This window comes from Flavobacterium sufflavum, from assembly GCF_004016525.1.
Lineage (GTDB): Bacteria > Bacteroidota > Bacteroidia > Flavobacteriales > Flavobacteriaceae > Flavobacterium > Flavobacterium sufflavum.
The window spans coordinates 1-115,343 of sequence record NZ_SACJ01000003.1 but is presented as its reverse complement, the minus strand read 5'-3'; the positions used below and the strand labels follow the sequence as shown (position 1 = coordinate 115,343).

At 32.6% G+C, this 115,343-nt stretch carries 84 protein-coding genes, 3 tRNA genes and 1 pseudogene (1 of these 88 running past the window's edge); 39 read left to right on the top strand and 49 right to left on the bottom strand.

Annotation, left to right across the window (positions count from 1 at the left end):
• Positions 1–1,641, top strand: the 3' portion of a protein-coding gene (gene typA, locus EOD40_RS06180) for a translational GTPase TypA (RefSeq protein ID WP_128194035.1). 156 nt of this gene lie to the left of the window's left edge; 1,641 of the gene's 1,797 nt are visible here — the last part of the coding sequence; its start codon lies beyond the left edge, outside the window; it ends in the stop codon at positions 1,639–1,641.
• Between the two features lie 134 nt (positions 1,642–1,775).
• Here typA and EOD40_RS06175 read toward each other — a convergent pair whose 3' ends face one another.
• From EOD40_RS06175 to EOD40_RS06160, 4 genes are all read right to left on the bottom strand, one after another.
• Positions 1,776–6,158, bottom strand: coding sequence for a T9SS type B sorting domain-containing protein (locus EOD40_RS06175; RefSeq protein ID WP_128194034.1), 4,383 nt, complete (start codon positions 6,156–6,158; stop codon positions 1,776–1,778).
• A 30-nt stretch (positions 6,159–6,188) separates the two neighbouring features.
• Positions 6,189–8,027 (bottom strand): T9SS type B sorting domain-containing protein, encoded by a 1,839-nt coding sequence (locus EOD40_RS06170; RefSeq protein WP_128194033.1) that lies wholly within the window; start codon positions 8,025–8,027, stop codon positions 6,189–6,191.
• 69 nt (positions 8,028–8,096) lie between these two features.
• Complete coding sequence (locus tag EOD40_RS06165) at positions 8,097–8,507, bottom strand: response regulator (RefSeq protein ID WP_128194032.1); 411 nt, start codon at positions 8,505–8,507, stop codon at positions 8,097–8,099.
• Positions 8,497–9,990, bottom strand: a complete 1,494-nt coding sequence (locus EOD40_RS06160) for a sensor histidine kinase (RefSeq protein WP_128194031.1) — start codon at positions 9,988–9,990, stop codon at positions 8,497–8,499. The genes EOD40_RS06165 and EOD40_RS06160 overlap by 11 nt, the downstream gene beginning before the upstream one ends.
• A gap of 341 nt (positions 9,991–10,331) precedes the next feature.
• On the opposite strand from EOD40_RS06160, the gene EOD40_RS06155 reads away from it, so the two are divergent.
• Positions 10,332–11,396, top strand: a complete 1,065-nt coding sequence (locus EOD40_RS06155; protein WP_128194030.1) for a hypothetical protein — start codon at positions 10,332–10,334, stop codon at positions 11,394–11,396.
• Between the two features lie 13 nt (positions 11,397–11,409).
• The gene (locus EOD40_RS06150) at positions 11,410–12,279 is read left to right on the top strand and encodes a hypothetical protein (protein ID WP_394343668.1); all 870 of its coding nucleotides are present in this window, start codon (positions 11,410–11,412) and stop codon (positions 12,277–12,279) included.
• A 140-nt stretch (positions 12,280–12,419) separates the two neighbouring features.
• Here EOD40_RS06150 and EOD40_RS06145 read toward each other — a convergent pair whose 3' ends face one another.
• Positions 12,420–16,148, bottom strand: a complete 3,729-nt coding sequence (locus EOD40_RS06145; RefSeq protein ID WP_128194028.1) for a metallophosphoesterase — start codon at positions 16,146–16,148, stop codon at positions 12,420–12,422.
• A gap of 25 nt (positions 16,149–16,173) precedes the next feature.
• Between EOD40_RS06145 and EOD40_RS06140 the strand changes: the two genes are divergently transcribed.
• Positions 16,174–17,364, top strand: coding sequence for a Pycsar system effector family protein (locus EOD40_RS06140; protein ID WP_128194027.1), 1,191 nt, complete (start codon positions 16,174–16,176; stop codon positions 17,362–17,364).
• Here the strand turns inward: EOD40_RS06140 and EOD40_RS06135 are convergent.
• The 9 genes from EOD40_RS06135 to EOD40_RS06095 form a co-directional block, all read right to left on the bottom strand.
• Complete coding sequence (locus EOD40_RS06135) at positions 17,361–19,727, bottom strand: GAF domain-containing protein (protein WP_128194026.1); 2,367 nt, start codon at positions 19,725–19,727, stop codon at positions 17,361–17,363. The genes EOD40_RS06140 and EOD40_RS06135 overlap by 4 nt on opposite strands.
• A gap of 74 nt (positions 19,728–19,801) precedes the next feature.
• Entirely contained in the window at positions 19,802–20,032 is a 231-nt protein-coding gene (locus EOD40_RS06130) for a hypothetical protein (protein ID WP_231129585.1), read from the bottom strand.
• A 210-nt stretch (positions 20,033–20,242) separates the two neighbouring features.
• Positions 20,243–21,301, bottom strand: a complete 1,059-nt coding sequence (locus EOD40_RS06125) for a nucleoid-associated protein (RefSeq protein ID WP_128194024.1) — start codon at positions 21,299–21,301, stop codon at positions 20,243–20,245.
• A gap of 47 nt (positions 21,302–21,348) precedes the next feature.
• Complete coding sequence (locus EOD40_RS06120) at positions 21,349–21,708, bottom strand: four helix bundle protein (RefSeq protein WP_128194023.1); 360 nt, start codon at positions 21,706–21,708, stop codon at positions 21,349–21,351.
• A gap of 105 nt (positions 21,709–21,813) precedes the next feature.
• The gene (locus EOD40_RS06115) at positions 21,814–22,353 is read right to left on the bottom strand and encodes an IS1096 element passenger TnpR family protein (RefSeq protein WP_128194022.1); all 540 of its coding nucleotides are present in this window, start codon (positions 22,351–22,353) and stop codon (positions 21,814–21,816) included.
• 104 nt (positions 22,354–22,457) lie between these two features.
• Positions 22,458–23,060, bottom strand: a complete 603-nt coding sequence (locus EOD40_RS06110; RefSeq protein ID WP_128194021.1) for an HPP family protein — start codon at positions 23,058–23,060, stop codon at positions 22,458–22,460.
• 11 nt (positions 23,061–23,071) lie between these two features.
• Positions 23,072–24,346: a chloride channel protein gene (locus tag EOD40_RS06105; protein WP_128194020.1), complete on the bottom strand. Its 1,275-nt coding sequence runs from the start codon at positions 24,344–24,346 to the stop codon at positions 23,072–23,074.
• A gap of 113 nt (positions 24,347–24,459) precedes the next feature.
• Positions 24,460–24,849 carry an SMU1112c/YaeR family gloxylase I-like metalloprotein gene (gloA2, locus tag EOD40_RS06100; protein WP_128194019.1) on the bottom strand — a complete coding sequence of 130 codons (390 nt, stop codon included), beginning with the start codon at positions 24,847–24,849 and terminating at the stop codon, positions 24,460–24,462.
• 18 nt (positions 24,850–24,867) lie between these two features.
• Entirely contained in the window at positions 24,868–25,425 is a 558-nt protein-coding gene (locus tag EOD40_RS06095; protein ID WP_128194018.1) for a sugar O-acetyltransferase, read from the bottom strand.
• Positions 25,426–26,719: 1,294 nt separating this feature from the next.
• Here EOD40_RS06095 and EOD40_RS06090 point away from each other — a divergent pair.
• Positions 26,720–27,196 carry a TlpA family protein disulfide reductase gene (locus tag EOD40_RS06090; protein ID WP_128194017.1) on the top strand — a complete coding sequence of 159 codons (477 nt, stop codon included), beginning with the start codon at positions 26,720–26,722 and terminating at the stop codon, positions 27,194–27,196.
• 11 nt (positions 27,197–27,207) lie between these two features.
• Positions 27,208–27,813 (top strand): thioredoxin family protein, encoded by a 606-nt coding sequence (locus tag EOD40_RS06085; RefSeq protein WP_128194016.1) that lies wholly within the window; start codon positions 27,208–27,210, stop codon positions 27,811–27,813.
• Positions 27,814–27,893: 80 nt separating this feature from the next.
• Here the strand turns inward: EOD40_RS06085 and EOD40_RS06080 are convergent, their stop codons facing one another.
• Positions 27,894–28,394 carry a tetratricopeptide repeat protein gene (locus EOD40_RS06080; RefSeq protein WP_128194015.1) on the bottom strand — a complete coding sequence of 167 codons (501 nt, stop codon included), beginning with the start codon at positions 28,392–28,394 and terminating at the stop codon, positions 27,894–27,896.
• Between the two features lie 223 nt (positions 28,395–28,617).
• Between EOD40_RS06080 and EOD40_RS06075 the strand changes: the two genes are divergently transcribed.
• The 13 genes from EOD40_RS06075 (at position 28,618) to EOD40_RS06015 (ending at position 51,725) form a co-directional block, all read left to right on the top strand.
• Positions 28,618–29,274 (top strand): DUF3826 domain-containing protein, encoded by a 657-nt coding sequence (locus EOD40_RS06075; RefSeq protein ID WP_128194014.1) that lies wholly within the window; start codon positions 28,618–28,620, stop codon positions 29,272–29,274.
• A gap of 679 nt (positions 29,275–29,953) precedes the next feature.
• Positions 29,954–30,370 carry a T9SS type A sorting domain-containing protein gene (locus EOD40_RS18320; RefSeq protein WP_128194362.1) on the top strand — a complete coding sequence of 139 codons (417 nt, stop codon included), beginning with the start codon at positions 29,954–29,956 and terminating at the stop codon, positions 30,368–30,370.
• A 280-nt stretch (positions 30,371–30,650) separates the two neighbouring features.
• Positions 30,651–33,383 carry a substrate-binding domain-containing protein gene (locus EOD40_RS06065; protein ID WP_128194013.1) on the top strand — a complete coding sequence of 911 codons (2,733 nt, stop codon included), beginning with the start codon at positions 30,651–30,653 and terminating at the stop codon, positions 33,381–33,383.
• 184 nt (positions 33,384–33,567) lie between these two features.
• Positions 33,568–36,102, top strand: a complete 2,535-nt coding sequence (locus EOD40_RS06060) for a GH32 C-terminal domain-containing protein (protein ID WP_128194012.1) — start codon at positions 33,568–33,570, stop codon at positions 36,100–36,102.
• A 2-nt stretch (positions 36,103–36,104) separates the two neighbouring features.
• Positions 36,105–37,643: a glycoside hydrolase family 32 protein gene (locus EOD40_RS06055; protein WP_128194011.1), complete on the top strand. Its 1,539-nt coding sequence runs from the start codon at positions 36,105–36,107 to the stop codon at positions 37,641–37,643.
• A 302-nt stretch (positions 37,644–37,945) separates the two neighbouring features.
• Positions 37,946–39,262 carry a sugar porter family MFS transporter gene (locus tag EOD40_RS06050; protein ID WP_128194010.1) on the top strand — a complete coding sequence of 439 codons (1,317 nt, stop codon included), beginning with the start codon at positions 37,946–37,948 and terminating at the stop codon, positions 39,260–39,262.
• Positions 39,263–39,298: 36 nt separating this feature from the next.
• Positions 39,299–42,397, top strand: coding sequence for a SusC/RagA family TonB-linked outer membrane protein (locus tag EOD40_RS06045; protein ID WP_128194009.1), 3,099 nt, complete (start codon positions 39,299–39,301; stop codon positions 42,395–42,397).
• A gap of 4 nt (positions 42,398–42,401) precedes the next feature.
• Positions 42,402–44,102, top strand: coding sequence for a RagB/SusD family nutrient uptake outer membrane protein (locus tag EOD40_RS06040; protein WP_128194008.1), 1,701 nt, complete (start codon positions 42,402–42,404; stop codon positions 44,100–44,102).
• 56 nt (positions 44,103–44,158) lie between these two features.
• A complete protein-coding gene (locus EOD40_RS06035; RefSeq protein ID WP_128194007.1) occupies positions 44,159–45,898 on the top strand; it encodes a DUF5018 domain-containing protein in 1,740 nt (579 codons plus the stop codon).
• Positions 45,899–45,908: 10 nt separating this feature from the next.
• Positions 45,909–47,012, top strand: coding sequence for a DUF4960 domain-containing protein (locus EOD40_RS06030; RefSeq protein WP_164905458.1), 1,104 nt, complete (start codon positions 45,909–45,911; stop codon positions 47,010–47,012).
• A gap of 59 nt (positions 47,013–47,071) precedes the next feature.
• Positions 47,072–47,968 carry a carbohydrate kinase family protein gene (locus EOD40_RS06025; protein ID WP_128194005.1) on the top strand — a complete coding sequence of 299 codons (897 nt, stop codon included), beginning with the start codon at positions 47,072–47,074 and terminating at the stop codon, positions 47,966–47,968.
• Positions 47,969–48,020: 52 nt separating this feature from the next.
• Entirely contained in the window at positions 48,021–50,204 is a 2,184-nt protein-coding gene (locus tag EOD40_RS06020) for a GH32 C-terminal domain-containing protein (protein WP_164905457.1), read from the top strand.
• 222 nt (positions 50,205–50,426) lie between these two features.
• Complete coding sequence (locus EOD40_RS06015) at positions 50,427–51,725, top strand: recombinase family protein (RefSeq protein WP_231129584.1); 1,299 nt, start codon at positions 50,427–50,429, stop codon at positions 51,723–51,725.
• 1,043 nt (positions 51,726–52,768) lie between these two features.
• On the opposite strand, the gene EOD40_RS06005 is transcribed toward EOD40_RS06015, so the two are convergent.
• From EOD40_RS06005 to EOD40_RS05980, 6 genes are all read right to left on the bottom strand, one after another.
• Positions 52,769–54,817: a UvrD-helicase domain-containing protein gene (locus EOD40_RS06005; RefSeq protein ID WP_128194002.1), complete on the bottom strand. Its 2,049-nt coding sequence runs from the start codon at positions 54,815–54,817 to the stop codon at positions 52,769–52,771.
• Between the two features lie 4 nt (positions 54,818–54,821).
• A complete protein-coding gene (locus EOD40_RS06000; protein ID WP_128194001.1) occupies positions 54,822–56,864 on the bottom strand; it encodes an AAA family ATPase in 2,043 nt (680 codons plus the stop codon).
• 187 nt (positions 56,865–57,051) lie between these two features.
• Positions 57,052–58,683: a carbamoyltransferase C-terminal domain-containing protein gene (locus EOD40_RS05995; RefSeq protein ID WP_128194000.1), complete on the bottom strand. Its 1,632-nt coding sequence runs from the start codon at positions 58,681–58,683 to the stop codon at positions 57,052–57,054.
• 37 nt (positions 58,684–58,720) lie between these two features.
• Positions 58,721–60,907: a family 16 glycosylhydrolase gene (locus EOD40_RS05990; protein ID WP_128193999.1), complete on the bottom strand. Its 2,187-nt coding sequence runs from the start codon at positions 60,905–60,907 to the stop codon at positions 58,721–58,723.
• Between the two features lie 2 nt (positions 60,908–60,909).
• Positions 60,910–61,767: a glycosyltransferase family 32 protein gene (locus EOD40_RS05985; RefSeq protein WP_128193998.1), complete on the bottom strand. Its 858-nt coding sequence runs from the start codon at positions 61,765–61,767 to the stop codon at positions 60,910–60,912.
• A 257-nt stretch (positions 61,768–62,024) separates the two neighbouring features.
• Positions 62,025–63,140: a DUF4238 domain-containing protein gene (locus tag EOD40_RS05980; RefSeq protein ID WP_128193997.1), complete on the bottom strand. Its 1,116-nt coding sequence runs from the start codon at positions 63,138–63,140 to the stop codon at positions 62,025–62,027.
• A 294-nt stretch (positions 63,141–63,434) separates the two neighbouring features.
• On the opposite strand from EOD40_RS05980, the gene EOD40_RS05975 reads away from it, so the two are divergent.
• Entirely contained in the window at positions 63,435–64,895 is a 1,461-nt protein-coding gene (locus EOD40_RS05975; protein WP_128193996.1) for a recombinase family protein, read from the top strand.
• Positions 64,896–65,266: 371 nt separating this feature from the next.
• On the opposite strand, the gene EOD40_RS05965 is transcribed toward EOD40_RS05975, so the two are convergent.
• From EOD40_RS05965 to EOD40_RS05955, 3 genes are all read right to left on the bottom strand, one after another.
• Positions 65,267–65,349: transfer RNA gene (locus EOD40_RS05965), tRNA-Leu, on the bottom strand.
• Between the two features lie 43 nt (positions 65,350–65,392).
• Positions 65,393–65,465: transfer RNA gene (locus EOD40_RS05960), tRNA-Lys, on the bottom strand.
• Positions 65,466–65,508: 43 nt separating this feature from the next.
• A tRNA-Lys gene (locus EOD40_RS05955) sits at positions 65,509–65,581 on the bottom strand.
• Between the two features lie 127 nt (positions 65,582–65,708).
• Between EOD40_RS05955 and EOD40_RS05950 the strand changes: the two genes are divergently transcribed.
• Entirely contained in the window at positions 65,709–66,227 is a 519-nt protein-coding gene (locus EOD40_RS05950) for a shikimate kinase (RefSeq protein WP_128193994.1), read from the top strand.
• On the opposite strand, the gene EOD40_RS05945 is transcribed toward EOD40_RS05950, so the two are convergent.
• Complete coding sequence (locus tag EOD40_RS05945) at positions 66,219–66,719, bottom strand: phosphoribosyltransferase family protein (RefSeq protein WP_128193993.1); 501 nt, start codon at positions 66,717–66,719, stop codon at positions 66,219–66,221. The genes EOD40_RS05950 and EOD40_RS05945 overlap by 9 nt on opposite strands.
• A gap of 132 nt (positions 66,720–66,851) precedes the next feature.
• A complete protein-coding gene (locus EOD40_RS05940; RefSeq protein WP_128193992.1) occupies positions 66,852–67,238 on the bottom strand; it encodes an RNA-binding S4 domain-containing protein in 387 nt (128 codons plus the stop codon).
• A 78-nt stretch (positions 67,239–67,316) separates the two neighbouring features.
• On the opposite strand from EOD40_RS05940, the gene EOD40_RS05935 reads away from it, so the two are divergent.
• Positions 67,317–68,300, top strand: a complete 984-nt coding sequence (locus EOD40_RS05935) for an FKBP-type peptidyl-prolyl cis-trans isomerase (RefSeq protein ID WP_128193991.1) — start codon at positions 67,317–67,319, stop codon at positions 68,298–68,300.
• 88 nt (positions 68,301–68,388) lie between these two features.
• Here the strand turns inward: EOD40_RS05935 and EOD40_RS05930 are convergent, their stop codons facing one another.
• The 5 genes from EOD40_RS05930 to EOD40_RS05910 all read right to left on the bottom strand — a co-directional run bounded on the left by EOD40_RS05930 (position 68,389) and on the right by EOD40_RS05910 (position 73,219).
• Positions 68,389–69,036 (bottom strand): alpha/beta hydrolase, encoded by a 648-nt coding sequence (locus EOD40_RS05930; RefSeq protein ID WP_128193990.1) that lies wholly within the window; start codon positions 69,034–69,036, stop codon positions 68,389–68,391.
• Positions 69,037–69,116: 80 nt separating this feature from the next.
• Entirely contained in the window at positions 69,117–69,443 is a 327-nt protein-coding gene (locus EOD40_RS05925; RefSeq protein WP_128193989.1) for a hypothetical protein, read from the bottom strand.
• A 2-nt stretch (positions 69,444–69,445) separates the two neighbouring features.
• Positions 69,446–70,699 (bottom strand): dihydroorotase, encoded by a 1,254-nt coding sequence (locus tag EOD40_RS05920; RefSeq protein ID WP_128193988.1) that lies wholly within the window; start codon positions 70,697–70,699, stop codon positions 69,446–69,448.
• 14 nt (positions 70,700–70,713) lie between these two features.
• Complete coding sequence (locus tag EOD40_RS05915; protein ID WP_128193987.1) at positions 70,714–72,642, bottom strand: vWA domain-containing protein; 1,929 nt, start codon at positions 72,640–72,642, stop codon at positions 70,714–70,716.
• Between the two features lie 91 nt (positions 72,643–72,733).
• A complete protein-coding gene (locus EOD40_RS05910; protein ID WP_128193986.1) occupies positions 72,734–73,219 on the bottom strand; it encodes a DUF4488 domain-containing protein in 486 nt (161 codons plus the stop codon).
• Positions 73,220–73,391: 172 nt separating this feature from the next.
• Here EOD40_RS05910 and EOD40_RS05905 point away from each other — a divergent pair, with 172 nt between their 5' ends.
• Entirely contained in the window at positions 73,392–74,504 is a 1,113-nt protein-coding gene (locus EOD40_RS05905; protein WP_128193985.1) for a lactonase family protein, read from the top strand.
• 64 nt (positions 74,505–74,568) lie between these two features.
• Here EOD40_RS05905 and EOD40_RS05900 read toward each other — a convergent pair whose 3' ends face one another.
• From EOD40_RS05900 to EOD40_RS05870, 7 genes are all read right to left on the bottom strand, one after another.
• Positions 74,569–75,918, bottom strand: a complete 1,350-nt coding sequence (locus tag EOD40_RS05900) for a DEAD/DEAH box helicase (protein WP_128193984.1) — start codon at positions 75,916–75,918, stop codon at positions 74,569–74,571.
• 208 nt (positions 75,919–76,126) lie between these two features.
• Entirely contained in the window at positions 76,127–77,392 is a 1,266-nt protein-coding gene (locus EOD40_RS05895) for a YaiO family outer membrane beta-barrel protein (protein ID WP_128193983.1), read from the bottom strand.
• A complete protein-coding gene (locus EOD40_RS05890; protein WP_128193982.1) occupies positions 77,389–79,818 on the bottom strand; it encodes an LTA synthase family protein in 2,430 nt (809 codons plus the stop codon). Before EOD40_RS05890 ends, EOD40_RS05895 begins: the two co-directional genes overlap by 4 nt.
• 26 nt (positions 79,819–79,844) lie before the next feature.
• Positions 79,845–81,275, bottom strand: a complete 1,431-nt coding sequence (locus EOD40_RS05885; RefSeq protein ID WP_164905456.1) for a glycosyltransferase family 2 protein — start codon at positions 81,273–81,275, stop codon at positions 79,845–79,847.
• Positions 81,276–81,277: 2 nt separating this feature from the next.
• Positions 81,278–82,381, bottom strand: coding sequence for a HEAT repeat domain-containing protein (locus tag EOD40_RS05880; RefSeq protein ID WP_128193981.1), 1,104 nt, complete (start codon positions 82,379–82,381; stop codon positions 81,278–81,280).
• Positions 82,382–82,399: 18 nt separating this feature from the next.
• On the bottom strand, positions 82,400–82,768 hold the full coding sequence (locus EOD40_RS05875) for a response regulator transcription factor (protein ID WP_128193980.1): 369 nt from the start codon (positions 82,766–82,768) through the stop codon (positions 82,400–82,402).
• A 345-nt stretch (positions 82,769–83,113) separates the two neighbouring features.
• The gene (locus tag EOD40_RS05870; RefSeq protein ID WP_231129583.1) at positions 83,114–85,900 is read right to left on the bottom strand and encodes a T9SS type A sorting domain-containing protein; all 2,787 of its coding nucleotides are present in this window, start codon (positions 85,898–85,900) and stop codon (positions 83,114–83,116) included.
• 532 nt (positions 85,901–86,432) lie between these two features.
• On the opposite strand from EOD40_RS05870, the gene EOD40_RS05865 reads away from it, so the two are divergent.
• Positions 86,433–86,726 (top strand): hypothetical protein, encoded by a 294-nt coding sequence (locus EOD40_RS05865; protein ID WP_128193979.1) that lies wholly within the window; start codon positions 86,433–86,435, stop codon positions 86,724–86,726.
• On the opposite strand, the gene EOD40_RS05860 is transcribed toward EOD40_RS05865, so the two are convergent.
• Entirely contained in the window at positions 86,723–87,487 is a 765-nt protein-coding gene (locus EOD40_RS05860; RefSeq protein WP_128193978.1) for a TIGR02757 family protein, read from the bottom strand. The two genes, EOD40_RS05865 and EOD40_RS05860, sit on opposite strands and share 4 nt — an antisense overlap.
• A 22-nt stretch (positions 87,488–87,509) precedes the next feature.
• Positions 87,510–88,172 carry an ABC transporter ATP-binding protein gene (locus EOD40_RS05855; protein WP_128193977.1) on the bottom strand — a complete coding sequence of 221 codons (663 nt, stop codon included), beginning with the start codon at positions 88,170–88,172 and terminating at the stop codon, positions 87,510–87,512.
• 148 nt (positions 88,173–88,320) lie between these two features.
• Here EOD40_RS05855 and msrA point away from each other — a divergent pair, with 148 nt between their 5' ends.
• Entirely contained in the window at positions 88,321–88,872 is a 552-nt protein-coding gene (gene msrA, locus EOD40_RS05850) for a peptide-methionine (S)-S-oxide reductase MsrA (RefSeq protein ID WP_128193976.1), read from the top strand.
• A gap of 31 nt (positions 88,873–88,903) precedes the next feature.
• Entirely contained in the window at positions 88,904–89,170 is a 267-nt protein-coding gene (locus tag EOD40_RS05845) for a hypothetical protein (protein WP_128193975.1), read from the top strand.
• A 4-nt stretch (positions 89,171–89,174) separates the two neighbouring features.
• Here the strand turns inward: EOD40_RS05845 and EOD40_RS05840 are convergent, their stop codons facing one another.
• The 6 genes from EOD40_RS05840 to EOD40_RS05815 form a co-directional block, all read right to left on the bottom strand.
• The gene (locus EOD40_RS05840) at positions 89,175–89,477 is read right to left on the bottom strand and encodes a DUF6787 family protein (RefSeq protein ID WP_128193974.1); all 303 of its coding nucleotides are present in this window, start codon (positions 89,475–89,477) and stop codon (positions 89,175–89,177) included.
• A gap of 32 nt (positions 89,478–89,509) precedes the next feature.
• Positions 89,510–89,947 (bottom strand): DUF6146 family protein, encoded by a 438-nt coding sequence (locus EOD40_RS05835; RefSeq protein ID WP_128193973.1) that lies wholly within the window; start codon positions 89,945–89,947, stop codon positions 89,510–89,512.
• Positions 89,948–90,063: 116 nt separating this feature from the next.
• Positions 90,064–90,621, bottom strand: coding sequence for a hypothetical protein (locus EOD40_RS05830; RefSeq protein WP_128193972.1), 558 nt, complete (start codon positions 90,619–90,621; stop codon positions 90,064–90,066).
• A gap of 97 nt (positions 90,622–90,718) precedes the next feature.
• Positions 90,719–91,669, bottom strand: coding sequence for a D-2-hydroxyacid dehydrogenase (locus EOD40_RS05825; protein WP_128193971.1), 951 nt, complete (start codon positions 91,667–91,669; stop codon positions 90,719–90,721).
• A gap of 103 nt (positions 91,670–91,772) precedes the next feature.
• Positions 91,773–92,843, bottom strand: a complete 1,071-nt coding sequence (gene serC, locus EOD40_RS05820; protein ID WP_128193970.1) for a 3-phosphoserine/phosphohydroxythreonine transaminase — start codon at positions 92,841–92,843, stop codon at positions 91,773–91,775.
• 92 nt (positions 92,844–92,935) lie between these two features.
• Entirely contained in the window at positions 92,936–93,994 is a 1,059-nt protein-coding gene (locus tag EOD40_RS05815; protein WP_128193969.1) for an acyl-CoA reductase, read from the bottom strand.
• A gap of 135 nt (positions 93,995–94,129) precedes the next feature.
• On the opposite strand from EOD40_RS05815, the gene EOD40_RS05810 reads away from it, so the two are divergent.
• A complete protein-coding gene (locus EOD40_RS05810) occupies positions 94,130–94,480 on the top strand; it encodes a 4Fe-4S dicluster domain-containing protein (RefSeq protein ID WP_128193968.1) in 351 nt (116 codons plus the stop codon).
• A 43-nt stretch (positions 94,481–94,523) separates the two neighbouring features.
• On the opposite strand, the gene EOD40_RS05805 is transcribed toward EOD40_RS05810, so the two are convergent.
• A complete protein-coding gene (locus EOD40_RS05805) occupies positions 94,524–95,267 on the bottom strand; it encodes a class I SAM-dependent DNA methyltransferase (protein WP_128193967.1) in 744 nt (247 codons plus the stop codon).
• A gap of 283 nt (positions 95,268–95,550) precedes the next feature.
• On the opposite strand from EOD40_RS05805, the gene ychF reads away from it, so the two are divergent.
• The 11 genes from ychF (at position 95,551) to EOD40_RS05750 (ending at position 110,631) form a co-directional block, all read left to right on the top strand.
• Complete coding sequence (gene ychF / locus EOD40_RS05800) at positions 95,551–96,645, top strand: redox-regulated ATPase YchF (RefSeq protein ID WP_128193966.1); 1,095 nt, start codon at positions 95,551–95,553, stop codon at positions 96,643–96,645.
• Positions 96,646–96,648: 3 nt separating this feature from the next.
• Positions 96,649–97,362 carry an outer membrane beta-barrel protein gene (locus EOD40_RS05795; RefSeq protein WP_128193965.1) on the top strand — a complete coding sequence of 238 codons (714 nt, stop codon included), beginning with the start codon at positions 96,649–96,651 and terminating at the stop codon, positions 97,360–97,362.
• Between the two features lie 111 nt (positions 97,363–97,473).
• Entirely contained in the window at positions 97,474–98,616 is a 1,143-nt protein-coding gene (locus tag EOD40_RS05790) for an FIST signal transduction protein (RefSeq protein ID WP_128193964.1), read from the top strand.
• A 3-nt stretch (positions 98,617–98,619) separates the two neighbouring features.
• The gene (locus EOD40_RS05785; RefSeq protein ID WP_128193963.1) at positions 98,620–100,134 is read left to right on the top strand and encodes a response regulator; all 1,515 of its coding nucleotides are present in this window, start codon (positions 98,620–98,622) and stop codon (positions 100,132–100,134) included.
• Between the two features lie 71 nt (positions 100,135–100,205).
• Positions 100,206–100,727 carry an NADPH-dependent FMN reductase gene (locus EOD40_RS05780; RefSeq protein WP_128193962.1) on the top strand — a complete coding sequence of 174 codons (522 nt, stop codon included), beginning with the start codon at positions 100,206–100,208 and terminating at the stop codon, positions 100,725–100,727.
• Positions 100,728–100,770: 43 nt separating this feature from the next.
• Positions 100,771–101,814, top strand: coding sequence for an MBL fold metallo-hydrolase (locus EOD40_RS05775; protein WP_128193961.1), 1,044 nt, complete (start codon positions 100,771–100,773; stop codon positions 101,812–101,814).
• A gap of 114 nt (positions 101,815–101,928) precedes the next feature.
• Positions 101,929–103,794, top strand: a complete 1,866-nt coding sequence (locus EOD40_RS05770; protein WP_128193960.1) for a DNA topoisomerase IV subunit B — start codon at positions 101,929–101,931, stop codon at positions 103,792–103,794.
• A 96-nt stretch (positions 103,795–103,890) separates the two neighbouring features.
• Positions 103,891–106,626, top strand: a complete 2,736-nt coding sequence (locus EOD40_RS05765) for a DNA gyrase/topoisomerase IV subunit A (protein WP_128193959.1) — start codon at positions 103,891–103,893, stop codon at positions 106,624–106,626.
• A 156-nt stretch (positions 106,627–106,782) separates the two neighbouring features.
• On the top strand, positions 106,783–107,895 hold the full coding sequence (locus EOD40_RS05760) for a sensor histidine kinase (protein ID WP_128193958.1): 1,113 nt from the start codon (positions 106,783–106,785) through the stop codon (positions 107,893–107,895).
• Positions 107,888–108,574, top strand: a complete 687-nt coding sequence (locus EOD40_RS05755; protein ID WP_128193957.1) for a response regulator — start codon at positions 107,888–107,890, stop codon at positions 108,572–108,574. Before EOD40_RS05760 ends, EOD40_RS05755 begins: the two co-directional genes overlap by 8 nt.
• Positions 108,575–108,684: 110 nt before the next feature.
• Positions 108,685–110,631, top strand: coding sequence for a KUP/HAK/KT family potassium transporter (locus EOD40_RS05750; RefSeq protein ID WP_128193956.1), 1,947 nt, complete (start codon positions 108,685–108,687; stop codon positions 110,629–110,631).
• Between the two features lie 64 nt (positions 110,632–110,695).
• Here the strand turns inward: EOD40_RS05750 and EOD40_RS05745 are convergent, their stop codons facing one another.
• Both EOD40_RS05745 and EOD40_RS05740 read right to left on the bottom strand, forming a co-directional pair.
• A complete protein-coding gene (locus tag EOD40_RS05745; protein WP_128193955.1) occupies positions 110,696–111,349 on the bottom strand; it encodes a 3'-5' exonuclease in 654 nt (217 codons plus the stop codon).
• Positions 111,349–113,286, bottom strand: a complete 1,938-nt coding sequence (locus tag EOD40_RS05740; RefSeq protein WP_128193954.1) for a DUF294 nucleotidyltransferase-like domain-containing protein — start codon at positions 113,284–113,286, stop codon at positions 111,349–111,351. The genes EOD40_RS05745 and EOD40_RS05740 overlap by 1 nt, the downstream gene beginning before the upstream one ends.
• Before the next feature lie 492 nt (positions 113,287–113,778).
• On the opposite strand from EOD40_RS05740, the pseudogene EOD40_RS05735 reads away from it, so the two are divergent.
• A pseudogene (locus EOD40_RS05735) lies at positions 113,779–115,343 on the top strand (hypothetical protein); the annotation flags it as partial.

The window sequence follows — 115,343 nt, the reverse complement described above, 5'->3', positions numbered from 1 at the left end:
ATTACCATTACTTCTAAAAACGTATCTGTTTCTTATAAAGGAACAAAAATTAATATTATCGATACTCCTGGTCACGCCGATTTTGGTGGAGAGGTAGAGCGTGTTTTAAACATGGCTGACGGAGTGTGTCTTTTAGTAGATGCATTTGAAGGACCAATGCCTCAAACTCGTTTTGTATTGCAAAAAGCAATTGATTTAGGGTTGAAGCCTTGTGTGGTTATCAATAAGGTAGATAAAGAAAACTGTACTCCGGAAGAAGTACACGAAAAAGTTTTCGACTTAATGTTTGAATTAGGTGCTACTGAAGAACAATTAGATTTCCCTGCTGTTTACGGTTCTGCTAAAAACAACTGGATGTCTGATGATTGGAGAAATCAAACAGAAAATATTGAGCCATTATTGGACATGGTAATTGCTAATGTACCGGCTCCTAAGGTTTCTGAGGGAACACCACAAATGTTGATTACTTCTTTAGATTTCTCTTCTTTTACAGGTCGTATTGCTATTGGACGTCTTGAAAGAGGTGTTCTTAATGAAGGTATGCCAATCTCATTAGTAAAAAGAGATGGTAAAGTTATAAAATCACGTATTAAAGAATTACATACTTTTGAAGGTTTAGGCCGTAAAAAAGTAGAACAAGTAATTGCTGGAGATATTTGTGCTGTTGTAGGTGTTGAAGGTTTTGAAATTGGTGATACTATTGCTGATTTTGAAAATCCGGAAGCTTTGCAAACCATTGCTATTGACGAGCCTACAATGAGTATGTTGTTTACTATTAACGATTCACCTTTCTTTGGTAAAGAAGGTAAATTTGTTACTTCTAGACATATTCGTGAAAGATTAACTAAAGAGTTAGAGAAAAACTTAGCGATGCGAGTTGCTGAGACTGATTCTGCTGATAAATTCATGGTTTTTGGTCGTGGAGTTCTTCACTTGTCTGTTCTTATTGAAACAATGAGAAGAGAAGGATATGAGTTACAAATTGGTCAGCCACAAGTTATTATCAAAGAAGTTGATGGTGTAAAATGTGAGCCAATTGAGGAATTAACTATCGATTTACCAGAAAATCTTTCAGGTAGAGCTGTAGAATTTGTTTCTATCCGTAAAGGAGAAATGCTTTCTATGGAAGGTAAAGGAGAGCGTATGATTGTGAAATTCAACATTCCATCTCGTGGAATTATTGGTTTGAGAAATCAATTGCTTACTGCTACTGCCGGTGAAGCTATCATGGCACACCGTTTCATTGGGTACGAACCATACAAAGGAGAAATTCCTGGACGTAATAACGGTTCATTAATCTCTATGGAAAATGGAAAAGCAATTCCTTACTCTATCGATAAATTACAAGATCGTGGTAAATTCTTTGTTGATCCTAACGAAGATATTTACGAAGGACAAGTAATTGGTGAAAACACTCGTAGCGATGATATGACTGTTAACGTTACTAAAACGAAAAAACTGTCTAACGTTCGTTCTTCAGGAGCTGATGATAAAGCAAGAATTATTCCTGCTATCAAATTCTCTTTAGAAGAAGCTTTAGAATATATTCAAAAAGATGAGTATGTTGAGGTTACTCCAAAATCACTTCGTTTAAGAAAGATTTATTTGACTGAAACAGACAGAAAAAGATTTAAAATCTAATTTTTTTAAATTTTAATATAAAATCCCAAATTCCTCCCGAAAGCTTTCGGGACTGGAGTTTGGGATTTTTTTTATGATCAATATTGGGATTTGGAATTTTATCTCGAAGTTTCGGGATTGGATTTTTTCTAAGTTTATCTTTTTAAACTGAAATGTCCTTTAATTTCCTTGCCATTTTCAAGTTTGGCAGTGTACCAATAATCATCTGCAGGTAGAGGTAGTCCGTTAAAAGTTCCATCCCAGCCCTGACTTTGAGGATTAATATCTTTGATTAGTTTGCCAAAGCGATCAAAAATATGAATGACTGTTTTTGTATTAAACTCCGAGTTGATTCCTTTGATAGTCCAATAGTCATTAAAACCGTCGTTGTTTGGTGTGAAAAATCTTGGAATACCTAAAATCGCTATAGTTTCATTGGTAATTCCACAGCCATTTTTGTCTCTGATATAAACTTCATGGATTCCGGCAGCTAAATTTTCAAACAAATTGGCGTCCTGATAAAAATTATTACTGTCGTCCAGACTGTATTCATAACTTCCCTGACCATCTACAAGGATTAGAACAGAGTTGTTATCGTTTAATTCGGTGATTTCAATATTGTTAATGTGGGCAATATCCGAAGAAGTTACGGTAATTGTTCTTGTCCGACTACAACCGGATGCTGAAGTTACTTTTACACTGTATGTGCCGGCAGTATTAACATCTAAAGTAGCATTTGTTTTTCCAATTAAGGCTTGATTGTTTTTAGACCAAACATAAGTATAATTGGTTGTTGGACTGCCATCGAGTATTCCTGCAGTAAGTGTTACAAAGAAATTAGGCAAATTTTTACATACATAAACATCTGAAAGATGATTGCTGTTGATGTCAATATTAGGTTTTGGATTTACTTTAAGAGTGATATGTGATCCAATACCATAACAGCTATTATCTAAATTGCTATCAACTCTAACCCATATTTTTTGTAGATTAGGATAAAGTGTATTTCGATAAGTAGTTGTATTTGTTATTTCGTTTATTTCCGCTAAAGCATCTGCTTCAGTTTCATAATATTTTATAACGTAATTGTTTTTTGGATCTGGGAGTAAAGCTAGAATTGCCGTTTTGGCACTACTAAAATCGAATGCTGCAATTCCATCATAATCATCATGGGCAGCATCAATATAATCATCGCAATTTTCGAATGGAACATTGAAAGTTGCCGGAATTTGTGTTGCCGAAACTATTAAGTTAATTTTTGCTACTGAAAAACAGTTGTTTGCATTTTCGATTCTAGACCAAATGACCGTTCCGTTATTGGCAGTATAAGTTAATGGATTTGCAATTTTTTTAGTTGAATCGTTTGTATTGGCAGCTGTTAAAGTGGTAAAATAACTAAAAATTTCGTTTTGATAATTAGTCGAAATTTCATTGTTTTTTACAGTTAAATTGAAAGTTGATTTAGCATCTAAATCATCGTCACATTGTATGATACTTATATTGTTAACTACCGGTAAAGCTAAAATAGTTAAGGTGGTTTCGTTAGAAATTAAACCACATGAATTGCCTGTTTTGTTTAATACTACTCTGTATTTGTAGCCATTCATTGTTTGATTTACCGAACTAATGTTTAGTTTATTTGATGTTACACCAGAATAGTTACCATTGTTTGTTAAGTTATTCCAGGTAGTTCCATTTGTTGAGACTTGCCATTGATAACTATTGCCGCCGTTGTCGCTAATTGTAATTGAAGTGTTTTGATTTAAACAAGTTGGCGGCACAATAGGCTGGTTTGTAATAATTATTGGAGCAGCAATACTATAATTAGGATTTGGAGTAGTATAACCATTTGTACGGCTTGTTACAACTCCGTTGATGTTTACTGTGGGTGGAAATAAATTCCCTAATGTATTATTGTTCGCACTTGTAAAACCAGCTTCGATAACATCATTGCACAAGTCGTTATCACTATCAAGGTCTCTATAGTTTTTAATTCCATCATTATCAGTATCGGTGCTGTTACTTCCGGTTTCTATGGAATCATAGATTCCATCGTTATCACTGTCTAAATCCAGATAATCAGGAATTCCATCATTGTCAGTATCTATAATAGGTTTAGATTCAAAAATATCATAAAAGCCGTTTTTGTTTGTATCTGTAGTTGAATTCAAAACAAAGTTATTGACTTGGCTTTCGATTAAATCAGGAATGTTGTCGTTATCACTATCTGAATCTAATTGGTCTGCAATTCCATCACTATCGGAGTCTTTAGGTACGCAAACAGCAAAAAACTTAAATGTACTTCTGTTTGCATCGGTATCTGATAGGTTTTTGTGGGTAAAACTAATGGAGTTTACTAAATGAGTTAAAAATTTAAAAGTGCCTGTTCCTGCAGCCAATGGTGTGACTCCGTTTAATTGAAAGCGAATTTCAAATGAGGAATATTCGGTTACACCACTTTCATATATTCCATCGTAATTAGTATCGATTAATAATTGATTATCAGGGTTTAGAACCGTAATGGTTTTGCTAACATCGGTTGATACAACATATTCGGCATTAGGATTTAATAAATCGGTTGAATTTGCAGTTGTAACATATTCTATTCCGGTGCTTATGGGTTTAGTGAATGTTAGGGTGTATTTAACAAAATTTCCTTTACCGGCTGGAATTTCAGATATAAAACTACCATCGGAGTTTCCGGAAAAAGGAGTTCCACTGGTCATAGTTGAAGTGTTTATGGTTCCAGTAAAAGAGTTTGAATAGCTACCGATGCTAATATTCCCAGAGTTCAAATTAGAAATATTAATGTTTTGATTGCCGTAAGATTCGGTACAATTTGAAATTCCGTCATTGTCGTTATCAAGGTCAATGTTGTCATTAACATTGTCGTTGTCAATATCTGTAGGGCAGTTGCTAACAGGAATAATATCGGAGAGCATATTTGTGCCACAATTAGAAATACTTCCTTTAACCTGATAAAACCCGGGTTGGGTTGGAGTATAAGAATTAGAATTCGAGTTGGCTATAGGAAAATTATTAAAAAACCATTCAAAAACATCATAATTTAAAACGGTATTTACTTTTAAAAGAAGGTTAGGAATACATGAAGAGGTTCCGATGTTAAATTTGTCTGAAGTAATTTCTGGTTTAGAATCAAAACCAGAATAGTAACCACCATAAGTAGCCGCTCCATTAGTTCCAAAATAAGAAACATAAACCTGTTTGGAAGATTTCACTGCTATATTACCGGATAAATCATTGATTGTATATCTGATAAAATCTGGATTTCCTGTTATATCTACGGCTGTAGCTGTGATGGGGGTATTATTAATTGAAACTACGGCATTTTTTTCGGTAACTATATTTAAACCTCCGTTAAATGTTACACCACCTATCGATTCGATATTTGGAATATTATCAACAATATTGGGTGTAGAACAACTTAAAGGCGGAACAAAAAACATATTTTGATTGGCCGCAGTATTTTTAGGACTGCCATTTGGGAGAAAACCGGGAGCTAAGCCACCAATACTTTGATAAGCGAATACTTTTTCAGAAGAAGTAATATATAAATTTCCATTACTGAATTGACTTCCGTCGATAGGTATATAATCACCAGGATTAGTCAGTGTGGTATAAGGAGTAGTGTTACCGTTTAGATATATTATGGTATTTGGATTATGGGCAATCAGTAAAACACGTTCTAATTCGTTAGGTCCAATTCCTTTTACAAAAATGTATTTATTACCTGTTTTTTCAAAAGGAACAATTTGGTCAAATCCTAAGTCTCTACCGTTTTGGTTACTATTGTTCCCTCCCAAAGATCCGGAATTTACGACTATAGCTTTATCTGATTGGACTAAAGTACCAATTAGTTTAGCACTATTTGAAGGAATGTTTTGATAGTTTTCCAGAGCAATTACATAGCTTTCATTTTTGTTCAAATTTTTAACAATAGGACCATTTACAACAGTTCCATCAACTAGAATTGTACCGTTTTGAAGATTAGAAATAGTTACAGTAGTGTTGTTTTCGGTTGCAAGTATTGAGGCAAAATTTAATAAGGATGCATCATTATCTAAAGGATTGAGCATTGCTCCTAGTCTAAATGTAGTTCCTAAAGCACTATTTCCTTTAGAGACAATACCGCCTGCATGATTATAGACTCCTGCATTTGGGTTAAAACCAGCATTGACTCTAACGCTACAGTATACTAAATCATCCGCTTCTATGATATATCCTTTGTTTGTTACTTTTCCGGTAGCTGCTTTTGGAGTGAATAATTGTGTATCATCTCCAATTCCAATTGTATAAATGTAAGGATTATTATTACTAACTGTGGCATTGGTGATTTGTCCTCCAATGCCTATTATTTTTATAGCAACATTTTTTGTGCTAGGTGTTGAGATGTATAGGTATTGATCCCCCACCAATGAGGTTTGACAAGTCAAAGGTGGAATATAATGTGTTTTGCTAAACTGTGAGAAACAGTTTATAGCCATTAAAATGAACCAAATGGAAAATATTTTTCTCATTAGCTAAAAGTATTAATTTTAAATGATTAGCTATCTTTTTAATGAAAAATGACCTTTGATGTTTTTGCCATTTTCAAAAATAAGACTAAACCAATAATCATCAGCAGGGAGTAAATAGCCGTTTGCGGTTCCATTCCAATTCAAATTTGGGGATTTGAATTGTTTTAATAATTTTCCGTAACGGTTAAAAATGTTTATTGTAGCTTGGGGCAACAAATTCAAATTTTTAATAGTCCAAGTGTCATTATACCCATCTCCGTTTGGGGTAAAATAATGCGGGTAGTCTAAGATATAAAAAAGAAAGGGATTTGAAATGTTGCATCCATTTTTTTCACGTGCGTAAGCCAAATAACTTCCTGGGGCAATATTTGAAAATTCAGGACTATCCTGATAAAAATTTCCATCTATTGAGAATTCATAATCACTGGAACCTGTATATTCAATAATTGCAGTATTTTTATTCCCTGCAAAATCAGTTGTTTTAACTTCTGTTATAGTTGCTATTCTACTTGGAATAATTTCGTTAGAAAGTTCTAAAGTTAATTCGGCATAATTAAAGCAACTGTAAGGATTTGTTGCCCTAGCAATTAGAATTTGAGGATTGGACTTGTTAATGTAATTGCTGCTATTCAGGATAGGGTTGGTACCTGCTTGTGCATCAGTTAAATTTTCGTAATAACTTACATCGCTCAATCCGGAATTGTTGTTTTTTATTTCAGAATCGGCTTGGGTTAAATCAAAAACTGCTTTCCCATCTTCGTCAATATCACATTGTTTTATGCTGCTGCTTTTTAAAACAGTTTCGGGGGTGTATTCAATTTTCACATCATTGGTTACAACACAGCTAGATGGATTTAAGGTTACTTCAACTTTGTATGTTCCAGGACTTTTTACGGTATAGGAAGGACTATTTTCTGAGGTTAATAAAATACCGTCTTTGTACCATTTGTAACTGTAATTTGCGGGTAATTTTGTGTCAATGGTATAATCCTGACCAAAACAAACGGCATTGTTAGTTGCCAGTAATCTGTCACTTCCTAAATCGATTACAGAATTAAAGCTGGCCGCTTCTATAAAAATAGCCGAATCGTAATAAGTATTTCTATCGTCGCCAATAACTAATTTGATATGGTAGGTGTTTCCCGCAATAACGTTGGCTGTTGCATTTAAAACTTTAGTTTGCCCGGCATAATTGATAGGACTTGTATTAGCAGCTTGGTTGTTGAATTGTCCAAAGTATGATTCGTTGTTTGCTGGACAAAATTGAGTAGGACTAAAATTAATTATAGGATGAATGTTTTTAGATGAAACAGGGGTTGTCGTTCCAGGAATCACAGCTAAATTTTGATAAGCAGTCGAACTACCTTTTTCTTTTATCAAAAAAGCAAAACCATCAGAATATTTACAAGGGTAATCATCCTGATACTCATTGGATGCAAAAAAATAATTAAAACTAATGGTATTTGTTAATGGCGTAAAATCAAATTCAAGTACAGAAGCATTAAACGAATTGATGTTTAATGCTTGGTTTAAATCGGAATCACCTAACCATAAATTACTATTATTACCTTGATCTCTAACAAATGGACCTGCAGATTGAGTACTACTCCAGGTACTTAAAACTACTCCTGATTGAAATGGGAAATTAGGCGAACTGTTAGTAAAAGAGCCATAACTATTCTTTCCGGCGGTAAATGAGTCTCCCGAAACGCTTTCGTTACTAACTTTTATGCAGGAACTATTATTTGTCAATAGGTTTACCAATTCCAAAGCATTTTTGGTGTCATCAATACCAATAGCTTGTGCCTGCAATTGTGAGTTAAAGCAGCAGAGTAATAAACCGAGAAAAATAGCTTGTAAGACTTTCATAATCGTACAAAGTTACTATAATTCTCTGTTTTTTAATTGTTTGATTTTAGTTCGAATTTTTTCGAAAAGTTATTGCGATGAAATTTCGTTTTCTATTACTATGGAAGCTAGTTTTAGTTTTTCGGAACTAAGCGGTTTGACGATATAACTTTTTACTATCGGATAGTTTTTTGCCATCTCTAAATCGCAGGGATCAATGGAGGAAGAAACAATAAAAACTATTATTTTTTTTGAAAAATTGATGAGTTCAAATTCATCCAAAAATTGCCAGCCATCCAATACAGGCATATTCAAATCCAATAAAATAACATCTGGAAGTTTAGACGAATTAGCCGAATTATTTTTAAGTTCATCTAAAGCGGTTTGCGGATTGTGAAATGAAACTATTTCTTCGCAAAAATTGTTTTTTGAGATGAGCATACTCATTAATTTTATCGATAATTTGTCGTCATCAATGATATAAGTAATTTTATTTCTCATTAAAATACAATTTAAAAGTACTACCTAATCCTTCTTCACTTTCCACTTCAATTTTTCCTTTCATGACTTCCATTTGATTTTTAACAATAAATAATCCAATACCTTTGGCATCTTCATTTCCATGAAAGGTTTTGTACATACCAAATAACTTGCGCTTATTTCTTTCAATATTGATTCCTAAACCATTATCCTTGAAAGAAATAATGTGAAATCCATCTTTGGTTTCATGGCTGATTTCTAATTGGGGAACACGGTTTGGTGATTTGTATTTTATGGCATTGCTCAATAAGTTTTGCAGAATATTATCTAAATAAGCCTGGATAACATTTAGTGTTAAATCATCTGAAATTGTATGCGTAATTGCGATTTGATTCTTTAAAGGTTCTGATAATTTTTCAATCTCGGTTTTTAAATTAATGATTGTTTTTTTGAGGTTGACGTTCTTTTTAATAGTAATCATTTCGTTCAAATTTTCGATGGTTTCGGATAGTTTTTCCGTTCCTTCTTTGAACATATCAATAAATGATAGTTTTTCAATGGCATCATCTGTATGTTCAATTACATCTACAACCATTGCCAGATTACTGGCATGAGAGCGAATATTATGTGAAACAATATGAGCAAAATCTAAGAGTTTATTGTTTTGCTGACTGGTAACTTCCAGTAGGTGTTTGAGCTCAATTTCTTTTTCTTTTGTAGCGGTAACATCTCTGCCAATCGCAATAAATTTGCTGCAATTACCATCTTTATCAAATACCGGAGTAATATTTAATTCAAGCCAATATTTTTCTTTTTGCTTATTATAGTTCTGAAAAACAACTTTCGTTTCCTCTTTGTTTTTCAAGGCCTTTTGGATTTTTTTTATTTTTTCCCTATTGGTTTTCAGTCCAATAGAAGTATAATTAGGTTCCTGACCGATGATTTCTTCTAATGTTAAATCGGTTAAAGTCATATAGGCTTGATTTGCCCAAATGGCTTTTCCTTCGGAATCGGTTATAATAATGCTGTCGGTAGTTTCAGAAGCTACTAAGGATAATAAATTTAAATTTTCAATTGTATCATTAGTACTGGGAAAAATCAAAGGGAATTTTTCAGCAGTATATTCTAATGCTATGATTCTTTCCTGTTCAATAGTAATGTCTTTGAAAGTACCGTAAATACGATGAATATTATTAGCAATAAATTCAACCTGGCAAATACATTCTAAGTGTTTTATCGTTTTCTTAGCCGTAATTATTTGAAATTTTCCATAAATTGGAATTCTATTTTCAATGGCTTTCTGTATAAGTGTTTTAAATTGAATTAGATTTTTTCGATTAAAAAAAAACAATGAATTTTTAAAATCAGGAACAAAATCTTCAGGGACTTCAAAAATATCTTTAGTTTTTGTATCCCATAAAACGGTATTGTTTTTTAGGTTGATATCCCAAATCCCAATTTCTAAAGTGCTGTCTGTTTTATTATAAATTTCCTGTTTGTTCATTGTAAATAGTTATAATAAAGCAAAAATTTAGCTTTATGTTTTAGGGATAAATTTCAAGTTGCGAATTAAAATTAGTTTGTTTTGAAATGTATTAATAACGAGAAAAATCATTATAAGAAATAAAATTACTCAACAAAGTAGCAGCACACAAATAAAATCGATGAACAACATCTTTTTGTTTAAAAGCATTTTATGTGTTATAAAATCACTTATTGCTAGTTCTTGGTAATCAGTAATTAAGTGTTTTTTAGGTTTTTGAAGGTTCTTCTGTTTTTTTTGCTTATCTTTTCAAAACAGAGCTTTGAAATAATTAGTGTAAATTTGTATAAATAAATCGATGAATGAGCGAGATTTCCCCATTGTTTAAAAAACCAACTTATCCCATAAATCATTTTCTTCTAGATTACTTAGAGCGTTTTGACAGAGTCTCAAAAGTGGCTATTTCCTATGATGATTTATTGCGGTTTTCAGGATCAATCAATGTTTATGACAAGTTTGATCAGGATACCTTATGGATTAGAGTTTTTTACAGTGAATATGAAAGAAATGAAATCGATTTGAATTTAAAGAAAATCTATTCCTTATTGCATTCTGATGGAAACTCAGATATTATTAAGTTTTTAAATGTAGATGCTATCGACTACTGTACTTTTGGAAATTCAAAACCATTCAGAATAAAAATGCGAAATGTGTTAAATGACAATTATGTTCATTTTTACATTAAAAAAGCCGATGCTTCGCGTATTTACGGATTAGAATTAGAACATATTTTGTCTCCCGATAAAATCAATTTTCTGGTTCATCATGATACATTAATTGAAGAACATATCATAGGAATTCCGGGCGATGTTTTTATGGAAACCTTACTTGAAGGTTGTTCTGAAACCGAGAAATCTCAAATAGCCAAGGAGTTTGTGAAATTTAATGAGCGCTGTATGATTCGGCTTTTAGGCGATATGCGCGCTTATAATTATGTGATTGTTCCTATTCACGATTTTGATCAGGTGGTTTATAAAATCAGGGCAATCGATTTTGACCAGCAATGTTATGAAGGGAATTTTAAAATTTATCGTCCACAATTTTTCAAGGAAAATTTTCCAATGATAAAATTGATAAAGGAAAAATTGCAGGATAGTTCGATAGAGCAATATAAAAATGAAGAACGGGCCGCTTTAGCCAAAAGAATTCTTTCGGCCGAAACCCGAATTCAAAAAATACTCCGCATCATGGCCAATGATACCATTGCACCCGAAGCTCATATTAAACAATTAAAGTCAGAGTTGTATCGTTATACCAATGATTTAAACTTTAAAAACGCCACTTCTATGGGCTATGTGCTGAGTGCTGCTTTTAAGTTTGTTACCCGAAACTTTAAACATCCGGATTTATTTAAACCGGGATTTTAAAAATTATTTTATGATAAAAAAGATTTTTCCTATCGTTTTATTATCGTCTTTGATTTCGTTTTGTCAAAGAGAAACCTCAATTATAAACGAACTTTATTCTTTGCCCAAACAGCTTAAAGAAATTTCAGGAATTGTTTTTACTGAAAGTTCTCAACTGGCTTGGGTTTTAGAAGACAGTGGTAATGCAAATGAAATTTACGCCTTAGATAATCAAGGCAAAATCCAAAAAACGCTAACAATTGCCCAAACGCAAAATATAGATTGGGAAGATATTACGAAAGATCCTCAAGGTAATTTGTATATAGGCGATTTTGGGAATAATGACAATGAAAGAAAAGATTTGGCTATTTATAAAATTGCTAAAGATTCTTTGCAAAATGAAAGTGTAATTCCTTCGTATAAAGTTAGCTTTGCTTACCCGGAACAAACGGAATTTCCTCCTAAGAAAACAAAACTTTTTTATGACGTTGAAGCTTTAATAGAATACCAAAACAACTTTTATTTATTTACTAAAAATAGGAGTAAAGGATTTGACGGAACCACATTATTATATAAAGTGCCCAATAAAGCCGGATTTCATCAAGCTGAATTATTGGGACAATTTAAAGCCGAAGGCGATTTTGAAAATGCAGCTATAACCAGTGCTGCCATTAGCCCGGACGGAAAAAAAGTAGTTTTGTTAAGTCATAGCAAAATATGGATTTTCCAAAATTTCACCTCCGATAATTTTTTCTCTGCTTCAGTAAACAAAGTCGATTTGCATCATTTTTCTCAAAAAGAAGCCATTTGTTTTAAAGACAATACAACGCTTTTAATAGCCGACGAAAAGACTAAAAAAATAGGCGGATTAGTATATCAATTGGACTTAAGCACTTTAAATTAGATGATTGTCCGCTAGCGGACATGACCCACAGAGTAACGCGGACTAAACTGATAAACACGGATTTTTAAAAATACAATCTGTGATAATCTGCTAAAATCTGCTTAATCTGCGTGCTATTTTTAGAAAACAACAGCATTATATTAGAAACCAAATCCAATCCCAAAACTAATTCGGGCTTCGTCATCTGCGCTTTTAAAATAGCTTAATCGTGCCGTTACGGTATTGATTCCGTTAAGCCATAAACCACCGCCCGCAGATTGATGCCATTTGTTAGAGGTTTCTCCATCAAGCCAGACTCTTCCGTAATCGTAGCCTCCAAAAAATCCGTAAGACATTGGAATAATACTGTTTTTGATTTTTCCAATAGAAAAACGAAGATCACTGCTTTGAAAGAAAGATTGATTGCCTATAAAACGCTGGTTTCTAAAACCTCTTAAATCATAATCACCGCCTAAGGCTGCCGCCTGATAAAATTCAAAATTATTGTTTAAAATCATTTTTCCTTTTAATAAAGTGGCAAATACAATTTTTCCCTGATGATCTATTTTGTGATTAAAATTGATTTTAGATTCTAATGTTGGGAAATTTTGTTTGCTGTCTTCGAGATTCATTTTCCAATTGGCAGCAATCAAAAATCCCATTCCCATTGTTGGTAAAGAAGCGCTATCGTAATTTTCATAAGCATATTCAACAGTAGCCCCCGCAAATTGCTGATGATTGAAAATTTCAGGATTTACAATGTTTGGAATAGAAATAAATCGACCGGCTGTATTTTCTACATCAAAATTCTCATAAGCTAGCTGGAAATTAATTCGGCTTCCTAATCGTCCTATTTTTTCGATTTTAGGAGCAAATTTCAACATTCTGATATGTACTCTGTTGTAATCCATACCATTTATTTCGTCCACATTGGCAGTATTATTTCCATAACCAAAATAATTTATGGCAAAGTTTGGACTTGTAAACTGTGAGTCAAATCCAAAATTCCATTTTCCTATTATTTTTGGAACATCTAAATGATAATCTAATTCAAAACCATCGGTTGCAAAATAGTAATTGGCTTTAAGAGTATGTTTTAAAGTATAAGGGTTTTGTTTGAAATGATTGATAGTATAATTAGCTATGATTCCTAATTTTATCCCATCATCGGGATTAAAACCTATAGTAGGCAAGCCCGAAAAAGCATTGTATTTAGGCTTTTGGTAATTGTAATAATTTGTTTCGTAATCATCGGTTAAGATGGTTTTTGTTCTGGAATCAGTTTCGAAAGTGTTCTTTTTTGATTTAAAATCAAGGATTGTAATGTTTTTTCCATTCGCAATAACATAGCTGTCATTATTTTGACCTCCAATTAATTTTATTTTTATGGCTGATTTTTGAGCACCTTGAAGATCAAAAACATCTTCGTCGTCTAGTCCATAAATCCAAATGTTTTTTGTCGTATGTGAATCGAATGTTTTACTGTAAACCAGTTCTTTTCCTTTTTTTTTGATTCGGGATACAGTGATTTCGACTTTGTTTTTAGAAAGAGGTTTGATGCTGAATTGGTCTTTTTTATTGGTACCAACAACAATTACTGTTTTTTGTAAAACCTTGTTGTATTGACTCGCATAGTTGGTTAATTCGGCTTTTCGAAGTTTTAATTTTTGTTTGATTGAAGCTATAGTTTCATCTTGAACTTCTTTGGGTAAATTGTCAAAAGCATTATCAATAGCTATATCGCTCAGATTTTCCTGAATATATTTAGCCTGAGCAATCCAGTCTTTTTCGGTGGCATTTTTTAAAAAAGCGACATCCAGGGGATAGGCTTCGCGATTGAACCATTTTACATTATCAATGTTGTTTTTGAAGCTTTGCATGTGGCGAAGCGCAGGAATGTTCATCAATATAGACAATAAAGCGCCATCGTATTTAGAAAAAGCCTGGTCGCGATCGCGGGGAATAGGTTTGTAAATGGTTTTATTGCCTATTTTGTATTCAGCCCAACGCCATTGGTCATAATGCCTGTCCCAATCGCCAATGAGCATGTCAAATATACGTGCTTTGATGTATTCGTTTTCGTCAACAGCATATTTTTCGTCTTTTTGTAAGTTTTCGAGTAGTTCATCAGTTCCAATAATTGCTTCTGATTTTCCAAAATTAAGAAGTTCTTTTTGGCTATCCGTAGGTCTTTCTTCAACAAGGTATAATTCATCACCAAAATCGGCATTGAATTCGCCCAATACTTTTTGTTTAGGAATATAATAAAGGGCTGGATTACTGTGAAAAACGCCAATTTTGTCTGCCATGTTTCCTACTGCCAAAGGTGCGTAAGGATGGGAAGTAGTGTAGAAATCATATAGAAAATTCTCTGCATAGGTGTTTTCAAATTCATTTTCCACATATTGGTCTTTGAAAGCAACACTTTGCAAAAAACGACTGGCGCTTTTCTTTAAGGCGCGCATTACATATTCTTTTCCATCAGCATTCACCAGACGTAAGGATTTAGATTGATGACCGCCACCCGCTCTCAATGGAGTGACACCGCCAAAAAGACTGTTTAGCGAAGCAATTGGAACTTCGATTAATTGACTGTAATATTCCCGATAATGTTTGCCTAAAAGGAAATTATGAAAAATGCTTTTAGAAGTCATTTCAGGACTATAAATGCTCGCTTTTGTAGTTGCAGCAAAAGAATTGGGATAATTGCTTATGGTTTCTTTTTTAGGTTCAATGATTGTTTTTTCAAAAAGAACTGTGGTTTTGTTGTTTTCGATGCCAAAGTATTTAACGGTAGTTTTTCCGTTAGTGTAGCTTGTTAAAGTTGCAAATCCGTTTTTGCCATAAGAGAAATCATTAGGGTTTATTGCTCTGGCAGCTTCTGATTTTGAGCCTGCACCACTAATTATTTGTTTTATATTTTCATTTTCTATGTACTGCAAATTATGGTCGTGTCCCGAAACAAGAACTACATTGTCCTGGTTTTGCAAAAGTGTTTTCAGGCGTTTTACCAAGATTTGGTATTGCTTGTTTTGAATGTCTTGCGGACTAATTCCAGATGTTTTTCTAAAGAAATTGACAAATGAACCTATAATAGGTAAAGGAATTTTTTGTTCTAATGGAAATAGTTGTTTTTCAAGTGAAAATTGTCCACCATGTGTTCCATTGCTCATCAAAGGATGATGAATTGCTACAACTACGGTTTTATCTTTGTTTTTGTTTAAAATACTTTCAAATTCTTCAAAAAAGTCTTCACGCGTTTTTATGCTGCAATCGTCATTAATATTGGGGATTTTGTCCCAGTCTTCCAGAAACCATTGGCTATCAATGATAACTAAACAAAGTTGGTCATTTATTTTTTTATCATCAATAGGACAGCTATTTGCAGGAAGAAATGCTTTTTTATCATTAAGGTAATTGTTTACTATTTTTTCCTGACGCTTTAATCCGTTAATACCTGAATACCAATCGTGATTCCCGGGAATAAAAATGGTTTTCCCTTTAAAATCTTTAGAAAGTGCTAATTGGAGTTTTATTTTTTCTAATGCAATATCGTAAGCTGCTTTATCTTTTTCATCCGGCATTCCTTTTGGATAGATATTATCTCCCAAAAACAATAGAGTAGCATTTTTATCGGATTGGCTAAGTTGTTCTTTTAAAGCGCTAAGCACTTTTTTAGCATTTTCTTCGTCGGCATTTCCTGCATCGCCAATTAAAAATAAGCGATGTGCAATTTTTGTCGTATCCTTGTCGTTAGTTAGTGTGATTTTTTTTGAATCTCTTCCCAATTGAGAATGATAGCTTGCACAAGATGCGACTATGAATAAAACGAAAAGAGAGAGAGAAAATATTTTAATTTTGATGAATCGCATATCCGAAAACAATTTCATAATTTAGTAGTATAAAAATTTACCTATGAATCTTATAGAGCAAGCACAAGATTTTGTTTATAATTTAATCAAAGATAAACTTTCTAGTTCATTTATATATCACAATTTTGAGCATACTTCTGACGTGGTTGCAGCTGTAAAAAAGCTTTATCAACAAGAGAATTTAACTGAGGAAGAGCTTGAAATACTTCTTGTTGCAGCCTGGTTTCATGATACGGGCTATATTGAAGGCTTTGAAAATCACGAAGAAAACAGCGTGAAAATTGCAGCTGATTTTTTGACTGATAGAGGGAAATCAACGGCTTATATTGATCAGGTAAGTACTTTAATTAGGGCAACCTTATACTGTTATGAACCTAAAAATCTACTTGAAAAAATAATAAAGGATGCCGATTTTTATCACTTTGCAACCGAAAATTATAATGACCGATGCGAACTTTTAAGAGAAGAATGGAGAGTTGTAAAACAAAAAGAAGTTACGGATTTAGAATGGGCTCAGGAAAATTTAAAAATGCTTACTCAATGCCATCAATATTACACGGATTATGCAATTGCTAACTGGCAAACTCTAAAAGATAAAAATGTAAGTTTGATTAAGGAAAAAATTAAAAAAATGAAAGAAGATAAGGAAGGAAAAAAAGAAAAAAAGAATAAGGCTGAAAAACCAACTAAAGTACCAAAACCCGATCGTGGTATTGATACTTTGTTTAGAGTTACCCTTAGTAATCACACACGTTTGAGCGGAATTGCCGACAGTAAAGCTAATATTTTATTATCAGTAAATGCGATTATTATTTCTATTGCTTTGTCTACCATAGTTCCTAAATTAGATAGTCCCAGTAATGCGCATTTGGTTATTCCTACTTTTATAATGCTGACCTCTAGTGTTGTATCTATTATTTTTGCTATTCTTTCTACCCGACCTAAGGTTACCAGCGGTACGTTTACCCGAAGAGATATTGAAGACCGAAAAGTGAATTTATTGTTCTTTGGTAATTTTTACAAAATGCCTTTGGAAGAATACGAATGGGCGGTAAATGAAATGATGAAAGACAACACTTATTTATACAATTCGATGATTAAGGATTTGTATTTCTTAGGTATTGTTTTAGAACGAAAATACAAGCTATTACGTATTACCTACAATATCTTTATGATTGGAATTATCATTTCATTCCTGGCTTTTTTCCTTGCATTCAATGGTATCAGGGCCTAGTGCAGCGTATTGAGTAATTCTTTATAAGTATATTTTGTATCTAAACTTTCATCGGTGTTTATTACTTTAATTCGAATTGCTTTTAAACCATAAACACCTTGTAAATCTTCAACTTCAAATTGTTCTATTTGAGGTTCAAGGACTTTTTTGAATTGCAAAAACTTGATGTATTTTAGATATTCGGTTTCTTCAAACGGATGCGAATATACGATTGTAATTTTCTCTTTTTGGGTAATTCTTTCTTTTGTTCCTTTAATATGGGCTTTGTCAATACGTTTTTTTACTACTTCATAGCGGGCATTGTAAGTACCGTCAACATCAAAACGTTTTTCGTCCATTCTGAATCGAATGGAAATTGGGGAACTAAAAACAAGTATTAACGAACTCACATCTAATTGGTCATAAGGCAGGACTTGTTTCAGACGATGATGTGTTAATTCCATCTTGCATAAGGTTTGCAATTGCCACAATCTTAAATTGTTTAAATACATTAAATCAAAAGATTGAGAAGGTGTTATTGAAGCACCAATGTATAAATTATGCTCTACACCATCGGTTTTAAAACGCTCAAAATAATGAGGGAAAATAGCCTGGGCCTCATTTTGCTCGCTGTCTAAAACGGCTGCCATTTCTTTGTTTATTATTGACATGGCATCATCAAAACGTTTTCGGGCATGATAAAAAAGATTTGTTTTAGGATCTAAGTTTTCAAAATAAGAGTTAAGAAGCAATTTGTCGTTATTGTCAATGATAGTATTGGTCAAAAAAGGATGGATTTCTTTTTCGATGTAATTTTGAATTTGTTGTTCAGTATCGGCTTTTAATTCTTTTTCCAGTTCTTTTACATAAGAATGTAATTCAAATTTGAGCTGTTCTAATAAAGGTAGTTTTTGTATTGATTTCGATTTTTCGAAAATAGAGATTAAATGGTTTAATTGATTTTTTAAATCTTCTTTTACAGTACTGTTTCTGTGTTCAGAAGAACCGTTAATGTCTATTTGTCCGTAAAGCGGATATACATCTTTAAAAACAATTTCTTTAAAAGTATGTTCTTTATTTCGGGTATCGGTTTGTAAATATTTTTGAGCTTCGGCTTTAAATTTCCAATATACACTCGAATGAATGGAGGTATATTCGCGTTGGATTATTGCTTCAATCTGATTTTTTAGATCACTGTCGTAGCGTTCCAAAGTATCGATGATATTAGGAAGGATTAATTGAAGATTATTAGCATTAATACTGTTTAATTGTCTTGGAGTTCCCGAAACCAGTTCGATGATTCCAAGTAATTTGTTATCTTTTACAACAGGCGTCAGAATGCAACTCTTGATGTTTTGATCTAATAATCTTTGGGCAAATCTTTCGTTCCCGGGAATAGTTGCAAAAGTTTCCACATTTGAAATGGAGATAGATTCTTTACCGTCTAAAATCTTATTTAGAGAACAGCCTAAAAAAGCGTTGCAACATTCTATTTCATCTTGGTTTTGCAAAATAAAACTGCCTATGCTGTTTTTGTCGAAAGGTAATTTGGTGAACTTTTTTTCATCATCATTATAGATGCTAATTCCTATTCTTAAATCAGGAATTTTAAAAATAGACCTAAAAATGCTTTCTGAATTTTTGTTTTTTTCGCCTGGTTCCTTATCTCTTTTTAAAAGATTGCTTTTTAGATTAGAAATAGCACTTTCTTTGGTAGCATCAAATAAACTAACGATTCCAAATCCTTTTAAAATCCAACTTTCTAATGGGAATTTTTCCTTCCACAAGGCTACATTGTCAAAGTTATCCATTAATTCGTCTATTTCTTCCTGACTTAGGCTTATGGCATTTTCCAGAGGATAAATTTCAATAAAATCGGCATTGTAAAGAATGCGGTAATGTTTTAAAATCCCGTCAACATCCGGAATGTCGTAAAATAAGGGTTTGCTGTAATCAAAATTTTGGTTGTAATGTGCATTTAAAATTAGGATACAACTGAGTACATAAAAATTATCTTCGCTAAAGTCGCGTATTGTCAGGTCAAAATCCCCGGCATTTTTTACTATTTTTTTAAATCTTTTAGTATAGTTGAAAGTTATATTCTGGAAAGGAATTGTTACTGCCTTAATCTCATTATGAGTCAATGCCGTAGGGAATAAATCGGCTAGCAAGTTTTTAATGAGTTTTTTATTATCAGTAATAATAGAAAAATCTTCAATTCCGCTTCTGAATTCGGGAATATGTTCGATTTCTTTTAATAACGATTTTGCATAATTAGAGCGATAATCGACATCTGATAGTGCAATTTCTTCTAAAGCCTCAATAAGTTTATGAAAAGAAATTAAGGTTTTAAAGGGACTCTCTTTAAATAAAAGACGGTTCATTTTTGTATTTGTTAGCTATACAAAAATAGTGAATTAACTTATTGAAAAGTTTTTATTTAAAAGAGGATGTAGGTTTAATGTTGTTTAACCATTAATTTCTTTTGACAAAAAGTATCCAGGGCTTTGTTTATTTCTTTTAACTCAGGCGTTAGAAATGTGATGCCTCCTTTTTCGTCATTTGTTAATTCCATTTTACAAACGGTACATTTGTATTCTTTTAAATTATTGGTAATTTCTTTAGAGGTAACAATGTTATGTCCAAAAATAGAACACAGGAATTTTTTACTTGTAATAAGTTTCTTCATTTCAAATAGATACATAATAAAAGTAGGTTAATTTAGTTAGGGATTGTAAAAATATTGATTTATAGATAAAAACACTTATAAAGTCGATAAAATACATATTTATTAATTTTTTATAAACATAAACTTACTTTTAAGTAATTGTTAAAAAAAATCTCCAATTGCTTTAACAATTGGAGATTAGGTAAGTAGTAAAACTAAATTCTAAGATATTTAGGATTTTTGTTCTTTATTAAAATAGACTAAGTAGTAGTACATTTGTTTTTCTTCGTCCCAGCCTTTTTCTACAAATTTCTCTGCGCTTTCAGGATTAATGAAATCCATTTTAATTTGAATATTTGTATCCAGATTAATAACGTTCTTGATTGACTTTCGGGCATCGCTCACAGCGGCATTTGCAATAGGGAAAGATGTTACGTCTTCGATGCTGTATTTTTCTCCTTTATCGACTTTGTAGTTTTTAAACTCAGGAATCAAATCAGGATTGTCTAAAACCTCGTTTAAGAAGTTTTGTTCTTCAAACTGATCGTTTTTGGCAAAATAATTCACCGAACGGTTCATGAACATTACTTCCTCTTTTTTGTCTTCGGCGGGGAAAACAACATCTTTGGCAAAGCCTTGGCAAAATTTCAAATATTTTTTTGTGATGAAATTCTCGTCTTCAAAAGCATCTACTGATAAGAAATGTTCTAACCAGTAACGCGCATCATAACGGTTACTGTCCACCGTTAGGATTTTGTAACCTTCTTCTTTTTTATGATTAAAGATCAAACAACCTTTATCTAATTTGCTCAGGTTGATTCCTTGTTGCAAAATCATTTCCAGATTAGATTCTTTTTCTTCAAATTGTAAAAAGTCACTTTGCAACTCACTTTTGAAAATTCCAATGGCATCAACCACATTGTTGTCGATGTTTATGTTTGTTAAATAAGTCACATAAACTTCTCCGTTTTTAATGTGCGGATGATTTGATTGTTCGAATAAGTGTTTGGTGATTTTTTTAGAACCTTCGTGCAAAGTGCCAGGATTTTCAAAAATCTCGGTTGCATACTTATACATGTCATTATAATCTAAATCAACTTCGTGGGCAAATTGAAAATAGTTTTCTTCTTTTTCTCTAAAAGGTTTCAAGAAGAATTCTTTTATAAGCGGCACAATTTCATCTTGTAGATTAAAAGGTTGTTCCGATAAAAAGATAGCTTCATTTCGGCTTTTATTTCCTACCCTGTGAATAGAAAGCGTCTCGATGTGTGTGTTGAATAAGTTGATCATTTTTTTTGAAGGTACTGAGGTTCTAAGTTGCTGAGTTTTTAAGTTTTTTAATTTCTTTCTTTTAATTTTTTGATGAAAGAAACTAACATGCGTTCAATCTCTCGACTGTTTTCAAATATATTATTGAATTCGTTTTCGTTTAAAAAGCTAATGTTTTTTGCAATCTCCAATTGTGTTTGCAATTCAAATAAAGACCCGATGGAAATGTTTAAAAAGCGTAGGAAATCCTGTTTGCTTTCACGTCCAAAACCCTCGGCAATATTACTTGGGATAGAAATAGCACTTCTTCTAATTTGTGAAGTTAAGCCAAAAATTTCTTCTTTTGGGAAATGATTTGTTGATTGATAAATTTGGGTAACTAAGGTCATTGATTTTTGCCAAATCAAAAGGTCTCTAAATGTGCTCATATTTCTTAAATTTAAATTTTATTAAAAATAAGAAAAAACATAATAAAAAAGTTTTCTGAAAAACTCAGTAGCTTAGAGCCTTAGAATCTTAGAATCTCAAAAAAATTAATTCCAATTTTCTTCAAAGCCGTAATCTTCATAGCTGTCGTCTCCTTCAAACATATCCATGTCATCCTCGTCCAGGCCGTCTTCAAATTCGTCATAAAAATCGTCAGCATTGTCAGCTTCAAAGTTTTTTTCTAAAGCTTCATCAGGCATTTCACCATGAGCAAATAAGGTTTCCGGGTAGATAGCACCAGCAGTTTGTTCTTCAATTGCGGCCAGTTCCACTAGGAAAGTCCACATATTGATAAAATCATAAACATAAATGATTTTAGTGTTTTCCTGGTCAAGAATGTCCGAAAGTTTATAATCACTCATGATTCGTTGTTCACCAGGAACGTCTCCTGTGTCAAAAAGCGAAATTTCATCTTCTTGATTCCAAGTTTCATCGCAAGTGTAAAAAGAAGCGACTTCCATACCGTCAAATCCAAAAGAGTTGAAGATAGCGTTGTGTAAATCTTCTAAAGTATCATCATCTAGTATAGCGATATCTCTGAAAATATCTTCTTCTGCGTCTAAGATTACTCTAAATTTATAAACCATAATCGTTATTTTTATAAAAAAGCCAAAGGTACATTTAATCCTTTTTAATCCCAATGCGATTCACGAATTTTTATTAAAAAAACAGCGATGTTTTTGATACTGAATTAGTTATTTCGTCTAAGGCGCTTTATGATTTTATGATAACGTTTATGATAAGTGCTGTGTGTAGGATACTTACGACTAGAGGTCATGTTGTTAAAAAGTAAGGCGGTAAAGAATAAGATTAGCACTCCCGTTAATACCGGAGACAATACATACCAATAGCCTAAATCCTTAATTTTTTGAGTACCAATAATGGCAATCAGGGCTGTTGCTCCTCCTGGTGGATGTAAGGTTTTAGTTATTTGCATCAAAACAATCGACAAAGACACGGCTAATGGTGCAGCAATGTATGTTGTGTCTGGAAATAAAAGATGAACGCTTACGCCAATAAAAGCAGAGATTAAATGTCCTCCAATAAGATTGCGGGGTTGTGAAAATGGACTTTCGATAATTCCATATACCAATACGCTTGAAGCTCCAAAAGAACCAATAAGGTACACAACATCCTGATGTGAAAATTGCTGGCTTTGCGAATAAGCAATAAGACCTATTCCAACAAATGAACCTAAAAAGGACCAAAAATGTTCTTTGAAATCAATTAGGGTTTCTTTGTAGAGAACATAACGGGTTTTGCGATAACTGCGTTTAATTTTAGTTGTCGGCATGATTTTAAAATTTAAATACTTGGAACAAAGGTGTAAACCGTGTTAGGGTAAATCATTTTTGCGGTATATTTAGAAATTAAGCAAGCAGCTAATATTGGGAAAAATAAAGTGTAATTATTGGTAAGTCCGCAAACAAGAAAGATGGCTGTAAAAGGAGCGTGAATACTGGCACTTAAAACAGCTGCCATACCAATCACCATAAAGTTAATAGGGATGATTTGAGTATCGAAAAAAGTATTTAGTACAGAAGCTACCAATAATCCTAAAAAAGCGCCAATAAAGAGGCTAGGGGCAAAAACGCCACCATCACCACCAGAAGCCAGAGTAATTGAGGTAACAATAGGTTTTAAAAGTAAAACGCCTATAAAAGTAAAAGCCAGTGTCAGGGTTAATGGGATTTCGTTATTTGCAGTAGTAATGGTTTTGATGGCATGATAACCTTCGCCATATAATTGCGGAAATATAAAAAGCGAAACGCTTAAAATTACAGAGCCAATGATGATTTTATAATAATGAGTTTCAATTTTTGCAAATTGCGATTTGAAAAACAATACACATTTGGTAAGGTAAACCGAATTGATTCCAGCCAAAATTCCCAATAGAATAAAGTAAGGGATCGCTCTAAAATGCCAAGTGCTAATAGAAACATCAAATAAAGGTTGTTCTTTTAAAATAGTCAATAATCCAAAGGCAATGGATACCGCAATTAGATTGGAGATTATAAAAGCACGGGTTACTTTTCGCGAAATTACTTCTAATGCAAATAAAATTCCGGCAATAGGGCTGCTGAATAAAGCAGTGATTCCAGCCGCAACTCCGGCACAAATAAGTTCGGTTTTGTATTGACGGAATACGTTTTCTTTTTGCTGGGCTACTGATCCAATAGTTGCTGTTGCCACAACAGTAGAAACTTCAATTCCGGTTGAACCACCAAAAATAACCGTTAGTAAGCCATTTATAGTATGTGATGGGATTTTGTATGAAGGTAAATTTTTTGTTTTCGAATTGGTGCTTTCAAAAACTTCTTTGATGCCTTTGTTCTCTTTTTTCTTAAACATATAAAGTCTCAGGAAATAAATGACTGACAGACCAAAAATGGGAAAGAAGATTAAGAAAAGCGGATTTGTACTGGATTGGTGAAAAAATATTTCTTCGTAGTATTCGGTAATCTTTTTTAAACTGATTCCTAAAAAGGCTGAAAGAAAACCGATTAGGATAGAAACGATTATTAATTTTCGAAGTTTAATGAATTGATGATTTTTTTTGATTTGCGCCGTTTTATTCATCAGAAATTAAATTTGTATAACATATTGTTAAAAAGGACTGCAAATTTAAGTAAAATGAAATGAAATTTAAAAAAATGACGCTGTTTTGTTATAATAAAATTTAGTTAAAAAAATTAAAGTTCATAGAATTCAATTGGTAAACGGTCAGGATCGGCAATGAAAGTAAACCGCTTTTGGGTGAATTCGTCTATGCGAATGGGTTCTACATAAATATTTTTGGATTCTAAGAAAGCGACTGTTTGGTTCAAGTCTTCAACAGCAAAGGCTAAATGCCGTAATCCCTGTGCTTCTGGGGTAGAAGGTCTTGCGGGAGGATTGGGAAAAGAAAATAATTCAATGCAATAATTGTCATTTAGTGCTAAATCAAGTTTGTATGATTTTCGTTCTTCACGATATACTTCACGAACAATTTTTAATCCGAGAATTTCAGTGTAAAATCGTTTGGATTTTTCATAATCAGAACAAATAATGGCAATGTGGTGTATGTTTTTAAGGTGTAGCATTTTATTGTAGTTATGTTTTTATTGATTTAGTTTTCGGATTACTTTGGCAGGATTGCCAACTGCAAGAGAGTTGTCGGGGATGTCTTTTGTGACAACCGAACCGGCTCCAATTACGCATCCATTCCCGATTGTTACTCCAGGACAAATTACAGAATTGCCACCTATCCAACAATCGTCTCCAATGGTTATAGGTAAGGCATTTTCAAGTGTCTTTCTAAGCTCGGCATCGAGTGGATGGGTAGCGGTATATAATTGTACTGCGGGAGCAAAAAATACATTGGACCCGATGGTGACTTTGCTGCAATCTAGAACAACACAATTGACGTTGAAATAGACATTTTCTCCACAAGAAATATTGTAACCGTAATCACAATGAAAAGGAGGTTCGATGTATAAATTAGGACCTGCATTTGGAATCAATTCTTTTAAAATCTCTTTTGCTTTTTTGGTCAATCGGTATTCGGTTACGTTTAATCGGTGCAATAAATTTTTAGCTCTTCTTCGGTCTTTTATCAGGATGGGATCGCCTGCTAAATAGTACTCGCCATCGATCATTTTTTCTTTTTCTGTTTTCATTTTTTAGAGTGTTTTATTGGGGTGTTTTTCTTGTCTTTTTTAATGTTTTTTTGAGGCTGTTTTTTGTGTGAAAAACGGCTTGTTTTTTTGAGGTTTTTTAGGGTCAAAACCGAGCTGAAAAACAGCTCTCTTTTTGTTGTTTTTTTATTTGCTAATTCAAGGAAAGCTGATTCGGATTTTTTGGGTTTTGATTTGTGTAAATATAATTTAAAAATGTAATGCTTGTTGGTTTTTTGATAGAACTATTTTGGACTGAAATAGATTCGGTTGAGTTTAAAGAGGTGTTTTGTTGTGTTGTTTTTGAGGGTTTGTTTTGTCGAAATCGGGAAGGTGTGTAGGTGTTGAATCCTTGTTTTCTGAAGAATTAACATCTGTTTTTAGAAGATTTTTTATTTAAAGTTATACTTTATGTAAAAGTATTTAATTTTATTTTAATTTCGAATGTTTTTATAAAATCAAATTTAAATGTTGCTGGATTAGAGTTTAATTCTTGAAAATTGAACACTTAATTTTATTATTTACGTATGTTGTTTTAAAGTGCTGGAATTTAATTTTTTAATTATTTGTTATAGATTATTTCTATGGTTGATTTTTAGCTGTTTTTTGAGGATTTACAGTCTTTTTCGAGAGTGTTTTGAATAAAAACATCCTTTTTTAGAAAAGGATTTCTAATTCTTGTTTTTTAAATTAACATTGGTAAAAGTAATTTTAATTTTTGATTTATGCTTGTTTTTGAAATCATTTTTTGTGTCTGATTTTTGAACTTTTATCAGGACTTTTTATCTTGGTGTAAGGAGTGTTTTTTGAATACGATTTTTAGATGATAAAATGTTTTGGTTTTGATTTAGTTTTTTGAAAAGTAAATTCTCCTGTTGTTTTTGGATTCAAATTTTTAATGATTTTTTGAAATCAGATTGTTTGATGTTGAGGTTTTGTTTGGAAAAAAAGACGGTAATTTGTGTGGTGTAAAAGAGTGTTTTTTATGCTCTTTTTTGATTGTTTTATAGAGCTCTTTTTGGATGGTTTTTTGAAGCGAATTTGTCATCGTTTTTTGTATGAAAAGTGACTGAAATTTTTGAGGGTTTTTTGAAGAAAAAAAAAGTGTTTTTTAGACTAAAAAAGAGTTGCTTTTTTTAGGTTATTTTTGAATTTTTTAATGTATTGTTTAGGGCGTTTTTGGAGTGTTTTTTGGAGCAGTTTTTGATATAAAGAGTGTAATAATTTTTTGTTAATGCAGTTCTTAAAACAACTTAAAGATTGTAAATTCGTCGGGATGATAATTTAAAAAAATGATATGAGGTATTTTGTTGTACTCGCTTTTGTGTTTCTTTTTTCTTCTCAAATTCAGGCTCAAAAAATCGCTGTTTTTGATCATTATTCCGATTTGGAAAAGGTAGTTTTGAATGATGAAAATGCAACTTATGTAGTCAATTTTTGGGCTACCTGGTGTGCTCCTTGTGTGAAAGAATTACCCCATTTTGAGCAATTGAATTCCGAAAATAAAAAGATAAAAGTGGTGCTTGTCAGCCTGGATTTTAAGAATCAATACGAAGCAAAATTGTTACCTTTTTTGAAAAAGAAAGCGGTAAAATCAGAAGTGGTTTTGCTAACAGATAAGGATTACAATAGTTGGCTTCCTGCTGTAGATAAAGATTGGTCAGGTTCTATTCCGGCAACTTTAATTATCAAAAACGGTAAGAAGTTTTTTGTGGAAAAGATGTTTGCCAGCTACGAAGAATTAGATCAATATGTAAATTCAATTATTAACTAATAATTAAAACTATGAAAATTTTATCAGCTCTTTTATTATTTGTTTCGGTCATTTTTACGACAGCTTTTACTTCAAATGTGCCAACAGCATACAAAATTGGCGATACGGCTACTGATTTTAAACTAAAATCGGTTGATGGGAAAATGTATAGTATGTCCGATTATAAAAGCGCAAAAGGCTTTATCGTTGTTTTTACCTGTAATCATTGTCCTTTTGCTAAAAAATATGAAGATCGTATTAATGATTTGGCTAAAAAATACAAGTCTAAAGGTTATATTTTGCTGGCAATTAATCCGAATGATCCTGTTGCAGAACCTGCAGATAGTTTTGATATGATGAAAGTAAGAGCTAAAGAAAAGGGATTTGCTTTTCCTTATTTATTAGATGAAGGACAAAAAATCTTCCCTCAATATGGGGCTACTAAAACGCCGCATGTCTTTTTGTTAGATAAAAACCGTATAGTGAAATATATTGGAGCTATTGATGACAACGTGGATAGTGCTGCTGATGTTAAAGAGAAGTATTTAGAAAATGCTATTGCAGCTTTAGAAAGTGGAAAAACGCCTTCACCTGAGACAACTAAAGCTATTGGTTGCAGCATTAAGGTAAAAAAATAAAAAAAACTGGTTCTTAATTATATGTAAAAAAGCTGTTTCAATCAAGAAACAGCTTTTTTTTGTGTTTTGTTTTGAGGGGTTTATTTGCAAAACATTTTTAGGTTTTTAGTGGCACTCTGGCTTCCTAGTTGTTCTGCTTTGGCAAAATCGGAGCAGGCATTTTTTTTGTCTTCCAAATGGATGTAAGTTAGTCCTCTTAAATTATAGGTGATATAATCTCCAGAATTAAATTTGATAGCAACATTGCAATCTTTTAAAGCTGCTTTGTAATCTTGCATTTTGTAATAAATGTTAGCTCTGGTTGTATAAGCATAGGTGTTATCGTCATGCATTTCTAAAGTTTTATTGACGTCTGTTAATGCTCCTTGAAGGTCATTGATTTTTATTTTTTCGATGCCTCTGTTTAAGTAAGCGACAACAAAATCAGGCTTCAATTTTATGGCTTTATTGTAATCGGCTATTGCTCCTTTAGTATTTCCTGCGCTTGATTTTTTCATTGCCTGGTCAAAATAATTCTCGGCAGTTTGACTCCAGCCAAATGCAGTTAATAAAAGAAAAGAAAGTGAGAGTAGGTTTTTCATAAGTGAGTTTTGTTTAATTTTTTATTTATGGGGCTGATAAAAATAAGCAATTGGAAATTATTTTGATTACTAATTTGGGAATTTTAATTAGAATAAATTTTAAACGAATGGATTAATGGCGTGTTTTTTGATAACAAATGAAGGATATATTTAAAATTGTATTTTTAACACCTATTTAATATTACTGTCAAAAGATTGACGGTCCAACTTTAAGATTGAATTTATGAAAACAAAAAAAATCAAAGTACTGTTGCTTATAGGATTCTTGGCTTTAAACACAGCTGTTAATGCGCAGACTGCTGCGGCTGATGATGTGGCAAAAGCCAAAGAATGGGTTGCTTTCTTAGCATTAAATGATAGTTCAAAAGAAAACAGATTAGTGCAAGTGGTGGCGACGCATCTGTCTTTGATAAAAGACTGGCACAATAGTCATCCTGCTACAACAGTGCCGGCGGGGATTAATCCTTTGGATGGAAAACCACTTTCGGAACTTCATCGACAAATTATTGCCGATTCAGCTATGCCTTCAACAATTCATCAAGATTTAATGAGTGGATTGAGAAAAGACTTAAGCGAAGCCCAAGTAGCTTTGATTTTAGATAAATATACTATTGGTAAAGTAGCTTTTACTATGAAAGGGTATCAGTCAATTGTTCCGGAAATGACTGCTGCTGAAACTGCTGAGATTCAGGGATTGTTAGAGAAAGCACGTGAACAGGCAGTGGATTATAAAAGTATAAAAGAGATATCGGCTATTTTTGAAATTTATAAAACCCAAGCCGAACAATATTTGAATAATCATGGTCGCAATTGGCGTCAAATGTATGCTGATTATACTAAAAAAATTAAGGCTGAAAAAGCAGCTAAAAAACAAGAGTAGTTGTTTTTGTTTCAAAATACAAAAGGTCTTTAATCGCTGAATTAAAGACTTTTTTTTATGAGGAAAAATGAGTTGTGATTATTAAATATAATTGGTCGTGCTGATGTCGAGTGAATTTTTAGTGTAAAAATGAAAAATCCCGGTTTTTACCGGGATTTTTGAGTGTTTTTAATCTTAAAATGTGACCACAACCGAACAAATGTCGAACCATTTTATAGAGGATTTTGAGAAATTGGCTTCTTTTTAAATGGATTTAAAGAGTAATAAAAACAGGCAGTATTTAGTATAACCTAAGACGTTTTTAATGACCTCCACTAATTTTTTGATCAAAACTGATTCCTTGTCGTTTTAAAATACCGCTTACTTTCCTAGTATAAAAACATCAATATAATTGTTTTGATGCCAATATTTAAGGATAAGAAAATGAGTTGTAGTAAGCTAAAGTGATAATATGTTTTCTTAATAAACTCGAAATTTAAATATATGAGTATTATATAAATGAGTGTGGTTAGATAATGTTCATTTAAATGGTATTCATGTTTTTAAAAAAAGTAAATTTTTTAGCTAGGTTAATGTTGTTTATATAGTTAAATAAGTCATTTTTAGTAACAAATAGTTTAAGAGTATGTTACTATATTATAAGTAATTGCACGAATATTGGAAGTGGAAAAAAGCTTAAATTAATAGGTTTGGTTTATTAATCAAACCATTTAAATTTAAGAAATTAGCTGTAACAGCACAGTCAGGAAATTTTAATAAATACAATGTTGCAGCAATAAACAATACATCAATTACAAAAGTCAAAAATGAAGAAGAAAGTCTAAGTGCTAATGAAACAAATAACAAAATTTCCGATATTGAAATTTTTCCAAATCCTGCTAAGGAATTTGCTAAAGTAAATGTAATTAGTTCGGATATTGGGATTAAATATATAAGAGTATTTGATTTAAATGGCAGGGAAATAGCAAATTATAAAGCTAATAATGCAACTAATTTTTCTATAACCACTAGTAATCTGAATATTGGCTTGTATTTAGTGAAAATTACAGCTAATAATGATACGGTTGCAATTAAAAAACTCCTTATTAACAGATAAAATTTATTTTTTATAATAATGAGCCCGATATTCTGTCGGGCTCATTTTGTTTATATCCTGTAACTATTTTAAAATGAAATATTATAGTTTTAAGCTGTAAAACTTGAAATAGTTAGTTTATGTAACTTAATTGAAACAATTGTATCAATTTTAAAATACTATAAAAAAATTATAATGAGATTAAGATTTACATTTGAAAATTAGATTTTGGGTTAAGTAGCAATAATCTGCTTCCTAAAATAATTGAATAACTTTTTTTAATTTAATCTTAAGCTAATTCATGACATCAAAGATTAATTTTATAATAGTAATAGGTTTCATGATTTTACTAAATTCATGTAATCAATATTCTGAAAATAAAGGTAAAATTTCGATAGGGTTTTCCCAAAGTATCTCTGAGGATGATAGCTGGAGAAAAACTATGGATAATACAATGAGGGTTGAGGCTTCTCTTCATCCAGAAATAGACTTAACTATCTACAATGCTAATAACAGTACAGAAAAACAAATTGAAGATATTGAGAAAATGATTGTAAATCACTTGGATGTTATAATAGTAGCTCCATATGGTTCAGATTCGATAGTGCCAGTACTCGAAAAGGCAAATAAAAAAGGCATTCCAGTAATTATTGTTGATAGAAAAGTAAAAACGTCCAATTATATTGCTTTTTTAGGCGCAGATAATGTTGAAGTAGGTCGAATTGCTGGGAAATATATTGTTTCCATGTCTAAAGCACATGCAAATATTCTTGAAATTAAGGCAACAACTGATATTTCACCTGGTTTAGAGAGAAGTTTAGGGTTTAAACAAATTACCGACCAATATCCAAATATTAAAAGAACAAGTATAACGGCTGTTAATTTGGAGTCATTGAATGATGATTTTAGTAAGGTCTTGGATAGTTCGCCAAAATTAGATTATGTTTTTGCTTTTAATGATATTATTGCACTTCAAGCTTGGGAAGTTGCAAAACAAAAGGGGAGAGAAAAAACAATAAAATTTATAGGAGTAGATGGATTGAATATTCCAAATGGAGGAATACAAGCTGTCAAAGATGGTAAGTTAGCCGCAACTATATTATATCCAACAGGTGGTAGTGAAGCAATCAGGCTGGCTCTTAAAATTGCAAACAAAGAAGTAATTCCTAAAAATAACAAATTAGCGACAGTTTTGATTGATTCATTAAATGCAGATATAATGAGCAATCAATTTGATAAAATATCGCAGCAGCAATCCAATATTGAGACACAACTAAATGTCATTGATAATCAGGAAAAAAAGTATATAACACTATATAATTTAATGAAATTATTAGGTTTTTTTTCAGTGACTATTCTCTGTTTGGCTCTTTTTAGTGCGTACTCTATAATTTCCATTAGAAAAAAGAAAAGACAACTAGAAATAACTAATAAAAAAGTAACTAATCAACGCCAACAAATTGAAAAATTCGCTGAAAAACTTAAGATTAGTAACGAAGGGAAAATAAATTTTTTCACGGGTATATCGCATGAATTTAAAACTCCATTGACTTTAATATTGAGTTGTGTAGAATCCCTGAATGATGAGTTGAAAAGCAAAAGCAATCATGTTAAGAAGGATTTAGATATTATGTATAATAATTCGATGCGACTGCTTAGATTGATTAATCAACTTTTAGATTTTCGAAAAATCGAAAATGAGAATTTCAATATTAAAGTATCCAAAACGAACCTTTGGTTTTTTTCTAAAAATTTGTTTAAGGAGTTTAAACGTGAGGCAACAAAAAGAAATATCAATTATACTATTACAACAAATGATGAAAATCTGGATGTTTATTTAGATAAAAATTTGATGGACAAAGTGTATTATAATTTATTGTCTAACAGTTTTAAATTTACTCCAAATGGCGGGAATATTGGAATAATTATAAACAAAAAAGCAGAACAGAATCTAGTTGAAATTATCTTTAAAGATTCGGGAATTGGAATTCCTGAAAATGAAATAATCGAATTGTTTAATCCTTTTTTTAAAGGCTCAAATAATTACAAAAATGGGTCAGGTATTGGATTAAATCTATCAAAGACTTTTATTGATTTGCATAAAGGTTCCATTGAAGTTAAATCGGGTACAGGTACTGAATTTATAATATTATTACAATTAGGTACGGATCATTTTAATAAGAAACAAATTATTAGTGATTCAGATTATAATGATGAAAATCAGGAGGAAAAATATAATATAGAATCAGTAGAAGTTATTAAGGAAATAGAAGAGGAGTCTGACAAAAAGTATTCCGTTTTGATAATTGAAGATAATATAGAACTCCTTGAGTTTATTGCTGCAAAATTGAATAGGGATTATAATGTATTTAAATCTGATGGTAAGAATTCTATAGAAACTGCTTTAGAAATAATGCCAGATATTATTTTGTGCGATTTGAATTTACCTGAAAAAAATGGTTTCGAAATATGCGATACATTGAAGAAGAATATATTAACATCTCATATTCCAACAATTATTTTGACAGCCTTAGATGATCAGGATACTTACATTAAATCATTAGAAGCAGGAGCTGATTTATTTTTAACAAAACCATTTAATCTTAAAGTATTAAAGGAATCTATAAAAGGTTTGTTGTATAACCGAGAAAAGTTAAGATATTACTATAACAATAATATTGGTGAATCAGAAGTAAACTCTTTAGGTGTAATTGAGAAAGTGTTTTTAAATAAGATAGATGTCTTATTAGAAAAAAACATCGATAATTCTTCTTTCTCTGTTGAAGAATTGGCTAGTTGTTTAAACATTTCAAGAGTTCAACTATATAGAAAAGTAAAAGCCGTTTTAGGTATTGGAATTAGTGATTACATCAATAATTATAGATTAGAAAAAGCAAAAGAATTAATGAAAACTACGTCATTGAATATTTCTGAAATTGCTTATTCTTGTGGTTTTGCTTCGCCAAATTATTTCTCTACAACTTTTAAAAACAAGTATTCCATCTCGCCAAAAGACTTTAGAAACAATATTTAATGCAATAATGATGTAACATTTTTATAGAAAGTATAATTTTAAACCTTTTTTATTGCTATGTAATTAATGAAATAACAGCTTAAGGTCTTGTTTCATAAGGAAATGTGTTTATTTTTTCTTGATGTAACAATACTTAAATCCTTCTCAGGTATACTATTCTAATTTTATATAAAACAAATATAAAATGAAAAAGTATACTACTATTATTCTGTTATCCTTGTTGGTTTTAGGATGTGGTTCGAAAAAACACGCAGACGATACTACACCGCCACCAACAACAAATGAAACCGCTGAACTTATATCTTTTAAGTTTAATGAGTCATCTGGTCAAACAATTAACGAAACAAAAACCAATGCTACTTTTAGTATAAATGGACCATCAGGTTCAGCTGAGCGTATTACTGGTGTTGAAGGCAAAGCGTTGAGAGTTAATGGCTTTTATGGGTGGGCAACTGGGAAATTAAATGTTAGTTATCCAACCAATAAAGTTTGTGTGACTGCTTGGGTTGCTCCCTCGGCTTTTCCTGTACAAAGAAAGGATTTAGATCAATTGTCTGAAAATACAAACGCTTCGTTGTTTTCAAATGTAAATACCACTACTAATGCTGGTGTTGCTTTAGGGATAGATCAATATGGTAGAATAATTGGGCAATTTAAAGTGGGTACAGCAATAGTTAATATTGTTTCCGACCAACAAATTGAACTTAAAAAGTGGAGTTTGGTTTCTTTAAATATAAATGGGCTGTCAGGTTTAGCTTCGTTGTATTTAAATGGTGTTAAAGTTAAAGCCATTGCTTTTACATCAGGGAATATTGTCTGGGATAATAATGCAACTATCTATATAGGAAAAGAATCAAAAATTAAAACTATTGCAGGTTTTGATACTAATGGCTTAACAGGTGCTATTGACCAAGTTTCTTTATGGGGTAAAGATTTAACTGATGCAGAAATTCTAACTCAATATAATAAAGTAAGTCCTGCAATCCCCAATCTTAAAATTCCGATTGAAACTAGATTTGCAGAAGATATTCACAGACCTAAATATCATTTACTTCCTTCGTCTGCTTGGACAAATGAATCTCACGGACTGTTATATATTGATAATAAATACCATTTATTCAGTCAAAGAAATTACAATGGTCCTTACTTAGAACATATCAATTGGGGACATTATGTGAGTAGTGATTTAGTAAGCTGGGAAGAAAAAACACAGGTGTTGTGGCCACAGCCAGGATTTGATGAAGTAGGTATTTGGTCTGGTCATGCGGTAATTAGAGACGGGCAACCTTATATTTTTTATACTGGTGTAAATAAAGCCAAAGCAGGGATTGGATTAGCTACTTCTTCTGCTCCTTATGATTCCTGGATAAAAAATGGTGCTCCAATTATTGCCAATGTGCCTTCAAATATAGCTAATGCCGATTTTAGAGATCCATTTGTATTTCAACACAATTCAGATTGGTACATGATGGTTGGTACAGGATTGAGAACCGGAACAGCAAGAGGAGGATTGTTTTTATATAAGTCTATATCGACTGATTTTAAGCAATGGAGTCAACAGGGTACCATGTTAGAAGGAAATCCTTCGGCAGATGGAACAGGTGATTTTTGGGAAATGCCTATCTATTATAATTTTGGTGCTAAGTCAATTGTTTTGATTAATAAATTACCAAATGCAAATGCATTGTATTGGACAGGTAGTTTTGATGGGTCAAAATTTATTAGAGATAATGTTGTTCCTGAACGTTTAGAGGTTATTAATCACCTTTTGTCTCCATCAATACATCCTGATGCTAATGGAAATTTAACTGCAATTGGAATTGTTCCCGATGGAGTAAATTCTGCTAAACACAAACAGCAGGGTTGGGCGCATGTTTTTAGTTTGCCTCGAGTTTGGACATTGGTTAATAACAAAATTAAGCAAGTACCTCATCCTAATTTATTAAACCTTAGAGGTACTTCAAAAAACTTCACCAATGTTTCTTTTGATCAAAATAGTTCAAATGTTTTAAATGGAGCGAGTGGTACCCAGTATGAAATTGTTGCTACGGTTAATCCTGGTACTGCGACTAGAGTGGGTTTTTCATTAAACAAAAACTTAGCTATTGGGGAACAAACGCTAATTTATTATGATTTCACTACAAAAACCTTTGTAGTAGATAGAAGTAAATCTTCCATTTTACCAGATGTGCCAACTTCAAATCAATCTTCAAATTATGTGTTGCCAGCAGGAGATATTAGATGGAGAATTTTTGTAGATGCTTCTGTCATCGAAGTCTTTGTTAACGAGGAATTGGCTTTTGCAACCCGTTCTTTTCCTTCAGCCGGAAGCAATCAAATTGATTTGTATGCTCAAGGAGGAACCGCTACTGCTACAGACTTAAAAATTTATAATATTCAAGGCGGTGGTACTGCATCTGTTTCTAAAAATGTTGAATTAAAAGAGGATACAATCCATCCTGTTGTTTATCCAAATCCTTCTACTGAAAATTTTAATTTCAAATTTTATAACATAGAGAAAACTACCGCGGTTGCTGCTTATGTTTTTGATATTAATGGATTTCCGGTAAAAAAAATTGAAAAACTAATAGACAGTGAAAATACTGTAGTTAACTGGAATGGTTATATGGATAATGGTATGAAAGCAAGAGAAGGGGTTTATATAATAAAAGGCTTTGTAGGGAATGATTTGTTTGATGCTAAAATAATTGTAAAATAGATATGGAAGAATTTAAAAAAATATTCAAGATTGAATTAATGATGATGCTTATAGCTTTCTTGCTATGCAATAGCCTACAATCTCAGACTGATGAGATAAAGGAAGAGTTTAGACCAAAATTACATTTCACCCCGGAAAAAAATTGGGTCAATGATCCTAATGGAATGTTTTATTATGATGGAGAATACCATTTGTTTTATCAATACAATCCTTATGGCACTAAATGGGGACACATGAGTTGGGGACATGCAGTAAGTACTGATTTAATAAAATGGAATCATTTGCCAGTAGCTCTTGAAGAAGAAAATGGAGTGATGATTTTTTCAGGTTCAGCAGTAGTGGATTGGAATAACTCCAGCGGTTTTGGATCTGGATCAAAACCAGCCATTGTGGCAATTTATACAAGTTATGATGCTAAAACAGGATTTCAACATCAAAGTATTGCCTATAGTAATGATAAGGGAAGAACTTTTACGAAATATAAAGGGAATCCAGTTTTGAATATCGATAGTAAAGAGTTTAGAGATCCAAAAGTTTTTTGGTATGAGCCGGAACAAAAATGGATTATGACTCTTGCTTTATCCACTGAACATAAAATACAATTTTACAGTTCTAAAAATTTAAAAGACTGGAATTTAATGAGTGAATTTGGACCTAAAGGAGTAATTACCGGAGTGTGGGAATGTCCAGATTTATTTACATTGAAATATAAAGGAAAAACAAAATGGGTTTTAGGAGTTAATTTAGGAAGCGGCAGTATTGCTGGTGGATCCGGATTGCAATATTTCATTGGAGAATTTGATGGGAAAAATTTCGTAGCTGATCAATCCGCTTCAGAAAAAAGTAATGAGGTGAACTATATCGATTATGGAAAAGATTTCTATGCTGCCGTAACATGGAATGGAGCACCAGATAAAAAGGGAACTAAAACATGGTTAGGCTGGATGAATAATTGGCAATATGCTAATGATATTCCAACGAATGGCTGGAGAGGTTCTATGTCTTTACCAAGAAAATTAATCTTAGATAAAGAACAGGGAAAGTATATTATCAGGCAAGAAGCTGTTCAATCAGTTGAAAATTATATTAAATCAAAAACTAAACTTAAAGGTGAAACTTTAGCCAGAATCAATCAAAAAATTGAAGAAACAGATTTAAAAGAGTTGACATTTGAAATGGCTTATGAATTTGAACCTAGTAAAATAAGCGGTCATTTAGAATTTGAAATACTAAATAATGACAAAAGTATATTCCAATTAACTTTTAATAAAAGCACTAATGAATTTGTTGTAAAAAGAGTAGACAACAACCTAAAAGATGAATTTCAATCCACTCAAAAAATTACACTTTCAAATAATGCGGATAAATCTATTAATGTTCGATTGTTTTTAGATAAAAATTCTGTTGAAGTTTTTATAAATGATGGCAGATATGTCTTTACGAATGTAATATTCCCTAAAGATTTTAATACTAAAATTCATTTCAGTTCAACTGATGATTCATTGTCTAAAATGAAGGCAATTACAATATCAAAATATTAAAATTTTATCCAAATCTATTCAGTAGAATTTGAATCAGTCAAATAAATTATTAGTTAAAAAACACTTTCTGCAATTTCTCTGCAATTAAATTAAACGATTCATTTTTTTATATAAAAGTTCAAGTCAAAAAACTGTAATTATAGGTTACAATTTTAAACTTTTTCTCTAAAAACAAAAGTTAATCATCTGTAATTCAGGTGTTTTTTTGGAGGTGTAACTAATTTGTATGTATATGTAACAATACAGAATGATTGAATTTTAACTTGAATCTAACTTTGGATAGAAATAAAAAATTATAGGTTATGAATAAAAAAATAATGAGTTGGTCAATCGTTGCGTCATTCGCAGGATTCCTGTTTGGTTTTGATACCGTAGTAATTTCTGGTGCAGATAAAGCACTTCAAATATTATGGGATTCCAGTGATTTCTTTCACGGTTCGGTAGTTATGGCAATGGCATTATGGGGTACTGTTATAGGAGCCATATTTGGAGGAATTCCAACTAATAAAATAGGAAGAAAATCAACATTATTAATAATTGGGGTTTTGTTTTCAATATCAGCTTTAGGGTCTTCTTTAGCAAATGGACCATGGGTATTTGCTTTTTTCAGATTCATTGGTGGTCTGGGTATTGGAGCATCAACTATTGCTGCACCTGCTTATATATCTGAAATTGCACCTGCAAAAGATAGAGGACGATTAGTAGGTCTTTACCAATTTAATATCGTGTTTGGTATACTTAGTGCTTTTTTATCGAATTATCTTTTGAGTGATATTGGTGAAAACGCATGGAGATGGATGCTTGGAATTCAGGTTTTCCCATCAATAGTTTATACCCTATTGGCTTTTTATATACCTGAAAGTCCAAGATGGTTGCTAACACAATCCAGAACGAATGAAGCAAGGGTAATTTTGGATAAGATAAATAGTAAAGAAGATGTTCAAAGTGTAATTGACAATGTGCATGAAGACAATAAAAATAATTCTTCAGATGAAAATATCTTTATGAAGAAATATCGTTTTCCTTTAATCTTAGTTTTTTTAATTGCAGCATTCAATCAATTATCGGGTATCAATGCTTTCTTATATTATGCTCCAAGGATTTTTGGAGAAGCTGGTTTAGGAGCTAAAACAGCACTTTTGAGCAGTATCGGTATCGGCTTCATTAATTTAATATTCACGCTAATCGGTGTTTATTTAATAGACCGATTAGGAAGACGCAAATTGATGATTTTTGGGTCATTAGGTTACATTTTCTCTTTAACAATGGTAGCCGTTTCATTTTATTTAAGTTGGACAGGAATGGCAGTCCCAATGTTTCTATTCGTTTTTATAGCCTCTCATGCTATAGGACAGGGAGCCGTAATATGGGTTTTTATATCCGAAATTTTTCCAAACCATTTAAGAGCATCAGGACAGTCTTTTGGAAGTTCGGTTCATTGGGTGCTGGCAGCAATAATTCCATCTATGGTTCCAATCCTTTTTTCAAATTTCGGGGTTGGAAATGTGTTTAGCTTTTTTGCTATTATGATGGTCTTTCAACTAGCTTTTGTATTGTTTATGATGCCTGAAACCAAAGGTATTTCTTTAGAAAACATGAATGCTAATCTTAATAAATAATAATATTAACTAACTAACTCTATAAACTAAAAATGTATGAAAATTAACTGTTTTAAAAACAAGAAAAACATTGTCACAATGTGTTTGTTTTTCTTTGGGCTTGTTGCTCTCGGGCAGCAGACTCAAATAAATGGGACTGTTTTGTCTGAGGCCGATGGTCAGCCCTTACCAGGTGCAAGTATACTTGTAAAGGAATCGTCCATAGGTACAACAACAGATTTCGATGGAAAGTTTCAGATTAAGGCCAAAGAAGGAGAAACTTTGATAGTGTCTTATATAGGCTATTCTGATTTTAAAGTGATTGTTTCATCTAAAAAAACGTATAATATTGTATTAAAAGCTTCCTCAAATAATCTTGATGAGGTAGTCGTGACAGGTTATTCTAAAGAAAAAAAGAAAGATATAACGGGGGCAGTTTCTATTGTTTCTGTAGCCGATTTAGATCGGGTTGCTACACCCAATGTTATAAGTAAACTACAATCCAGAGTTCCTGGATTAAGTTTTACTTCTTCAGGAGTTCCAGGTGGTAATGATACCCAAATATCAATTAGAGGTTTAACATCTGTATTTGGAGGAACAGGTCCTTTATGGGTTATTGATGGTGTGCAAACTAATTCACCTGCTGGTTTAAATCCAAATGATATTGAAAGTATACAAGTGTTAAAAGATGCTGCTTCGGCAGGTATTTATGGAACTGAAGCTGCTAAAGGAGTTATTATTGTAACTACTAAACAAGCAAAAGCAGGTACACAAAAAATAACTTTAGATAGTCGTATATCCTTAAATACAATTCGTGATAAGTTTAATGTTTTAAATTCTCAGGAATGGTTAGATGTTAGGTATAGAGCACAGGGGAATTTGCCTGTTGCAGCAGGAAATTTTGCTTATACTCCTGGGAATTCTTTGCCTGAGTTTTTAGATGATCAACAAAATTTAAGATTGTCAAATACAGATTGGATTGATGTTATATCAAGAAATTCAATTTCTACAACCACTGATTTTGGATATTCTTTTGCAAATCAAAAATGGAAAATTTTTACAGGTTTAGGATACGCTAAAGATCAAGGAGTATTGGAATATACTTACTATGAAAGAGCAAATCTTAGATTGAATTCAAGTATTAAATTTTTTAAAGACAAATTGAATATTGGAGAAAATTTAACTGTTACTAATTTTCAGGAAGTGAAAGGGAATTCTATGGAAGATGCACTTTTACAAAATCCATTGATTCCTGTTTATGCTGAAGATGGTACTTGGGGAGGACCTACAGGAAGTGGTTTACAAGACAAATGGAATCCGTTAGCTATTTTATATGTTAATAGAAACAATGTCGAAAAAACGTGGAGAACATTCGGTAATATTTATGCTGATTTGAATATTGTTGATGGACTAACTTTTAATTCTAAATTAAATTTTGATATCAATAGATTTAAGTTTGATGAACATTCAGAATCATTTAATCAAAACGGAAGTATTCTGGGAAATAGAATCATTTTGGGAGGTGAAGAATTTTCCAGATATAGAAGAAATAGAAATAATTCAGACACATTTATTATAACAAATTTAATTACTTATACCCACCAATTTGGGAATCATAATTTAAATGTTTTTGGAGGACACGAGGTTTATAAAAAAGACCAGCAAAATAAATTTGATCGTGTACAAGTTCCTTTTGGAACAAACGTAGACTTTGAAAACATTGATCAATATGATAAAATTGCTGATTCTAGCATACTTGATGCTTACGGTATTGGAGCTGATAGCAGAAGAGAATCTATGTTTGCCAAAGTGAATTATGATTATTCAAGCAAATATTATTTTTCTGCAAGTGTTCGTCGAGACGGATCTTCCCGTTTTGGTAAAAATAATCGTTATGCCATTTTTCCTACTGCATCTGCTGGCTGGACTTTAAGTAATGAAAAGTTTTTAGAAAACTCTAATGTAATTGATAATTTAAAATTAAGAGCATCATGGGGTGGAAATGGAAATGCTGATATTTTAGAATATGCACAATATTCAATATTTAATATGGCATTAGAAAATAGTAATTATGATCTAAACGGAAGTGGAAGCGGTACTATAAGTACTGGAGTTTCGGCAAATCAAGTTGGAAATCCAGAATTAAAATGGGAGCAATCATACCAAACAAATATTGGACTTGATCTGGATTTATTTAAAAAGCGTGTGAATTTTGTAGTTGATTTATACGAAAAGAAAACCTCCGATTTATTACTTCAAATTGTTCAGCCAAGTGTTTTAGGTGAAGCAGGAAAAACATTGTTTTTTAATGCTGGAGATATGACTAATAGAGGGATTGATGTTGTTTTAGGATATAATTCGAAATCACAAAATGATTTTAATTATGGTGTGAATTTGACTTTCTCTAAATATAAAAACAAGGTTACAAGATTAAATAATTCAGATAATTTTATTTTAAATGGAATTTCTTACACAGGTGCTGGTCATCCTATTGGTTCTTATTTTGGATATGTAGCCGATGGTCTTTTTAGAACTCCCGAAGAAGTAGCTGTACATGCTGAACAAACCGGAAAAGCATTAGGTAATATTAGATATAGAGATTTGAATGGTGATGGAGTTGTTAATCAGGATGACAGAACAATCATTGGTAATCCACATCCTGATTTTACTTATGGAATTAATCTTTCGGCCAGTTACAAACGATGGGATTTAAATGTGTTTTTTGATGGAAAACAAGGGGGAGACATGTATAACGCTCAAAGAGAAATGCTTGACTTCCCTTATTTCGGATTCAATCATGGTAAAAATACTTTAGATGCTTGGACACCTGAAAATGCAAACTCTCTAATACCAGCTCTAAGCACATCAGATACAAATGATCAAAAACGTGCTTCGACTTATTTTGTAGAAGATGGTTCTTTCTTCAGAATGAAAAGTGTAAATCTTTCATATAGTTTTAATCGCGATTTAATTAAAAGAATCGGATTGTCATCTGCTAAGTTATATGTGCAGGCAGAGAATCTATTTAGTATTACCTCTTTTACAGGTTTTGACTATGAAGTACCAGGTTTAAGTAGAACCGGTATTGGTATCGCAGGTATGGGCGTTTATCCTCATACTAAAACATTCAGCTGTGGATACAATTTACAATTTTAAAAAGATGAGAAAAATAAAATTTTATATAGCAATAATAGGACTCACCTTAAGTGTTGGTTCTTGTCAGGAAGATTTTTTTACTGTAACTCCTGAAAACGTAATATCTGAAAATAATTTAGACTTAGAACAATTGGTTGTAAGTGCTTATAGTACTTTAGATTATAGATATAATACGGGTGAATTTAGAGATAATTGGCCTTTTGATCATGCTCCTTCTAACTGGTGCTTCTCGGATATTAGAAGTGGAGATGCGTACAAAGGTGGTGGTGGTGTAGGTGATAATCCAGGTGGAGGAATGCATGGGTTAGAAATCCAACAAGTATTTGCCTCTTCTGAGAATGTCTATAATCTGTGGAGAGCACTTTATTTTTCAATCAATAGAGTCAATAGTGCCATTATAGCTTTGAATAGTAGTTCAGGATTTGAGAAAAAAGATTTGCGAATTGCAGAACTTAAAGTTTTAAGAGCACATTTCTATTTTGAATTGATGAAAAACTTTGGGTCGTTCGCTTACATTGATGAAAATACTCCTATTGATAAAGTTACAAGCGTTCAGAATTCATTCGATACTGCTCTTTTATGGGGAAAAATTGAAAAAGATTTAACGGATGCAATCGCAGTATTGCCTGATACCCAACCTGAATTAGGAAGGGTTAATAAATTAGTTGCTTATGCGTTTTTAGCAAAAGCAGATTTGTTCCAAAAGAAATGGGATCAGGTAATTATTAATGCAAACAAAGTTATTGCAGGACCATATAGATTAGTAGCCGATTTAGAAAAATTATATTCTTCGCCTGGTTATGGTAATCAAGAAAATGTATTCGCTATTCAATATTCAATAAATGATGGTTCTGAATTTGGGAATGTAAATTTTGGTGATTTAGTAAATTCTCCAGATTCTCCTTCTGATGATCCAAATCATCCTTACTTAAACGGAGATGATTTTGATAAACCTAGCCAGAATATTGTAAATGCCTTTAAAGTAGATAATGCGGGATTACCATTACTTGATTCTTACAATAATTCCGATTTAGCAGCAACTGATATCAGTACTCCGGTTGATCCCAGATTAGATCACTCAATAGGCCGTCCGGGTATTACCTGGAAAAAATGGCAAGCAATGCCTCAACAAGTAAATTGGAGCAGAGACCCCGCTACTTATGGCTTGTATGAAAGAAAGAAAAATCAAATTGACCCTTATTCGGACTTAAGATCTTCAGGTGGATTTCCTTGGGCAAAAGGAGCTTTGGATTGGCCTATTATAAAATTTAGTGATGTATTGTTATGGAAAGCAGAAGCTTCTATAGAATTAAATGATATAGGAACAGGAATGAGCATTATCAATCAAATTCGTACAAGAGCAAAAAACTCACCATACGTTTATAGTTTTAATAATAATGCTGTAAATGCTGCAAATTATGTTATTGGTTTGTATCCAACAACTGGAGTTACAAAAGTATATGCAACAAAAGCATTGCGTATGGAAAGAAGACTGGAATTACATAATGAAGGACATCATTTTTATGATCTTGTAAGATGGGGAATCGCTCCAATTTGGATTAACGATTATATGTTAAAAGAAAGTTCAAAACGCAGTTATTATGGTGGAGCTTCATTCACCGAAGGAAGAGATGAATATTTACCAATTCCACAAATAGAAATTGATGCTTCGGGTGGTGTTTATAAACAAAGAACGGGGTATTAAATTAGTATTTGTAGAAAAAAATCTTAACAAGTTTATTAAATTAAAATTTATTAAAAATGAAAAATATATCTAAAATTTTTAAAATGATTCCTTTCTTGTTTTTTGGAATCGCTATTACTTTATTGACGGTTGTTGGTTGCGAAAATGATATTAAATTTAATGATAATGTACCTGATTATACTTATTCTATAATTAGAGACTTTAAAGTTAACGGGAAATCAGCAATCATTAGTCACACTAATGCTGTTATTACATTTACATTGCCAGCAGGTTCCGATTTAACTAAGGTTCCGGTTACTATTACGTTACCAGAAGGAGCAACCGTTGAACCAGCTTCAGGAAGTATAGTCGATTTTTCTGCTGGTCCCGTAATTTTTACAGTTAGTAATAATGGGATTTCAAGAAAGTATACGGCTACAGTAGCCGCTTATGGAGATCCTATGATTATGTCTTTCTCAATAGGGGAACATGTGGGAGTTATTGATGCCGATGCAGGAACTATTGCAGTTACTGTTGGCAGTCAGGAGGATATTAAAAAACTAACTCCTCTGTATATAATTCCTGGTGGGACTACGGCAACACCACAATCAGGTATAGCACAAGATTTTACAAATCCAGTAAAATATACTGTAGTTTCAAATGATGGATTTACTGGGAAATCATATTATGTAAGTGTAACCCAGTTGCCAAGCCCGTTTGTTACTAGCTTTAAAACGGGTACTGATATTTGTAGTGTAACAGGGATTGTAGATAATACCGCTTCAACAATTGTTATGGATTTTCCTTCAGGATCAAATTTGTCTTCAATTACACCAATTATTTCCTTAACAGCTGGTTCTACAATATCTCCGGCAACTGGTGTTGCGAAAAACTTCTCAACTGGACCAGTAAATTATACGGTTACAAACGTTGAAGGTTTAACTAAAACTTATGCTGTAACAGCAAGAATTATTAATTCTACCAAAAAAATTGCTTTTGTAAGTGGAGCAAGTTGTGTGGAAAGCATTAGTGAGCCAGATACCAAAGCTGCTGCATTATGGTTAAAACAAAATTATGCAGAAGATTTTGTATACATCCAGGCTAGTAACTTAACTGCCCAGGCGTTAGCAAACACAAAAGTATTATTGCTTTATTGGGATAATGTAGGAACACAAAAAATGCCTGATACTGCATCTGGAATTACTACAGCTCAAGTTGATGTGATTACAAATTACTATAAAGCTGGAGGAGGTTTAATTGTTGAAGGTTTTGGAATTAATTTTTTAGACGAGATTGGACGTGTAAAAATGGGAAGTACTGTTTTTGCAAATAATGGAGGAAATACAAATCCGGTAGGTGGACAAAATTTAGATGCATGGGGTTTGAGAGCTACTTATTCAGCTGGTTCACCAAGTGCATCGGCTAACCATCCATTATTAGTTGGTTTAACCAAAGGGACAACAGATTATTATCCTATGAATAATGCAAAATACAAAGAAGACAGAAACTTTGGAATTGACTTTGGCCCTTATGATAGTGCTTTTACAAAAGGACAGTGTTCAGAAGATAGAGCATTAGAATTTGAAGCCGCTACAAATAGTGTTTTAATTAGATGGTATGAGTGGTTAGATGCAAGAGGTTGTGGTATTGGTTTAGCTGAGTTCAAACCACAAGGAGCTTTCCAAGGAACTATGATTGTAAATACAGGAGGATGGTTAGAATGGAGTATGGCAGATAATAACGGAGCAGTCAATGATTTCCAAAATAATATCTACCGTTTACATAAAAATGCAATCGACCTTTTATTAAGTAAATAATTTAATGATTATGAAAAAAATATTTATAAAATCATTGATGATTGTAACCCTGATTATAGGGTTGCAGTCATGTGATGAACGTGAAAATTATACAGATGGGGCTAAGGTTTTAGACATTGTTTCAAGTGTGCAACTAAATGGTAAAGAAGCCGTAATAAATCATCTAAACGGTAATATTTCTGTTAGTCTTTCGGGAGATACAAACTTGAGTGATGTGGCTTTTGAAGCGGTTTTTCCTAATGGAGTTACAGTTAAACCTAATAGCGGAACTTCATTAAATTTATCAAGTCCTGTTGAATTATCTGTTTCTAATGGTGTTACAACCAGACATTACATTGTTTCTGCAAAACTATTACCATCTAAAATAGCTTTCTTAGGCGATGGAGCTACTTTAAACGATGTCTCTGATGATGATGTAAAAGCAGCTGGGCTTTGGGCTCAACAAGTATATGGAGATAAGTTTCTTTATATTCCATATAACCAATTAACTGATGGAGCTTTAAACGGAGTAAATGTTTTGTTTTATATGTATGATAAGGTAGGTTCAACTGCGCAACCGGCTGCACTTTTAGAACATCTTAATGTAATTTCTAAATTCTTCGTACAAGGAGGTAAAATTGTAGCAGGAGGTCATGGTACAGGAATTGTTGAAGAACTTGGAAGAGACACTTCTGGTCTGCGTAATATCCTTGGCTCTGGTACTGGAGGGGCTAATCCTGATACATGGGGAGTTGGTTTTGCAGGCACTGCTTTAGGTAGTACAATTTCACAAGGTTGTCAATTTTATAGTGACCGCAAGGTGTATGTTATTAATGGAGGTTATAAAGAAGATCACAATGCGCTTTGGAACTTAGCTCCATTAGATGATCCTAAGTTTGTAAGTTTTTCTAATGGTTATGATGCCGAAGTTGTGGCAGCCTGGGACTGGGCTATTGATGGTCAGGGTTTTGGAGGAATTGTTCTTTGGAAACCAAGTGGTCGTTTTCAAGGATATATCATGACATTAGGAATTGGCGGAATGGAATGGAATATGAATGATGGTCGCGTTAACCCGTATGCGGATAATGTAAGAACCATTTATAAAAATTCAATAGATTATTTAGGAAGTAAATAGGTTTTAATTGGTTGTAGCTTTATCGGGCAGATTTGTTTCTGCCCTTTAATTTTTTAATTATGGAAAAGAAATATAAGTTAAATATAGTTTGTTTTGGAGAGATTCTTTGGGATGTTTTTCCAACACATAAAAAAATTGGGGGAGCTCCCTTAAATGTAGCACTAAGAATGAACTCTGTTGGAGTTTCCTCAAGCATTATTAGTAAAATAGGAAATGATGAAAACGGAAAGGAAATAATCGAATATATTGAAGATCATAATATGAGTTCAGAATTGATTCAAATTGATTCTGATTATAAGACTGGCGTGGTTCATGTCATGATTAATGAAAAAGGGAATGCTTCTTATGATATTCATTATCCTTCTGCTTGGGATAAAATTTCGATTAATGGTACAATAGAACAACAAGTTAGCGAAGCTGATGCATTTGTTTTAGGGAGTTTAATTTGTAGAGATGAAATTTCAAGAGCGAGTTTATTTTCTCTTTTAGATAAAGCAAAATATAAAATTTTAGACGCTAATTTAAGATCTCCTTATTATACAACCGATGTCTTGATAGAATTAATGAACAAAGCTGATTTTATTAAGCTAAATGATGAGGAGTTAGTAGAGATTAGCAAGAAAATGGATTCTCCATATAATTCATTTGAGCAAAATATTAAATTCATTGCAGAAAGAACAAATACAAAACAAATTTGCGTGACTAAAGGCGCTTTTGGAGCTGTTTTATTTAGTGATGGAAAATTTTATTACAATAGCGGTTATTTTGTAAATGTTGTTGATACTGTTGGAGCTGGAGATTCTTTTTTGGCAACATTGATTGTTCGCTTACTAAGAGGAAAATCACCTCAAAAATCACTGAATTATGTTTGTGCAATTGGCGCTTTAGTGGCGGCAAGTGAAGGTGCCAATCCCCAGATTTCTGAAAAAGAAATTAAAAAATTTATGATGATTTAATTTCCCTGGTATATAATTCAAAATGCTTCTTTCACAACTTAATTTGACAAAAATGAAAAGAATATTCCCTGTTTTAGTAATTCTAATTTTATTTCTTTCTTTTACTAAAGAATCAAAACCTTTATACCAATGGTCTTTTAATTCAAATAAGATAAAATCAACAATTGAAGAAAATACAAAAACGATTTATCAAATCAATAGCAATTTTGAAACTCCGGAATTTGTAAATGGTATTGAAAATACCGGCTTACGCTTTGACGGCTATTCTACATACATTGAGGGTTCATTGTCATCGCCGTTAAAGTTACCAATAACAATAAGTGTATGGGTAGCTCTGGAAACTTTCCCAACGGATACAGCAAGCTTTTTTTCGATAATTGAAGAAAGTAGCAATCCTGAGAATTGGATTTCAGCTAGTATAAATAAATTTGGAAAACCCGCAATTGCGATAGGAATAAATGGTGAGGAAAAATATTATTTTGCTGAACATAGATTGTCAAAATCTAAATGGTTTAATGTGTGTCTTATTATTAATGAGGGGAATGTTAATTTATTAATTAACGGAGAAGCAATTTTAAAAATTCCTTTAAATAAAGTGACAAGTCAAACTACATTTAATAGTTTGACTATTGGGAAAAACGCAAAAGAAAAATACTTAGACAATCTGTTTCCGCTGACTCATATTAATGGAATAATTGATGAACTTAAAATTTGGAATGAGCCATTAGATTCAAATTATTTAATAGAAAATGAGATAGGTGATAAATTAAACAAGAAAGCTGATTTAGCCATACCTTCCAGTAGATTTAAAAATGATTTTAATAGACCCAAATACCATTTACTCCCAGCAGCAAATTGGACAAATGAAACTCATGGCTTAATTTATTACAAGGGGAAGTATCATATTTTTAATCAAAAAAACGGTACTAATTTATTCTTAGGTCAGATTAATTGGGGACATTTTAGCAGTCCGGATTTAGTACAATGGACAGAGCATAAACCAGTATTGACCCCGGAAGAAGGTTATGATGAGATAGGAATATGGTCGGGACATGTAGTATTAGATGATAAAGGCGTGCCATTAATTATGTACACAGGAGGCAATGAAAAAGAGGTTGGAATGTGCCTTGCTTTTCCTAAAGATGATAATTTAATTGATTGGGAAAAATTCAGTAATAATCCAGTTGTAAAAGGACCTCCAAAACAGTATAAACGCAGGGATTTTCGCGACCCCTATATTTGGAAAGAAAAGGATGTTTGGTATATGATTGTAGGCTATGGCTTGATTGAAAATGATGTTCAAAAGGGGGCTTTATTATTATATAAATCAAATGATTTAAAAAAATGGACTTATTTACATCCTTTATTTAAAGGTAATCCAGAGACAGATCATTCAGGAATATTTTGGGAAATGCCTGTTTTCTGGAAGATGAACAATAAATACATCTTAGCGGTAAATCCTATACCACATGACGGTAAGCCTGCAATAAATTTGTATTGGGTAGGTAGTTTTATTAATGAAAAATTTGTTCCGGATCATAAATTGCCTAAAAAATTAGAAGTAATTAATAGAATGCTTTCTCCGTCAGTTTCCTTAGATAAGAATGGTAATACAACTGCAATTGCGATAATTCCGGATTTAATTACTAGGGAGTTACAATTGAAACACGGTTGGACACATTTATTTAGTATACCGAGGGTTTGGAATTTAAAAAATAATGAAATTTATCAAACACCACATCCGTCATTAATTAAACTTAGGGATTCCTTAAAAGTCTTTGAAAACGTAAATGTGAATTCATCATCAAATTTAAAACTTGGTCGTGGTCATCAAATTGAAATAATGGCAGAAATATCACCCTTGCAATCAGAGAAATTTGGTTTTTATATTGGAAAAAATCAAAATAATGAAGAAGAAACCAAGTTGTCTTTTGATCTAAAAAAGAATCAATTAATAATTGATCAGTCGAATTCTAGTAAAATCGATTTAATAGAGAAAAGAATTGAAATAGGAGAAATTAATTTGAAAAACAGGAAAACGATTAAGATTCATCTGTTTATTGATGGTTCAGTGGTTGAAGGTTTCATAAATGATAAAGATGCATTTACAACAAGGATTTTTCCGAAATTTGCTAATAGTAATGAGATTGAGATTTTCTTGGAAAACGGGAATATTTTAATTAAAAAACTTAACTTTTGGAAATTAAAAAGCAGTAAAAATTTAACTGATTTTTAAATTGCCGATTGTTTTTTTCGGAATGAATTCTTTTATAATAAATAGTTTTAAAATGGTTGAATTCTGTTGAGTCAGACAAGTAAAAATCACTTATTTGCTATGTGTTTATCAAAAAGTAAAGGCTTATAAAAGCCCATTTCATGAGAAATGGGCTTTTATATTTGTAACCTAACTTCATATTTAAAAATATTTATTAGAAAATCAAACAAATACATTAATTATATGAAGTCAGCCTATTTATACGTTCGTGTAAGTACGGACGAACAAAAAAGAAAAGGTTACTCCTTGCCGGAGCAGGAGTATAGATTATTGAAGTATTGTAAATATTACAATATCGAAGTCAAAGGAATTTATCGCGAAGATTTCTCTGCAAAGAATTTCAATAAACCAGAATGGGAACAATTATTTTCAGAGATTAAAAAGAAATCATCAGGAGAAGATAAAAATATACTATTTATCAAATGGGATCGATTCAGTAGTAATGTTGAATATGCTTACGAAATGATTGGAAAGCTTCGGAAATATAAAACAACAGCAAAGGCTATTGATCAACCAATTGATTTCTCTGTGCCGGAAAGTACAGTTATGCTGGCTGTATATTTAGCTGCTCCGGAAGCAGAAAATACCCGAAGAGCTCAAAATACGGCAAATGGCATTCGACGAGCGAAGTTGATGGTTAGATATCCTGGTAAGGCACCGTTAGCGTTTATCAATTTGACATTAATGGATGGTAAAAAAGCTATTGCTCCTAAAGAGCCTGAAGCCGAAATTATAAAATGGGCTTTTTATCAAGTTGCAAAGAACGATCATAAAATATCTGAAATCATGAAAATAGCTAATGATAAAGGATTAATATGTTCAAGATCACACTTTTTCAGAATTTTGCATAACCCAGTTTATTGCGGGTTTATATCAGTCAAACTTAATTCTAGTGAAGAGCAAATGATAAAAGGATTACACGAGCCGTTGATATCTGAGTCTTTGTTTTATCAGGTTCAGTCTGTTATTAATACAAAAAGAAAAACTACTGCTAAAAGAGAGGATTTACAATCATTATTTTTTCTTAGAGGTTTTTTAATTTGTCCTGTTTGTGATCGAAAACTTAGCGGAAGTGTTTCAAAAGGAAGATCAAAAAAATATCCATATTATCATTGCCATGATGGCTGTAGAACAAGGATAGATGCGGTATTTCTTAATGATTGTTATCAAAATAAGCTTCAACAATTGATCCTTTCAAATAATACAATTGAATTATTTAGGAACATTTTGGAAGACCAGAATATAAAGACACTGAAAGCAAGTTGTTTATACGCTAAAAATATATTAGAGAGGAAAATAAAAGAGGAAGAGCTAACTCTTTCTCGAGGTAGAAAATTATTTATAGCCGGAATATTAAAAATTGATGACTATAATGAATTAAAAAAAGAGAATCAAATTAGTACCAAAAATCTTAAAAAGGAAGCTCGTGATATTGTTGTTAAATTAAAAACCATTGATAAAAAAAAATCAAATAGAAGATAAAGCAATAGTCGAAATCTTTCAAAGATTTTCTGAATTTGATGTCTCGGATAAAAGGCATCTTGTAAATCTTATTCCACCGACTGATATTGATTTTAAAACGGAGCTCTTTCTTTAGATTTAAATCAAGCATTTTTAAAAATATTATCCCAAAAAAAAGTAACCGAAAACTAATAAAAAAAAAATGAATTTCATTGATAAGAATGTTTCTGTAGAAAAAGCCGTTATTATTTTTTCTAAGAACGGTATTCAGATAAATAATAAGGAAGTCAAAATTATATTGGAATTGCTATATTTAGTATCAAAAAATTATAATAAACCAAGAGAGAAAAAAAACAACATATTCTTAATGGACTTCGAATCATTGTTCAAACCCGATTAAATCTCTAAATAAAGCACTTTTAGACTGTTTATTTCAAACAGACTAAGAATTCCTCGTAAAAAAATCGAACCATTAAATGTCAGGCTGTAAAGGTTTGATAAAGAATTTTTTATGGGTATAAAAAAAGAGACAACTATTATATAGTTGTCTCCTTAAGTGACACAATCGAACAAATGTCGAACCATTTTATAGAGGATTTGGAGCGATTGGTTTCTTTTTAATTGAATTTATAAGGTAATTTTTTTTTGTTTTCAACAAAGAACGGTTAGTCTATATCCTAAGGGTTAAACATTTAAAAAACGTTAAAACGTAAATTTTCTGATTTATTAAAGAGCTAAATTTTTAAATTGATTTTCGAACAATAGAATTTTAAAGCAACATGAAAGTTAAGTTTTGTTCAATCTAAAGTTAAAATATAATTATATTATCCAGCTCAAAATTTGGTGATGATTCTAGAAATTGAAATTTAATTTTTTTTCAAATGTGATGAAACAATTCTTTGAACAATGTCAAAATTATACTTTATCTTTTGAATTTCTATTATTGGTATTCATTTCAATATTATCTTGCTGAGACAAAGATGTTTTTAAATTTCTATTTTCAATAAATACTAAGTAGATTGTGTTTTTCAGGCTTTCCTTTTTTTGTGGCTTTACCTTAGAATTCAATATGATTTTACATCAATAAAAATTTCTGACAATGCATCCTTAAAATCGCTAACATCATCAACATATAATATTCTTAAATTTTTAATTGCTCTGGAACATGCTACATATAAAAGGTTTTTTGTCTGCTCAAATTCTTCATAATACTCATTTTTTGCCTCTGATGCATTTTGAATGGACATGAAAAAATTTTTGAAATACATTTGGTTTCGTCCAAACGCATTACCTATCAATATTACAACATTATCAAATTCAAGCCCTTTTGTTCCATGATAAGTGTGATAAACTACATCAGTTTCATTTTCTCTAAGTATATATTTATACCACAACTCAAATTCATTAAAATTAATGTTTAAGAAAGCTTCAATAGCTTTTGTTGTCTCAGTAATATCCTCTTCTTTTATGTTGGGGTAAAGTATTTCAGATAGGTAGCTTTTGACTGATTTATCTGGGAAGCCTTCAAAATCAAATAATTGAGTTATCAATTCTTTATGTTTTTTGTTTTCAGTAGAGGTATAAAAATCTGTTATAGATTCTAATAATTCATTTAAGGTATTCCCTTTGATATTTTTTAATGAAGTTATGAAAGCCCTTAGAAGCCCCATATCCATATCAGAATAAATGTGTTTGTTTAGTAAATCTTGAATAGGTGTATTTTTTAGGTTTAATTTGGATTTAAACTCGAGGATTCGATATATAAATGACGGAATTTCCCCTAATCTAACTTGGTTATCACTAAGTAGTTCTGTATTTAATTGCTGGTAACCAATTTTATATTTTTTTGTATTTGCAAAGAAAGCATAGATATTGCTGAAACCACTATACTCTGCAACACTTTTGTTGGTCAATACAAAACAATGCAGTTTATTTTTTAGAGAAATACCCCATTTAGATTTATACTTCTCGATAAAGGTATCAATTTTTTCATTTTGCCCAGCATAAAATTTTACGCTGCCACCTTTAGAATCATCATAAATTGATGATTGTTTTATTTCGTCATTTCTTATTGCATTAATGATAGTAACTACTTCTTCTGTAGATCTACGATTAAAAGGTTTGATAATTGCTTTAAGATTCGGATGTACTTTACTAATATTTTTTCCAATTCCCCCATCATATATGTTTTGTGCAGGATCTCCAAAGTAGCCAACAAAAAAAGGATGCTTAATCTCTTTAGATCGCTCAGTCAAAATTGACATGATTTCAATAACTGTTTTTTCAGTATCTTGGTATTCATCAATCAAAAAATAAGGATGCTGATCAATTATTATCTGTTGCAGTACATTATGGCTTTTTATAATTTTAATTCCGTATTCTAAAAGTGTATCGTGACTGATTCTCATCCAGTGTAAACGATCTGAATTGTATGAGGCATTGTATTTTACTTTTAAATATCCTTCCTTTTTGTCATCTATATGCTGTAAACAAAATGCATAATTGTTTATTTTGTAAATAATTTTGATGAGCTCTTTAAAATCGGAGTAGTTTTTTAGAATGTTTGGAAAATCTTTCAGTTGAGTCCCAAATATTTCTCTGAATTTACCTGCATTTTCATCTTGGCTCTTGTAGAAAAGTTCTGTTTGCGAAATCATTAGGTCAGCTAAACCTGATTTTTGCTCATTGTTTAGATTTCTATATGCAGCAAATTTGCTATGTGCATCCAGTTTATTATTTAAGATACTGATTTCTTCATTCAATTTATATTGATGAATTTTTACAAGCTCCTTTTGATAATCTTTAATAAGTTCCCATATTCTTTCATGTATTGTTGAAACCAAGACCAAATCACTGTTTCCAAGTCGATTTTTAACTTCTTCAACGGCAACATTTGTATAGGTGATGCATACAATTTTTTGATTATGTACTTTAAGCCTTGAGCCATGCTTGTTAATTATATGTTTTAAACTTTCGACAAGAGAATATGTTTTTCCAGAACCCGCACCGGAGCTAAATATGATATTTTCATTTTGATCAATTGAATTAAATATTTCCTTCTGAATATCTATCTCTTGTTCTCTTTTCTCTGATGATATAATTGATAAACCCATACTCTTAGACAATATTTAATTTTGTGGAAAGCCATGTTAATCCTTCAGTAACATATTTTGGTAACAAGGGAAGTCCAGCAGTTGTATCTGAAGTGATATACTTAAAAAGTAATTTATTTGCAAAATCACTTTTACATCCAGTTAATTTCCTCTGAAGTTTATAGGAATTATTTTTTATTTCTTTTATATCACTATTAGCACCAACAATGCTATTATAAATGTCAGGTTTTAATTCCTTTATAGTATCTTGTAAAATCTGATTATTGAAATTGGTTAGAATAAAGGCTTCTTCGAAACTAGTGGCATAAAATCCATTAATTTTACCTTGAAATGCTATTTTTAAATTTTCTGTTAAAAGTGTAGCAGGTAAATTTGTCAATAATTCTTTTTCGTTATTATATTGTTTTATTGTTGCGTTTGTTGTTGTCTTTTTATCCAAGCTACTAATTTGTGTAAAGGCATCCTTTTCAATGTCAGTTCTTTTTATATCCAAATCAGTAATTACTAAAGCTGGTACTTTTAATAATTTTATTAATTGATGATATACAAGGCCATGAGCTCCATCTATATTAAAAATAGAAATGTAAAACTTATTAAGTTTAGTTTCATTATCAAGGTAATATCTTAAAAGAGTTTCTTCAGTGATGCCTTCCACAAAGATAATTGCATCGGAAAAAAACAGTTCTGAAACTTTATATTTTATATGTTTTTTTAAAAACTTTAAATTGTTTTCATTATTATTATCACCCAATTGCGGTGTAATTTTTTTGTCATTAAGTGAAACTACATTAGAGTTTTGTTCTAAAGTTGTGACATAATTAATATTGTTGAAGGAATTACCGCTGTGGATTTTACTGTTCAGGATATGCGATGAGTGAGTGGTGATAATTAGCTGACTGTTTATATTTTTTTGGTTGCTTTTAAGCAACGATGAAATTGCTTCATTTATATTTTTAATAAATAATTCTTGCATTTGAGGATGCATAAACGTTTCTGGCTCTTCAATTGATATTAGATTTACTTTGCTATTGAAAGAATCCTCAGGGTATTTTTCCATATATTCAATTAAATCAGCAATGATCATCATTAAATTCGTGTATCCTAAACCAAATTGAGTTTCGGGTATATTATCACCATACTCAATATATTCATATTTGATTAGATCATTCATTAATTTCTTAAATGAAATATCAGAACTTAAAATCATTTCTAACTTATCTGAAGATTCAATTGCGTTTAATGAGGTATTAATTCTGTTGGTGTGCTTGTCTGTAATATTTAAACTTAATGCTCCATTAATTTCTGTTATTATCTGCTCAAGCTCCTTTTTGTCTCTCTTACCTTTAGTGGATCTATATCTATATTCTACAATTTTGCTAAACGCTCTTGATAAACATTTTTCATTTTCTACATTATTTGCTTTTATCGCTTTTATTTCTATAAGATCTTTTATTCTAAATGGTACTTCAAAACCATTACTATTGTAGTATTTTAATTTAAAATCCATAGAATCACTAAGCAGTTCCACAAACTTTTTGAATCGTAACATTCTATCAACAATACCCTCATCTAATAAATCTTTGACAGAATTGTGGAAATTTTCATTTTCCACTAATTCATATTTTATAAGAATATCTAATTCGGAATTGACTACATTTTCCAAAGTCATAAATGGCACTAAATTGGTGATAAGATCATTACTGTTTTGTTCAATTCCAATTGTTAAAATAAACTCTAGAAATGGTGGTGATACTGATTCAAATTTATTAGCATAGTTATTCTTATATTCTGCTAATTTTTCACGTAAATATTTAAAATTAAAATCATTTGCTTCGAATTTATTATCTATAATCAGTTTCTCCAAAGCTTTAGTTATTGTCGTTTTACCAGAATTGTTCTTTCCAACAATAAGTGTTGTGATAGGGGCTATATTAATTAAAGCATCACCTTTATGTTTAAGGTAATTTTCGGCGTCTACAAATTCAACGATATTGTTATCAACACGAAATTTTCTAAAGTTATTTATTTTAATTTTTTTTAGGTACATATGAATGCTTAAGGTTAGAATCTATCTTACTTTAAATGGTAACAGATTTGAGATTGTTTTTTGACTAAAGCTTAAATTATTTTTTTGTTAATTATATTTAGAGCAATTTTATAATACGTCATAAATTAATTATAAATATTAAAAGATTTCTGATGTTAAAATATCTCAAATGCCAAACGAACTGCCACTAAGCTAATTGGCCATGGTCTTTTGGGTTTTGCATTCTTCTAAAATTTTGATAGTATTGTGATGATTTTAATAAATAGCATCTTCCCCCAGCAACAAATCCATCCAATTTGTGACTTATAGCATAAGCAGAGAGGTCTGAAATATTATTTATAAATCCTTTACCATTAAAATTCAAAGAAGTATTACATAAAACTCCGTAGCCTGTTCGCTTTTTAAACGAGACTAGTAGCTCGTAAAGATTATTGTTGCTTTTATGTGTAACCGTTTGAATTCTAGCTGTTTTATTGATGTGTGTCACAGCACATAAAGCGTCTGTTAGAACAAGCTGTGTATAAAGCATAAATGGACTAGGCCAATTACATCCGAACCATTTTAATGCATCTTCTTCTAAACAGACTGGTGCAATGGGGCGAAACTGTTCACGCTGCTTAATCTCATTTAATCTTATTCGTGTACTATCTAGAAATGGAGCAGCTATAATCGATCGATTTCCCAAAGCTCGGGGACCAATTTCATATTTTCCGTTTACCCATCCTAAAATTAAATTATTAGCTAACATTTCAGATACAATTTCGTGGTTTGCTTCAAACTCATCATATAAGTTAGTGTCGAGAGGAGCATCAAAAATGAAATCACGGCCAGAATATACATTCCATTCTATTTTTGGATTGCCAGTAAAATAGAATTGCGCATCAATAGCAGTTCCAATGGCCGATCCCGAATCGTTGGCAACAGGCGGTACAAATACATCAGAAAAATAATTAACTTCCCGCCATTTTGTATTCCAGTCGCAATTTAATCCGCATCCACCAACAATTAACAATGGCATGCTTCTATCTAAATTCAATTTTGCATATTCATAAAAGCGATCAAATATGCGATCGCTAAAAATTCCGGCGAAGTTTCGAAATTCTGGATCTTCTAATCCGACATTATAATGTTTAAAATCTTTGAAGGCTTCACATTCTTGCGGCTTGAGATGTTTACAATCTTGCATCAAAAATGATAATAGTTTCTCTTCTTCATTCGTGGGTTTACTTCGATTTGAGAAAGAAGCCAAAGCCATAAGCTTTCCAGCATCAGAAAATCGAGAAAATTCTGCATTTTTTTTATCAAAAGTCGGATCACCAATTCCGTAAAGCAATGCATAACGATGTCCAGGTTCAGGCATTACATCTGCAAGCTTTGTTATATTTAGTTTACTATCTATTTTGTAATAGGCGCCTATTACTCCTTCCCACAATAATACATAACAGGGAGTACCTTTGGGCAGATTCGACATTCCAAAAGCACAAAGAATATGTGATCGTTCGTGAGAAGATGAGAAATAGTTAATCTCTTTTCCAAATAAATGTTGCTTTCTTGTTATAATACCGGAACTACTAATATCGTGGTAACTTGAAATAATATTCCTTTCTGTTGCATTGTTGTCACCAGGCCACCATCCGCCTCTACAAAGTACATCTGGGATTTCATTCATATCACCAAAAATGCTAAAAACATCTGGGATTGTGAGTGGTGAATGTCGATAGTGCGAATCTTTCTCCGCTTCAACAGATGTAATTAATCGGCCGTCTTCAAGATAAGCAAACGTGCCGTCATGGCCAGGGTTGAATGATAGAATTTTCATAGTACTAATTTAAATTTTTAGATTCTATTAATTGTTGCTAAATATTGACTTTAGACATGGATATAACTGTATTTGCATCGATTTTAATCTCTTTAAAAACAGAAGAAGTCGGAAGCTTTTTATTCTTAAATTTACCTGCAAGTTTAGATGAACGGGTTATCCAAATATTAGCATGTAGTGTCATTGGAAGATGAGGAATAGGAGTAGGATCCCAGACAACTCGTCTATAAATAATTTTATTATCAACAAGCCATTGTATTTCATTTGGTCCCCATTGAATAGCGTACTGGTGACTTTCTTTTGATGCATCAAAACCAAGGTCTACATAAATTGGAGAACCTCGGTAACCATAGTCAAATTTTGCACCTTCATCCCCAGGATTATAAAAAACATTAATTAGTAGACGATTTGGATTATTACCTAAAATTTCTATATCTATTTCTTGTCTTGGTGAATTTCGATAGAGAAAGAAACCTGTAACTACACCTGGTAAATTAGATGCTTGGATGGTAGCTTCAAACTTTCCATATAAAAATTTATCTTTACTACAAATGGATGCTGCGGAGTAATTTCTAACTCCCATAGATTCATTCTTAATAGAAAGTACCGCTCCTAATTCAGGAATGCACTTTACGTTTGATGGTCGAAATAAAGCTAAATTATCTGTAAAAGTATCACTTCTCGCCAACCAGAGCTTTTGATCTAAGGATTCAAAGGAATCATTAATTTTAACTACACTTTCTTTTTGGTCCGATTTTAATTCTGACTGGAGTGAATCAATTCCATGCCACCATTTTTTAGATTGGATAAGCCAGGGTGAATCATCATGTATCGTTTTTGTTAATTTAATTTTTTGATTAGATATATTTTTTTCTTTGAGAATAGGTCTTTGTCCAATATCAATTAGCTCCGGAAAGTTGCTTTTTGGAGGAGAACATCTTAAATGTTCACATAAAATTTGCCATTTATTTGGAGCATCAGCATAAAGTACTGTAAAGTCAGTTCCTTTTAAACTGTTGTTTAATTCAAGGAAAAGAGAGTCCATTTTAGCTTCCTTTTTTGAAGTAAGAATAAATTTTGCTTTTGGATAAAGAAGTATAAGTTCTGGTACCATACTATTTAATGAGCCTATATTTACATATGCATCGAAAATTCTATCATCATTTCCCTCAAGCAGTCGAATCATTTCAGAAGTAGGCAGGTCTTTGAAATCACTGCAACATCTATATCCTAACATAGATATTGCCATCGCTACTGATGTGTTTCCTGAGCCTTCAGAACCTAAAACGAATATAGGTTTTTCTGTGGGTTTTAAATTATATAAAGAAGCCCCCTCACTTGTAATTGCTCCTATTTTTGTAAGGGCAGGGAGTATAGAATAAGAATTAGAAGATGTAATATCTATACGTTGACCAATTATAGACTGTCTGGAAGCAATGACATTTAAGCTTCCAAACTGATGATTAATCCAAAGATCAATTGGACCGCGACTTGGAAGCAAGTCAACAAGTTTTTTAGCGCCTTCACGAGAAATTACATAGCCAGATAAATGCCAGAGGCCACGTTCTGGGCGAAACAAATGCTTAGAAAGGATAGTTTTGGGCGCGCCATGTTTTACTTCTTGATAAGACAAATAAAGTACATCAAAGCTTCCTTTAATATCGGTATTTGAAATAACATCACGCCAAACTTTATTAAGATTTGCTGCAAAGTTAGAATGGAACCAGATATCGTCTTCAAGTATGAGTGAATATTCATTATTACTAGCGATAACCTGTTCCCAAATTTTTATATGAGATCTGGAAACGGCACATTCAGCCCTGCTCATTCGTATAGGAGCGTTTAATTCTAAGTGAGTAGGGAGTGCAGAAGGCTGCGGTTCAATAGAAAGCTGTTCGCTGAGTGTGTAAAACGGATCAACTTTATTATCCTTCTCCGGCTCTTCCGTAAATGTATTAGCATCAACTGCTGCTATTCGTGTAGTAAGTTTTATTATATCGTTTCCTTGAATGTCTAAAACCTGTCTAAGCTCTTGCTTTATTTTAGTCCAGCGACTTGGTGCGCGATTAAGGTTAATAACATAAACCTTCTCTATCAAAGGATAATTTTTTTTTGATTTCACACCGAATGCAATGCATTTTTTTTTAGGATATATTCTTCGTATTGTTAGCCAGAATGTGAAAATATGATTGACAATTTTGGTATGTTGCGTTCTTAAGTTCATTATTAATCCGTTAATTTTGAGGATTTATAGATCTGCTGATTCGAAAGTCTCCAGTTTCTTTTATCGTTTCGATAACTGAGGTGCCACTTACTTGTGGAAATATTGTCCCAGTCATGCAGTACCAACATCGTTTCCTCTGGATGTTTTTCCTCAAAAATTATTTCTTGTATTGATGTAGTTAAAATACCAGGCCCTGTGGTTGCTTGAACCTCTGGTAATTCTTTTTGATCTTGTTCAAGGGCAAGTGTAGCATTAAGTAAAACTCGCTCTACAATAGGGTGATTTCGAGCAGCGATTAATGGTGTGGTATTGAAATAGAAAATCCAACCCCATTTATTCGCGCCAGGTTTAATAAAGTCAAATGAGGAAATCATTTGAGATGTTTCAATATCATAACAGAAAGGCTGTAGTTTTAATCTTCCATCATTAAAGAGATGATCTATAGATTTTCCATGATATACATCATCACTATCTATGTAAAATCCTCCTTTTACAAAAATGTAGCTATATCGGAAGTAATCAGATTTCATTGATGGGTGATAGCAGTTATTGAAAGCTTCAACAAATCTATGGCCTAAATGAGTTTTTATAAATTCTCGAGCCGAATTCTCATCAAAAACCTGAAGTTCAAATCCAGATTTTTCAAGTATTCGCCAGGATTCCATGCATTCTTTAACGTCTTGTGGTAATTGAGTTAGATCATCCCAAAAATGCACTATATGTTTCGGTATTTGAGTGTCATAAATTTTAATTATTTGATTTGGCTCTTTGTAACCTTGAACAAATTCTTTAACGAAATTAGAGCGTTCACGCTCATTTTTAGATAAGGGGTCTTTTTTGCTATTTTGTTCAAAATTCATATGTTAATTCTTGCTTTGGAATTTGTTATAAGTATGATATAGTAATGAGCTTTAAAAGCAAATGTAAGAATTTTAATTGTAAGTTTTTTGCTAAAAACCGCAACTGTAATTTCTTTTTCTCTTTAAAATATTCTGATACAGATATTTTATAAATCAAAATACAATTTAAAGTAAATCCTCTATGCGTATAAATACCTGTTGTGAGATGTTGTATTTTCTATGTTATGCACAATTTCTATGTATGGTGATTACTTTTTTTAGTATTCTTCAATCGGTGTAATAGTATAAACTTGGTAAGTGTATGCCTTGTATTTTAAATTTTTTCTATACTGATCTGAAATGCAATGCAGTTTAACTGCACTAGATTTTGAGATAAAATTCAATTTCTGAAGAGAAAGTCTAATATTCAAATCTGATACTCCCATTTCAATCATTTGCGCTGTAAAGTTATCTATACCTTTTGGGACTTTTAATTCACGCACGTTGATAAAATCATCATTAGCTTTTTTATATTTTTTCGATTTTTTTTGGAGCGTTCGGATATAGTGTTCGGAAGCTTTGTGATTGAAATTTACAGTAGATTCGGAATTAAGAAACTGTAGGAGATTAAGCTGGTCAATACTGTTTTTATCGTCTATAGATACTATCTGCTCTTTTTTATTTCCGAGTTTATAGATATCGGAATCATATATAGCTAACATATACGAATCATTTAGTGGCAGGAAAAGCTGCAGTCCTTTTAATCCAAAATCTCTCTGGCTGCCTAACTTCCAGTTTCTTTTTTCTAAAAACTGGTTATACATGACAAGTGGATTATCAGAAATAATAAAAGGACTCGAGGTTTTATTTTTAATGAGTTTATATTTTAAGCTCAAAAGATCTGGCACCAACAATTCAGCAGACTTTAGTGAATTCAGTTTTCCTTTATCGGATTGTTGTACCTGTAATCCAGAAATCATATCAGTAGAGACATTGCCTTCACTAATTTTGGACTTAGTATTTGGAAGTTTTTGCTCAAAGTTTTTTAGAATTTTGAAATGAATAGGATTTCTAAGATCTAAAATAATCAGGAAATGCAGCATTTTAGAATGATTCGGACTTTGCGGAATGGGCAGTTTTTCTTTTTTCCACATTTCTCTAAAGATTGGCGCAGAATCTGATTCGAGCTTTGAAAGCCACTCTTCAAGTTCGCCATCACGTCCATAAAAGTGCTTTTTGCCTAGATGCGAGGATATTTTTACATGACTTTTAAAGACATTCCTATTAGTCTCGAACATACCAATGGTCTTCCCATTGTTTTCAAAAGAGAAGAAACGCTGGAAAAATTGTGGAACAAAGTGCTGGATTTTCGGAATTTGTTTTTTCTGTGCCATTTTGCATTCTCTTTATATTTTTTTAGGACTTTTAATATAATATGTTGTCATGACTTTAGATATTAAAGTATGTTCACTTAAAATAGAATTAATATTGTTATGCCTTGCTTGAATTTAGCAATTAAAATCTATGAATACAATATTATTAAAATAAATATATTGTTGATTTATAAAGTGTTGTGTATTTTTTTGTTGTAGATGGCGTTTTGCTTAGTAAAACATAAAATGCTTTTTATTAATGGGTTTATATGTTTAAAAATATTCAGTAGTAAATCAAACAAATACATTAATTATATGAAGTCAGCCTATTTATACGTTCGTGTAAGTACGGACGAACAAAAAAGAAAAGGTTACTCCTTGCCGGAGCAGGAGTATAGATTATTGAAGTATTGTAAATATTACAATATAGAAGTCAAAGGAATTTATCGCGAAGATTTCTCTGCAAAGAATTTCAATAGACCAGAATGGAAACAATTATTTTCAGAAATTAAAAAGAAATCATCAGGAGAAGAGAAAAACATACTATTTATCAAATGGGATCGATTCAGTCGTAATGTTGAATATGCTTACGAAATGATAGGAAAGCTTCGGAAATATAAAACAACAGCAAAGGCTATTGATCAACCAATTGATTTCTCTGTGCCGGAAAGTACAGTTATGCTGGCTGTATATTTAGCCGTTCCGGAAGCAGAAAATACCCGGAGAGCTCAAAATACGGCAAATGGCATTCGTCGAGCGAAGTTGATGGGTAGATATCCTGGTAAGGCACCGTTAGGATTTATCAATTTGACATTAATGGATGGTAAAAAAGCCATTGCTCCTAAAGAGCCTGAAGCCGAAATTATAAAATGGGCTTTTTGTCAAGTTGCAAAGAACGTTCATAAAATATCTGAAATCATGAAAATTGCCAATGATAAAGGATTAATATGTTCAAGATCACACTTTTTCAGAATTTTGCATAACCCAGTTTATTGCGGGCTTATATCAGTCAAACTTAACTCTAGTGAAGAGCAAATGATAAAAGGATTACACGAGCCGTTGATATCTGAGTCTTTGTTTTATCAGGTTCAGTCTGTTATTAATACAAAAAGAAAAATTACTGCTAAAAGAGATGATTTACAATCATTATTTTTTCTTAGAGGTTTTTTGATCTGTCCTGTTTGTGATCGAAAACTTGGTGGAAGTGTTTCAAAAGGAAGATCAAAAAAATATCCATATTATCATTGCCGTGATGGTTGTAGAACACGGATAGATGCAATTTTTCTTAATGACTGTTATCAAAATAAACTTCAACAATTGATACTCTCAAATAATGCAATTGAATTATTTAAGAACATTTTGGAAGACCAGAATATAAAGACAGAGAAAGCAAGTTGTTTATACGCCCAAAAAGTATTAGGAAGGAAAATAAAAGAGGAGGAGCTAACTCTTTCTCGAGGCAGAAAATTATTTATAGCCGGAATATTAAAAATTGATGACTACAATGAATTAAAAAAAGAGAATCAAGTTAGTATCAAAAATCTTAAAAAGGAAGCTAGTGATATTGTTGTTAAATTAAAAGCCATTGATAAAAAAAATCAAATAGAAGATAAAGCATTAGTCGAAATCTTTCAAAGATTTTCTGAATTTGATACCTCAGATAAAAGGTATCTTGTAAATCTTATTCCACCGACTGATGTTGATTTTAAAACAGGAGCTCTTTCTTTAGATTTAAATCAAGCATTTTCAAAAATATTGTCGAAAAAAAGTAACTGAAAAACTAATAAAAAGAATGAATTTCATTGATAAGAATGTTTCAGTAGAACAAGCAATTATTATTCTTTCCAAGAACGGCATTCAGGTAAATGAGAAGGAAGCCAAAATTATATTGGAATTACTATATTTAGTGTCAAAAAATTATAATAAACCAAGAGTAAAAAAAACAACATATCCTTAATGGGACTTCGAACCACCGTTCAACTCCGATTAAATCTCTAGATAAAGCACTTTTAGACTGTTTATTTCAAACAGACTAAAAATTCCTCGTGAAAAAATCGAACCATTAAATGTCAGGCTGTAAAGGTTTGATAAAGAATTTTTTATGGGTATAAAAAAAGAGACAACTATCATATAGTTGTCTCCTTAAGTGACCATGGAGGGATTTGAACCCTCACGCCCTTGCGAGCACCACCCCCTCAAGATGGCGAGTCTACCGTTTCTCCACATGGCCTAAAAGTAAAAAAGGTTAAGTAAAATATTTACTTAACCTTTTGTGACCCGACTGGGGCTCGAACCCAGGACCCCATCATTAAAAGTGATGTGCTCTACCAACTGAGCTATCGAGTCAAATGCATCAGAGAACGTTTTTTCAAGTGAATCACTTAATTTGTGACCCGACTGGGGCTCGAACCCAGGACCCCATCATTAAAAGTGATGTGCTCTACCAACTGAGCTATCGAGTCTTGCATCGTTCCCTGATTGCGGGTGCAAATATAAGGCGTTTTTTTTATTATTTCCAAGCTATTTTATTATAAATTTGTCTTTTTTTAATAATAAATTTTAACACCTTAGTTTATAGGGTTTTATTCTATGAAGAAAATTATACTGTTAGGTTATATGGGTTGTGGAAAGTCAACTATTGCCAAAGAATTGTCAAAAAAGCTTGAAATTCCTTTTGTTGATTTGGACGAATTTATCGAGAAAAAGGTAAAAATGACTATCAAATCAATATTTGCTGAAAAAGGAGAAATCCATTTTAGAAAGTTAGAACACGAATATTTTGTAGAATTATTGAATTTTACTGAACCGATTATAATTGGCCTTGGGGGAGGAACTCCTTGTTATGCGAATAATCATGAGTTACTAAAAGGAGAAGATGTGTTTTCTATTTACTTAAAAGCATCTATAGAGACTTTAGTAGCTAGATTGTCCTTAAATAAGAGCAATAGACCCCTTATCGCGGACAAAACCGATGTCGAGATGAAAGAGTTTATTGCTACCCATCTATTTGAAAGAAGTTATTATTACAATCAGGCGCAACATATCGTTCCAGTGGATCAAAAAACGATTGAAGAGACTGTGGAAGATATTTTGGCAATTTTAGCTTAGCCAGGCATAGCTATTGTTGTCTTGATCAAATTCTACTCTAACATGTTCTAATAAAGAAGTAGAAAGTGAGATTCCTTTAAAATCAGCTTTTACAGGATATTTTTTATGGTTGCGATCGACTAAGACCGCTGTTTTGAATTTTTTTAATGGCACATCCAAAAAATGTCTTACTGCATAAATTAAGGTTGTGCCTGAATTCAATACATCATCTATGAGAATCAAGCCTTTGTTAGCATATTCTTCGGCTGGAATCGAAGTTTGTATGGCTTGATTTGGATTTTGTTTGTCTATGTGAACTTCGCATAGTAATACTTTTAAACCAGAAATACTTTTTAATTCCTGAGCAATTTTTTCGGCAAATACATAACCATTGTCGGCAATTCCAGCCAGTACTACTTCTTGTTCTTCTATGAAGGTCTCATAAATTTGATAAGCAATACGTTTTGTTTTGTGTTTTATTTCTTGGTCAGTCAGAATGATATTTTTGCTCATGATTTGTTTTTTTGCTAATATAACTAAATTTAAATTCCAATATAAAAAATCCAAATTCCAACTTTAAAAAGTAAATACAACTTTGATTTTTTATCCCGAAGTTTTGGAATTTGGGATTTAAAAATTGGATTTTTAATCTTCTTCGTCTTCGTGGATTTCGTTTCCGTAATCGTCAATATCCCTTCGGTCTTTTTTGGTAGGTCGTCCTGTTCCACTTTTTCTGTAATGTTCTTTGGAAAGTTTTAGCAATTCCAAATGTTGGTATACTTCGGCAGGAGTATCGTTTCTTCGATAGATATCAACTAATTTAGCGCCTACACGATTTTCAGGAATGTCTAAAACGGTGATGATTTGAGTGATTTGGTCTTTTCTAAAAGTAATTTTGTCTGTGGGAAAAACTTCCTTGGATGGCTTGGCAACCACGCCATTTACGGTGATGTGATTTTTTTTACAGGCTTCCGTAACCATATTTCGGGTTTTGTAATATCGGACACACCATAAATATTTATCTATTCGCATAAAATTTCTAAAATCAGAGTTAAATAGTTTACAAAAATAAATCAATATTGTATCTTGCGCACTTAAAATTCAGCTATAATGAACAAATTTAAGTATTATTTTATTTTAATAATTACATGCCTCTCTTTATTTTCATGCTCGAAAGATGATAATTCTGTTGAAGTAGAACCTCTCAGAGATTTTCAAGAACAATTTACAGCAGATAATACCACAATTGAAGAATATTTAAATTCGTATTATATAGATGTTACTAACGCACCTGGGCAACCGGAAGATCAGGATGTGGTGTTTACTAAAATCCCAACAGGAGGAAGCCAGCCTTCTATTATGTCTTATTTGAATAGTAGTACTTTTCCAAAATTATTGACAAAAAATGTGGCATTACATGATATAACTTATAAAGTATATTATTTGGTTTTAAGACCAGGAACAGGTGATAAACCTTGTAATGTTGATAGCGTTTTATCTTCATACCGAGGACAGTATTTGTATAAGTCTACTGTAGATCAAGTTACAACTTTAACAGCAACACAATTTGAAGAAGTAAAATATCCACAGACTTTTTTAAATTTATATGAAACCATTACGGGTTGGAGTGAAATTTTTCCTGAGTTTAAAACAGGTACTTATACTTCTGGTTCAGATGGAACAGTTACTTATAATAATTTTGGTGCAGGGGTAATGTTTTTGCCTTCTGGATTAGGTTATTATAGTTCAGGAAGTGGTTCAATACCAAGTTACTCACCTTTGGTATTTAGTTTTAAATTGTATGCAGTAAAAAGATCTGATTTAGACAATGACGGCATTCCATCTTATCTTGAAGATCTTAATGGGGATGGATATTTGAGAACAGTTGCTACAACTGATAATCCCCTTGAGGATTCAGATGGAGATGGAATCCCTGATTATTTAGATATTGATGATGATGGGGATGGTTATACTACAAGATCTGAAATAACGGTAAACAAAGTTGTTACTCCTTTTAATTTAATTCCGGATTGTAGTGGAAATACAACTAATTCAAGTCGAATTAAAAAACATTTAGATAAAAACTGTCACTAAAAAAAAGGACAAAACGTATAAAAAAAATCCCGTCCCGATAGCTATCGGGACGGGATTTTTTTGTGGAATTAATTTGGGTAAAATTAATTTAATTTTGTATTAACCAGTTTTTAAAATCATTAAATTCCTGAGGTGAAACTCCGTGACCAATTGGATATTCGTGATAAACTGATTTTACGGATAAATTGTCTAAAAAAGCTTTGGTTTTTCGTGCCCATTCTACTGGGATTACCTGATCTACCGTTCCGTGGGCTGCAAAAACTTTCAAATTAGAAAAATCATTGTTTTTATAATTTTCTTCAAATATAGGTTCGCTTATATAACCACTCAATGCAATTACTTTTTGTACTTTGTCGGGATGTGAAAGTGCGATAGCATGGCTTAAAATAGCGCCCTGGCTAAATCCTAGTAGGGTAATTTGTTTTTCATCGATTGGATAGTTTGCAACTAATTCGTCAATAAATTGAGCAATTAAATCTCTTGATAATTTAGCTTGTTCGTGGTCAGAGAATTTGTTTTCATTGGCATCAAAATTAATGGCGTACCAGGCATAACTTCCGTATTGTAAGTCATAAGGTGCGCGTGCCGAAATAACATAATATTCTTCTGGTAATTCTGATGCAAAGGAGAATAAATCGGCTTCATTGCTGCCGTAACCGTGTAATAATAATAGTAATGGGTTTTTATCTAATTTTATTTTGGGTTCTCTGATGAGGTATTCTAGGGATAAATTCATAAGAAGTGTTCAGTTCCCGATAGCTATCGGGACAGTTTTTAGTATTCAGTTTTGGAATTTGTAATTTATTTTTTGGAATTTTAAGATATGCTTTTAAACCATTTTTGATATAAATTTCCAACAAGCGGCATGGGTTTAGTCTCACCTTTTATAGCACTAAAAATTCCGTAAGTCCAAAGCACTGAAACAAAAATCCACATAGGTGCTGATATCATCATACTGTCAAAATTACTGATGATTAAACCCAGCGAAATAAAAGTCAGGGTGATTCCTAAGCCTTGGCGGATGTGAAAAGAGGCGAAAGGATTCTTGTCTTCAGCATTCATAGACATCGCAATAAAAACTCCAATTCCTAAAATATAACTGGTTATTGCGGCTGTTTTTCCTTCTTCGATTGTATTATTCATGTTTATGCTACTATTAATTGACCTTGATTTACAATTCCGTATGCTTTTCCTTTTGTTTGCATTCCTAAAAAGGCTGAGTTTTTAGATTTCGATAAAATAGATGCTTTTGTAAAAGTACTTTCTTCTTCAGGATTGAACAGACTAAGGTTAGCAGTTGCACCTTCGTTTATTGGTGAACTTTCGATACCAAAAACCGTTTTTCCGCTGGTTAATTTTTCAATTACTTTTTCTAAAGGCAATACGTTAATTAAAGCTCCAAAAGCACTTTCTAGACCAATGGTTCCGTTTTTTGCCATATCAAATTCCATTTTCTTATGCTCAATGTCAATAGGATTATGGTCGGTTGTAATCATGTCGATGGTGTTGTCCTGAATTCCGGCTAATAAAGCCTGTCTGTCTTCTTCTGTTCTTAAAGGCGGAGTCACTTTATAGCGGGTATCAAAACTATCTAATTTCTCATCGGTCATTGTTAGATGATGAACCGTTACGCTGCAACTTACATTCAATCCTTTGGCTTTGGCTTCTTTGATTAAAGCTACCGATTTTGCTGTGGAAACTGTTGGAATATGTAATTTTCCACCAGTATATTCGAGTAAGAATAAATTTCGGGCTACTTGTAATTCTTCGGCAAGATTAGGAATTCCTTTTAAACCTAAACGGGTAGAAACGATTCCTTCGTTGACAACTCCATGTCCTTTAATATTGGAATCTTGAGAATAAGCAATCACCAATCCATCAAAATCCTGAGTGTATTGTAAAGCAATTTTTAGCAAATTGGCATTTTCAAAACTTTTGTTGTAATCACCAAAGGCAATCGCTCCGGCTTGTTTCATATCAAACAATTCAGCCATATCTTTTCCTTCGGCATTTTTAGTTAAGGCACCAATAGGGAAAAGTGTTGTTGCGTGACCAATAGCTTTGGTTTTTACAAAATTAATTTGGGATTGATTGTCAATTATTGGGAAAGAATTGGGTTGTAAACCAATTCCGGTGAAACCGCTTTTTGCAGCAACCAACAATCCGTTAGTGATGGTTTCGCGATCCTCAAAACCAGGTTCGCCCAGAGAAACGCTGCTGTCAAACCAACCTTGAGATACATGAAGATTATCTAATTTTAGTTCTTCTGCCAACTCTGGATTGGGTAAAGAAGCTCCAATTTTTTGAATTAATCCATCTACAATTAAAATATCTACCGTTTGATTGTGAAAAGTACTTTGAGGGTCGATAATTTTTGCGTTTCGGATAATTAGTTTCATATATAGAGAATATTTTATTTCAGGAATTTTATAATTGCCATTTCACATACCAGAAAGAGCAGTGCAAAGATAACAAACCATTTCCAAAGTTGATTATCCATTCGGTCGGTTTGTAGGCTATGAAAAACGCTTTCAATAGATTCGGCGGTGTTGTATTGGGATAGGAAGTTGTTGTCCAATGGGTTTAGATTACTTTCGCTTCTATTGTAATTAAAACTAATGTTTTCTACCCATTGTTTTTGATTGTAAATTTCAAAATTCCCTGCTTCCAAAGGCAAATCATTAAAAGTCATTTTGACTTTAGTATTCATGATTTGTTGTATTGGAATAAATTGTTCGCTCGAATTTTTAACTTCTAAAATAGCATCTTTTGATAGCGTGGCATCAACTATAAATGGAGTTTGGTTTCCAATAGTCAGTGCGTTTACACCATTGTTTTGGTTGTAAAGCGCCATTTTGTAAAACGTAGGAACAATTAATGGGGATTGTTGAAAGTTGGAATTTTCGGTATTTATAGGTGCCGAAAAAACACAAACAGCCGATACGGGATTAAACATCGCCGATAGAAAAGCACTTTGATCATCATAAAACAAAGCTGCGGGACTGGAACCTGAAAATGTAAACGAAGCTTTGGTGGAAGGATATTGGAAATTACTAATCCTGTTTTCAAAAACATCTGAAAATAAAGGATGATTGAAGTTTATTTTACTAATTAGTTTTTCGGTATTCTGATAAGATTTGAATTGAATATTTCCAAAATTTCCCAAAAAAGAATTCAGACTGCTAATCGAACTTTTTGCCGAAGGAATAACAATAAGATTACCGCCTTTTTGAACAAAAGCCTTTAAGGTAATTTGTAAAGCCTGCGGGATTTCGTCTAATTCATTTAAGATAATTCCGTCCTGTTTTTCAATGTTATTATAGTTTAATAGAGTCAATTCGGAATTGCTGTAATTGAATTCGTCATTGGTGTAAATGCGTTGTAAAAAGCTACTTTTGGAGGTTTCGCCAATGCTGATGATATTGGTTTTTTTAACTTTCGAAATACTGAAATAAAAGTTGTTATCATAAGTCAGACTATTATCAGAAATGGAAACATAACCCTGAAAAGCTTGTTTGGGAATACTAAAATGTAACGATTTTTTTTGGCTTTCTAAATTAGAAACCGTTTTAGCAATCAGTTTGTTTTGATTGTAAATGGCAACAGAAACCGGTTTTATCGCCTCGCCATAACTTGATAAAGCCACATTGATGTCATAGAAATCAGTAGTGGTTTCATTGATATACACACTGTCAACAGCCACATTGTTTTTTTGTTCCGATTTTGGAATTATAAAATAACTGACATCATTTTTAAAAATGCTTTTGAGTTGTTTTTGGTTAATTCCAATGGCGTCTGTAATAATGATAATGTCCTTTTTTGCATTGATAGGATGCGCATTTATTTTGGCTAACAAATGATCTAATTCAAATGGAATGGCGCTGTATTTTAGATTTTGCAGCGTATTTCTAATCGATTTGATGTCGGTGTTCCAATAGCTTTCGGTATTGGTAAGTAATGAGAACTTAGTGTTTTCGGGAGTTTCTTCCAGTAATTCCTGTACCGCTCTTTTAAGTAATTCTCCTTTTTTACCTTTGGCTTGCATGCTGAAAGAATTGTCCAGAATAATATACATTTCATTCGAACGATTGTTGTGGTCTTTAGCATCAAAAAAAGGTTGGGCAAAAGCCAAAATAACAAAAGTAAGTAACAATAAACGGCAGCAAAGCAGCAACCATTTTTTGAGTTGGGAACTTTTTCGGGTTTGGATGGAAATCGATTTTAAGAACTGAACATTGGTAAAATATTCTTTTTTAAAACGACGAAACTGAAACAAATGAACCAAAACAGGTACAATCAATAAGAACAGAAAGTATAAAATTTCAGGATGTTTGAATTGCATTCTTGTTTTGGGTTTTATTTAGTATCCAAAAATAGTTAAAACTATGCACTTTGCTTTTAGCTTCTGAGATTTTTAAATATAAAAATTTAAATTATTTTATTGTTTCAGAAAAATATTGATGAGGCATTTGGGCTTTTTCCCAAACTTCTTCAATCCAAATATTTACATCCTGATTTAATGCGTTTTTTTCTAAGAAGAATTTTAGATAAAGAAAATTATCACGTAGTTTATAAATTAATCTATTGTCTTTTCCTATTAGACTAGGAATTACAGAGTGCTTTACCGATTCTATATAAATGCTATCAGATTCTATATGCCCAATTCCATCTGTTCCTATAATAATTTTGTAAGGATTAGGAGTGAAATTTGTGAATTTACCATCTGATGAAATAATTTTAAGAACTCCTGTATTCATTGGAACAAATCCCATTTCTGGTTTATCTGAAGTTTTTTGACCTTTAAATAACCAGATGCCTTCCAGTAAGTTAGTTTTATTTTTGATGTTTGATTGAGCATTGATTGGTGGTAGTACAGAACAAATAAAGAATAGTAATAAAAATGGAATGTTTTTTTTCATGATAAATTTTGTTTTTGTGGTTTGATTAATTGGTTGTAGGTTAATTTGTGCAAAACAAACGAATGTAATTATTTTTTATAAGATATTGCTTAATTTAATCTTCTTTTTTTAGATTGTTTACATTTAAGAAATAGAAAATATAATTGTAGTTTTACTTTCTATAAAAAACAACATGAAAAAAACATACAATACTTTACTTCTTGTTTTTGCTATAACAACTGCATTTGCTCAGGAAAACAAATTGAATTTACTCATCGGAACTTATACTAACAGCTGTGAAAGCAAAGGTATCTATGTTTATGATTTTGATTTAAATACAGCTGAGTTTAGTTTTAAAAACGCCTCTTCAATGGTTGTTAGTCCCAGTTATTTGACTGTTTCTAAGGATAATCAATTTGTATATGCTGTTAACGAGAATGGCGATAATAGTGCAGTAAGTTCTTTTAAATTTGATGCCAAAAGTGGTGCAATAAACTTAATTAATCAGCAGGATTCTAAAGGTGCTGATCCTTGTTACATCATAAATGATGATAAAAATGTCATTGTTGCTAATTATTCCGGAGGAAATATTGCTGTTTTTGGAAAGAATGAAGATGGAAGTATTACTGTCGCTAAACAGCTAATTCAACATTTTGGTAAAGGAATAAATGTACAAAGACAAGAGAAACCTCATGTTCATATGGTTTGTTTTTCACCTGATAAAAAGTTTGTATTGGTAAATGATTTAGGTAATGACAAGGTGTATTCTTATCATTATGATTTGGATTCAAATGATAAACCTTTGAGAATTTCGGATAGTATTGCTGTCAAATCAGGTAGTGGGCCCAGACATTTAACGTTTAGTAATGACGGAAAGCTGGTTTATTTATTACAAGAATTAGATGGCAGCCTGACGACGTTTAATTATTCGAATGGAAAATTAAAAAAAATAGACGAAACCACTATTTTGGCAAAAGACTTTAAGGGAACTTTTAGTTCAGCCGATATACATATTTCGCCTGACGGGAATTTTTTATATGCTTCCAATAGAGGAGAAGCCAATACCATTTCGATTTTTAAAATTAAAAAAAATGGCAAGTTAGAATCATTAGGACAAAGCAGTACATTGGGTAACGGACCGCGAAATTTTGTAATTGATCCTTCAGGAAATTTTCTTTTGGTTGCTCATCAATATTCAAATGATGTGATGATTTTTAAAATAAATAAAATTACTGGAGCTCTTGAAGATACAGGCAAAAGAATTTATTTGTGCTCACCGGTTTGTCTGGTTTTTGCAAAAAGCTAAAATGCTTACATTCGATTGAATAAAAAAAGCCTAAAAATGAATTTCATCTTTAGGCTTTGTAATTTTATTTTTTCTTCTTCTTTTTAGCAGCTTGTTTTTTTAGCATATTTCTATTAACAGAGCCATGCGTTTTTTTCTTGGTTACACCAGGTCCTCCCAAATTGACTTTTTTGTTCTTTTTGCTTTTTTCTTGAAAAGCTCCATCTCCTGTCAATTTTGGTTTTTTCATTAAAAGCTTAATAGGTTGTCTGTCTTTCTCAGGTCCAATTAGTTTTACTGAAACTTCCACTTCTTCAGGGAAATCTTCGATAACTAATTCCATATTCATCAGTACTTCGACTTCAACTTTAGCTTCTTCTTCGCGTGGCGTAACAAAACTAATAGCAGTTCCTGTTGCATCGGCACGACCGGTACGACCAATACGGTGCATGTATAATTCAGGTTCTTCAGGCATTTCAAAATTGACTACATGAGTAATATTCGAAATATCCAAACCTCTGGCCATGATATCCGTTGTAATTAGTCCGCGAAGTTCTCCTTCCTGAAAAGAAGCCATCGTGTTCAAACGATAGTTTTGAGATTTATTGGAATGGATAACACCAAATTGTCCTTCAAAATCTTCCTCAATGCTTTCGTGAAGCATGTCGGAAATCTTTTTATTATTTACAAAAATCAAAACCCGACTCATGTCTTCGTTGGTTTCTAATAAATGTTTTAGCAAATTGACTTTAGTGTTGAAATTAGGAACGTTATAAGTAATTTGTTTGATTTTCTCTAATGGAGTTCCTGATGCCGAAAGTGTTACTTCTTCAGGATAATCGAAATAGTCGTTCAAAATAGCGTCGACTTCATCTGTCATAGTAGCCGAAAATAAAATGTTCTGACGTTTTTTAGGCATCATCGCTAATAAAGCCGTAAGCTGAGTACGGAAACCTAAATTCAACATTTCGTCAAATTCGTCAATCACCAGCTTTTGCATGTCTTCAAAGCGAACTACATTGTCCAGTGCTAAATCCATGGTTCTACCTGGAGTTCCCACAAGAATGTCAGAACCTTCATAGACCGATTTTTTTTGTGTATTGATATTCACACCTCCAAAAATTCCGATAGTTCGAATAGACATAAACTGGGTTAGCTTTTCTATTTCTTCTACAACCTGAACCACAAGTTCTCTGGTAGGAACTAAAATGACAATTTTGGGCGTATGCGTGACACTAAATTTGTATTGTTTTAATAGAGGTAATAAGTAGGCAAAGGTTTTACCCGTACCTGTTTGTGCAATTCCCATCATATCTCTTCCAGACATAATTACAGAGAAAGATTTCTCCTGAATAGGAGTAGGGGTTGTAAGCCCTAATTCATCGATTGCTTTTTGTAATGATTTAGGAAGATTGAATTGCTCGAAAGTAGCCATAAAACGTATATTTTGTGCAAAGATAGTCTTTTTGAAAATAACCGCTTTATTCTTTTTTGCAACGAGCTTTTAATACTGTTTCGCAAAGATTCGCAAAGATTCACAAAGAAAAAACACAAAGCTTTTTTTAGAGTTAAATTTATCTATAAAGTTGATTAAATAACTTTGCTATGTTTTGAGCCTTCTTTGTGAATCTTCGTGTGATTTATTACTTGAATTTTAAATTCCAGGAAACACTAAGCGAGTAAATCCAAAAATAATTCCCCGGATCAAAGCTTATTTCCTGATGCGCTACGTCAAATTGTGCTCCCCAGGCATCTTTGTTTTTTGAAGTGGTGAAAAAATAACCCACATTCAAACGCTGTGTTTTTAGATTGATAATGGCTGCATCATTGCTGTCAAATATAAATTGGTTGACTTCGGGAGAAATCCCCATGCTGTATACAAAACTGATGTAGTTATCAGCATTGCTGCGGTATTTTCTATAATTTAATGCTGCCGAAGTACTGGTTCCGCCATCGCCAGGAGTAAAATAAGGGCGTAATGACCAATAGCTGTTTCCGGTGTACCAACCAATGGAACCCGTGTAAATATTAGTTGTAGTGCTGTATTTTAAAGTTCTAAAACCTGCTGAAATTTCTAAACTATGAGGTAATGATTTGTATAATTCGGCACCATATCTTAAATCAGGAAAAATAAAGCTATTAGCATATCCGGCATTGACATAGGCATACAATCCTTTGGTTATTTTAGGATACATATCTACTTCAAGCTGAGCTCCATTTTCATTGAAACGACGGTTGAAATTTACTCTTCCAATAATGCTTCCGTATTTGGTTTGTTTGCTATAACTCAAAGAATAATACTGCATTGGGTCAAATGTTTTTGAGTAAATATCTACAGAAGCTCTTACTCCAATATCATTTGTTCTTAGCGTACTGTTTAAATCGTTTAGAAATTCTTTAGACTTTTGGTCTTCAGGATTTTTTGCAATGAATTCTTTAATAGTACTTTGAGCTTCTAATGAATTGTTTGTGTTTTTAAGAGCGGTTGCTTTTAAGATTGTAATCTCAGAATCATTAGGAAAAATCTTCAATGCCTTTTTAGACATTTCTAATGCATCATAATGAGCGTCACTCCATGATTCGTTTTTTATGGCAGCAATCCAGTTTTCCTTATTTTGAGGTGCTTTTTCGATAACATAAGCAAATTCTTTTCGAGCTTTTTTGTAATCGCCATCCCATGCGTAAGTAGATCCTAAGAAAGAGCGGATTTCATGGTAGTCAGGATATTTGTTTAGAATTTTTACCAAGGTATCCTGTGCCTGTTTTCTTTGTTTGTTAAACGCCAGTTGACGGGCAGTTTCAAATGAAGTATCGGGATTTCCGTTGTATGGTATAACTTGTCCCTGCATTTGAAAAAAGCAGGCAAGTGTAAACAGTATTGTTAATTTGATAATTGGTTTTCTTATCATTGTTTTAATTCTTTTTTGATTTTGATGTACTCACTGTTGTTAGGGTCTTTTTTCAGCATACTGTCAATAGCTTTATTAGCCATAGCTAAACGTTTTGTTCTTTGGTATGCTTTGGCTAATTTAATACCTAGTTCTGGATTTTTAACATCATTTTTTAATGCTTTTTTAGCAATTTCGATTCCTTTATTGTCTTGATTGGTCCACCAGTAGATGTCCATCAGGGCAAGGTAGCTGTCGTAATAATAAGGTGTTCTTTTAGTTACTTCCAATAATTCTTTTTCAGCATTTTTATAATCCTTGTCCCAAGCCAGTGATCTTCCTTTTAGGGTTCTTACATCTGCATAATTAGGTAGTTCATTTAAGATGTAATTGCACAATACACGCGCTTCTTTTCTTTGACTGTTAAAAGCCAAATCCCTTGCTTTAAAGAAGATTTGATCAGTATTTAATCCTTTGGTTTCCTTTTTGATAAATGCCAGTTCTTCTTTTGAAAATTCATAAGAAGCTTTGCTGTAAATCAATAAGGATTTTGGGATAATTTTATTCTTTTGGGTCAAATAAGCATTGAGTTTTTTAGTCTCCTGCAAGCTGTCTTCAATTGTTTTTAGTACATCACTATCGCTTATTTTTGTAGTTTCAAAGTTTTGATTAATCTTGAATAATTCGCCATTTGAATATAAAAAGTCTTTATAAATAAACTCATTGATAACCCCTTTATTTTGCATAATAGGAATGGTGTGAATATTTCTAAAACGCTTAACAGTGTCTAAACCAGAGCTCATCCAGGCCGTTTTTTCCGGTTTAGTCATTTTGTAATTATTCATTAAAAACGAAAGCAAACTAGGAGTAATATCCCAATGTGAGGAAACCGATTTGAAAGTTTCAGCTTTTTTCAACATAGGGCTGTAGATGTACAACGGTACATGGAAACGGCAAAGTTTGTCTTTTTGATCAATTGGAATCAAACGGTGGTCTCCCGTGATTACAAAAATTGTGTTCTTGTAATCAGGTCTTTTGGAATAAGATTCCATGAATTTTTGAATCGAATGATCCGTGTATAGTAAACTGGCGTAGATGTTCTTGTAGGTTTCAACTTCCGATTTAGAAAGGGCGAGTGTCTTATTAGTGTTGATGATATTATCTACTTTCTTTAAATACTCTGGTTTCTCCGGAAAATCAAAAGGTTCATGATTGGTCAATGTCATCACTACATCTAAGCGAGGACCTTTTTTGGTTTCAATTTCACTAAGTGTCTTTCTGAAAATTTCTGCATCTGGATAACCCCAAGAAAAACCTTCGGAGTTTGCTTTTGTTTTTTTATAGCTTGAGCCAAATTTATTGATGTCAATAACATCATCAATATTGTTGTCTTCTAAGAAATTGATTCGGTGGTCAAAACTCGATTCGTCACCGCAATAAAAAGTAGTGTTGTAACCATTTGATTTTAGAATACTAATTAACGAGCTGTGAGCCGGCAAAGGTTTCATTTCAAGAAAACCTTTTTCGCCGTAAGGTAATGAACCTAAAATAGAAGGTAAGGCACCAAAAGTTCGACCTGCATTACTAACAAAATTTTCCCAATACAATGACTTTGGTATTAACGAATCTAAAAATGGTGTAAAGCCACGATATTCATTTTTTCCAATAAACTCATCACCTAAACCTTCTACAATAATCATTACAATGTTTGGTTTTTCTTCTTTTATTTCAAAAAAAGGAGCTAAAACATCAGGAGTAGCCGAGAAAGGTTTTAATAATGGGTATTCATTTTTATATTTTAGATCCGCTACATTGAATTGCTTTTTTTCATTTTGAAATCGAATGATATCGTTTGTAAAATAAGCAAGTTTATTTTGATACAGAGTATCTGAAACTTCGGGAATTAAAAATTTTATTAGAAGACAAACAACAGTGGCTATTCCGGTAATTGCAAACAGTTTTTTCTCAATTATTTTGTTTGAAATGAATTTATTGATTCCCCAGTATAATAATGGGAAAAGAATAAAAGGCACAAAATATAAAATAGAAAATGTTTCTGATGCTGTAACGGTAGTGTACATATCATCGGCAGAATAACCTAAAAAATCAGCCCCCAGATTGACTAATGTGGTTAAATGGTATTTAGTCAGTGCAAATTGCCCAATGATAATTAGTGTGAAAAGAATCTTTACAGGCGTGTCTTTCCATTTTATTTTGCTGTAATGCAAAACTAAATAGAGGGGAAGAAACAAAAGATTGATTAGGAGAACAGTCCAGAAATCATTAATTAGTTTGTAAAATAGTGCAATAGCAACATTAGGTATTTTAATTCCAGTATAGATTTTAGCAAAGATTTCAAAAATGCTAATCAACCAAAAAACGAATACCATTGAGAAACATAAATAGCCGTAATTGAATTGATTCTTTACTTGTTGATTATTGTCCATTGAAGATATTTTGTGTGATTTCTAAATTAAATATTGCTCATTCCTTTGCGTGTCATTTCGCCCCATTTGATGGATTTGTTAAAATAGTAGTCAAAATTCCCTTTTAATGCGGCATATAAAATGAATGGATGATTAAGTATTGGTTCTGTAAAAGCCGTTTTTATGAGTTGCCACCCCATGCCTTTTTTTGCATATTGGTGGTAGGTAAGCTCTTCGGCTATGATAGTAATAATTGAAAACAGTACGGTAAAAAGATAAGCCATAACCAGGAATAATATAGCATAATCCCAAACAACGTTTTTAGTAACAATAAGTATTAAAAAGTAAATCAAGCCTAAGGTTTCAAATATTGGAGCCAGCCTTTCAAATAGAAACCAATATGGGTAACTAAGTGTACCTAAAGCATTGTATTTAGGATTGAATCCAATTTTTCTGTGCTTTTTAAGTGTTTCAATAGTACCACGGGTCCAACGGTTTCTTTGGGAAATAAAAATTTTATAACTATCCGGAGCCTCAGTCCAACAAAGAGGATCGGGGATATAAGCCACTCTATATTTTACTTTTTGTTCTTCCATATAACGTCTCATTCTTACAATGATTTCCATGTCTTCACCCACGGTTTTAGTGTCGTAGCCACCTACTTCCAAGGCAATTTTTTTATCAAATAAACCAAAAGCTCCCGAAATAACCAATAATCCATTAAGTTTACTCCAAGCCATTCGTCCTAAAAGGAATGCTCTTAAATATTCTAAAATTTGACCTCTTACAATTCTGTTTTTTGGCAAATTAATATCAAGCAGTTTTCCATCTTTTATTTTACATGAATTAGCAATTCTGATCACACCACCGGCGGCAATAACTTTCTCATCAGTAGATTCAAGAAAAGGCTTAATCATTTTTTGCAACGAATCTTCCAATAATAAACAGTCAACATCAATACAGGCAACATATTTATTAGTGCTAATATTTAATCCAAAATTTAATGCATCAGCCTTACCTCCATTTTCTTTGTCAACTACAATTAATTTTTCAAAAGCGGGATTGGTAGATTTAAAAACACCTTTTCTAAGTGGTTTTGTTGCAATTTGATTGTTAATCAAATAATCTACTTTTACCAGATCGTATGCCTCAATTAATTTCTCTAAACTATCATCTTTACTACCATCGTTGATAATAATTACGTCGTAGTTTACATAATGATTAGAAAGCAAAGAACGTACATTTTCCACAATATTCAAGCTTTCATTATAGGCAGGAGCAATGATGGAAATGGAAGGCGAAATAGAAGAAGATAATATTTCGGTATAGTTTACAAAACTATTTTTCTTCATATAATTCACCGTTTCAAAAGCCGATATTATTGCTAAAATAATATAAGATGATATAGCAGCAAAGGCAAAACCGAAAAATATGAAGTCAAAAAAATCGATTATATAGTCAGGTATATTTGGGATCATGGTTAACTGGCTTTAGTAAAGTTTTTCTCTATTGTGTAATTCTCGTCAATACTATTGATTTTGAAAGTATTATCGCTGTCTACTGTAATTAAGTTCATGATTTTCATTACCGAAATTCGAATAAAGAAATTTTCATGATTCACATATTCTTCAATAAACGGAATATCGTCTGGCATAGACATTTCTTCCATCATTTTAAAGAAAGCAATTTGTTCTTCCAGGCTTCTATCAAAAAGGTCTTGTTTTAAGATTTCGACAGCCTCATAAATTCCTAAATGAGTTACAACATTAATTGCTTCTATTCTAATTTCGGCATTTGGGTGGTTAAAAAGTGCTATAATGTCGTCTTTAGCTCCAAACTGATTGTATATTTTGGTGAGTTTTATGGCAAATGAAACGACCGAATTGTTTGTAGAACGCAACCAATTATTCATATCTGGAATTTCCAGATTATTGAATTTGTTTAAAATTTCTAACAATTGAATTTGATCCCATTCCGAAAGTGGATTTTCCAGTACATTCAGAAACTCAAGTCCTTCAAAGCGGAATAATTTCACTAAGTATTTTTGAATTTCAGTACGAACTTCTTTCTTAGGATGATTCACTAACAGAAGAATTTCGTCATGAGCCTCTTTAATTTCAAATTGCGTTAATTCCCTTATTGCACGGGCTACAGCATCCCATTTTTTACTTTTAAGCTTAGAAGTTGCCGAATCAATAAGTCCCGTTTGGTAATATAGATTTTGAATTGCATCGGCTGTTTCTCCCGAAATTTCATTCTTTAGTTTCAAAAAAGTGCTAATGATGATTTTTCTTTTCAGCCTGTTTTCAGAACATTTTTTTAAATAGTTAACAATTTTTTGTTGCTGTTGACTAATGTTTTCATCGTCATGAGCATATAAATATTCAATAAGATCCGATTCGTATTTTTTTTGATAGGTAGCTTTTATTCTGCCTTTTATTCTTAATCGGTCTCTAAGATTTTTTAAATAGATTAGCAACATTATTATAATTGCTATAAAGGTCAAAGACAAATAACTACACCACACAATAATTGGATGTGTATTATTTAATGTATCGATACTATTTTGAAAAAAGTCTAACATAACAGCTGATTTAAAGCCTTATTGTAGAAGTCTTTTGATACGAATGATTAATTCGTTAGGACTAAAAGGTTTACTCATAAAATCGGTGGCGCCTAAATTAAAGGCATTCAAAACCATTTCTTCCTGACCGGCAGAAGAAAATACAACAATAGGAGTTGACATCTCCAGTTTGTTTCTGACGTGACTGATAACTTCTAATCCGCTAATAAAAGGCATCATAATGTCAGTAAGTATCATGTCTGGATTGTTGTCCTCGATTAAATCGACGGCTTCTTTACCATTGGCAGCAATTAAGAGATGATAACCTTCTTTTTCTAATTTAAATTGTAACAATTTTGAAAGGATAGAATTATCTTCTGCCAGAACTATTTTTTTTGTAAGATTCATTTTCTTGTAGGTTATAGGGTTTTGTAATAGGGGCTTTCTACAAGATAAAAGTAATAAATAAAAATCAATAATATCGATAAAGTGTATAAAAAAACCGATAAAATACACTTTTAGTGTGAAATATAGATAAAAGTATTACAGCTTTGATTTTTTTAAGTGTTGATTTTGAACTTTTAAATAAGGATAATTAAAATGCCTTTCAAAACATAAAGATTAAAAAGTGTGCAAAGATTGTTTTGGATTCCGGTTTTTTAGTCAGAAAATTAGGGTATTAGATTGAAATTGATTTAAAAAAGAAAATGGCAACTTAAAAAAGTTGCCATTTGTCTAAAAGCTAAGTAAAAGTTATTGTATGATGATTTTTTGTGAATGTATTATTTTTTTAGTTGAAATATCTGAAACATTTAGTATGAAAACTCCTTTTAACTGTAAACTGATGTTTTCCTGACGATTTGGTTTAAGAATTCCTTTTTTGACTTCTTTTCCAAAAATATCATAGATTTTATATTCAGCATTAGTTTTGTCTTCAGCGTCGTCATAGGTCATTAATATCGAAAAAGAACCATTATTTGGAATAGGCCAAACATTAACTTGAGTAGAGATTTCTGGATTTTTTTTTGTTGCTGACAAAGAATATCCGTTAACTATATTTACTCTGCGGGTCATTGTTGCTCCGGTATTGTCAGTAACGGTAAAATCGAATGAACCTAAACCGTTGGCTGTTGGTCTGTATTCTACTATGTTAGAAACTAAAGTAGCATTTCCTTTTTCAACATTAGATAGGGAGTAACTGGCTCCATCAGTAAATCCTCTCGAAAGTTTTTTGATATCAATACTTAATTTATGTCCTTTTGGAGATTCGTAATGAGGTAGAGACATCCATTGTAAATATTCATCCAAATTAGTGTAACCGTCTAAATCATCGTCGGCATTAGTGTCTGAAAAATCTCCAATTGCAGAATTCAGATTAGTTCCTTTGATGGCTTCCCACCAGTTAGGTAATCCATCCTGATCGGTATCCCAATCAACATCTCTGTTAACTACAGGATAGTTTTCATAACCACCCACATCTAATTCATTGTCCGGAAATCCAGGTTTTCCGGTTACACTTCCTGTGTATGTATAAGTCCCATCCAATGTCTCTGTAATGATTCTTTGATCGTGTTCGTCAAATTCTGGCTGAACACAACCTACGTCAGAAAGTACAATTTTATAGGCATAACCAGCCGTTTGAGTTGTTACATAAGAAGGGAAAAATGGTGTGTTCATAAAGTTGTCATATTGGTAAGTAGCTCCATTCCTAAAGGTAGCTCTTCTACCAATAGCCTGATTGGTTTCATCAAAGTAACCTGGCATTACATTTCCGTTAAAATAACATCTTTGCATTCCTGTTCCGACATTTTCGTTATCAGCACTAAAAGCAACAAAAATTTTAGAACCGGCTCCCGGTTTATAATAATTATTGACAAAATTGACTTCTTTCGTTCCTCCGTCTGTAGTTCTACCACCCCAATTGTATACTACATTGTTAGTAATATCCATTCTGCCGGAATAAGCCCCGCTACCATCTAATCCACCTCCAAGACTCCAATTACGTCCATAATTGTGCGCTAATAAATTATGGTGAAAACTTCCAATATCCCCACTTATAGTCCCCGCATAACCATGTTCGGTTCCTGCCGGATAATTTTGATGCCCTGCCGCATTTAATGCTTCGGATATTAATGTTCTTTGCAAAGTAATATTCTTTCCTGAGCGAGAACTAAATGCTTCATCTATTGTCCAGCTGATAGAACAATGGTCAATTATGCTATAATTGGCACCGGTTAATCCCATTCCGTCATAAGTAGGGCCTGCGCCTAATCGGACCCTTACATTTTGAACAATAGCATCATTTCCTGTAATACCGAAAGGAGCGGAGCGAATACAGATTCCCTTTCCAGGTGCAGTTTGTCCTGCAACGGTTACATAAGGCTGGCTTAAAACCAAACGGGAATTCAATTGGATAATTCCTGAAGTGTTAAAAACAATCGTTCTTGGACCAATATCATTGGTAACCGCTTCACGCAAACTTCCAGGACCGCTGTCATTCAAATTTGTTACAGCTACTACTTTTCCCCCTCTTCCTCCGCGGGCAAAACGACCATATCCTTCAGCACCCGGAAAAGCTAGCTGAGCCGGACGCAAACGCCAAATATTTCCTTTTACCACTTCGTTGTTTGCTAAAACTTCGTCAACTCTCCAATAGTATGTTTCTCCAGTGTATAGTCCATTAACTGCATAAGTGTTATTTGCTTTAAGCTGATTTCCTTTATATAATGAAGAAGAAGTATTTGCTGTCTCAATCGATGCTAAATCAGTTCCAAAATAAATATTGTGTGATGCAGCATTTATGGCAGGTGTCCAACTCAAAATTGTACCTCCGGAGTTTAATTCTACGTGTTCGTCATTGTTACTAGGAGTCGGATTGGTGGCCTGGTTGAAAATGTTAGGGGTATTCAACTCGATTCCGTTTAGCATTACATTTTTATAAATTTGAGTACCTGATCTTTCTGCCGCAAAAAGGATAACCACATCTGTTCCTGTGGTAGCTTGGAAAGTTAAATACACTGATCTGGCATCGGCTGTTTTATGAGCTCTGATAGTTGGAATTACATTATCAAGTACTAAATTCCCATCTACAGAAATATCAATTGGACTAAAAGTAAAAACGGGGCTGTCTACGGCATTTAAAAATGCCATTAAAGTATGAGTTCCTGTTTCTAATCCTTTGATTCGAAGTTCTATTTGTCCGCCTTGATTTGCGGTTGTCCCTTTTACGGTAAGTCCGTCACATACTAATCTTGCGTAATAAGGGGCTTGAATTCCTACTTTTTCCCAGTTGGTTCCTAAATTATCTCCTTTGTCTCCAACTCTGGTTACTGTGAATGTAACTCCATTTAGTATTTTAGTGGCTGTATTTGTAGTAACTACCCAGGGGGTATATCCTGGTTCACTTACTTCGGCTGATTGTCTTCCTGATTGGTCAAAATCAATCTTAACTACAGGATTCTGCGCAAACATTGCGGTGGTTGTCATTGTAAGACAGACTATTGTCTTGAGCAATGACGGATTCATGTACTTTTTTAGCATTTTAAGGTTGGTTTTAGGTTAATAATTCGATTTATTGTTTTAAAATTTTTTACTCATAGTTTTTTTATTTAATTTATTTGTAAACGTTTACATGAAGTGATAAAAAAACTTTTAATAAATATTTTATTCTGGATAAAATTAGATATACAAAAAACAAATTAGGGGGTAAAAATTGCTTTTAAAGCAGGGGCAAATCGCAATTTGATGCTAAAACAGTAGTAAATTGACAAAAAAAATTATATGTAAAAATATAATCTTAAATAAAGCATTTATTTTCATAATGCTTACTAAACCAAAAAAACATATTGGATAGTACTATACTTTTTAATTTGTTTTAATTGAGACTAAGGATGATGTATAGTAAATCTGTCTAAAAACCTTCAAATACTCCAAGACAAAAAGTGCAAAATCGTATTTTACCGAGTTTTTGTTGTCAGGAAATTTAAGATTTGAATCTGGAGTTTAATACTTTTTATTATTTAAATATCTCTCGTAACTTTGTCTTATATCTTAAATTTAATTAGGAAACAAAATGAAAAATAGAATTGAAATTGATGGGACAAATGATGCTGTTTGGAATTCTGATGAAGCCAGAGCAAGTTGGAATATATCTACATTATTGACTATTAAAAAAGATTTGAAAATAGGTGATAGTAGTTTAATTACTCTGCCAACCTATAATGTTGATAATATAGTAAATAATGTATTGGCTTGTCTAAAATATTATATTGTAAATTTTGAAGAAAATTTCACATATACAGTCAATTTTAATACAATTGAATTAACCAGAATTGCTAATAATGAATATTATAAAATTGATATTTAAAAACCTTCAAAAACACCAAGGCCAAAAAGTGCAAAATCATATTTCACAGGATCTTTTGAATCAAGTACTCTAAGATTACAATCTAATTCAAAAAGTGCTTTGCCGTCATTTTGTTTACGTATTAATAAATCCAGTTTTCGAGCCACATTTCCGGAGTGAACATCAAGTGGACAAGAAAGTTTTGATGGAGAAATTGATTTCCAAATGCCTAAATCGACTCCTTTGTTGTCTTGACGACACATCCAACGCAAGTACATGTTAATACGTTTTGCTGCCGAATTATTCAAAGGATCCGAAATATGTTTTTGTGTTCGGGCTAAATGCGGAATTTCGAAAAAGATTTTTTTGAATTCAGAGATGCTTTTTTGCATCGAATCTGCTTCCTGATTTTTTGAAAAGACTGCTTCCAGTCCGTCGTGATTTTTGTAGATGTTTTGCAAACTTTTGATGAAACCCACAAAATCCTGACCATTAAATGTGCGATGTACAAAAGTTTCCAGTCGTTCTAAATTATTATCAGAATGTGACATCACAAAATCATAAGGAGTATTGCCCATGAACTCCATCATTTTATGGGAGTTTTTGATAATCATTTTTCGGTTCCCCCAAGCAATAGTAGCGCTCAGGAATCCGGCAATTTCAATGTCTTCTTTTAAGGTAAATAAATGCGGAATCTGAACAGGATCACTTTCGATGAAATCGAGTGTGTTGTATTGTAATACTTTTTCGTCCAGAAAATCTTTGAGCTCTGTTTGTGTCATTGTTAGATTTTGGCTTAACTTATTAATTACTTATTAATCCGTCAATCATAACAAGTTTTCTGTCGGCCATATTGGCTAAGTCTTCATTATGGGTAACAATGACAAAAGTTTGCCCAAATTCGTCTCTTAGCTTAAAAAATAATTGGTGTAAATTTTCGGCTGAATGGGTGTCTAAATTCCCGGAAGGTTCATCGGCAAAAATCACAGCAGGCTTGTTGATCAATGCTCTGGCTACGGCCACACGCTGTTGTTCACCGCCCGAAAGTTCGTTTGGTTTGTGATTTATTCGATGTGAAAGACCTAAATAAGTAAGTAGTTTTATAGCCTCTTCTTCGGTTTCTTTTTTTGATTTTTTAGCAATATAAGCCGGAATGCAAACATTTTCCAGAGCGGTAAATTCAGGCAATAATTGGTGAAATTGAAAAATGAACCCTAAATTTAAATTTCTAAATTTTGATAATTTTTTGTCGTTCATAGACAAAATATCCTCATTGTTGATTCGAAGTTCAATATCGATATCACTATTAGGTTTGTCGAGTGTGCCTAAAATTTGCAAAAGTGTTGTTTTTCCTGCTCCCGAAGCACCTACAATGGAAACGATTTCTCCTTTTTGAATATGTAAATCAACTCCTTTTAAAACGTGAAGTTGATCGTAATATTTATGTAAGTTTCGGGCTTGTATCATGGTTTGCAGTTTTTACAAAGAAACAAAGATTTTAATGATTATAAAATTCGGAAGAAGCATATTTTTAGACTAAAAAGCATAAATTTGAGTTAATAAAAATAAAGATTATTCTTTTTAACAACTTGGTGAATTATAGATATTAATGATTATGGAAAAAGAGACAAAAATGGAAATGGCAACTTTTGCAGGTGGTTGTTTCTGGTGTACCGAAGCTGTTTTTTTGGAGTTAAAAGGAGTAGAGGCTGTTGTTTCGGGCTACATTGGAGGGAAAACGATAAATCCAACCTATAAAGAAATTTGTCAGGGAGATACCGGACATGCCGAGGCGATTCAAATTACTTTTAATCCTGAAGTCATTTTGTTTGGTGAATTATTGGAATTGTTTTTTGCAACCCATGATCCTACTACTTTGAACCGTCAGGGAAATGACGTAGGTACTCAATATCGAAGTGAGATTTTTTATCATAATCAAGAACAACGGGAGATTTCGGAGGATTTTATTCGGTTTTTAACGCAAGAAGATGTTTTTGGTAAACCAATAGTTACCCAGCTTTCGCCTGTTTCGACATTTTTTGAAGCGGAAGATTATCATCAAAATTATTACAACCAAAATAAATCACAAGGCTATTGCTCTTTTGTGATAACTCCAAAAATTGATAAAGTACGAACGTATTTTAAGGACAAATTAAAAAAAGAATAGTTATTAAAATTTGATGGGAAGAAAATAGAAAATGGAAACCAGATATAAAAAGCTTTTTTTAGGAATTCTTTTCGATGCAATAGGAATGCTGTCGTTTTCGATTCCTTTTGTGGGGGAGTTTTCAGATGTGGTTTGGGCTCCGGTTTCGGGATTTTTAATGACCAAAATGTATAAAGGCAGAATAGGGAAGCTTGGTGGTATTATTTCTTTTGTAGAAGAATTTCTTCCTTTTACTGATGTTCTGCCTACTTTTACGTTAACCTGGATTTATTATTATGTGATAAAAAAAGAAGACTGATTTATCACTCTTTAAATAAGAAACCTAATCCTATTTTTCGAAGTATTTTCTTTTCGAATGCCCAGAAAAATTTAAATTGGCCAAATAAAAAACCTATCACTACAAGAAGGATTTGGTATAATGGCAATACTATTAATAGGCGAACAGGGGTATGCCAGAAACCGAAATCTTCTTTTAGGATTCCTAACCAGATACAAACGGGTTTTGAAATCCATGCCGAAGCCGATCCTGTGATGGCAAAAACGATAAAAATGATTGTGAGCTGAAAGTTAGATTCTATTTTCCAACGTTCTTTTAATTTCTTCATTTTATTTGTAATGATTACAAATGTAGTGAAGATTATCTAAAGGGAACACGGCCAAAAAGCTTTTGGTGGTAATTATTTTGAAAATAAACCATGTAGTTGTATATCAAATAATTTACTTCATAACCATAATTAATATTGGAATCATAATCGATACTCATTTCGTATAAATCCCGGCTGTAGCGTTGCGGTTGTAAAAAGCGGTTATTCCATTCGTTGATGTATAATTGGTTTTTAGCTTCTAAATAGCTTTGAGTATAAAAACCACGGGGATAAGCCATAGAGTTGAGCCAGGTAGTGAAACCGGGATCAATGATGATAACTTCGTATTCGAGGTCTTTGTTGACAATTTTCGTAGTGTCACTGGTTTGGGGAGCTGTGTTTTTGCTTTTTGTAATGGCGGTTTTATTTGCACTACAGCTAATTATTAATACTCCAAAAAATAGGACAAGTATGTAAAAAAGATTTTTCATGGCGAAAATTTTTCTTATTAAAGTTACGAATTTAATCGCATTTTTTTGGAATATTTTTATATAAAAAAAGCCATTTCTTTGAGGAAATGACTTTGTATTGTGTTTATAAGAGGTTTTTATTTTCCAAAAAGTTTTCCCAGCATACCGCTTAACCCTCCTTTTTTAGTAAGTTCAACAGCATCATCGACATCTAGTTTTCCGTCTGAGTTTTGGTCTAATCCAAAATGTATTCCATAAGTTCTGATGGTCTCCATAATGCCTGCGTGTTCAGGGCTGTCTCCTCCCGTTAAGGAGTTAAGCAGGTCGGATACGCTAAAGCTTTTATCTTTGGGATCGTTGGCTTTAGTTATTAAGGAATTTAGAATTTGTGGGATCATTGTAGTTGCTGTACTGTGAGCAGTGTCAGAACTTAAACCCAATTTTTCTGTTAGCGAATTGGATACCTGATTTGTTATTTCCTGCACCGCAGGATTGTCTTCATTAATGTCTTTACCCTGTAACAAGCCTACTATTTCAGATAAATCGCCTTTGGCTGCTATTTTCTGTAGGCTTGAAAAAATAGAACTGCTAGTTTCTTTTAGTACCGCTTCGTTTTGTTCGTTCGGAATTGCCTCATTTTTTATAACGGCATCAGCTCCAAATTCCTTTGCTAATTGTTCTAATTGGTCTAACATAAGATTTTATTTTATGGGTTACTTACCAAATTTAATAAAAAAAAGGACTCATTACATCTGTAATGAGTCCTTTTGTATATGATAAGTTTTAAAATTATTAGCTCAATAAACTAATGATTTGTGATGCTAATTCAGTTCCAATTCTGTCCTGAGCTTCTCCTGTTGCAGCTCCAATGTGTGGAGTCAAAGAGATTTTTGGGTGCATTAAAAGTTGTGTTGCAGGAGTTGGTTCGTTTTCAAAAACATCTAAACCTGCAAAAGAAACTTTTCCGCTGTCTAAAGCTTTAACTAAATCAACTTCGTTGATAACACCACCACGAGCACAGTTTACAATAGCTACACCATCTTTCATTGTAGCGAACTCTTTTTCAGTTACAATGTAACCGTTTTGAGCTGGTACGTGTAAAGTGATGAAATCAGCTTCTTTGAATAAAGACTCTAATGATTGAGAAGTGATAGTAGTAGTTACTGATTGTCCGTCAAAAAATTCAACTTTTACGTCTACTTTTGGAATAAAGCTATCAGCAGCGATAACTTTCATACCTAAACCAAGAGCCATTTTAGCTGTAGCCTGACCAATACGACCAATACCAACGATACCTAAAGTTTTACCTCTTAATTCAATTCCGTTAGCATAAGCTTTTTTCAGGTCGTTGAATTTTGTATCTCCTTCTAAAGGCATGTTTCTGTTAGAATCATGTAAGAAACGAACACCTCCTAATAAATGACCAAAAACTAATTCAGCCACAGATTCTGAAGAAGAAGCAGGAGTGTTGATTACGTGAATACCTTTGCTTTTAGCATACTCTACATCAATGTTATCCATACCTACACCACCACGACCGATGATTTTGATACCAGGACAAGCGTCGATAATATCTTTACGAACTTTAGTCGCACTACGAACTAAAATTACACTTACGTTGTTTTCGTTGATAAAGTTAGCTACTTGTTCCTGAGCTACTTTTGTAGTGATTACTTCAAAACCACCTTTTTCTAAAGCTAAGATTCCACTTTTTGAAATCCCGTCGTTTGCTAATACTTTCATTCCTTTTTTTTTATTTAAAGATTCGAATTCTTTTTTGATTGAAATAAAGAACGATTAAAAGTTTTTGACCTTTAATCGTTCTTTTTATTTATATGTTTAGTTTTTAAACGTTTTTTTCTAATGCTTGCATTACATCTACTAACACTTGTACGCTTTCAATTGGCATAGCATTGTAGATAGATGCTCTGTAACCACCTACTGAACGGTGTCCAGGCAATCCTGAAATTCCAGCTTCTTTCCACATTTTGTCAAATGTTTCAGTGTGCTCAGGGTTAGTTAGCAAGAAAGTAACATTCATGTTAGAACGGTCTTCTTTTACAGCAGCACCTTTAAATAATGGGTTTCTGTCGATTTCATTATAAAGTAATTCTGCTTTTGCGTTGTTTAATTTTTCAACAGCTGCAACCCCGCCTTTTTCTTTAATCCATTTCATTGTCAATAAAGAAGCGTAAACCGGGAAAACTGGTGGAGTATTGTACATACTGTCAGCTTTGATATGTTTAGCATAATCTAACATACTTGGAATAGCACGACCGTTTTTACCTAAAATTTCTTCTTTAACAACTACTAGAGTAGTTCCTGCAGGTCCCATATTTTTTTGAGCTCCGGCATAGATAATGTCAAATTGAGAAAAATCGATTACTCTTGAAAAGATATCTGAACTCATATCGCAAACTAATGGCACATTAGTTTTAGGGAATGATTTCATTTGTGTACCAAAAATGGTATTGTTAGAAGTACAGTGGAAATAATCTGCGTCAGCAGGAATTTCATAATCTTTAGGTACATAAGTATAGTTGTCTTCTTTAGATGAAGCAACAATTACAGTTTCTCCAAAGAATTTAGCTTCTTTAATAGCTGCAGTAGCCCAAGTTCCTGAATCTAGATAAGCGGCTTTCCCATTTTCTTTCATCAAGTTGTAAGGAACCATTAAAAATTCAAGGCTTGCTCCACCTCCAAGAAAAAGAGCTTTGTATCCTTTTCCTTCTAATCCTAGTAATTCAAGAGCTAAAGCTCTGGCTTCGTCCATAACAGCAACAAAGTCTTTGCTGCGGTGCGAAATTTCTAAGATAGATAATCCTGAATTATTGAAGTCTAAAATAGCTTGTGCTGATTTTTCAAAAACTTCCTGAGGTAAGATAGATGGTCCTGCGCTGTAGTTGTGTTTTTTCATGGTGTATTTAAGTCCAAAAAATTAAAATGCAAATTTCGGTAATAGGAGTTGAATAAACATTAAATTATTCATAATAATTATTAAAAATTTTTCTATGTTATTAACAAAAACGATATAGTATCGATGTTATCGGCATAATCCCATAATTTAGGCTGTTGTGTCTGTCCAAATGCGACGCTGTTTTTCACTAAATTATTACTCACAATACATTGGATATTGTCGGCTTCTGAATCTAATCTTTTTTCTAAATCAGCAAGATTTTCGTAATATTCATAAAAAACACTCGAAATAGGAGAGGCGTGACTATTGTCTTCTTTGATAGTTAAAAAACCATTGTCTAATAATTTGAAATTACTCATCAGGAAAACTGCTTTGTTGTAATCGTAATTATTGGCGTATTTTTCATATTTGATTATGTCCTGGTATTCGAACATCGCTTCGAAAAAGGCGTCAAAATTATATCCTTTTGGGACAAAAAGTTTAGATACATTGCGGCATCCTAAGCCAAAGTATCTGAAAATATCTTCACCTAAAGCGATTAATTGTTCTTTGGTTTCTTCGCCGTTTAAGATGGCAACAGAATTTCGGCTTTTGCGAATAATTGATGGTTTGTTTTTAAAATAATATTCAAAATAACGGGCGGTGTTGTTGCTTCCGGTGGCAATTACAGCATCAAAATTTTCTAATTTCCCTTCGGTGAAAGTGATTTTATTGGCAAATTCGGGTTCGATGTGAATCAGATATTTGGCTAAAAAAGGCAATAAATGCTGGTCGTTTGATGATGTTTTTACCAAAACATCATGTCCGGCAATTAATACCGACAGGAAATCGTGAAAACCAACCAACGGAATGTTTCCGGCTAATATCAGTGCGATTTTTTTAGGTTTTACATTCGAAAAATCATAAGCATTTAACCAGTTGTTTAGGTTTTCTTCTGTCAGGGCATTTGCCCAGGATTGAACTGCATAATACACTTGTTCAGGAGTGTACCAGCCATTATGAGATTGAGATAAATGGATTAAATCAACAAAGGAATCAAAAAAAACAGCATTGCCTAAAACGTCATTTTGAGGACGATTTTCAGCTTCAGAAAATTGGTTCAGGAATTTTCCTAATTCGATAAACGCATTTTTTTTAGTTTCTAATGTCATAATGTTTGTTTATGAAATGTTTTGATTGTAATTTTGCACAAAAGTAAGATTTAATAAGTCGAAAGTCAAAAGTCTTATATCAAATGTTTTTTGGTTATTAAGATTTTAGCTTATAAAAAATAAATACAGAATAAAATGGCAATTATCATAACAGACGAATGTATCAACTGTGGTGCATGTGAACCAGAATGTCCAAATACAGCAATCTATGAAGGAGCTGACGATTGGAGATATAAAGATGGTACCAAATTAAGTGGAAAAGTAGTACTTCCTGACGGAACTGAAGTGGATGCTGAAGAGGCTCAAACTCCTATTTCGGACGATATCTATTACATTGTTCCTGGAAAATGTACAGAATGTAAAGGATTCCATGATGAACCTCAATGTGCTGCAGTATGTCCTGTTGATTGTTGTGTTCCTGATGATAATCATGTAGAGGATGAAGAAACCTTGTTGAACAGACAAGCTTTCTTGCATAATGAATAGTTGATTATATATAATTTCAATTTAAAAATCCTGAGTGAATAACTCAGGATTTTTTTTGTGCTACAATTACAAAAGTGTCGTAAGCGTAGGTTTTTCTGTCAATAATCTGGATAATTTCAAAATGGTTGAGATAGAGGAATAATTGCATTTCGTTTAGGGTAAAAACACGTACTGTGGCATAGTCATTTGCAATTACTTTAGTGTCGTCTATTTCGTCGCTGTAATATTTGGCGGTCCATTCGAGTAAAAAATTGTCGTGCAGGCTTACTTCCCAGCTGCTTTTTCTACTATAATTAATGCCTTTGTGTTGGGCTGTATGAATAATTGTTGGGTTTTCTTTGATGTAAGGAATGAATCGGTTAGCGTCTATGAAATCAAAAATAATAATGCCATCGGTATTGAGATTGTTGTGCAGGCAGCTAAAAGTGTCGTTGATGTCGTTGTTTGAAATGAGATAACTGGTAGAACGACTGGTGATAATTATAGCATCTACTTTTTTTTCGAGGTTAAAATCACGCATGTCAGCGTGGATAAAATCACAGCCGGGATTTCTTTTTTGAGAAATAGCAATCATGCTTTTACTATAATCAAGACCGGTGTAGTTTTGTTTGCTTTCGATAAAACGTTGGGCTAGATTTCCTGTTCCACTGCCTATTTCTAAAATACTTTTAGGGTTGTTTTTTTGAAGTAGTTGGTTGTAAAAAGTGTATTCTTTGTCATAGTCTATGAAGCTTTGGTACATGGCATCATAAATTTCGGCCATTTTATCAGGATAAAGACTAGTCATAATTATACAATTAGTATTGTTGATCGTTTTGCAGTAATTTATCAACTGCAAGATAAGGTTTTTTGCTGAAAGCATTGGTTTTAGAATTCTTAAAATAAAGAAAATTTACCGGGTCAGGATTGAAAAACTAATAAGAAAAATGCTTGTTTTTTGGTCTTAAAAGTAGTGCTGTATTAATTTTGTAAATATGCTATCTATAGATTTTTATGTCTTATATTTGCAACCGTTTAATTTAAAAACTAAAAGGCTTTAGCTGTAATGGCTGGCTGTAAACAATATTATCATGAAAGCAGGAATTGTAGGATTACCAAATGTAGGGAAATCAACTTTATTTAATTGTTTGTCTAATGCTAAGGCGCAAAGTGCCAACTTTCCGTTTTGTACTATTGAACCTAATATTGGTGTGGTAAATGTACCGGATCCTCGTATCAATAAATTAGAAGAATTGGTAAAACCGGAACGTGTTCAAATGGCAACTGTTGATATTGTTGATATTGCAGGTTTGGTAAAAGGAGCCAGTAAAGGTGAAGGTCTTGGAAATCAATTTTTGGGTAATATCAGAGAATGTAACGCGATTATTCACGTTTTACGTTGTTTTGATAATGATAATATTGTTCACGTAGATGGGAATGTAAATCCAATTCGTGACAAAGAAACAATTGACATCGAATTGCAGTTGAAAGATTTGGAAACGGTTGAAAAACGTTTGGAAAAAGTAAATCGTGCAGCCAAAACAGGAAATAAAGAAGCACAAACTGAAAAAGCACTTTTAGACAGAATTAGAGAAGCTTTATTGCAGGCTAAATCAGCCAGAACAGTAATTCCTCAGAGTAATGATGAAGAGGTTTTGATGGAAAGTTTCCAATTGATTACTACAAAACCGGTGTTGTATGTGTGTAATGTGGATGAAAGTTCAGCAGTTAATGGAAATAAATATGTAGATCAGGTAAAAGAATTGGTAAAAGACGAAGAGGCGGAAGTAATTATTCTTTCTGTAGGTGCTGAGGCTGATATTACTGAATTAGAAAGTTATGAAGAGCGTCAGGTTTTTCTGGAAGATATGGGATTAGCTGAACCGGGTTCTTCTGTTTTAATTCGCGCTGCATATAAATTATTAAAACAACAAACCTATTTTACTGCGGGTGTCAAAGAAGTTCGTGCCTGGACAATCAATATTGGATCGACTGCGCCACAGGCTGCGGGAGTTATTCATACTGATTTTGAAAAAGGATTTATCCGTGCAGAAGTAATCTCTTACGAGGATTATGTTCAGTACGGCTCAGAGGCTAAAGCTAAAGAAGCAGGAAAATTCAAAGTAGAAGGAAAAGAATATGTGGTTAAAGACGGTGATGTGATGCATTTCCGTTTTAATGTATAATCTATGAAAAAAGTTCTACTGACTGTTTTTCTTATTAGTTTATTTAATACAACAGGTTTTACACAAAGTAACTATAGTGTAGGATTGAATTTAGGTCTAAATTATACCAGTTTTAGAGGTAGTGATGTATTGGATAACACTAATTCAGGATTTGGTCATTTAGAGGGTCTTTTTGTTGAGTATAGAATTGATAAAAGATTTGCTATTAATACTGGTTTGAATTTAGATTCGAAATCGATAAAATATGAGACTAATTATACATACACCTATTTTGATCAACAAAAATTTGAAGTTGTAAATGAAAGGTGGGATGTAAAAACTACTAATAGATATAAATATTTGACTATTCCTTTATTGTTGAAGTATAGCTTTGGAAAAAGCAAATGTTTTTTTGTAAATGGAGGTGGTTTTATTTCATTTTGGCAAAATCATACTAAGAAGTCAAGAGCAATTAATGATAAAGGAGTGGTTATTGATAATTATTCATCTAGTTCAGGAAATAATTTTCCTTTAGCTGACGATGTTTCGAGTGATTATGGACTGTCTTTTGGATTAGGTAAATTATTTAAATTAGATAATAGAAATACAATTTCAGTAGAATTAAGAGATAATTTAGGTTTGTGTAATACTATTGAAGGTACTTTTGTACAAGGTGTATCGGGTGTGATTAAAACAAATTCTTTGAGTTTAATTGCTAGTTGGTCTTTCTGTTTATAAAAGAGATATTTGTTATAATTGAAACCTACAAGAGTGATTTTGTAGGTTTTTTTTGTTTTTGTCGAAATATTTTTGTTGCTTTATGTGCCCAAATCTAAAATATTTTCAGTCATGAAGCTTCAGCAAATCATAATTGATAATGAAAAGGAAGATAAAGTTCTTTTTTCTTCCAGTGACTTTAATTCAGGTAGGGCAAATCTGGTGCTGGCTTTTGGTGAAAGAGTTCTTTTGGAGGAGATACAACCTTATAAAAAAATAAGAGATTTGTATCCAGAGGCACAGATTGTTATTTGTTCTACTTCGGGGCAAATTTCGAATACCAATCTAATCGAAAATAGTATTGTAGCCACTGCCGTAGAATTTGAAAAAACGGATATAAAAGTTGCCGAAATTGATATTTTTAAAAATTCGGATATTCATGAATTAGGGAATAAAATTGAAAGCGATTTTTTTGATGAAAATTTAAAATCAATACTGATTCTTTCAGAAGGTAGTTTTGTTAATGGAACAGAACTCATAAACAAACTCATAAAACAAACCGAAGGTCGAATTCCTATTTTTGGAGGGCTGGCAGGTGATGAATACAAATTTGAGAAAACAATTGTAGGTTTAAACAGTGATGCTTCTCAAGGGAAAATTGTAGCTGTTGGTTTTTATGGGGATGCAATTCATTTCGGTTTTGGTTCTAAAGGTGGTTGGAGTGATTTTGGTCCTCAAAGAGAAGTTACGCTTTCGGAAAGGAATGTATTGTATAAGATAGGAGATCGGTTTGCATTGGATTTGTATAAAGAATATCTTGGAAAATATGCCGAAGAATTGCCGGGTTCATCATTGTATTTCCCGCTTTCGATGAAAGAAGATAAAGGTTCTGAACCAATTGTAAGAACCATTTTATCTATAGACGAAGAAAAAAAATCAATGACTTTTGCCGGGAATATTCCTCAGGGATCATTTGTTAGATTGATGAAAGGGAATATGGATAAAATAATAGATGCTTCTTACAATGCGGCTTCACAAACATTTTCGGAAAAATCTACAAAACCGGAATTAGCTTTGCTAGTTAGTTGTGTGGGACGAAAAGTTGTTCTGGGTAATAGAATTGAAGAAGAATTGGAGGTTGTAAAAGAGGTTTTTGGAGAAGATACATTAATTTGTGGTTTTTACTCTTATGGGGAAATTTCTCCAACGCTAAAAAAAGTAGCCTGTGAGTTACATAATCAAACGATGACTATTGCAACTATTCATGAAGAATGATAAATGGAGAAAGAAAATATACATAGACAACTTAACAGGCAAATAAAAAAACATTTTTCGGATGACTTCATTGCTAATAATGAGTCGGTTCAAAAATTTATTGAAGTTGTCAATCTTTCGTATTTGAATTTTGAAAAAGATGCTGAATTATTCGAACAATCTTCACGTTTGAACGATTTGGAATATTATGAAATAAATCAAAAATTAAAGTCAGAATTAGAAAAAAAAGAAAACATACAGAATAAATTAATTCAAGCCATAAAGCAGTTAAGTGACAGTGAGGTAAAATTGGTGAATGAGGATGATTCCAATAATTTGTTCAAAATTTTGCGAAATGAAATAGAATACAAAAGAGAATTTCAGAATGAATTGTATGCCGCAAAATTGAATGCTGAAAAAGCCAATGAAGCCAAGTCGGATTTTCTTTCCATTATGAGTCATGAAATCCGGACTCCATTAAATGCTATCATCGGTTTGATTTACATTATGGAAAAAGAAAATACTTTAAGTAGTTTTCAGGAAAATCTGGAAGTTTTAAATTATTCGGCACAGAATTTATACATGCTCATCAATGATATTCTGGATTTTAATAAGATAGAAGCAGGGAAAGTTGAACTTGAAAAAATTCCATTTGACTTTAAGGAATTAGTTGAACATATCGCCAAAACATTAGAAAATAAAGCTGCCGAAAATTTAAATAAGATTGAAGTAATTATTGATGATAATTTTTCTCCTTATGTAATTAGCGATCCATTAAGAATAGGTCAGATTATTACCAATCTGGTTTCGAATGCTGTAAAATTCACTAAAAATGGCTTGATTCAGATTAAAATAGCTCAAATTAGTCAAAATCATAATCTTTCCACTTTTAGAGTTCAGGTTGTAGATACCGGAATTGGGATTGATGTAGAAAAGTTTAGATTGATTTTTCAAAAATTTGAACAGGCAGAAGTAAAAACTACCAGACAGTTTGGAGGCACAGGTTTAGGTTTGGCCATTACTAAAAAACTACTTCAATTATTAAATTCAGATATCGAATTGGAAAGTGAAATAGGAGTTGGTTCTAATTTTAGTTTTGTCTTGGAATTGCCATTTTTCTCAACCAATTTGGAATTAAAAAACAGCATTGTACATCATGATTATAAGGAAGAAAATTTGGAAGGGTTAAAAGTTCTTTTGGTTGAAGATAATCTGATTAATATTAAAATTGCCGAAAAAATATTGAAAAAATGGGGCGTAAATGTTGATACGGCAGAAAATGGACTTATTGCTGTTGAGAAATATAAATCAAACCTCTATGATGTTATTTTAATGGATTTGTCAATGCCTGTAATGGATGGTTATGAGGCTACTGCCATTATAAGGGGAGAAAATTCATCTATTCCCATTATTGCATTGACCGCTTCGTCTTCTTATAGTTATCTTGAAAAAGGATTGAAAATTGGTATAAATGAATATATTTTGAAGCCTTTTAATCCGAAAGAATTAAATATGAAATTGAAAAAACATTATAAATAATTTCTTTTCAAAAGAGGCTTTTTGTGTGATAGATATTTAAATTTGGTTACTTTTAATCAAAAAATATATCTATGAAAATAATAGCTTTTGGAGCCAGTCCAAGTAAAAAATCCATCAATAAAAAATTGGCGACTTATGCCGCTTCACTTTTCGGAAATGCTGAAGTAGAAGTGTTGGATTTGAATGATTATCAAATGCCTTTATTTAGTGTTGATATCGAAGCAGAAATTGGTCAGCATGAATTAGCAAAGGCTTTTTTAGCTAAAATTGCCAGTGCCGATTTTTTAGTGGTTTCTATGGCGGAAAATAATGGGAATTATTCAGCTGCTTTTAAAAATTTATACGATTGGTGTTCCAGAATTGAAGGGAAAGTATTTCAGGGAAAACCAATGCTGCTTATGGCAACTTCACCAGGAGGAAGAGGCGGTGCCAGTTCTCTGGAAATTGCCAAAAATGCTTTTCCGCGTTATGGAGCTGATGTAAAAGCAACTTTTTCATTGCCTAGTTTTGATGCTAATTTTGATGTAGCAAACGGGAAGATTTCTAATGAGGAATTTGACAGTCAGCTGAAGGAGATTGTTAAAGGGATTTAATCTTTTTTTTGATAAAATAATTTAGGATTAAAATTAAAACAATATGCGAAAACAATTTGGAGCAAGACCTTCAAAATCAGATTTAGAAAAGTATTCCAAATCGTCTTATTGGAATGGTAAAATTTTTGAAAATTTAGAAGAAACCACGATGGAGTTTGCTTTATCAAATTTGCCTAAATTTTTGCATAAACAATTTTGTCAAAAGGAAGACAGAGAACCTTTGGAACCATTGCCAATTTTGTCTTTCGATAAAGAACAATTTGAGTCAGGAAATCATTTGATGAAAAGTATCTGGTATGGACATTCGGCAATTTTAATGCAACTGAATCATAAAAATATTCTAATTGATCCCATGTTTGGTCTGGATGCAGCGCCAATTGCTCCTTTTAAAGTAAAGCGTTTCAGTGAGGGAACTTTAGATTTAATTGATGAATTTCCTGAGATTGATTTGGTTTTAATTTCGCACGACCATTACGATCATTTGGATTATGATAGTGTTTTGAAACTTAAAGACAAGACGAAGCAATTTTATGTGGCTTTAGGTGTGAAAAGGCATTTGGTTTCCTGGGGAATTAATCCAGAAAAGGTAACCGAATTTAATTGGTGGGAAGAATCTGTTTTTGAAAATATCAAAATAACATTTACGCCGACGCGCCATTTTTCGGGAAGGGGATTAACCGATAGAGCCAAATCGCTTTGGGGTGGATGGGTTTTTAAAACAGCGGAAGAAAACATTTGGTTTAGTGGTGATAGTGGTTATGGAAGTCATTTTACAGCCATTGGAACCCGATTAGGTCCTTTTGATTTTGCTTTTATGGAATGTGGACAATACAATGAAAATTGGCATCAAATTCATATGTATCCTGAGGAAAGTGTTCAAGCGGCAATTGATGCCGGGGTGAAAAATATGATGGCTGTTCATTGGGCAGGATTTGCATTGGCACAACATTCCTGGAAAGAACCAGTGGAACGATTTGTTGAAAAAGCAACAAGTGAAAATCTAAAATTTATTGTTCCTGAAATGGGTGAATTGTTTAATGCTAAAAGCATTAATAATACTGAATTCTGGTATAGAAATGTGCTGTGAAATTTTAATATGAGATCTTGAATTTTGTCAAAAATATTCTTGATAACTTTGATAAATATCATTTTAAAAATCTTCCGAAATACACTATATTAGCACAAAATCCACAAAATTTAAATGTCAGATCAAAGTAAATATACCGAAGATAATATTCGGTCACTCGACTGGAAAGAGCATATCCGTATGCGTCCCGGAATGTATATCGGGAAATTAGGAGACGGTTCTTCGCCAGATGATGGTATCTATATTTTATTAAAAGAAGTACTCGATAACTGTATCGACGAATTTGTGATGGGTGCCGGTAAAACTATCGAAGTATCCATAAAAGACAAAACGGTTGCCGTAAGAGATTATGGCCGTGGAATTCCGCTAGGGAAAGTGGTTGATGTGGTTTCTAAAATGAATACGGGAGGGAAATATGATTCCCTGGCTTTTAAGAAATCCGTTGGTTTAAATGGTGTGGGTACCAAGGCGGTGAATGCTTTGTCTAATTATTTCCGTGTAGAATCGGTGAGAGAAGACAAACAAAAGGCGGCTGAGTTCTCTGCCGGTAATTTGGTTCTGGAAGAAGATGTTATCGATACTACCAAACGCAAAGGAACGAAGGTTACTTTTACTCCTGATGAGGCTATTTTTAAAAACTACAAATTCCGTAACGAATATGTAGTGAAAATGCTTAAGAATTATTGTTACCTGAATGCAGGATTAACGATAATTTATAACGGAGAAAAATATTTTTCAGATAATGGATTGAAAGATTTATTAGATGAAAATATCGCTATCGAAGATATGGTTTATCCGATCATTCACCTCAAAGGAGATGATATTGAAATAGCTTTAACGCACAGTAAGTCGCAATACAGCGAAGAATACCATTCTTTTGTAAACGGACAAAATACCACTCAGGGAGGAACACATTTAGTAGCTTTCCGTGAGGCGATTGTAAAAACCATTCGTGAGTTTTATAATAAAGGTTTTGAACCTTCTGATATTCGAAAATCCATTGTCAGTGCGATAAGCGTGAAGGTAATGGAACCTGTTTTCGAATCACAGACTAAAACCAAATTAGGTTCTACTGATATGGGTTCCGAGCCCGGAATGCCATCAGTGCGTACCTTTGTAAATGATTTTGTCAAAAATAATTTAGACAATTATTTGCATAAAAATCCTGAAACTGCCGATTTGCTTTTGCGCAAAATTTTGCAAGCCGAAAGAGAGCGTAAAGAACTTTCGGGCATTCGAAAATTAGCCAAAGACAGAGCGAAAAAAGCCAGTTTACACAATAAAAAATTACGTGATTGCCGCGTGCATTTGCCGGATATTAAGAATCCAAGATATTTAGAAAGTACGCTTTTTATTACCGAGGGAGATTCGGCTTCCGGATCGATTACTAAATCGCGTGATGTAAACACACAAGCAGTATTTAGTTTACGTGGTAAGCCTTTGAATTCGTATGGAATGAGCAAAAAAATTGTGTATGAAAATGAAGAATTCAACTTGTTGCAAGCAGCTTTGGATATCGAAGACGATATGGAAAATCTGCGTTACAATAACATTGTTATCGCAACCGATGCCGATGTCGACGGAATGCACATTCGATTGTTGTTGATTACATTTTTTCTACAGTTTTTTCCGGAATTAATCAAAGAAGGTCATTTGTATATTTTGCAAACCCCTCTTTTTAGAGTTCGAAATAAGAAAGAAACCATTTATTGCTATTCTGAAGAAGAGCGAAAAGCGGCTATCGAAAAATTAAAACCCAAACCGGAAATCACCCGATTCAAGGGATTGGGAGAGATTTCGCCAAATGAGTTTCAGTTTTTTATTGGCGAAGATATTCGATTAGATCCTGTGATGATGGATAAACATACTTCGGTAGAACAATTGTTGTCATTCTATATGGGGAAAAATACTCCTGACCGACAAGAGTTTATCATCAAGAATTTGAAGGTGGAGTTGGATACCTTGGATGAAGTAAAATAATTTAAGAATATAATCAATTTCGTAGACACTCTCTGCGGGATTCGAATCTCAAAAAGCGTAGGAGATTTGATAAAATTAATTTCGTAATTTGAATAAATGAAAGACGAAGAAGACGATAACATAATTCCAAACAACGAAGAAAATAATTCTGAAGAGAATCCTATTGATGAAAATCAAGATGGAGCCGATACTGATGAAATTATTCACGTAGATGCTAAGCACTTTGAAGGAGAGCATTTTTACGATCAGGATGAAGAAGGAGATGGCAGTGATACCATTACCAAAGTTACTGGTATGTATAAAGACTGGTTTTTGGATTATGCTTCTTATGTAATTCTGGAACGCGCCGTTCCTGCTATTGAGGATGGTTTTAAACCTGTTCAACGCCGTATTATGCACTCCTTGAAAGAGTTGGATGATGGTCGTTATAATAAAGTTGCCAATGTTGTAGGTCACACAATGCAATACCACCCTCACGGTGATGCGAGTATTGGAGATGCGATGGTGCAAATTGGTCAAAAAGATTTATTGATTGATTGCCAGGGAAACTGGGGAAATATTTTAACGGGTGATGGAGCTGCGGCTTCGCGTTATATCGAGGCGCGTTTGTCTAAATTTGCTTTAGAGGTTTTGTATTCTCCAAAAATCACCGATTGGGGTGTTTCTTATGACGGACGTCGTGCCGAGCCAAATAATCTTCCGGTAAAATTTCCGTTGCTTTTAGCACAAGGAGCTGAGGGAATTGCCGTGGGACTTTCCACTAAAGTTTTACCTCATAATTTTAATGAATTAATTGATGCTTCGATTAAAATATTAAAAGGAAAACCCTTTACACTGTATCCTGATTTTATGACAGCGGGTATTGCCGATGTGTCTAATTACAATGATGGATTGCGAGGTGGGCGTGTGCGTGTGCGTGCTAAGATTGCTCAGATTGACAAAAATACTTTGGCGATTACCCAAATTCCGTTTTCGACCAATACTTCGACTTTGATTGATAGTATTTTGAAAGCCAATGATAAAGGGAAAATCAAAATCAAGAAAATTGAAGACAATACTGCAGCCGATGTTGAAATTTTAATTCATCTATATCCGGGTGTTTCTCCAGATAAAACCATTGATGCCTTATTTGCTTTCACGGCTTGTGAGACTTCTGTAGCGCCTTTAGGTTGTGTGATTGAAGATAATAAACCGTTGTTTATTGGAGTTTCGGCGATGTTGAAAATTTCGACAGCAAGAACAGTCGATTTGCTTCGTCAGGAATTGGAAATTCAATTAGAAGAATTAAAAAATAAATGGCATTTTTCTACTTTAGAGAAAATCTTCATTCGTGAGGAAATGTACATTGATTTCAAATTGTATCATGATAGAGAATCTTTGTATAAATACATGTACGACCGTTTTGAGCCTTTCAAAAAATCATTCGTTAGAGCAATTAATGATGACGATTTACAGCGATTGACTCAAATTCCGATGATTCGTATTACTCGTTTTGATTCTGACAAAGCCGATGATTTTATAGCGAAGTTAGAAGATGAGATGAGAGAAGTAGAACACAACTTGGCACATCTTACGGATTTTGCTATTGCCTATTTTACCAAATTGAAGGAGAAATATGGTAAAGGACGTGAACGCCAAACCGAATTACGCATTTTTGATGATATCGAAGCAACTAAAGTGGTATTACGAAATACCAAGTTGTATGTGGATAGAGCAGAAGGTTTCGTAGGAACGAGCTTGAAAAAAGACGAATATGTAACTGATTGTTCGGATATTGATGATGTGATTGTTTTTCTGCGTGATGGAAGTATGATGATTACTAAAGTCGATGCGAAAACTTTTGTAGGGAAAGATATTATTCATATCGCTATTTTTGACAAAAGTGATAAACGTACTATCTACAACATGGTGTATCGCGACGGAAAATCAGGACCTTCTTATATCAAACGATTTAATGTTTCGGGAGTTACGAGAGATAAATCATATGATTTGACAAATGGAACTAAAGGTTCTCAGGTCTTGTATTTCACCTGTAATCCTAACGGAGAAGCTGAGGTTATTACGATTCTTTTACGTCAAATAAGCAGTATCAAGAAATTGAAGTTTGATCTGGATTTTGCTAAATTGGCAATTAAAGGTCGTGCTTCTAAAGGAAATTTGGTAACCAAATATCCAATTAAGAAAATCGAAATTAAGGAAAAAGGAATTTCAACCTTATTGCCTAGAAAAATCTGGTATGATGATACGGTTCAGCGGTTGAATGTAGATGCAAGAGGAGAATTATTGGGCGAATTCAGACCAAGTGATAAAATTTTAATTATCCAACAAACGGGTAAATTAAAGGTAATTATTCCTGAATTGACGACCCATTTTGAACCCGATATGATTGTTTTGGAAAAATGGATTCCTAAAAAACCAATTTCGGCAATTTATTATGATGGAGAAAAAGAGCGTTATTATTTAAAACGTTTCTTGGTGGAAACCGAAAACAAAGAAGATGTTTTTATTACAGAACATCCCAATTCACAATTGGAATTAGTATCAACAGATTACCGCCCTGTAGTGGAATTGGTTTTTCCTAAAATTAAAGGGGTACAAAAAGAAACAATAACGGTTGATGTAGAGAGTTTTATTGCCGTAAAAGGATTTAAAGCACTCGGAAATCAATTGACTACTGATAAATTAAAACAGGTAAATAATTTAGAGCCTTTACCTTATGAAGCGCCTGAAGAAGTTATTGCTGAAGAAATGGAAGTCAGAGGAGAATTGAATGCTGATGATACAGCAATTCAATTGGAAGATGATGGTCAAATAGGCCTTATTTTAGAATAATAAAAAGCTCCGAAAGGAGTTAAATTGTAATGACTGTTTTTTAAATCAACACAGTCATTACAATCTTTATAAAATCTTTATATCTGGTTTGTTTTTATTATAAAATACTTATAACATATCATTTAACTTTGTCCTATAAATAATGCAGGAATTAAAATGAAAAGTATTTTAAGACAAATAAAGATCAAAAATCAATACCTGATAAGCATATGTTCGGTATGTTTGGTGTCGGTATTGTGTTTATTTACAAGAGATTATTTAGATTATAAAATTGCAGCATACATATTGCTTGTTATGGTGTCATTATTGGCAATGGTTTTAGATATTTTGCCAGTCTTATTGAGTGCTTTCCTGAGCGCATTGATTTTAAATTTCTTGTTTATTAAGCCTTATTATACTTTACATATCAGTAATGCTGAAGATACTTTATTATTCATTTTGTTTTTTGTGATTGCTTTTCTTAATGGAGTTTTGACTCATAAAATTAGAAAAACAGAGAAAATGCTGCAAATAAAGCAGGTTCGGTTTAGTACAATGAAATTGTATAATGCCTTATTAGATTCACTATCGCATGAATTGAGAACTCCTATTTCGGCAATTATGGGAGCAATTGATACTATTCAAAGTCAAAATGTAACTATTTCCGAAGAGAATAAATTAAAATTGTATTCTGAAATTGAGAAAGCTTCTTTACGACTTAATCATCAGGTAGAAAATTTACTAAATATGTCCCGATTAGAATCGGGTGTTATTGAAGCCAAGATGGATTGGTGTGATATAAACGAGTTGTTTTATAATGTATTAGATAATCTCAAAGAAGATTTAAAATTTCATAAAGTTAAGGTTACTATTGATGAAAATTTGCCGCTTTTTAAATTGGATTATGGGTTGATGGAGCAAATTATTTACAATTTGGTTTTTAACGCATCCCAATATACGCCCAAAGGAGCTAAAATAGAATTAAGTGCAGTTTATAATCCCATTGTTAATTTTGACTATAATCCGGATAGATTAGAGACATGTATCATAACTGTTTCTGATGACGGTTTGGGGTTTCCCGAGGAAGAAATCGATCAGGTTTTTGATAAATTTTACCGACTTCAAAATTCAAAAACCGGAGGAACAGGACTTGGATTATCTATTGTAAAAGGTTTTGTGGAAGCCCAAAACGGAAAAGTAACCTTGGAAAATAAGGAGAGTGGCGGTTCGGTTTTTAAATTATCTTTTCCGGCATTAGTAATGAATACTAAAGAAATTTCAAATGAATAATCCTGTCGAAATACTAATTATAGATGATGAAGTCCAAATTAGAAAATTGTTGGAAATTGCTTTGGAATCTAATGGCTATAAAACTTTTTTTGCGGTAAACGCTAAAGAAGGATTGTCACTTTCAGCTAATCATCAGCCTGATTTAATTATTTTGGATTTAGGTTTGCCAGATGAGGACGGACAGCTGGTTTTGGAAAGATTAAGAGAGTGGTACAAAAAGCCCATTATTATTTTATCAGTAAAAAATACCGAAGACGAAATTGTAAAAGCTCTTGATAACGGAGCCAATGATTATCTGACAAAACCGTTCAGGACTCAGGAATTATTAGCCAGGATTAGAAGTGTACTGAGAAATTTAGCTCAGAAAGAAAATGAACCCATTATTGAATTTGGCGAAATTTCAATTGATTTTACTTCCAGAATTGTTAAGCGAAATGATGAAATTTTAAAATTAACTACTACTGAATATAATTTGCTTGCTATTTTGGTGAAAAACGAAGGCAAAGTGCTTACACATCAGTATTTACTCAAAGAAGTCTGGGGGAATAGTTATTCTGATCAAACACAATATTTACGTGTTTTTGTCGCACAGCTTCGTAAAAAAATAGAAGCAGATTCCAATCATCCTAAATTTATCATTACTGAATCGGGGGTTGGTTACCGATTCAATACGGGTTAAAATCTAAAAGAAATATTCGAAAAAAAATGCATTGCGAGAACTTGTCTTATCGCGATGAGGATACTTATGCTTAAAAATGAACTTATTTTAAATTAAAAAATACAATAAAAATGAATAAATCTGTAATTGAAAAAGTAACGGCAGCCTCACTTTTGGTGGCTCTCGGTATCATTTATGGTGATATTGGAACGAGTCCGTTATATGTTATGAAATCGATAATTGGAACCAAAGAAATATCCGAATTATTGGTGTATGGAGGTATTTCCTGTGTTTTTTGGACACTTACTTTTCAAACCACAATTAAATATATTTTGTTAACACTTTCGGCAGATAATCATGGCGAAGGAGGCGTTTTTTCTCTTTATGCATTAGTAAAACGTTTTGGAAAAGGAAGGTTAGTGATTCCTACTATTCTTGGTGCAACAACACTTCTGGCAGATGGGATTATTACGCCTCCCATTTCAGTTGCTTCGGCAGTGGAAGGTATCGAAGTTGTTTTTCCGCACATTCCCACTTTGCCCATTGTGATTGTAATTTTATCGGGATTGTTCTTTTTTCAACGTTTTGGTACGCAAAAGGTAGGTTCGTTTTTTGGGCCTGCAATGGTCATTTGGTTTTCAATGCTTTTCATATTGGGATTTGTGCAAATCCTGGAACATCCTTCAATTCTGAAAGCATTAAACCCAATATATGCTTATGAATTATTAGTGGAATATCCTCATGGATTTTGGTTATTAGGAGGTGTTTTCCTTTGTACAACAGGAGCAGAGGCATTATATTCAGATTTGGGGCATTGCGGTAAAAAGAACATCCGAATTACCTGGATTTTTGTTAAAATTGCTTTGGTAGTTAATTATTTAGGACAGGCATCCTGGCTGATGACCCAGGGGAAATTATTTCTTGAAGACAGGAATCCATTTTACCAGATAATGCCGCAATGGTTTCTTTTTTCGGGTATAATTATCGCAACTTTGGCGGCAATTATTGCTTCCCAGGCCTTAATAAGTGGGTCTTATACATTGATAAACGAAGCGGTGTCGCTTAATTTCTGGCCAAGGGTTGCTATGCGTAATCCTACAAATCTAAAAGGACAAATCTATATTCCATCTGTCAATACCATTCTTTGGGTAGGCTGTATTTTAATGATTTTGTATTTTAAAAATTCGACCCACATGGAGGCTGCTTATGGATTTTCGATAACCATAGCTATGTTGATGACTACAGTACTTTTAAATTATTATCTGATTTACATCAAAAAATTAAACAGAATTTTGATTGCAGGTATCATCGCTGTTTTTGCTGTTATTGAAATTGCTTTTTTTGTTGCCAATATTGTTAAGATTAAAGAAAGATGGATGTTTTTGTTTTTCGAACTGTTTATTTTTATGACAATGTATGTTTGGTTTTTTTCTAGAAAAATCAATAATAAATTTTTGAAATTTACAAATCTTGTTGAACACACACAGCAGTTTCAGGAATTGAGTAATGATGACAGTATTCCAAAATATGCTACCCATTTGATTTATTTGTCTAAGGCGGACAGAAATTATGAAATTGAGGAAAAGATATTGAATTCTATTTTTTCTAAAAAGCCAAAAAGAGCTGATGTTTATTGGTTTTTTCATATAAACAGAACCAACGATCCATTTACATTGAATTATGAAGTAATAGAATTATTAGACGATAAAGTAATTAAAATTGTGCTGAATATTGGGTTTAGAATCCAGCCTAAAGTAGAATTGTATTTTAAAAAAATCGTTCAGGATTTGGTTAAGAAGAAAGAATTGAATTTACATATTCGTCCGGATGGATCCACGAAATACAATGCTGAACCAGATTTTAAATTCGTTATTTTGGAGAAATTCTTATCTGTTGAAAATGAATTTACCGTTAAAGATGCACTATTATTAAATTCCTATTATATGCTTAAAAATTGTTCTCTTTCGGATATAAGAGCTTTTGGATTGGATAAAAGTGATGTTGAAATTGAAGAGATTCCTATTGTTTATCAGCCTATCGTTAATTTAGATTTAGAAAGAAAAATACAGATGAACTAATTTTCAAATAGATATTGTTCTTGAATTACCCCAAAAAGCTAACTACTATTTTGGGGTATTTTATTTATCTAAAAAGATGATACAGCATAATTGGATTTTTTTCTTTTAGTTTTTTTATGATTTTAAGGAAAGCTATAGCGGTAATATAAGCATCTCCTATAGCGGTATGACGGTCTTTTTTGGAGATGTCAAATTTATCGGCTAAGTCATCTAAGGTGTAATGATCTTTATATTGAAGCAAGTTGGATTTAATGAGTGTTCTTTTATATAAAACAGCGGTGTCTAAGGTTTTGTTCCTTAGTTTATCCAATCCGTTTCGTTCTAAAGCATTGTTAATCATTGTGACATCAAATTTAGTGTGATGCGCAATAATAATCGAATCGCCCAGATAGTCCAAAAACAATTGTAATACTTCAATTTCTGATTTGTGATTCAATACGTCACGTCTTATAATTCCGTGAATTTCTACACTGGATTTATCAAAATGTTCCTGATCTATATAATGTTCAAAACTGTCCTGCACATTTATAGTACCGTTTTGCAAAACAAGTGCTCCAATACAAAGTATTCGATCCGCATCATAATCAAAACCAGTTGTTTCGGTGTCTAAAACAACAAAACGCGCCGATTCTATAGGAATGTTCAAACTCTCGTCGATGGGTTCTTCAAGAATACCCAAAATTTGGAGCGACTCAATAATTTTTTGTTTTATAGTCATTATAATGCAATTTTTCCAGGATTAAAACGCATCGAAATTACGTCTTGAAGTTCTTTGATGGTTTTAAAAGTTCGTTTAAGCTTTACTTTTTCTAATTTAGAAAGTGATTCTAATTCAATAAACTGTCCGGAATCATGATGTAAAAGACCTTGTTTTGTCCTGAATTTCAGTAAGGCTTTATACGAATAAGAACAAGATAAATAGAGTTCTTTATTTTGAGGTTCCAGTTCGGCTAATTTTTCAAATCGTTCATAAGTATTACTGATTCCTTTGACTGAATGAGATAGAATTAATACTCTTGCAGCGTCGGCAAGTGGCATTAGGGCACGCCTTTTTATGTCAAAGAAATCCTTGTGCGCTCCGTCTTGTTCTACTAAAAATTGTCTGAAAAAGCCAGTAGGGGATGGACTTTGTAAAGCTCCACTAACCAAATGCACATAGAAGATAGGATTTGCATCAATATCTCCAAAAATATAATCTGATAATTGATTAGCCAGATCTCTGTCGCCATAAGATAGGCTGTAGTCAAAAAAGATAAAAGAAAGTAAGACTTCGTCTTTTCCGGGTTTACTAATCCAGTCGTGAACTAATTCTTTCCATTGGTTTAAACTTAAGCACCATTTTGGATTAGAAGCCATCATCTCGGCAGGACAATAATCATAACCAATTTCAAAAAGACCTTTGTTGACAGCTGCCGATAATTCCAGAAAATAGTTGTTTGTTTTTTCCTGTAATTCTTCCGGAACATCTTCATAAATTAAAGCGTTATCCTGATCAGTATGTAACAATTGCTCACTGCGCCCCTGACTACCTAGTGCCAGCCAGGAAAATTTTACCGGAGGAGGAGTTTTCATTTTGGCTAATGATAGCTCTATCACTCTTTTGATACAGGCATCATTGAGTTCAGTAATTATTTTAGAAGTTAGAGTAATAGGAATGTTTTGGTCTAAATAGCCTTGTAATAACTGCATTATTTTGGCACGTATGGGTTTGATGGCCTTTGCTTTTTTTACTCTTTTTAAGGCTTTTATCAGTACGGCGGGATTATTCCCAAGAGCCACCATTACATCGTGTTTCGAAAGAATTCCTATAGCCTTGGTATTAGCTGTTCCGTCTTTTGTTAGACATAAATGGCTGATATTGCTTTTCATCATGGCCATTTGTGCCTGAGTAATGGTCATCTTTTTAGAATAAGTAATTACGGGAGAATTCATAATTACATCGGCTGTAGTGTTGATAGAATATTCTCCGGTTACAATTTTATTCCTTAAATCTTTGTCGGTAATAATTCCTATTGGCAACATGTCTTCAACCACCAGCATGGCACCAATGTTTTTCTTAGTCATTGTTACGGCAATTTCTTTAGCCGTAGTCGCGCGTGAGCAGGTAATTATCTTTTTAGAGTATTTAATAGGTTGTAAATCGAGTATCTTATTATCGGTGTCGATTACTTCATCGGCATTGCTTTCGTCGTCAAAAGCATTACCATATAGTTTTCCACGATGACTTTTAGAATAGGGATTATGTGTATTAGAAGCAAAACTTTCTATGATAAAGCTTCCAACATTTGAATTTTTTATAGCATAAGGTTTGAAAACAGCAATTGGAATGGCATAAAGAATCGTTTCTTCGTGCGTTCTGGCTTCCATTTTGTAATTTTCATGTGCAATTAAAGGGCGTAAACCAAATATATCGCCTTCGTCGCACATATCTAAAATATCGTTTTTTTGATTTTTTAGAAGTTCAACAGCACCTTTGTGAACCACATAAAAGGAATCATGGGTTTCTTCATTTTCAGTGAAAATTACGGCTCCTTTGTCTTTGTAAATTATAGATACCTGTTCTGAAAGGACTTCAATGTCATTTTGTTCTAAATAATTAAAAGGAGGGAAGTTTTTCAAAAAATCGGCTACCCTTTGCGATATGGTGTTCTTCATTAAAAAAATATTTTAGGCTGTGATGGTTAAGAAAAGAAAATTATCGAATGAGTTTCTTTTTTATAGTATGCTAATTTATTCTTTTTTATTATTAGAAAGAAAAAAAGCATTATTGTTTAAAATTTTTCTTGCTTAAAACTGAAACTAAATAGGCTGTTTGTTGATATTTGAGGCGGCATCATTTCATTTATGTTTTTTCATTGAATGTATCTCAAATATTCGATTATCAAGATTTTTTTAGTTCTAAGATTTTTCTTTTCACATTTTCAAAGCAATTTTTAAAAAGGAAACACTTTGCTAATAGAGTGTTTTTTAGGTATATATCTATGATGTTCAGATTGTTTTTTATTCAATTATTAATCAATAATTTTAATTTATAAGTACCTAAATAGTTTTAGTTTGATAGCCGAATTAGTTTTGATGATTATTAAAAAAATGTTAACGTTTGTAAATGTTATTTTATATTTTTGGTTTGAATTCAAAAACTATTTTATGAAATTAAAAAATTACTCAACTAATCCATTTGAAGAATTAAACCTTACAATTTCAAAAAAAATTAAATATCTTATTTTCTTGAGTTTATTTTTTGGATTTTCTTCTGTAAGTCAATTGAATGCAGCAACCCTTTACTTTAATACGGTATATAAAGCTTCTGGTACTAATTATAACACTAACACACAATCGCTTACGTCTGTTTCGTTGGTTTCGGGGTCAAGTTTTAATTTTACATCTGCGATACCCTCTGCGACAACTTTTAATTCTGGAAATAATGAAAACGGTATATTATCCTATGTGGATAGTAGCGGTCAGTTAATTTCAATTTACGGTATTATTTCAAGACAAAATAAATCAGGAAATACGACTTTAGGTGTAAACTTTATCACTACAAATTCAAGCTATACTGTATCGAGTTCTTCAGAAGCTTATGTTTTAGTAGTTCCTGGTCAGGAAAGTGCTTATACAGTTGGTACAAATGTTAGTACATCTTCAGATCCTATTGACCCAGTTTTGAATGCAATATTAGCAACTCAAGGTTCTTCTCCAATTATGACAATCAATAATCCTAGTGTTTTAGAAAATGCAGGATATATTACATTTACTATATCATTATCTAATACTGCTAATGCTTCCATATCTTTTACTCCATCTTTGTCTGATGTAAGTGCGCTATTAAATTCTGATTATACCAATTCTCTACAATATTATAATATCTCTAATAGTACATGGACTAATGTAAGTTCAACAGTCACAATCCCACAAGGTACTACAAGTATAGATGTTAGAGTTCCTATTTTAGACGATAGTAATTCGGAAAGTACTGAGACATTTAATTTTAAAACTGGAGCTATAACCGGTGGAAATGTTTTAAATAATTATGGAGTTACTGGTATTGGAACTATAAATGACAATGATACTACCCCATTATCAGCCACGACATCTCAGAATAATGTGTCTTGTTATTCTGGTAGTAATGGTACAGCTACTGTTGCACCCTCTGGAGGAACAGCACCTTACACTTATTCTTGGAAAAACGCTTCCAATACTGTTATAGGGACTAATAATGTTACTGTAACAGGTCTATCTTCCGGAGACTACACATGTACCATTACAGATAATAATTCTACATCGATAACAAAAAACTTTACCATTACTCAACCAACGGCTATTTCAGTGACACCTAATTCACAAACCAATGTGGCTTGTTTTGGAGGTTCAAATGGTGCGGCTTCTATCAACACTCCAACAGGAGGAGCTGGTGGATACACTTATGACTGGACTCCAGGAACTCCAACAGGTGACGGAACAACTTCAATAGAAGGATTGACTGCTCAAACTTATACCTGTACCGTTACGGATGCCAATGGTTGTACCAGAACACAAAATTTTACAATTACTCAACCTACTGCGGCAGTATCAGGAAGTACAGTTATTACGAATGTTGCTTGTAATGGTGGAACTACCGGAGCAATTAACCTTACTCCAACTGGAGGAACAGGCCCTTATACCTTTAACTGGGGCGGTGGTATAACTACCGAAGACAGAACAGGACTTGCAGC

Excerpts from the sequence above, each read along its gene's own strand:
- EOD40_RS06175 (WP_128194034.1), bottom strand. The coding sequence starts at position 6,158 with ATGAGAAAAATATTTTCCATTTGGTTCATTTTAATGGCTATAAACTGT.
- EOD40_RS06170 (WP_128194033.1), bottom strand. The coding sequence starts at position 8,027 with ATGAAAGTCTTACAAGCTATTTTTCTCGGTTTATTACTCTGCTGCTTT.
- EOD40_RS06165 (WP_128194032.1), bottom strand. The coding sequence starts at position 8,507 with ATGAGAAATAAAATTACTTATATCATTGATGACGACAAATTATCGATA.
- EOD40_RS06160 (WP_128194031.1), bottom strand. The coding sequence starts at position 9,990 with ATGAACAAACAGGAAATTTATAATAAAACAGACAGCACTTTAGAAATT.
- EOD40_RS06155 (WP_128194030.1), top strand. The coding sequence starts at position 10,332 with ATGAGCGAGATTTCCCCATTGTTTAAAAAACCAACTTATCCCATAAAT.
- EOD40_RS06145 (WP_128194028.1), bottom strand. The coding sequence starts at position 16,148 with ATGAAATTGTTTTCGGATATGCGATTCATCAAAATTAAAATATTTTCT.
- EOD40_RS06140 (WP_128194027.1), top strand. The coding sequence starts at position 16,174 with ATGAATCTTATAGAGCAAGCACAAGATTTTGTTTATAATTTAATCAAA.
- EOD40_RS06135 (WP_128194026.1), bottom strand. The coding sequence starts at position 19,727 with ATGAACCGTCTTTTATTTAAAGAGAGTCCCTTTAAAACCTTAATTTCT.
- EOD40_RS06130 (WP_231129585.1), bottom strand. The coding sequence starts at position 20,032 with ATGAAGAAACTTATTACAAGTAAAAAATTCCTGTGTTCTATTTTTGGA.
- EOD40_RS06125 (WP_128194024.1), bottom strand. The coding sequence starts at position 21,301 with ATGATCAACTTATTCAACACACACATCGAGACGCTTTCTATTCACAGG.
- EOD40_RS06120 (WP_128194023.1), bottom strand. The coding sequence starts at position 21,708 with ATGAGCACATTTAGAGACCTTTTGATTTGGCAAAAATCAATGACCTTA.
- EOD40_RS06115 (WP_128194022.1), bottom strand. The coding sequence starts at position 22,353 with ATGGTTTATAAATTTAGAGTAATCTTAGACGCAGAAGAAGATATTTTC.
- EOD40_RS06110 (WP_128194021.1), bottom strand. The coding sequence starts at position 23,060 with ATGCCGACAACTAAAATTAAACGCAGTTATCGCAAAACCCGTTATGTT.
- EOD40_RS06105 (WP_128194020.1), bottom strand. The coding sequence starts at position 24,346 with ATGAATAAAACGGCGCAAATCAAAAAAAATCATCAATTCATTAAACTT.
- gloA2 (WP_128194019.1), bottom strand. The coding sequence starts at position 24,849 with ATGCTACACCTTAAAAACATACACCACATTGCCATTATTTGTTCTGAT.
- EOD40_RS06095 (WP_128194018.1), bottom strand. The coding sequence starts at position 25,425 with ATGAAAACAGAAAAAGAAAAAATGATCGATGGCGAGTACTATTTAGCA.
- EOD40_RS06090 (WP_128194017.1), top strand. The coding sequence starts at position 26,720 with ATGAGGTATTTTGTTGTACTCGCTTTTGTGTTTCTTTTTTCTTCTCAA.
- EOD40_RS06085 (WP_128194016.1), top strand. The coding sequence starts at position 27,208 with ATGAAAATTTTATCAGCTCTTTTATTATTTGTTTCGGTCATTTTTACG.
- EOD40_RS06080 (WP_128194015.1), bottom strand. The coding sequence starts at position 28,394 with ATGAAAAACCTACTCTCACTTTCTTTTCTTTTATTAACTGCATTTGGC.
- EOD40_RS06075 (WP_128194014.1), top strand. The coding sequence starts at position 28,618 with ATGAAAACAAAAAAAATCAAAGTACTGTTGCTTATAGGATTCTTGGCT.
- EOD40_RS06065 (WP_128194013.1), top strand. The coding sequence starts at position 30,651 with ATGACATCAAAGATTAATTTTATAATAGTAATAGGTTTCATGATTTTA.
- EOD40_RS06060 (WP_128194012.1), top strand. The coding sequence starts at position 33,568 with ATGAAAAAGTATACTACTATTATTCTGTTATCCTTGTTGGTTTTAGGA.
- EOD40_RS06055 (WP_128194011.1), top strand. The coding sequence starts at position 36,105 with ATGGAAGAATTTAAAAAAATATTCAAGATTGAATTAATGATGATGCTT.
- EOD40_RS06050 (WP_128194010.1), top strand. The coding sequence starts at position 37,946 with ATGAATAAAAAAATAATGAGTTGGTCAATCGTTGCGTCATTCGCAGGA.
- EOD40_RS06045 (WP_128194009.1), top strand. The coding sequence starts at position 39,299 with ATGAAAATTAACTGTTTTAAAAACAAGAAAAACATTGTCACAATGTGT.
- EOD40_RS06040 (WP_128194008.1), top strand. The coding sequence starts at position 42,402 with ATGAGAAAAATAAAATTTTATATAGCAATAATAGGACTCACCTTAAGT.
- EOD40_RS06035 (WP_128194007.1), top strand. The coding sequence starts at position 44,159 with ATGAAAAATATATCTAAAATTTTTAAAATGATTCCTTTCTTGTTTTTT.
- EOD40_RS06030 (WP_164905458.1), top strand. The coding sequence starts at position 45,909 with ATGAAAAAAATATTTATAAAATCATTGATGATTGTAACCCTGATTATA.
- EOD40_RS06025 (WP_128194005.1), top strand. The coding sequence starts at position 47,072 with ATGGAAAAGAAATATAAGTTAAATATAGTTTGTTTTGGAGAGATTCTT.
- EOD40_RS06020 (WP_164905457.1), top strand. The coding sequence starts at position 48,021 with ATGAAAAGAATATTCCCTGTTTTAGTAATTCTAATTTTATTTCTTTCT.
- EOD40_RS06015 (WP_231129584.1), top strand. The coding sequence starts at position 50,427 with ATGAAGTCAGCCTATTTATACGTTCGTGTAAGTACGGACGAACAAAAA.
- EOD40_RS06005 (WP_128194002.1), bottom strand. The coding sequence starts at position 54,817 with ATGGGTTTATCAATTATATCATCAGAGAAAAGAGAACAAGAGATAGAT.
- EOD40_RS06000 (WP_128194001.1), bottom strand. The coding sequence starts at position 56,864 with ATGTACCTAAAAAAAATTAAAATAAATAACTTTAGAAAATTTCGTGTT.
- EOD40_RS05995 (WP_128194000.1), bottom strand. The coding sequence starts at position 58,683 with ATGAAAATTCTATCATTCAACCCTGGCCATGACGGCACGTTTGCTTAT.
- EOD40_RS05990 (WP_128193999.1), bottom strand. The coding sequence starts at position 60,907 with ATGAACTTAAGAACGCAACATACCAAAATTGTCAATCATATTTTCACA.
- EOD40_RS05985 (WP_128193998.1), bottom strand. The coding sequence starts at position 61,767 with ATGAATTTTGAACAAAATAGCAAAAAAGACCCCTTATCTAAAAATGAG.
- EOD40_RS05980 (WP_128193997.1), bottom strand. The coding sequence starts at position 63,140 with ATGGCACAGAAAAAACAAATTCCGAAAATCCAGCACTTTGTTCCACAA.
- EOD40_RS05975 (WP_128193996.1), top strand. The coding sequence starts at position 63,435 with ATGAAGTCAGCCTATTTATACGTTCGTGTAAGTACGGACGAACAAAAA.
- EOD40_RS05950 (WP_128193994.1), top strand. The coding sequence starts at position 65,709 with ATGAAGAAAATTATACTGTTAGGTTATATGGGTTGTGGAAAGTCAACT.
- EOD40_RS05945 (WP_128193993.1), bottom strand. The coding sequence starts at position 66,719 with ATGAGCAAAAATATCATTCTGACTGACCAAGAAATAAAACACAAAACA.
- EOD40_RS05940 (WP_128193992.1), bottom strand. The coding sequence starts at position 67,238 with ATGCGAATAGATAAATATTTATGGTGTGTCCGATATTACAAAACCCGA.
- EOD40_RS05935 (WP_128193991.1), top strand. The coding sequence starts at position 67,317 with ATGAACAAATTTAAGTATTATTTTATTTTAATAATTACATGCCTCTCT.
- EOD40_RS05930 (WP_128193990.1), bottom strand. The coding sequence starts at position 69,036 with ATGAATTTATCCCTAGAATACCTCATCAGAGAACCCAAAATAAAATTA.
- EOD40_RS05925 (WP_128193989.1), bottom strand. The coding sequence starts at position 69,443 with ATGAATAATACAATCGAAGAAGGAAAAACAGCCGCAATAACCAGTTAT.
- EOD40_RS05920 (WP_128193988.1), bottom strand. The coding sequence starts at position 70,699 with ATGAAACTAATTATCCGAAACGCAAAAATTATCGACCCTCAAAGTACT.
- EOD40_RS05915 (WP_128193987.1), bottom strand. The coding sequence starts at position 72,642 with ATGCAATTCAAACATCCTGAAATTTTATACTTTCTGTTCTTATTGATT.
- EOD40_RS05910 (WP_128193986.1), bottom strand. The coding sequence starts at position 73,219 with ATGAAAAAAAACATTCCATTTTTATTACTATTCTTTATTTGTTCTGTA.
- EOD40_RS05905 (WP_128193985.1), top strand. The coding sequence starts at position 73,392 with ATGAAAAAAACATACAATACTTTACTTCTTGTTTTTGCTATAACAACT.
- EOD40_RS05900 (WP_128193984.1), bottom strand. The coding sequence starts at position 75,918 with ATGGCTACTTTCGAGCAATTCAATCTTCCTAAATCATTACAAAAAGCA.
- EOD40_RS05895 (WP_128193983.1), bottom strand. The coding sequence starts at position 77,392 with ATGATAAGAAAACCAATTATCAAATTAACAATACTGTTTACACTTGCC.
- EOD40_RS05890 (WP_128193982.1), bottom strand. The coding sequence starts at position 79,818 with ATGGACAATAATCAACAAGTAAAGAATCAATTCAATTACGGCTATTTA.
- EOD40_RS05885 (WP_164905456.1), bottom strand. The coding sequence starts at position 81,275 with ATGATCCCAAATATACCTGACTATATAATCGATTTTTTTGACTTCATA.
- EOD40_RS05880 (WP_128193981.1), bottom strand. The coding sequence starts at position 82,381 with ATGTTAGACTTTTTTCAAAATAGTATCGATACATTAAATAATACACAT.
- EOD40_RS05875 (WP_128193980.1), bottom strand. The coding sequence starts at position 82,768 with ATGAATCTTACAAAAAAAATAGTTCTGGCAGAAGATAATTCTATCCTT.
- EOD40_RS05870 (WP_231129583.1), bottom strand. The coding sequence starts at position 85,900 with ATGCTAAAAAAGTACATGAATCCGTCATTGCTCAAGACAATAGTCTGT.
- EOD40_RS05865 (WP_128193979.1), top strand. The coding sequence starts at position 86,433 with ATGAAAAATAGAATTGAAATTGATGGGACAAATGATGCTGTTTGGAAT.
- EOD40_RS05860 (WP_128193978.1), bottom strand. The coding sequence starts at position 87,487 with ATGACACAAACAGAGCTCAAAGATTTTCTGGACGAAAAAGTATTACAA.
- EOD40_RS05855 (WP_128193977.1), bottom strand. The coding sequence starts at position 88,172 with ATGATACAAGCCCGAAACTTACATAAATATTACGATCAACTTCACGTT.
- msrA (WP_128193976.1), top strand. The coding sequence starts at position 88,321 with ATGGAAAAAGAGACAAAAATGGAAATGGCAACTTTTGCAGGTGGTTGT.
- EOD40_RS05845 (WP_128193975.1), top strand. The coding sequence starts at position 88,904 with ATGGAAACCAGATATAAAAAGCTTTTTTTAGGAATTCTTTTCGATGCA.
- EOD40_RS05840 (WP_128193974.1), bottom strand. The coding sequence starts at position 89,477 with ATGAAGAAATTAAAAGAACGTTGGAAAATAGAATCTAACTTTCAGCTC.
- EOD40_RS05835 (WP_128193973.1), bottom strand. The coding sequence starts at position 89,947 with ATGAAAAATCTTTTTTACATACTTGTCCTATTTTTTGGAGTATTAATA.
- EOD40_RS05830 (WP_128193972.1), bottom strand. The coding sequence starts at position 90,621 with ATGTTAGACCAATTAGAACAATTAGCAAAGGAATTTGGAGCTGATGCC.
- EOD40_RS05825 (WP_128193971.1), bottom strand. The coding sequence starts at position 91,669 with ATGAAAGTATTAGCAAACGACGGGATTTCAAAAAGTGGAATCTTAGCT.
- serC (WP_128193970.1), bottom strand. The coding sequence starts at position 92,843 with ATGAAAAAACACAACTACAGCGCAGGACCATCTATCTTACCTCAGGAA.
- EOD40_RS05815 (WP_128193969.1), bottom strand. The coding sequence starts at position 93,994 with ATGACATTAGAAACTAAAAAAAATGCGTTTATCGAATTAGGAAAATTC.
- EOD40_RS05810 (WP_128193968.1), top strand. The coding sequence starts at position 94,130 with ATGGCAATTATCATAACAGACGAATGTATCAACTGTGGTGCATGTGAA.
- EOD40_RS05805 (WP_128193967.1), bottom strand. The coding sequence starts at position 95,267 with ATGACTAGTCTTTATCCTGATAAAATGGCCGAAATTTATGATGCCATG.
- ychF (WP_128193966.1), top strand. The coding sequence starts at position 95,551 with ATGAAAGCAGGAATTGTAGGATTACCAAATGTAGGGAAATCAACTTTA.
- EOD40_RS05795 (WP_128193965.1), top strand. The coding sequence starts at position 96,649 with ATGAAAAAAGTTCTACTGACTGTTTTTCTTATTAGTTTATTTAATACA.
- EOD40_RS05790 (WP_128193964.1), top strand. The coding sequence starts at position 97,474 with ATGAAGCTTCAGCAAATCATAATTGATAATGAAAAGGAAGATAAAGTT.
- EOD40_RS05785 (WP_128193963.1), top strand. The coding sequence starts at position 98,620 with ATGGAGAAAGAAAATATACATAGACAACTTAACAGGCAAATAAAAAAA.
- EOD40_RS05780 (WP_128193962.1), top strand. The coding sequence starts at position 100,206 with ATGAAAATAATAGCTTTTGGAGCCAGTCCAAGTAAAAAATCCATCAAT.
- EOD40_RS05775 (WP_128193961.1), top strand. The coding sequence starts at position 100,771 with ATGCGAAAACAATTTGGAGCAAGACCTTCAAAATCAGATTTAGAAAAG.
- EOD40_RS05770 (WP_128193960.1), top strand. The coding sequence starts at position 101,929 with ATGTCAGATCAAAGTAAATATACCGAAGATAATATTCGGTCACTCGAC.
- EOD40_RS05765 (WP_128193959.1), top strand. The coding sequence starts at position 103,891 with ATGAAAGACGAAGAAGACGATAACATAATTCCAAACAACGAAGAAAAT.
- EOD40_RS05760 (WP_128193958.1), top strand. The coding sequence starts at position 106,783 with ATGAAAAGTATTTTAAGACAAATAAAGATCAAAAATCAATACCTGATA.
- EOD40_RS05755 (WP_128193957.1), top strand. The coding sequence starts at position 107,888 with ATGAATAATCCTGTCGAAATACTAATTATAGATGATGAAGTCCAAATT.
- EOD40_RS05750 (WP_128193956.1), top strand. The coding sequence starts at position 108,685 with ATGAATAAATCTGTAATTGAAAAAGTAACGGCAGCCTCACTTTTGGTG.
- EOD40_RS05745 (WP_128193955.1), bottom strand. The coding sequence starts at position 111,349 with ATGACTATAAAACAAAAAATTATTGAGTCGCTCCAAATTTTGGGTATT.
- EOD40_RS05740 (WP_128193954.1), bottom strand. The coding sequence starts at position 113,286 with ATGAAGAACACCATATCGCAAAGGGTAGCCGATTTTTTGAAAAACTTC.